Origin of the sequence: Streptomyces indicus, from assembly GCF_900100315.1 — a bacterium.
Classification (GTDB): domain Bacteria; phylum Actinomycetota; class Actinomycetes; order Streptomycetales; family Streptomycetaceae; genus Streptomyces; species Streptomyces indicus.
This window is the reverse complement of the sequence record NZ_FNFF01000003.1, coordinates 448,357-563,085: the sequence shown is the minus strand read 5'-3', so window position 1 is coordinate 563,085 and position 114,729 is coordinate 448,357. Positions and strand designations below refer to the sequence as shown.

The 114,729-nt window shown below is 71.6% G+C and carries 95 protein-coding genes, 2 rRNA genes and 3 pseudogenes (1 of these 100 only partly in view); 58 read left to right on the top strand and 42 right to left on the bottom strand.

Annotated features, from left to right (window positions below):
- Positions 1 to 313 (top strand): 23S ribosomal RNA (locus tag BLT97_RS12060); the annotation flags it as partial.
- Here BLT97_RS12060 and BLT97_RS37830 read toward each other — a convergent pair.
- Positions 312 to 458 (bottom strand): hypothetical protein, encoded by a 147-nt coding sequence (locus tag BLT97_RS37830; protein ID WP_176953734.1) that lies wholly within the window; start codon positions 456 to 458, stop codon positions 312 to 314. The genes BLT97_RS12060 and BLT97_RS37830 overlap by 2 nt on opposite strands.
- Here BLT97_RS37830 and rrf point away from each other — a divergent pair.
- Both rrf and BLT97_RS38285 read left to right on the top strand, forming a co-directional pair.
- Positions 447 to 563 (top strand): 5S ribosomal RNA (rrf, locus tag BLT97_RS12055). The two genes, BLT97_RS37830 and rrf, sit on opposite strands and share 12 nt — an antisense overlap.
- Positions 564 to 1,876: 1,313 nt before the next feature.
- Positions 1,877 to 2,641, top strand: a pseudogene (locus BLT97_RS38285) (tetratricopeptide repeat protein); the annotation flags it as partial.
- A gap of 306 nt (positions 2,642 to 2,947) precedes the next feature.
- Here the strand turns inward: BLT97_RS38285 and BLT97_RS12040 are convergent.
- Complete coding sequence (locus BLT97_RS12040) at positions 2,948 to 4,222, bottom strand: DUF1015 family protein (RefSeq protein WP_093609006.1); 1,275 nt, start codon at positions 4,220 to 4,222, stop codon at positions 2,948 to 2,950.
- 74 nt (positions 4,223 to 4,296) lie between these two features.
- Between BLT97_RS12040 and BLT97_RS12035 the strand changes: the two genes are divergently transcribed.
- Positions 4,297 to 5,325 carry an HAD hydrolase-like protein gene (locus BLT97_RS12035; protein ID WP_093609004.1) on the top strand — a complete coding sequence of 343 codons (1,029 nt, stop codon included), beginning with the start codon at positions 4,297 to 4,299 and terminating at the stop codon, positions 5,323 to 5,325.
- Between the two features lie 55 nt (positions 5,326 to 5,380).
- Here BLT97_RS12035 and BLT97_RS12030 read toward each other — a convergent pair whose 3' ends face one another.
- From BLT97_RS12030 to BLT97_RS12020, 3 genes are all read right to left on the bottom strand, one after another.
- A complete protein-coding gene (locus BLT97_RS12030) occupies positions 5,381 to 6,181 on the bottom strand; it encodes a siderophore-interacting protein (protein WP_093609002.1) in 801 nt (266 codons plus the stop codon).
- Positions 6,182 to 6,331: 150 nt separating this feature from the next.
- Positions 6,332 to 7,357: an ABC transporter substrate-binding protein gene (locus BLT97_RS12025; protein WP_093609000.1), complete on the bottom strand. Its 1,026-nt coding sequence runs from the start codon at positions 7,355 to 7,357 to the stop codon at positions 6,332 to 6,334.
- Complete coding sequence (locus tag BLT97_RS12020) at positions 7,357 to 8,415, bottom strand: ABC transporter substrate-binding protein (protein WP_093608998.1); 1,059 nt, start codon at positions 8,413 to 8,415, stop codon at positions 7,357 to 7,359. Before BLT97_RS12020 ends, BLT97_RS12025 begins: the two co-directional genes overlap by 1 nt.
- 55 nt (positions 8,416 to 8,470) lie before the next feature.
- Between BLT97_RS12020 and BLT97_RS12015 the strand changes: the two genes are divergently transcribed.
- The 3 genes from BLT97_RS12015 (at position 8,471) to BLT97_RS12005 (ending at position 11,492) form a co-directional block, all read left to right on the top strand.
- Complete coding sequence (locus BLT97_RS12015; protein WP_425442686.1) at positions 8,471 to 9,523, top strand: FecCD family ABC transporter permease; 1,053 nt, start codon at positions 8,471 to 8,473, stop codon at positions 9,521 to 9,523.
- Between the two features lie 59 nt (positions 9,524 to 9,582).
- Positions 9,583 to 10,611: a FecCD family ABC transporter permease gene (locus tag BLT97_RS12010; RefSeq protein ID WP_245769279.1), complete on the top strand. Its 1,029-nt coding sequence runs from the start codon at positions 9,583 to 9,585 to the stop codon at positions 10,609 to 10,611.
- 62 nt (positions 10,612 to 10,673) lie between these two features.
- A complete protein-coding gene (locus BLT97_RS12005) occupies positions 10,674 to 11,492 on the top strand; it encodes an ABC transporter ATP-binding protein (protein WP_425442681.1) in 819 nt (272 codons plus the stop codon).
- Between the two features lie 152 nt (positions 11,493 to 11,644).
- On the opposite strand, the gene BLT97_RS12000 is transcribed toward BLT97_RS12005, so the two are convergent.
- Positions 11,645 to 11,992: an SCP2 sterol-binding domain-containing protein gene (locus tag BLT97_RS12000; protein ID WP_093608990.1), complete on the bottom strand. Its 348-nt coding sequence runs from the start codon at positions 11,990 to 11,992 to the stop codon at positions 11,645 to 11,647.
- Between the two features lie 66 nt (positions 11,993 to 12,058).
- Here BLT97_RS12000 and BLT97_RS11995 point away from each other — a divergent pair, with 66 nt between their 5' ends.
- From BLT97_RS11995 to BLT97_RS11975, 5 genes are all read left to right on the top strand, one after another.
- Positions 12,059 to 12,403: a hypothetical protein gene (locus tag BLT97_RS11995; protein ID WP_176953732.1), complete on the top strand. Its 345-nt coding sequence runs from the start codon at positions 12,059 to 12,061 to the stop codon at positions 12,401 to 12,403.
- A 7-nt stretch (positions 12,404 to 12,410) separates the two neighbouring features.
- Complete coding sequence (locus tag BLT97_RS11990) at positions 12,411 to 13,226, top strand: TlyA family RNA methyltransferase (protein WP_093608986.1); 816 nt, start codon at positions 12,411 to 12,413, stop codon at positions 13,224 to 13,226.
- Complete coding sequence (locus tag BLT97_RS11985; RefSeq protein WP_093608984.1) at positions 13,223 to 14,167, top strand: NAD kinase; 945 nt, start codon at positions 13,223 to 13,225, stop codon at positions 14,165 to 14,167. The genes BLT97_RS11990 and BLT97_RS11985 overlap by 4 nt, the downstream gene beginning before the upstream one ends.
- Positions 14,168 to 14,440: 273 nt before the next feature.
- The gene (recN, locus tag BLT97_RS11980) at positions 14,441 to 16,174 is read left to right on the top strand and encodes a DNA repair protein RecN (RefSeq protein ID WP_093609086.1); all 1,734 of its coding nucleotides are present in this window, start codon (positions 14,441 to 14,443) and stop codon (positions 16,172 to 16,174) included.
- Between the two features lie 282 nt (positions 16,175 to 16,456).
- Positions 16,457 to 17,602 carry a glycosyltransferase family 4 protein gene (locus BLT97_RS11975; protein WP_176953731.1) on the top strand — a complete coding sequence of 382 codons (1,146 nt, stop codon included), beginning with the start codon at positions 16,457 to 16,459 and terminating at the stop codon, positions 17,600 to 17,602.
- A 90-nt stretch (positions 17,603 to 17,692) separates the two neighbouring features.
- On the opposite strand, the gene BLT97_RS11970 is transcribed toward BLT97_RS11975, so the two are convergent.
- Positions 17,693 to 19,354, bottom strand: coding sequence for a PucR family transcriptional regulator (locus BLT97_RS11970; RefSeq protein WP_093608980.1), 1,662 nt, complete (start codon positions 19,352 to 19,354; stop codon positions 17,693 to 17,695).
- A 160-nt stretch (positions 19,355 to 19,514) separates the two neighbouring features.
- Here BLT97_RS11970 and BLT97_RS11965 point away from each other — a divergent pair, with 160 nt between their 5' ends.
- The 4 genes from BLT97_RS11965 to BLT97_RS11950 all read left to right on the top strand — a co-directional run bounded on the left by BLT97_RS11965 (position 19,515) and on the right by BLT97_RS11950 (position 23,857).
- Positions 19,515 to 21,047: an APC family permease gene (locus tag BLT97_RS11965; RefSeq protein ID WP_093608978.1), complete on the top strand. Its 1,533-nt coding sequence runs from the start codon at positions 19,515 to 19,517 to the stop codon at positions 21,045 to 21,047.
- Positions 21,048 to 21,066: 19 nt separating this feature from the next.
- A complete protein-coding gene (locus tag BLT97_RS11960) occupies positions 21,067 to 22,686 on the top strand; it encodes a flavin monoamine oxidase family protein (protein WP_093608976.1) in 1,620 nt (539 codons plus the stop codon).
- A 75-nt stretch (positions 22,687 to 22,761) separates the two neighbouring features.
- Entirely contained in the window at positions 22,762 to 23,358 is a 597-nt protein-coding gene (locus BLT97_RS11955; RefSeq protein WP_342742721.1) for an RNA polymerase sigma factor, read from the top strand.
- Between the two features lie 34 nt (positions 23,359 to 23,392).
- On the top strand, positions 23,393 to 23,857 hold the full coding sequence (locus tag BLT97_RS11950) for a hypothetical protein (RefSeq protein ID WP_093608974.1): 465 nt from the start codon (positions 23,393 to 23,395) through the stop codon (positions 23,855 to 23,857).
- Here BLT97_RS11950 and BLT97_RS11945 read toward each other — a convergent pair.
- Positions 23,854 to 24,768, bottom strand: a complete 915-nt coding sequence (locus tag BLT97_RS11945) for an alpha/beta fold hydrolase (protein WP_143041329.1) — start codon at positions 24,766 to 24,768, stop codon at positions 23,854 to 23,856. The two genes, BLT97_RS11950 and BLT97_RS11945, sit on opposite strands and share 4 nt — an antisense overlap.
- A 103-nt stretch (positions 24,769 to 24,871) precedes the next feature.
- On the bottom strand, positions 24,872 to 26,674 hold the full coding sequence (locus tag BLT97_RS11940; RefSeq protein WP_093608970.1) for a glycoside hydrolase family 15 protein: 1,803 nt from the start codon (positions 26,672 to 26,674) through the stop codon (positions 24,872 to 24,874).
- A 460-nt stretch (positions 26,675 to 27,134) separates the two neighbouring features.
- Here BLT97_RS11940 and BLT97_RS11935 point away from each other — a divergent pair, with 460 nt between their 5' ends.
- The 13 genes from BLT97_RS11935 (at position 27,135) to BLT97_RS11875 (ending at position 42,278) form a co-directional block, all read left to right on the top strand.
- On the top strand, positions 27,135 to 28,796 hold the full coding sequence (locus tag BLT97_RS11935) for a CTP synthase (RefSeq protein ID WP_093608968.1): 1,662 nt from the start codon (positions 27,135 to 27,137) through the stop codon (positions 28,794 to 28,796).
- Between the two features lie 115 nt (positions 28,797 to 28,911).
- The gene (locus BLT97_RS11930) at positions 28,912 to 29,538 is read left to right on the top strand and encodes an NUDIX domain-containing protein (RefSeq protein ID WP_093608966.1); all 627 of its coding nucleotides are present in this window, start codon (positions 28,912 to 28,914) and stop codon (positions 29,536 to 29,538) included.
- 228 nt (positions 29,539 to 29,766) lie between these two features.
- Positions 29,767 to 31,797: a tetratricopeptide repeat protein gene (locus BLT97_RS11925; RefSeq protein ID WP_093608964.1), complete on the top strand. Its 2,031-nt coding sequence runs from the start codon at positions 29,767 to 29,769 to the stop codon at positions 31,795 to 31,797.
- A 212-nt stretch (positions 31,798 to 32,009) separates the two neighbouring features.
- Positions 32,010 to 33,125 (top strand): alanine dehydrogenase, encoded by a 1,116-nt coding sequence (gene ald / locus BLT97_RS11920; protein WP_093608962.1) that lies wholly within the window; start codon positions 32,010 to 32,012, stop codon positions 33,123 to 33,125.
- A 432-nt stretch (positions 33,126 to 33,557) separates the two neighbouring features.
- A complete protein-coding gene (locus tag BLT97_RS11915; protein ID WP_093608960.1) occupies positions 33,558 to 34,709 on the top strand; it encodes a ParA family protein in 1,152 nt (383 codons plus the stop codon).
- Positions 34,694 to 35,254, top strand: a complete 561-nt coding sequence (locus BLT97_RS11910; protein WP_093608958.1) for a hypothetical protein — start codon at positions 34,694 to 34,696, stop codon at positions 35,252 to 35,254. Before BLT97_RS11915 ends, BLT97_RS11910 begins: the two co-directional genes overlap by 16 nt.
- 99 nt (positions 35,255 to 35,353) lie before the next feature.
- Positions 35,354 to 36,538 (top strand): segregation and condensation protein A, encoded by a 1,185-nt coding sequence (locus tag BLT97_RS11905; protein ID WP_093608956.1) that lies wholly within the window; start codon positions 35,354 to 35,356, stop codon positions 36,536 to 36,538.
- A gap of 92 nt (positions 36,539 to 36,630) precedes the next feature.
- Positions 36,631 to 37,197: an SMC-Scp complex subunit ScpB gene (gene scpB / locus BLT97_RS11900; protein ID WP_245769277.1), complete on the top strand. Its 567-nt coding sequence runs from the start codon at positions 36,631 to 36,633 to the stop codon at positions 37,195 to 37,197.
- Positions 37,194 to 38,333 carry a pseudouridine synthase gene (locus BLT97_RS11895; RefSeq protein WP_093608952.1) on the top strand — a complete coding sequence of 380 codons (1,140 nt, stop codon included), beginning with the start codon at positions 37,194 to 37,196 and terminating at the stop codon, positions 38,331 to 38,333. The genes scpB and BLT97_RS11895 overlap by 4 nt, the downstream gene beginning before the upstream one ends.
- Before the next feature lie 321 nt (positions 38,334 to 38,654).
- Positions 38,655 to 39,302: a nicotinamide riboside transporter PnuC gene (gene pnuC / locus BLT97_RS11890; RefSeq protein ID WP_093608950.1), complete on the top strand. Its 648-nt coding sequence runs from the start codon at positions 38,655 to 38,657 to the stop codon at positions 39,300 to 39,302.
- 44 nt (positions 39,303 to 39,346) lie between these two features.
- Complete coding sequence (locus BLT97_RS11885; RefSeq protein ID WP_245769261.1) at positions 39,347 to 40,423, top strand: AAA family ATPase; 1,077 nt, start codon at positions 39,347 to 39,349, stop codon at positions 40,421 to 40,423.
- Positions 40,420 to 41,157: an NUDIX hydrolase gene (locus tag BLT97_RS11880; RefSeq protein WP_093608946.1), complete on the top strand. Its 738-nt coding sequence runs from the start codon at positions 40,420 to 40,422 to the stop codon at positions 41,155 to 41,157. Before BLT97_RS11885 ends, BLT97_RS11880 begins: the two co-directional genes overlap by 4 nt.
- Positions 41,154 to 42,278: an ADP-ribosylglycohydrolase family protein gene (locus BLT97_RS11875; protein ID WP_093608944.1), complete on the top strand. Its 1,125-nt coding sequence runs from the start codon at positions 41,154 to 41,156 to the stop codon at positions 42,276 to 42,278. Before BLT97_RS11880 ends, BLT97_RS11875 begins: the two co-directional genes overlap by 4 nt.
- Before the next feature lie 44 nt (positions 42,279 to 42,322).
- On the opposite strand, the gene BLT97_RS11870 is transcribed toward BLT97_RS11875, so the two are convergent.
- Both BLT97_RS11870 and BLT97_RS11865 read right to left on the bottom strand, forming a co-directional pair.
- Positions 42,323 to 42,904 carry a GNAT family N-acetyltransferase gene (locus BLT97_RS11870; RefSeq protein ID WP_093608942.1) on the bottom strand — a complete coding sequence of 194 codons (582 nt, stop codon included), beginning with the start codon at positions 42,902 to 42,904 and terminating at the stop codon, positions 42,323 to 42,325.
- Between the two features lie 61 nt (positions 42,905 to 42,965).
- Complete coding sequence (locus tag BLT97_RS11865; protein WP_093608940.1) at positions 42,966 to 43,652, bottom strand: nucleotidyltransferase domain-containing protein; 687 nt, start codon at positions 43,650 to 43,652, stop codon at positions 42,966 to 42,968.
- 203 nt (positions 43,653 to 43,855) lie between these two features.
- On the opposite strand from BLT97_RS11865, the gene BLT97_RS11860 reads away from it, so the two are divergent.
- The 6 genes from BLT97_RS11860 (at position 43,856) to der (ending at position 49,193) form a co-directional block, all read left to right on the top strand.
- Positions 43,856 to 44,278: a YidB family protein gene (locus tag BLT97_RS11860; RefSeq protein WP_093608938.1), complete on the top strand. Its 423-nt coding sequence runs from the start codon at positions 43,856 to 43,858 to the stop codon at positions 44,276 to 44,278.
- Between the two features lie 241 nt (positions 44,279 to 44,519).
- The gene (gene aroH / locus BLT97_RS11855) at positions 44,520 to 44,882 is read left to right on the top strand and encodes a chorismate mutase (protein WP_093608936.1); all 363 of its coding nucleotides are present in this window, start codon (positions 44,520 to 44,522) and stop codon (positions 44,880 to 44,882) included.
- The gene (locus tag BLT97_RS11850; protein WP_093608934.1) at positions 44,879 to 45,964 is read left to right on the top strand and encodes a prephenate dehydrogenase; all 1,086 of its coding nucleotides are present in this window, start codon (positions 44,879 to 44,881) and stop codon (positions 45,962 to 45,964) included. The genes aroH and BLT97_RS11850 overlap by 4 nt, the downstream gene beginning before the upstream one ends.
- A 308-nt stretch (positions 45,965 to 46,272) precedes the next feature.
- The gene (gene cmk, locus BLT97_RS11845; RefSeq protein ID WP_093608932.1) at positions 46,273 to 46,956 is read left to right on the top strand and encodes a (d)CMP kinase; all 684 of its coding nucleotides are present in this window, start codon (positions 46,273 to 46,275) and stop codon (positions 46,954 to 46,956) included.
- Complete coding sequence (locus BLT97_RS11840; RefSeq protein ID WP_176953730.1) at positions 46,953 to 47,603, top strand: lysophospholipid acyltransferase family protein; 651 nt, start codon at positions 46,953 to 46,955, stop codon at positions 47,601 to 47,603. Before cmk ends, BLT97_RS11840 begins: the two co-directional genes overlap by 4 nt.
- A 108-nt stretch (positions 47,604 to 47,711) precedes the next feature.
- Positions 47,712 to 49,193, top strand: a complete 1,482-nt coding sequence (gene der / locus BLT97_RS11835; protein ID WP_245769260.1) for a ribosome biogenesis GTPase Der — start codon at positions 47,712 to 47,714, stop codon at positions 49,191 to 49,193.
- 72 nt (positions 49,194 to 49,265) lie between these two features.
- On the opposite strand, the gene BLT97_RS38985 is transcribed toward der, so the two are convergent.
- Positions 49,266 to 49,532, bottom strand: coding sequence for a hypothetical protein (locus BLT97_RS38985; protein WP_093608928.1), 267 nt, complete (start codon positions 49,530 to 49,532; stop codon positions 49,266 to 49,268).
- Positions 49,533 to 50,008: 476 nt separating this feature from the next.
- Complete coding sequence (locus BLT97_RS11825) at positions 50,009 to 50,788, bottom strand: hypothetical protein (protein ID WP_093608926.1); 780 nt, start codon at positions 50,786 to 50,788, stop codon at positions 50,009 to 50,011.
- 562 nt (positions 50,789 to 51,350) lie between these two features.
- Here BLT97_RS11825 and BLT97_RS11820 point away from each other — a divergent pair.
- Together BLT97_RS11820 and BLT97_RS11815 are read left to right on the top strand one after the other, a co-directional pair.
- Complete coding sequence (locus BLT97_RS11820; RefSeq protein ID WP_342742720.1) at positions 51,351 to 51,980, top strand: transglycosylase family protein; 630 nt, start codon at positions 51,351 to 51,353, stop codon at positions 51,978 to 51,980.
- 100 nt (positions 51,981 to 52,080) lie between these two features.
- Positions 52,081 to 52,686, top strand: coding sequence for a LysM peptidoglycan-binding domain-containing protein (locus BLT97_RS11815; RefSeq protein ID WP_093608922.1), 606 nt, complete (start codon positions 52,081 to 52,083; stop codon positions 52,684 to 52,686).
- A 40-nt stretch (positions 52,687 to 52,726) separates the two neighbouring features.
- On the opposite strand, the gene BLT97_RS11810 is transcribed toward BLT97_RS11815, so the two are convergent.
- The 3 genes and pseudogenes from BLT97_RS11810 to BLT97_RS11800 all read right to left on the bottom strand — a co-directional run.
- Positions 52,727 to 53,407, bottom strand: coding sequence for an ATP-binding cassette domain-containing protein (locus BLT97_RS11810; RefSeq protein ID WP_245769259.1), 681 nt, complete (start codon positions 53,405 to 53,407; stop codon positions 52,727 to 52,729).
- A 365-nt stretch (positions 53,408 to 53,772) separates the two neighbouring features.
- On the bottom strand, positions 53,773 to 56,514 hold the full coding sequence (locus BLT97_RS11805) for a branched-chain amino acid ABC transporter permease/ATP-binding protein (RefSeq protein ID WP_093608920.1): 2,742 nt from the start codon (positions 56,512 to 56,514) through the stop codon (positions 53,773 to 53,775).
- A 200-nt stretch (positions 56,515 to 56,714) separates the two neighbouring features.
- Positions 56,715 to 57,158: pseudogene (locus BLT97_RS11800) on the bottom strand (hypothetical protein); the annotation flags it as partial.
- 290 nt (positions 57,159 to 57,448) lie between these two features.
- Here BLT97_RS11800 and BLT97_RS11795 point away from each other — a divergent pair.
- Positions 57,449 to 58,009 carry an MTB12 C-terminal domain-containing protein gene (locus tag BLT97_RS11795; protein ID WP_245769258.1) on the top strand — a complete coding sequence of 187 codons (561 nt, stop codon included), beginning with the start codon at positions 57,449 to 57,451 and terminating at the stop codon, positions 58,007 to 58,009.
- A 4-nt stretch (positions 58,010 to 58,013) separates the two neighbouring features.
- Entirely contained in the window at positions 58,014 to 59,318 is a 1,305-nt protein-coding gene (locus BLT97_RS11790) for an ABC transporter substrate-binding protein (RefSeq protein ID WP_093608918.1), read from the top strand.
- Positions 59,319 to 59,349: 31 nt separating this feature from the next.
- Here the strand turns inward: BLT97_RS11790 and BLT97_RS11785 are convergent, their stop codons facing one another.
- Positions 59,350 to 60,525 carry an epoxide hydrolase family protein gene (locus BLT97_RS11785; RefSeq protein ID WP_093608916.1) on the bottom strand — a complete coding sequence of 392 codons (1,176 nt, stop codon included), beginning with the start codon at positions 60,523 to 60,525 and terminating at the stop codon, positions 59,350 to 59,352.
- A 171-nt stretch (positions 60,526 to 60,696) separates the two neighbouring features.
- Between BLT97_RS11785 and BLT97_RS11780 the strand changes: the two genes are divergently transcribed.
- Positions 60,697 to 61,740: a helix-turn-helix transcriptional regulator gene (locus tag BLT97_RS11780; protein ID WP_107407010.1), complete on the top strand. Its 1,044-nt coding sequence runs from the start codon at positions 60,697 to 60,699 to the stop codon at positions 61,738 to 61,740.
- Here BLT97_RS11780 and ctaD read toward each other — a convergent pair.
- Positions 61,640 to 63,316 (bottom strand): annotated as a pseudogene (ctaD, locus tag BLT97_RS11775) (aa3-type cytochrome oxidase subunit I); the annotation flags it as partial. The gene BLT97_RS11780 and the pseudogene ctaD overlap by 101 nt on opposite strands.
- Before the next feature lie 437 nt (positions 63,317 to 63,753).
- On the opposite strand from ctaD, the gene BLT97_RS11770 reads away from it, so the two are divergent.
- Positions 63,754 to 63,969 carry an I78 family peptidase inhibitor gene (locus tag BLT97_RS11770; RefSeq protein WP_093608912.1) on the top strand — a complete coding sequence of 72 codons (216 nt, stop codon included), beginning with the start codon at positions 63,754 to 63,756 and terminating at the stop codon, positions 63,967 to 63,969.
- A gap of 142 nt (positions 63,970 to 64,111) precedes the next feature.
- On the opposite strand, the gene BLT97_RS11765 is transcribed toward BLT97_RS11770, so the two are convergent.
- Together BLT97_RS11765 and BLT97_RS11760 are read right to left on the bottom strand one after the other, a co-directional pair.
- Complete coding sequence (locus tag BLT97_RS11765) at positions 64,112 to 65,137, bottom strand: phosphatase PAP2 family protein (protein ID WP_093608910.1); 1,026 nt, start codon at positions 65,135 to 65,137, stop codon at positions 64,112 to 64,114.
- Positions 65,138 to 65,354: 217 nt separating this feature from the next.
- A complete protein-coding gene (locus tag BLT97_RS11760; protein ID WP_245769257.1) occupies positions 65,355 to 66,509 on the bottom strand; it encodes a glycosyltransferase family 39 protein in 1,155 nt (384 codons plus the stop codon).
- Between the two features lie 228 nt (positions 66,510 to 66,737).
- Between BLT97_RS11760 and BLT97_RS11755 the strand changes: the two genes are divergently transcribed.
- Both BLT97_RS11755 and BLT97_RS11750 read left to right on the top strand, forming a co-directional pair.
- Positions 66,738 to 68,453 carry an MFS transporter gene (locus BLT97_RS11755; protein WP_093608908.1) on the top strand — a complete coding sequence of 572 codons (1,716 nt, stop codon included), beginning with the start codon at positions 66,738 to 66,740 and terminating at the stop codon, positions 68,451 to 68,453.
- A 146-nt stretch (positions 68,454 to 68,599) separates the two neighbouring features.
- Positions 68,600 to 69,787 (top strand): acyl-CoA dehydrogenase family protein, encoded by a 1,188-nt coding sequence (locus BLT97_RS11750; protein WP_093608906.1) that lies wholly within the window; start codon positions 68,600 to 68,602, stop codon positions 69,785 to 69,787.
- Between the two features lie 66 nt (positions 69,788 to 69,853).
- On the opposite strand, the gene BLT97_RS11745 is transcribed toward BLT97_RS11750, so the two are convergent.
- Entirely contained in the window at positions 69,854 to 70,309 is a 456-nt protein-coding gene (locus BLT97_RS11745) for a cell division protein SepF (protein WP_093608904.1), read from the bottom strand.
- Between the two features lie 314 nt (positions 70,310 to 70,623).
- Here BLT97_RS11745 and BLT97_RS11740 point away from each other — a divergent pair, with 314 nt between their 5' ends.
- The 6 genes from BLT97_RS11740 (at position 70,624) to adhE (ending at position 79,291) form a co-directional block, all read left to right on the top strand.
- The gene (locus BLT97_RS11740) at positions 70,624 to 71,883 is read left to right on the top strand and encodes a DUF5685 family protein (RefSeq protein ID WP_093608902.1); all 1,260 of its coding nucleotides are present in this window, start codon (positions 70,624 to 70,626) and stop codon (positions 71,881 to 71,883) included.
- Between the two features lie 80 nt (positions 71,884 to 71,963).
- Positions 71,964 to 72,764, top strand: coding sequence for a DUF1684 domain-containing protein (locus tag BLT97_RS11735; RefSeq protein ID WP_093608900.1), 801 nt, complete (start codon positions 71,964 to 71,966; stop codon positions 72,762 to 72,764).
- A 236-nt stretch (positions 72,765 to 73,000) separates the two neighbouring features.
- Positions 73,001 to 73,900: a S1 family peptidase gene (locus BLT97_RS11730; RefSeq protein ID WP_093608898.1), complete on the top strand. Its 900-nt coding sequence runs from the start codon at positions 73,001 to 73,003 to the stop codon at positions 73,898 to 73,900.
- A gap of 175 nt (positions 73,901 to 74,075) precedes the next feature.
- Positions 74,076 to 74,930: a slipin family protein gene (locus BLT97_RS11725; protein ID WP_245769256.1), complete on the top strand. Its 855-nt coding sequence runs from the start codon at positions 74,076 to 74,078 to the stop codon at positions 74,928 to 74,930.
- A 356-nt stretch (positions 74,931 to 75,286) separates the two neighbouring features.
- The gene (locus BLT97_RS11720) at positions 75,287 to 76,369 is read left to right on the top strand and encodes a S1 family peptidase (protein ID WP_093609074.1); all 1,083 of its coding nucleotides are present in this window, start codon (positions 75,287 to 75,289) and stop codon (positions 76,367 to 76,369) included.
- Between the two features lie 306 nt (positions 76,370 to 76,675).
- A complete protein-coding gene (gene adhE / locus BLT97_RS11715) occupies positions 76,676 to 79,291 on the top strand; it encodes a bifunctional acetaldehyde-CoA/alcohol dehydrogenase (RefSeq protein ID WP_093608896.1) in 2,616 nt (871 codons plus the stop codon).
- 66 nt (positions 79,292 to 79,357) lie between these two features.
- Here the strand turns inward: adhE and BLT97_RS11710 are convergent, their stop codons facing one another.
- The 5 genes from BLT97_RS11710 to BLT97_RS11690 form a co-directional block, all read right to left on the bottom strand.
- A complete protein-coding gene (locus tag BLT97_RS11710; protein WP_093608894.1) occupies positions 79,358 to 80,020 on the bottom strand; it encodes an acetate uptake transporter in 663 nt (220 codons plus the stop codon).
- Positions 80,017 to 81,234 carry an ABC-2 transporter permease gene (locus BLT97_RS11705; RefSeq protein WP_107407009.1) on the bottom strand — a complete coding sequence of 406 codons (1,218 nt, stop codon included), beginning with the start codon at positions 81,232 to 81,234 and terminating at the stop codon, positions 80,017 to 80,019. Before BLT97_RS11705 ends, BLT97_RS11710 begins: the two co-directional genes overlap by 4 nt.
- Positions 81,235 to 81,343: 109 nt before the next feature.
- Positions 81,344 to 81,949, bottom strand: coding sequence for a dihydrofolate reductase family protein (locus BLT97_RS11700; RefSeq protein ID WP_093608892.1), 606 nt, complete (start codon positions 81,947 to 81,949; stop codon positions 81,344 to 81,346).
- Between the two features lie 122 nt (positions 81,950 to 82,071).
- Positions 82,072 to 83,085: a DNA polymerase Y family protein gene (locus tag BLT97_RS11695; RefSeq protein WP_176953729.1), complete on the bottom strand. Its 1,014-nt coding sequence runs from the start codon at positions 83,083 to 83,085 to the stop codon at positions 82,072 to 82,074.
- Positions 83,082 to 86,576 carry a DNA polymerase III subunit alpha gene (locus BLT97_RS11690; protein WP_093608890.1) on the bottom strand — a complete coding sequence of 1,165 codons (3,495 nt, stop codon included), beginning with the start codon at positions 86,574 to 86,576 and terminating at the stop codon, positions 83,082 to 83,084. The genes BLT97_RS11695 and BLT97_RS11690 overlap by 4 nt, the downstream gene beginning before the upstream one ends.
- 279 nt (positions 86,577 to 86,855) lie before the next feature.
- On the opposite strand from BLT97_RS11690, the gene BLT97_RS11685 reads away from it, so the two are divergent.
- Entirely contained in the window at positions 86,856 to 88,220 is a 1,365-nt protein-coding gene (locus BLT97_RS11685; RefSeq protein ID WP_093608888.1) for a tannase/feruloyl esterase family alpha/beta hydrolase, read from the top strand.
- Between the two features lie 12 nt (positions 88,221 to 88,232).
- On the opposite strand, the gene BLT97_RS11680 is transcribed toward BLT97_RS11685, so the two are convergent.
- The 5 genes from BLT97_RS11680 to BLT97_RS11660 all read right to left on the bottom strand — a co-directional run bounded on the left by BLT97_RS11680 (position 88,233) and on the right by BLT97_RS11660 (position 92,583).
- A complete protein-coding gene (locus BLT97_RS11680; protein WP_093609070.1) occupies positions 88,233 to 88,664 on the bottom strand; it encodes an SRPBCC family protein in 432 nt (143 codons plus the stop codon).
- 403 nt (positions 88,665 to 89,067) lie between these two features.
- A complete protein-coding gene (locus BLT97_RS11675) occupies positions 89,068 to 90,078 on the bottom strand; it encodes a lytic polysaccharide monooxygenase (protein WP_093608886.1) in 1,011 nt (336 codons plus the stop codon).
- A gap of 276 nt (positions 90,079 to 90,354) precedes the next feature.
- Positions 90,355 to 90,849: a hypothetical protein gene (locus tag BLT97_RS11670; protein WP_143041327.1), complete on the bottom strand. Its 495-nt coding sequence runs from the start codon at positions 90,847 to 90,849 to the stop codon at positions 90,355 to 90,357.
- A 64-nt stretch (positions 90,850 to 90,913) separates the two neighbouring features.
- Positions 90,914 to 91,735, bottom strand: a complete 822-nt coding sequence (locus tag BLT97_RS11665; protein WP_093608882.1) for an NAD(P)H-binding protein — start codon at positions 91,733 to 91,735, stop codon at positions 90,914 to 90,916.
- A 134-nt stretch (positions 91,736 to 91,869) separates the two neighbouring features.
- Positions 91,870 to 92,583, bottom strand: a complete 714-nt coding sequence (locus tag BLT97_RS11660; protein WP_093608880.1) for a response regulator — start codon at positions 92,581 to 92,583, stop codon at positions 91,870 to 91,872.
- Between the two features lie 157 nt (positions 92,584 to 92,740).
- On the opposite strand from BLT97_RS11660, the gene BLT97_RS11655 reads away from it, so the two are divergent.
- The 4 genes from BLT97_RS11655 to BLT97_RS11640 are packed head-to-tail and all read left to right on the top strand — an operon-like array spanning position 92,741 to position 96,270.
- Entirely contained in the window at positions 92,741 to 93,724 is a 984-nt protein-coding gene (locus tag BLT97_RS11655) for a Bug family tripartite tricarboxylate transporter substrate binding protein (protein WP_176953728.1), read from the top strand.
- Positions 93,721 to 94,260, top strand: a complete 540-nt coding sequence (locus tag BLT97_RS11650; protein ID WP_093608876.1) for a tripartite tricarboxylate transporter TctB family protein — start codon at positions 93,721 to 93,723, stop codon at positions 94,258 to 94,260. The genes BLT97_RS11655 and BLT97_RS11650 overlap by 4 nt, the downstream gene beginning before the upstream one ends.
- 1 nt (position 94,261) lies before the next feature.
- The gene (locus tag BLT97_RS11645; protein ID WP_093608874.1) at positions 94,262 to 95,803 is read left to right on the top strand and encodes a tripartite tricarboxylate transporter permease; all 1,542 of its coding nucleotides are present in this window, start codon (positions 94,262 to 94,264) and stop codon (positions 95,801 to 95,803) included.
- Complete coding sequence (locus BLT97_RS11640) at positions 95,800 to 96,270, top strand: GNAT family N-acetyltransferase (RefSeq protein ID WP_245769255.1); 471 nt, start codon at positions 95,800 to 95,802, stop codon at positions 96,268 to 96,270. Before BLT97_RS11645 ends, BLT97_RS11640 begins: the two co-directional genes overlap by 4 nt.
- A 74-nt stretch (positions 96,271 to 96,344) precedes the next feature.
- Here the strand turns inward: BLT97_RS11640 and BLT97_RS37820 are convergent, their stop codons facing one another.
- Positions 96,345 to 96,488 (bottom strand): hypothetical protein, encoded by a 144-nt coding sequence (locus BLT97_RS37820; protein WP_093608872.1) that lies wholly within the window; start codon positions 96,486 to 96,488, stop codon positions 96,345 to 96,347.
- Between the two features lie 263 nt (positions 96,489 to 96,751).
- On the opposite strand from BLT97_RS37820, the gene BLT97_RS11630 reads away from it, so the two are divergent.
- Positions 96,752 to 98,383: a trifunctional class I SAM-dependent methyltransferase/NUDIX hydrolase/VOC family protein gene (locus BLT97_RS11630; RefSeq protein ID WP_245769254.1), complete on the top strand. Its 1,632-nt coding sequence runs from the start codon at positions 96,752 to 96,754 to the stop codon at positions 98,381 to 98,383.
- On the opposite strand, the gene BLT97_RS11625 is transcribed toward BLT97_RS11630, so the two are convergent.
- Both BLT97_RS11625 and BLT97_RS11620 read right to left on the bottom strand, forming a co-directional pair.
- Positions 98,355 to 98,858: a ribonuclease FAU-1 family protein gene (locus BLT97_RS11625; protein WP_093608868.1), complete on the bottom strand. Its 504-nt coding sequence runs from the start codon at positions 98,856 to 98,858 to the stop codon at positions 98,355 to 98,357. The two genes, BLT97_RS11630 and BLT97_RS11625, sit on opposite strands and share 29 nt — an antisense overlap.
- Positions 98,839 to 99,759, bottom strand: coding sequence for a GNAT family N-acetyltransferase (locus tag BLT97_RS11620; RefSeq protein WP_093609066.1), 921 nt, complete (start codon positions 99,757 to 99,759; stop codon positions 98,839 to 98,841). Before BLT97_RS11620 ends, BLT97_RS11625 begins: the two co-directional genes overlap by 20 nt.
- A gap of 175 nt (positions 99,760 to 99,934) precedes the next feature.
- Between BLT97_RS11620 and BLT97_RS11615 the strand changes: the two genes are divergently transcribed.
- Positions 99,935 to 100,306, top strand: coding sequence for a GntR family transcriptional regulator (locus BLT97_RS11615; protein WP_093608866.1), 372 nt, complete (start codon positions 99,935 to 99,937; stop codon positions 100,304 to 100,306).
- Positions 100,307 to 100,406: 100 nt separating this feature from the next.
- Here BLT97_RS11615 and BLT97_RS11610 read toward each other — a convergent pair whose 3' ends face one another.
- Positions 100,407 to 101,519 carry a DUF5925 domain-containing protein gene (locus tag BLT97_RS11610; protein ID WP_093608864.1) on the bottom strand — a complete coding sequence of 371 codons (1,113 nt, stop codon included), beginning with the start codon at positions 101,517 to 101,519 and terminating at the stop codon, positions 100,407 to 100,409.
- Between the two features lie 206 nt (positions 101,520 to 101,725).
- Between BLT97_RS11610 and BLT97_RS11605 the strand changes: the two genes are divergently transcribed.
- Positions 101,726 to 103,132, top strand: a complete 1,407-nt coding sequence (locus BLT97_RS11605; RefSeq protein ID WP_093608862.1) for a glycoside hydrolase family protein — start codon at positions 101,726 to 101,728, stop codon at positions 103,130 to 103,132.
- Positions 103,133 to 103,177: 45 nt separating this feature from the next.
- Here BLT97_RS11605 and BLT97_RS38455 read toward each other — a convergent pair whose 3' ends face one another.
- From BLT97_RS38455 to BLT97_RS11570, 6 genes are all read right to left on the bottom strand, one after another.
- Complete coding sequence (locus BLT97_RS38455) at positions 103,178 to 108,115, bottom strand: lipopolysaccharide biosynthesis protein (protein ID WP_425442680.1); 4,938 nt, start codon at positions 108,113 to 108,115, stop codon at positions 103,178 to 103,180.
- Positions 108,108 to 108,908: a polysaccharide deacetylase family protein gene (locus tag BLT97_RS11590; protein ID WP_093608860.1), complete on the bottom strand. Its 801-nt coding sequence runs from the start codon at positions 108,906 to 108,908 to the stop codon at positions 108,108 to 108,110. Before BLT97_RS11590 ends, BLT97_RS38455 begins: the two co-directional genes overlap by 8 nt.
- On the bottom strand, positions 108,905 to 109,978 hold the full coding sequence (locus BLT97_RS11585; protein ID WP_093608858.1) for a glycosyltransferase family 2 protein: 1,074 nt from the start codon (positions 109,976 to 109,978) through the stop codon (positions 108,905 to 108,907). The genes BLT97_RS11590 and BLT97_RS11585 overlap by 4 nt, the downstream gene beginning before the upstream one ends.
- Positions 109,975 to 110,847: a glycosyltransferase family 2 protein gene (locus BLT97_RS11580; RefSeq protein ID WP_176953727.1), complete on the bottom strand. Its 873-nt coding sequence runs from the start codon at positions 110,845 to 110,847 to the stop codon at positions 109,975 to 109,977. Before BLT97_RS11580 ends, BLT97_RS11585 begins: the two co-directional genes overlap by 4 nt.
- Before the next feature lie 381 nt (positions 110,848 to 111,228).
- A complete protein-coding gene (locus BLT97_RS11575; protein WP_093608856.1) occupies positions 111,229 to 112,368 on the bottom strand; it encodes a GNAT family N-acetyltransferase in 1,140 nt (379 codons plus the stop codon).
- 13 nt (positions 112,369 to 112,381) lie between these two features.
- Positions 112,382 to 112,825, bottom strand: a complete 444-nt coding sequence (locus tag BLT97_RS11570) for a hypothetical protein (protein ID WP_093609062.1) — start codon at positions 112,823 to 112,825, stop codon at positions 112,382 to 112,384.
- A 234-nt stretch (positions 112,826 to 113,059) separates the two neighbouring features.
- On the opposite strand from BLT97_RS11570, the gene BLT97_RS11565 reads away from it, so the two are divergent.
- Positions 113,060 to 113,866 (top strand): SGNH/GDSL hydrolase family protein, encoded by an 807-nt coding sequence (locus BLT97_RS11565; protein ID WP_093608854.1) that lies wholly within the window; start codon positions 113,060 to 113,062, stop codon positions 113,864 to 113,866.
- On the opposite strand, the gene BLT97_RS11560 is transcribed toward BLT97_RS11565, so the two are convergent.
- Positions 113,850 to 114,729, bottom strand: partial view of a serine/threonine-protein kinase gene (locus BLT97_RS11560; RefSeq protein ID WP_245769253.1) — the 3' portion only. It continues 845 nt past the right edge of the window; 880 of the gene's 1,725 nt are visible here — the last part of the coding sequence; its start codon lies off the right edge, out of view — the gene reads right to left on this strand; the stop codon is at positions 113,850 to 113,852. The two genes, BLT97_RS11565 and BLT97_RS11560, sit on opposite strands and share 17 nt — an antisense overlap.

Here is a 114,729-nt window from a genome sequence, read left to right as displayed (position 1 = left end):
AACGTCGTGAGACAGTTCGGTCCCTATCCTCTGTGCGCGTAGGAATATTGAGAAGGGCTGTCCCTAGTACGAGAGGACCGGGACGGACGAACCTCTGGTGTGCCAGTTGTACCGCCAGGTGCATGGCTGGTTGGCTACGTTCGGGAGGGATAACCGCTGAAAGCATCTAAGCGGGAAGCCTGCTTCGAGATGAGTATTCCCACCCCCTTTGAGGGGTTAAGGCTCCCAGTAGACGACTGGGTTGATAGGCCGGATGTGGAAGCCCTGTAAGGGGTGGAGCTGACCGGTACTAATAGGCCGAGGGCTTGTCCTCAGTTGCTCGCGTCCACTGTGTTAGTTCTGAAGTAACGAACAGCTGTTGCCGGCTGAACAGTTAACTCAATTGAAAAGAGTGCTTGTTCGCTGCCCTGTTCATGCTCCGGATTTCCGGGGCTACTTGAAAGGGTTTCGGTGGTCATAGCGTGAGGGAAACGCCCGGTTACATTCCGAACCCGGAAGCTAAGCCTCACAGCGCCGATGGTACTGCAGGGGGGACCCTGTGGGAGAGTAGGACGCCGCCGAACAATTATTGGAGGACCCGTGGTCCCAGCGTTCACGCTGGGGACCACGGGTCCTTTTTGTTTTCTGCCGAAGCGCGGCCGATGCGCGGCCCTGCGAGAATGACTTGCGGTACCTAGGACAGGAGTCACCGATGTCGACGAACACCCCCGACGATCGCCCGGAGCGCGAGCAGCGCCGTCGGGACGGTGACCGCGGCGGATACCGCCGCGATGACCGTGGTCCGCGTCGGGACAACGACCGCGGTGGCTTCGGCCGGCGTGACGACCGCGGCCCCCGTCGCGATGACGACCGTGGTGGGTTCCGTGGCCGTGACGACCGTGGTGGTCGTCCCGGTGGCGGTGGTTACGGGCGTCGTGACGACGACCGTGGTGGATTCCGTGGTGGTCGGGACGAGCGGCGTGATGACCGTGGTCCGCGTCGTGACGATGACCGGGGTGGGTTCCGGCGTGATGACCGTGGACCGCGCCGCGATGACGACCGTGGCGGATACCGCCGCGATGACCGTCCGGCGTTCCGTCGTGATGACGACCGCGGTGGGTTCCGTCGAGATGACCGGCGTGATGACCGCGGCCCCCGTCGTGACGACGATCGCGGTGGGTTCCGTGGTCGTGACGACCGTGGTGGTCGTCCCGGTGGCGGTGGTTACGGGCGCCGCGATGACCGGGGTCCCCGTCGTGATGACGACCGTGGTGGGTTCCGTGGCCGTGACGACCGTGGACCGCGCCGCGACGACGACCGGGGTGGATTCCGCGGTCGCGATGACCGTCCGGCGTTCCGTCGTGATGACGACCGTGGTGGGTTCCGTCGTGATGACCGGCGTGACGATCGTGGTCCGCGCCGCGACGATGACCGTGGTGGGTTCCGTGGCGGCCGTGATGACCGTGGTGGTCGTCCCGGTGGCGGCGGTTACGGGCGCCGTGACGACGACCGTGGCGGGTTCCGCCGCGATGACCGGCGTGATGACCGTGGTGGGTTCCGTGGCCGCGACGAGCGTCCGGCGTTCCGCCGTGATGACGATCGCGGTCCCCGTCGTGATGACGACCGCGGTGGGTTCCGTCGTGATGACCGGCGTGACGATCGTGGTCCGCGTCGTGACGACGATCGCGGTGGGTTCCGTGGCGGTCGTGAGGACCGTGGTGGTCGTCCCGGTGGCGGGTTCCGTAACCGCGATGACCGGGGCGGGCGCTCCGGCGGCTACGGCCGGCGGGACGACCGTGGCGGGCGTCCCGGAGGCGGCGGGTACCGCGGCCGCGACGACCGCAGTGGCGGCTTCCGCGGCCGCGACGACCAGCGTGAGCGCGAGCCCGTCAAGCGGCTGCCGATTCCCGACGACGTCACCGGTGACGAGATCGACGGCGATGTGCGTCAGGAGCTCCAGAGCCTGCCGAAGGGGCTCGCGACCGATGTCGCGCGCAACCTCGTCATGGTCGCCAAGCTCATCGACGAGGACCCCGAGGGTGCCTACGGCTACTCCCGCGTCGCCCTGCGGCTCGCGTCCCGTGTCGCCGCCGTCCGCGAGGCCGCCGGCTTCGCCGCGTACGCGAACGAGAAGTACTCCGAGGCCCTCGCCGAGTTCCGTGCCGCTCGCCGGATGACCGGCTCGGCCGAGCTGTGGCCGGTCATGGCGGACTGCGAGCGCGGTCTCGGGCGGCCCGAGAAGGCGCTCGACATGGCCGGTGAGCCCGAGGTGCAGCGCCTCGACAAGGCCGGACAGGTCGAGATGCGCCTGGTCGCGGCCGGTGCCCGGCGCGACATGGGCCAGCTGGACGCCGCGATCGTGACGCTGCAGAGCCCCGAGCTCGCCTCCAACTCCGTGCAGCCGTGGACCGCGCGCCTGCGCTACGCCTATGCGGACGCGCTGCTCGAGGCCGGCCGTGAGGGCGAGGCGCGCGAGTGGTTCGCGAAGGCCGTCGAGGCCGACAAGGACCACAGCACCAACGCCTCCGACCGTCTCGCCGAGCTCGACGGCGTGGAGTTCGTCGACGCCTTCGACGAGGACGAAGACGGTGAAGAAGGCCAGGACGGCGAGGAGTTCGCCGCCGGCGGCCGCGTAGAAGCATCCGATGGCGAGGATGAGGACGACGCGGACGACGACCTCGACGAGGACGAGGACGAGGTCCGGGCTGCCGAGGCGGCCGGTGTGGACGGCGCCGAGTACTACGACCCCGACGACGAGGAGTACGAGGAGGAGACCGCGGCAGCCGCCAAGCCCGCGCTCGACCAGCCGCTCTTCGTGGCCCCCGACGCCGGCCCGGAGGCCGGGGACAAGGGTGACGAGTCCGGGGCTGACAAGGCCTGAGGCGCCAGGAGCTGACGAAGGGGCGGTGACCGCAGACGGTCACCGCCCCTTCGGCGTGTCCGGGAGGCGTGCGGCAGGAGGCGTGCGTCAGTGCGCGAGGCTGCGCAGCACCAGCCCTGTGGCTGGCTTCGGGCCGAACGAGGTCGACTTGCGCGGCATCGTCACGCCCTCGCGCGCGAGTTCCCGTACGACTTCCTCGCGGACGGGGTGCATCAGGACCGCGGTGCCGCCGTCGCGTTCCGCCTTCGCCACTGTGGCCACGGTGTCGTGGATGTACGCGATGTGCGCCGGGTCGTCCGGGATGCGCCAGACGTGGTCGAGGAGTGTGGCGTGCAGGACGGTGGCGTCCAGCCGCTGCCAGGCCTCGGGACGGTCGGCGGGGACCGTACGCGCCAGGAGCTCGGGGGAGGGGCGGTCGACCAGGTGGTACGTGCTGTCGCCGGTCAGGAGGAAGGCGTTGGACTCCGTCGCGGCCGAGGCCAGCGCCTCCATCGCCCGCGACAGCGGCCCTTCGACCTGCCGTACGCGGAAGGAGCCCCGCACGGCGGCCAGCGCGTCGGAGAGGGGGAGCTGGTGCAGCAGGCGGTGGATGGCCCGTACGCGCAGCGGATAGCGGGCCGTGTCGACCAGGAGGACCAGACCGTAGTCCCACGGCGTGCCCCGCGGGTGCTCGGCGCGCAGCCGCAGATAGGTGGCCCAGCGGTGGTGGCCGTCCGCGATCAGGGCCTGGCGGCTGCTCAAGTCCTCGCGGATCTCGGCCAGTTCGGCCGGGTCCGTGACCGACCACAGGCGGTGGCTGAAGCCGTCCTCCGTCGTCGTCGAGAGCAGCGGTGTGCGCTCGACGGCCCGCTCGATCACGGCGGTCGCGCCGGTGCGGGTGCCCTCGCTGCGGTAACTGAGCAGCAGCGGCTCGAAGTTGGCGCCGGCGGCGCGCATCAGGTCCGCCCGGTCCTCGACGATGTGCGGCATCACGTCCTCGTGCGGAAGGACGATGCCCTCGGCCGCCTCGGAGAGTTCGAGGGCGCCGATGAGACCGCGCTGGAGGAGGTCGCCGTTGCGCTGTTCGTAGACGTAGAGCGCCGGCTCGGCGTCGGGCACGAGGATGCCCTCGTCGAGCCAGGAGCGCAGGGTGTCGGCGGCCTGCTCGTGGCGGGCCTCGGGTGCCGCGGCCTGGGGCAGGATCAGGCGGACGATGTTGTGGGGGTCCGCCGACTCCAGGTGGTGCAGCCCGTCGGGCCGTACGACCACGTCGTACGGCGGCGAGGTGACCGCGGCCAGGCTGCCGACCCGATCGGAGTCGTAACGCAGGCCTCTGAACGGGGTGAGGTTCAGACCTTCGGCCCTCTGACCTGTGGTGTTCATTGAGGCATCGTAGTTGTGTCCGAGCCATACGAGATGATCGGGGCACAGGCACCGATCGAGGAGCGAACACGACCATGGCGCACCAGACCGTCAGGACAAGCCCGGCCGGCAGCGAGCGGGCGCTGAGCGCGGCGTACGACACGGCGCTGCTCGATCTCGACGGGGTGGTGTACGCGGGCGGTCAGGCGATCGCGCATGCCGTCGAGTCGCTGCTCACCGCGCGCGAGGGCGGCATGCAGCTCGCGTACGTGACCAACAATGCGCTGCGCCCGCCGCAGGTCGTCGCCGAGCACATCACCGAGCTCGGGGTGCCGACCGAGGCCTCCGAGGTGATCAACTCCGCGCAGGCCGTGGCCCGGCTGATCTCCGAGCAGCAGCCGGCGGGCGCCAAGGTGCTGGTCATCGGTGGCGAGGGGCTGCGGATCGCGCTGCGTGAGCGAGGGCTCGTACCGGTGGAGTCGGCCGATGACGATCCGGCGGCTGTCGTGCAGGGGTACGGCGGACCCGAGCTGCAATGGGGCCGGTTCGCGGAGGCTTGCTACGCGATCGCGCGCGGGGTGCCCTGGTACGCGTCGAACACCGACCTGACGATTCCGAGCGGGCGCGGCATCGCGCCCGGCAACGGAGCGGCGGTCGAGGTCGTACGGATCGCCACGGGGGCCGAGCCGCAGGTGGCGGGCAAGCCGCTGCCCCCGATGCACCGCGAGACGATCCTGCGCACGGGCGCGCGGCATCCGCTGGTGGTGGGGGACCGGCTCGACACGGACATCGAGGGTGCGTACAACGGGCAGGTCGACTCGCTGCTCGTCCTGACCGGCGTGACCGACGGCGCCCAACTGCTCGCGGCCAAGCCCGAGCACCGGCCCACCTATGTCGACGCGGATCTGCGCGGGATGCTCACCGGGCAGCCTGAGGTCGTGGCCGAGGGCGAGGGTTTCCGGTGCGGCGGGTGGACCGCGCGGGCGGGGGAGAGCCTCGAACTCGACGGTGAGGGCGAGGCGTTGGACGGTCTGCGTGCGCTGTGCGCGGCGGCCTGGACGCATGCGGGGGACGGGGCGTGCGGGCTCGACTCGGGGAAGGCGCTGGCGAAGCTCGGGCTGTGAGAGGTGAAGAAGGGGGTACGCCGGTCACCGGCGTACCCCCTTCTTCGTACGTGGCTCAGGCGTCCTCGCCCGCCGTCAGGAGGTCGTCCTCGGTGGCGCCCTGGCGCCAGTAGCCCGTGAACTTCACGCGCCGCTTGTCGAAGCCGCGCTCGCCGACGAGGTGGCGGCGCAGCGCCTTCACCGTGGCCGATTCGCCGGCGATCCAGGCGTACGGGGAGCCGTCCGGCAGGTCGGCCGCGCGGACCGCGTCCACCGTGCCGCCCGCCGTGACCCACTCGACCGTCGCGTCCGCGGCGGTCTTCAGCTCCTGGCGGTCGGCCGGGTCGCGGACCTCGAGCCACACCCGGACCGGCTGACCGGCCGGGAGCGTCTCGAGGATGCTCGCGACGGCGGGAAGCGCCGACTCGTCGCCGGTCAGGAGCAGCCAGTCGCTGTCCTGCGGCGGGCGGAAGTCGTACGCGCCGTTCTCCTCGTCCACCGGGGCGAGAACGGAGACCCGGTCGCCCGGTGCGCAGCGCTGCGCCCAGCCCGAGGCCGGGGCGGTGGTGCCGTGCAGGGCGAAGTCGACGAGGAGTTCGTCGGGGGTCAGGGCGCGGGTGGTGTACGTGCGCATGATGCCGCGCACCGAGGGGTCGAGCTCGCGCCAGGCCGCGTACCAGTTGTCGCCCTGCTCCGACGGCACGACCGGGGCGTCCTGGCCGGGGTGCGGCAGGAACAGCTTGATGCGCTGGTCACGGCCGGCCGAAGCCATCCGCGCGAGGTCCGGGCCGCCGAACGCGACGCGGATCATCGAGGGCGTGAGCTGTTCCTTGCGGAGGACGTGGGTGTCGAAGAACTGGTACGGGGCGTCGGACACGGGCGGGTGCCTCCTGTGGTTCGGGGCGTGGGGGCCGGGTGGGCCGGTGTGCCGGCGGTGCTGGGTGGCCGGGTGGGCCGACGTGCCGACCGTGCTGGGTGGCCGGTCTGCCGGTGGTGCCGGTGCGGGGCCGGGTGAGCCCGGCGGCGGTCAGGCCTTGAGCTTGTCGGCCTTCTCGATGGCCTCGGCGAGCGCTTCGAGGACCGGCGCGTAACCGGCGTAGCTGTAGCGCTCCTCCATCGACCACGGGATGACCTGGCCGGCCTCGACGGCGGGCAGCCGGGTCCACGTGGGCTTCTTCGCCAGCTCGGCGGCGGGCAGGGTCTGGCTGCGGTTGTCGAGCAGGATCAGATCGGCGTGGTACTTGTCCGCGTTCTCCCAGCTGAGGAACTCCCAGAAGCCCCACTCGTCGACCTTCTTGCCCTCGACGAATTCGACGCCGAGGTCCTTGAAGTAGTTCAGGTCGCAGTACGAGTCCGGGACGGCCACGTAGAACTGGTCCTTGTCGGCGGTGACCGCCATGACCTTCAGGCCCTTGTTCTTCTTCGCCGCCTCGCGCACCCGCGCCTCGGCCTTGTCGAAGCGGGCCCGGGCGTCCTTGACGGTCTTGGCCTCCAGGTCGGCGCCGAGCGACTTCGCCAGGTCCGTGTAGCGCTTCAGCGGGTCGAGCAGCGTGCGGCGGGCGCCGTCGATGCCGACCGTCGGGGCGAGCGCCTCGATCTTCTTGGTCGACTCCTCAGGCACGAACCACAGGAGCGGCGCCGGGAACATGTTGCTGATCAGCAGGTCGGGCTGGAGCGACGCGTACTTCTCGACGTTGAACTGGCCCCAGTCCTCGCCGAGGCTCGTCAGCTTCGTCAGGTCGAGCTCGCCGGCCTGCGGGTTGGGCTTGCCGTCGATCGGCTTGCTCGGGCCGAAGATGCCGACGCACTCGATGCCGTAGTCGTGCAGGGCGGCCGCGGAGGAGACGAAGGCGACGATCCGCATCGGCTTGTGGTCGACCTCGGCGGTCTTGCCGCGGTCGTCCTTGAAGGACCAGGGCTTGTCCTTGCCCTTGTCCGCGCTCGTGGCGGGCTTCTTGTCGTCGCCGCACGCGGTGAGCACGGCACCGAGGCCGAAGGCCGCACCGGCCGCGAGCAGGCCGCGGCGGGAGAGCCCGCCCGTGTTGACGGTCATCAGGCGACCTTCTTCGCGTCCTGGAGGGCGGTGGCGAGGGATTCGAGCAGCGGGGCGATGCCGGCGTGGCTGAACTGCGGCTCGTTGTACCAGGCCACGATCTGGCCCGCCTTGGCCGCGGGGAGCTTCGCCCAGGTCGGCTTGGACTTCATCAGGTCCTCGTGCTGGAGGTTCCCGGTGCGCTTGTCGACGAGGAGGACGTCGGCCTCGTACTGGTCGGCCTTCTCCCAGCTCAGCTCCTCGAAGAAGCCGCCGTCCAGGACCTTCTGCGGGGTCACGATGTCCACGCCGAGCTCGCGGTAGTAGCGCAGGTCCGTGAAGTCCTCGGGGGTGCCCACGTAGAACATGTCGGCGGTGGCGGAGACCGCCATCACCTTGAGCTTCTTCGCCTTCGCCGTCTTCGCGGCCTGGCGCACCGACTCGGCCGCGGCCTCGAAGCGCTGCTTGGCGTCGGTGACCTTCTTGGCCTTCAGGTCCGCGCCGAGCGAGGCGGCGAGCTCGCCGAAGCGGTCGATGACGCCGGTCAGCGAGGTCTTGCCGGTGAGGATGCCGACCGAGGGCGCGACCGCCTCGATCTTCTTCGCCGACTCCTCGGGGATGTACCAGAGGGTGGGCGAGACGTTCATCGTGGTGACGAGGACGTCGGGCTGGAGGCCCGCGTACTTCTCGAGGTTGAACTCGCCCCAGGCGTTGCCGATGATCTCGACCTTGTCGACGTCCATCCGGCCGGCCTGCACATCGGGCTTGCCGTTCTTGAGCTTCGTGGGGCCGAACACGCCCACGCACTCGACGCCGAAGTCGTACAGGGCGGAGGCGGCGCCGACGTAGGCGACCACGTTCTTCGGGGTGGAGTCCTTTTTGACGGTCTTGCCGCGGTCGTCCTTGAACGACCAGCCGGCCGCCTTGCCGGGGGACTCGGAGTCCTTCGAGCCGCCCGAGTCGCCGCACGCGGCGAGCGCCGCGCCCAGGCCGAGGGCGCCGCCGGCGGAGAGGAGTCCGCGGCGGGATATCCGGGCCCGCGGGCCGGCGGAGGAAACGGTGGGACGCGACGGCAACATTGGTCGTGCTCTCTCGTCGAGGGAAAGTGCGAGGGTAGGCTAACCTAACCGGGTGTTGGTCGACAGTCCCCCTCAGCCGCAGACGCAGCCGCCACCAGCCGAGACGGTGCCGGCCAGGCGTCACGCGCTACGCGCCGCCGGTCTGCTCGTCTCGCTCGGCGTGCTGCTGCTCGTCGTCGTGGCGAGCATCGCGATAGGCGCCAAGCAGATACCCGTCGGCGACGTCTGGCACGGCCTGTTCGGCAACACGGGCACCGACAACGACGTCGTCATCCGCGAGCTGCGCCTGCCGCGCACGCTCCTCGGACTCCTCGCGGGCGCCGCGCTCGGCCTCGCCGGCGCCGTGATGCAGGCGCTCACGCGCAACCCGCTCGCTGACCCCGGACTGCTCGGCATCAACGCCGGAGCCTCCGCCGCCGTCGTCTCGGCGATCAGCTTCTTCGGGGTCACCTCGCTGACCGGCTACGTCTGGTTCGCCTTCGCCGGCTCCGCCGCCGTGATGGTCCTCGTCTACGCGCTCGGCGGTGTCCGCGCCGCGACGCCCGTACGGCTCGCGCTCGCCGGTACGGCCGCGACCGCCGCGCTCTACGGCTACATCAACGCCGTACAGATCATGGACACCGCGGCCCTCGACAAGATGCGCTTCTGGACGGTCGGTTCGCTGGCCTCCGCCTCCATGTCCACCGTCGGACAGGTGCTGCCCTTCATCGGTGTCGGCATCGTCCTCGCGCTCATCGTCGCCCGCCCGCTGAACGCGATGGGCATGGGCGACGACACCGCCCGCGCCCTCGGCGCCCACGTCAACCGCACCCGTGCCGTCGCGATGCTCGCCGTCACGCTGCTGTGCGGCGCGGCCACCGCGGCCTGCGGCCCGATCGTGTTCGTCGGCCTGATGGTGCCGCACATGGTGCGCAGCTTCACCGGACCCGACCAGCGCTGGATCCTGCCGTACGCCACGGTCCTGTCGCCTGTGCTGCTGCTCGGCGCCGACGTCATCGGCCGCGTGGTCACGCGCCCCGCCGAGCTCCAGGTCGGCATCGTGACGGCCCTCATCGGCGGCCCGCTCTTCATCTTTCTCGTACGACGCCGGAGGATGGCGCAGCTGTGAAGGCACCGGAATCCGCACCGAAGCCGAAGGCCCCGTCCCAGAGGGCGCAGGGCACCCCGATCCGGGCGCTGCGCACCGCCGGCGGCCTGTCCGTGCGCTTCGAGCTGCGGCCGCTGGTCACGGTGGTGGCGCTGCTCGTCGTCGCGCTCGCGGCGAGTGTGGTGCTCATCGGCACCGGCGACTTCCAGATCCCCGCGTCCGACGTGATCAGCACGCTGCTCGGCAATGGCAGCGTGGCGCACGAGTTCATCGTCAACGACCTGCGGCTGCCGCGGGTGGTGGTCGGCCTCCTGGTCGGTGCCGCGCTCGGCCTGTCCGGCGCTCTGTTCCAGTCCGTGACGCGCAACCCGCTCGGCAGCCCCGACATCATCGGCTTCGGGCAGGGTTCCACGGTGGGCGCGCTCGTCGTGATCGTCCTGTTCAAGGGCAGCGCCGAGGCCGTCGCGTACGGCTCCCTCGCCGGCGGTCTGGTCACCGGCGTGCTGATCTACCTGCTCGCCTGGAAGCGCGGCGTGCACGGCTACCGCCTGGTGCTCGTCGGCATCGGCGCCGCGGCCGTGCTCACCGCGGTCAACGGCTATCTGCTCACCAAGGCGCAGATCGTGGACGCGGCCCGCGCGGTCGTCTGGATCACCGGCTCGCTCAACGGGCGCGGCTGGGAGCAGGTCGGCCCGCTGTTCTGGTTCTGCGTGATCCTCATCCCGCTCGTCTTCGCGTACGCCCGTCCGCTGCGCATGCTGGAGATGGGCGACGACGTGGCGTATGCCCTCGGTGTACGGGTGGAGCGCACCCGGCTCGTCCTGATGACCGCGGCCGTGCTCCTGACCGCCGCGGCCACCGCGGCCGCCGGCCCCGTCGCCTTCGTCTCGCTCACCGCGCCGCAGCTCGCGCGCCGCCTGACGCGTTCGCCCGGGCCCAACCTGCTCGCGTCGATGGTCATGGGCGCCACGCTGCTCATCGCCGCCGACCTGGGCGCCCAACGCGTGTTCGGCGCCGACCAGTTGCCGGTGGGCGTCGTGACCGGCGTGCTCGGCGGCGGATACCTGCTCTGGCTGCTCGCGGCCGAGCGGAAAGCGGGGCGGATTTGAGCAGGTCAGCACGTACGAAGAAGACGGCAGCAACCGATCAGCAGAACCAGGAGCGTGCTCCCTTGAACCGCCTGTCCGCGGACAACGTCACCCTCGGCTACGACCAGCGCGTCATCGCCGAGCAGCTGTCGGTCGAGATCCCTGACCACTCCTTCACGGTGATCGTCGGGCCCAACGCCTGCGGCAAGTCCACGCTCCTGCGCGCCCTGTCGCGGATGCTCAAGCCGTCCGAGGGCCGGGTCCTGCTCGACGGGCAGACCATCCACTCCATGCCCGCCAAGAAGGTCGCGAAGACGCTCGGCCTGCTCCCGCAGTCCTCGGTCGCGCCCGACGGCATCACGGTCGCCGACCTCGTCGGCCGCGGCCGCTACCCGCACCAGGGCCTGCTCCGCCAGTGGTCACCCGAGGACGAGCGGGTGGTCCAGGAGTCGATGGCCTCGACGGGGGTCGCCGAACTCGCGGACCGCTATGTCGACGAACTCTCCGGCGGACAGCGCCAGCGCGTCTGGATCGCGATGGCCCTGGCGCAGCAGACGCCGCTGCTGCTCCTCGACGAGCCGACGACCTTCCTCGACATCCAGCACCAGATCGACGTCCTCGACCTCTGCGCCGACCTGCACGAGGAGCAGGGCCGCACGCTGGTGGCCGTCCTGCACGACCTCAACCACGCGGCCCGCTACGCCACCCACCTGATCGCGATGCGCGACGGCAAGGTGATCGCCGAGGGCCCGCCCTCCGAGATCGTCACCGCCGACCTGGTCGAGCGCGTCTTCGGCATGCGGTGCCAGATCATCGACGACCCGGAAACCGGCACACCGCTGGTGGTCCCGGCGGCGCGCAAGGGGCGGGTGCGGGATGCGGTGGGGGGCTTGGGGCGTTAGGGGCCGGGGCGGGGGGCGCTCCGGTGCGCGCGTTTCGCCTGCCCCGCGGACGAGCGGGGGCACGGGGGCGTCAGCCCCCGGACACCTTCCCGCCGCGGAGCGGCGGAGCAGGCCCGCCGCGCGGGCGAAGGGCACCCAGCCCCCCGTAGAACTCAGAGCAGCTTGCGGAGCTGGAGCAGGTCGCGGAACGAAGCCTCCAGCTTCACCCGGCCCGCAGCCCACGCCTTCGCGAAGTTGAGCTCGCCGTTCACCATCGCGACCAGGTCGTCGCCCGTCATGGCCAGACGGATCTGCGCCTTCTCGCGCGGGGCACCCTCGTACGTGTCCCGCACCTCGATCCGGCCGTCCTGGAGGCGGCCGGTGAACGTGGTGTCGAGGTCCTTGATGTGGCAGCTGAGCGAGCGGTCGAGCGCGGCCGCACTGCGGACGTCGCCCTCGGCCGAGGCCAGATTGTCGCTGAGTCTGTCGAGCGCGCCGCGGCACTCTTCGATCGTCGCCATCGTGATCGACGGTACCTCAGAGCCGGTCGCCGAACCCCTGTCAGTCCTTCGCGGTAGCGTCATGGCATGAGCTACCCGATGCCGGGGCCCGAGAGCGAGGCCCCCTCGGACGACGACCGCGTCCAGGCCGAGGCGGCCGCGCCCCCGGCGCAGGCCCCCGACCCCGACGAGCCCCGCCCGCTGGGCGTCGCGCGCACCGCCACCGGACACGCCGAGGTGGACGCACAGCTGGAGCGCCTCGGCGACGTGGACCACCTCGCCACCGACGGGCACATCGAGGTGTACGAGGATGTGCACGCGGGCCTGCGCGACACCCTCACCGCGCTCGACGCACGACAGGGACCCCCGCCACCCGGCCCCCGGCCCATCCCCGGTGGCGCCCCCGCACGACCGTACGACCACAGGAGCTGAACCGAACGTGGCAGGAGTGGCACGCCGCCGCCTCGACGCCGAACTCGTCCGCCGCAAGCTGGCCCGCTCGCGCGAGCACGCCAGCCAGCTGATCGCCGCGGGCCGCGTCACCGTGGGCCGCAATGTCGCGACCAAGCCGGCCACCCAGGTGGAGACGGCGGCGGCCATCGTGGTCGCCGCCGACGACAGCGACCCCGACTACGTCTCGCGGGGCGGGCACAAACTCGCGGGCGCCTTCGAGGCGTTCGTGCCGCAGGGGCTCGTCGTGCAGGGTCGCCGCGCCCTGGACGCCGGCGCCTCCACCGGGGGCTTCACGGACGTGCTGCTGCGCGCCGGCGCGGCCCACGTCGTCGCCGTGGACGTCGGCTACGGGCAGCTCGCCTGGTCGCTCCAGAGCGACGAGCGCGTGACCGTCAAGGACCGGACGAACGTACGGGAGTTGACGGTCGAGGTCATCGACGGCGAGCCCGTCGACCTGGTCGTGGGCGACCTGTCCTTCATCCCGCTGGGCCTCGTCCTGCCCGCCCTCGTCCGCGTGGCGGCGCCCGGCGCCGACCTCGTCCTGATGGTCAAGCCGCAGTTCGAGGTGGGCAAGGAGCGGCTCGGCAGCGGTGGAGTCGTGCGCAGTCCCGAGCTGCGTGCGGAAGCGGTACGGACGGTGGCCGGGCAGGCCTGGCAACTCGGGTACGGCGTACAGGGCGTGACGGCCAGCCCGCTGCCCGGACCGTCAGGAAACGTCGAGTACTTTCTGTGGCTCAGGGCCGGTGCACCCGAACTGGACCCGGCCGACCTGGAGCGAGCGGTGGCGGAGGGACCCAGTTGACGAGTCAGACGGACGGTCAGACCGGCAGTGAGACCGGCGAGGAGACGGCGGAGCGCACCGTCTTCCTGCTCGCGCACACCGGCCGTCCGGCCGCCATCCGCAGCGCCGAACTCGTCGTCCAGGGACTGCTGCGCAGCGGTCTCGGGGTGCGGGTGCTCGCGCAGGAGGCCGCCGATCTGCCGCTGCCGCCCGAGGTCGAACTGATCCCGGAAGCGAGCCCCGAAGCCCTCGACGACTGCGAGCTGCTCATCGTCCTCGGCGGCGACGGCACCCTGCTGCGCGGCGCCGAGTTCGCCCGCGCCTCCGGGGTGCCGATGCTGGGCGTGAACCTCGGCCGGGTCGGCTTCCTCGCCGAGGCCGAGCGCGACGACCTCGACAAGGTCGTGGACCGCGTGGTCACGCGCGCGTACGAGGTCGAGGAGCGCATGACGCTCGACGTCCGCGTGCGCAGCAACGGCACGGTGGTGCACACGGACTGGGCGCTGAACGAGGCGGCCGTGCAGAAGGTGTCGCCGGAGCGGATGCTCGAGGTCGTCCTGGAGATCGACGGCCGGCCGGTCAGCGGCTTCGGCTGCGACGGCATCGTGTGCGCGACGCCCACCGGTTCGACGGCGTACGCCTTCTCGGCGGGCGGACCCGTGGTGTGGCCGGAGGTCGAGGCGCTCCTCATGGTCCCGATCAGTGCGCACGCGCTGTTCGCCAAGCCGCTGGTGACCTCGCCGGACTCGGTGCTCGCCGTGGAGGTGCAGCCGGATACGCCGCACGGGGTGCTGTGGTGCGACGGGCGGCGGACCGTGGAGCTGCCCGAGGCGGCACGCGTGGAGGTGCGCCGCGGTGCGGTGCCGGTGCGGCTGGCCCGGCTCCACCACGCGTCCTTCTCGGACCGCCTGGTGGCGAAGTTCGCGCTGCCCGTCTCGGGGTGGCGCGGGGCGCCGAAGTAGGAGGCCGGCGGGCGCGCGTGCCCTCGCGCACCGGAGTCGCGTGCCTTCGCGCCCACCGGAGTCGCGTGCCTTCGTGCGTACCGGAGTCGCGTGCCTTCGTGCGCACCGGGGACGCGACCCTCGTGCGCGCCCGAGGCACGCGCCAGCACCCACCCCCGCGGGTGATACCGCCGGACTTGGGCCCCTGTGTCACCTGCCCGTTCGGGGTACGGGGCCGGGGCCCGTCGCACGGGGGGCCCGAGACCTCGTAAGGTCGTGTCCGTGTTGGAGGAGATGCGGATACGGTCGCTCGGAGTCATCGACGACGCGGTGGTCGAGCTGTCGCCCGGATTCACCGCGGTCACCGGTGAGACCGGCGCGGGCAAGACCATGGTCGTCACCAGTCTCGGTCTGCTGCTGGGCGGTCGCGCCGACCCCGCCCTCGTACGGATCGGCGCCAAGAACGCCGTGGTCGAGGGCCGTATCAGGGTGCCCGCCGACGCCTCGGCCGTGGTGCGCGCCGAGGAGGCCGGTGCGGAACTGGACGACGGGGCGCTGCTGATCAGCCGTACCGTTTCCGCCGAGGGGCGCTCCCGGGCCCATCTGGGCGGGCGCAGCGTGCCCGTCGGGCTGCTCGGCGAGCTCTCCGAGGACCTCGTCGCCGTGCACGGGCAGACCGACCAGCAGGGCCTGCTCAAGCCGGCCCGGCAGCGGCAGGCCCTCGACCGGTACGCCGGGGACGCCGTCGCCGTCCCGCTCGCCAAGTACGCGGCCGCGTACAGGCGCCTGCGCGCCGTCAGCGCCGAGCTCGACGAGATCACCACGCGCGCCCGCGAACGGGCGCAGGAAGCCGATCTGCTGCGCTTCGGACTCGACGAGATCGCGGCCGTCGAGCCGCGGCCCGGCGAGGACGTGGAGCTGTCCGCCGAGGCCGAGCGGCTCGGGCACGCCGAGGCCCTCGCCTCCGCCGCGACCGCCGCGCACGGCGCGCTCGCCGGCAACCCCGAGGACCCCGAGGGCGTCGACGCCGGGATGCTCGTCGGCGGCGCCCAGCGCGCGCTCGACGCCGTACGCTCGCACGATCCCGCGCTCGCCGGTCTGGCCGAGCGGCTCGGCGAGATCGGCATCCTGCTCGCGGACGTGGCCGGGGAGCTTGCCGGATACGCCGACGACCTCGACGCCGATCCGCTGCGGCTCGCCGCCGTCGAGGAGCGCCGTGCCGCGCTCACCCAGCTGACCCGCAAGTACGGCAAGGACGGCGGCGCCGGGGACATCGCCGCCGTGCTCGCCTGGGCCGAGACCAGTGCCGCCCGGCTCACCGAACTCGACGGCGACGACGAGCGGATCGGCGAACTCACCGCCGAGCGCGACGCGCTCCGCGGCGAACTGGCCGGTCTGGCACAGGCGTTGACCGACGCGCGCGCCGAGGCGGCCGAGCGGTTCGCCGCCGCCGTCACCGAGGAGCTTGCCTCCCTCGCGATGCCGCACGCCCGCGTCACCATCGCGATCGGGCAGACCGAGGACCCGGCCGGCATCGAGGTCGGCGGCCGCACCGTCGCGTACACCTCGACCGGTGTCGACGAGGTGGAGCTGCTGCTCGCCCCGCACCCGGGCGCCCCGCCGCGGCCGATCGCCAAGGGCGCGTCCGGCGGTGAGCTGTCGCGCGTGATGCTCGCCGTCGAGGTGGTGTTCGCCGGTTCGGACCCCGTGCCCACGTATCTCTTCGACGAGGTGGACGCCGGCGTCGGCGGCAAGGCGGCCGTCGAGGTCGGAAGGCGGCTCGCGCGCCTGGCCCGGTCCGCACAGGTCGTGGTCGTCACGCACCTGCCGCAGGTGGCGGCCTTCGCCGACCGCCAGCTCCTCGTCGAGAAGACCAACGACGGCTCGGTGACCCGCTCGGGCGTCAAGGTGCTCGAAGGCGAGGACAGGATCCGGGAGTTGTCGCGGATGCTCGCCGGCCAGGAGGACTCCGAGACGGCCCGCGCCCACGCGGAGGAGCTGCTGGCCGCGGCGCGCGTGGAGGGCTGAGGCGCGCTGCCGCGGGTCGTACGACTGCGGCAGGCGGGGCGCTCGGTGAGCTGTTGGGCGACCGGTGCCAGCCGGTGGGCGCACTCACCCATGTGGGTGGTCCACGTGATCTCCTTGCCGCCGGGGACACAGGTCGCGGTGCCCGACGGTGCCGGAACGTGCGTACGGACTGGCATCCTTGGCGGAGCACCGCGCGGCCCGCGAGGACCGGCCCGCGCGCCCCCCGGCCCCAACTGCCGGGCCGTCCCCGCCGATTCATGCCGATTCAGGAGCACCAGCGCAGTGACCCACCCGAGCAGCCGGCCGCCGCAGGGCAGGACTCCGCTGCGTACCGTGCAAGTGCTCGGTGGCGGCAGCGCGGGCAGCTCCGTGCACGTGCGCTCGCTCACCGCGGGACTGGTCGCGCGGGGCGTGCGGGTCACGGTGTGCGCGCCGCCGGGGCTCGACGACACCTACGGGTTCACCGCGGCGGGCGCGCAGTTCGTGCCCGTGCCGCGGCGCACCGACCCGGTCTCGGTCTCCGCGCTGCGGGCCGCCTGCGCCGAGGCCGACCTCGTGCACGCCCACGGGCTGCACGCGGCCGTGCGGTCCGCGCTGGCACGCCCCGCGCAGACCGGGCGCCGCACCCCGCTCGTGGTCACCTGGCACACCCGGGCGCACGCGGAGGGCGCGCGGGCCCATCTCCTGCGGCTCCTGGAGCGCAGGGTGGCGAGGGCCTCCTCGGTGGTGCTCGGCACCTCGTCCGAGCTCGTGGACCGGGCCCGCAGCCGCGGCGCCCGCGACGCCCGCCTCGCCCCCGTCGCCTTCCCCGCGCCGCGGCGGCCGCCCGCGCCCGCGCACGACGACCCCGAGCGGCTCGGGCACAAGGCGCGGGCCGAACTGGGCGCCGTGGACCGCCCGTTGCTGCTCGCCGTCGGCTCCCTGGAACCGCACCGCGGCTATGGCACACTGCTCGACGCGGCCCACGCGTGGCTGCGGCTCGACCCCGTACCGCTGCTCGTGGTGGCGGGCGAGGGTCCCGAACGGGCCGCGCTCCAGCGCCGTATCGACCTCGAAGGCCTCCCGGTACGCCTCGTCGGCCGCCGCGACGACGTACCAGAGCTCCTCACCGCCGCCGACGTGGCGCTGCTCCCCAGCCGCTGGGAGTCCCGCTCGGTGCTCGCCCACGAGGCCCTGCACTCCGGGGTGCCGCTGGTCGCGACGGCCGTCGGGGGAGTGCCCGAACTCGTCGGCGACGCGGCCGAGTTGGTCCCGTACGGCGACTCCCGTGCCCTGGCCTCGGCCGTCGAGCGGCTGCTCGTGGACCCGGGCCGCCGCGCCTGGCTGCGGGCCCAGGGCCTCGCGCAGGCGGCGACGTGGCCGACGGAGGACGACACGGTGGCGCAGATCCTCAGCGTGTACGACGAGTTGACCGAGCCGCTGCGCTGACCTCGCCCCCCACGCTGAGCCGGCGGCACAGCTGATACGCGCACGGGCCACCCGCCCCCGTACGCGCACGGGCCACCCATTCCGTACGCGCTAAGAACCCCCCACCAACCGCCGCGCCCGCAACGCCAGACTGAGAGCGAGCACCGTCTGCGGATCGTCCAGGTCCGTGCCCAGCAACTCCGCTATCCGCGCGAGGCGGTTGTAGAGCGTCTGCCGGTTCAGGTGCAGCTCGCGGGCCGTCTCCGCCTTGCGTCCCGCGTGCGTCAGATACGTGGACAGGGTCGGCAGGAGCGGCGGCTTGGAGCGGGCGTCGTGCTCGATCAGGGGCCCGATCGCGCGGTCGACGAAGGCCGCCAGGTCCGGGTGGTCGCGCAGCCGCCAGAGCAGCAGTTCGGTGTCGAGGCGGCGCGCGTCGTACCAGGGACGGTCCGACAGGCCCTGGGCCGCCGTCGCCGTCTCGGCCGCGTGCCGCAGACCCGCCGAGGCCGCCACCCAGCCACCGGCGACCCCCACCACGACCACCGGCGCACGGCCCGCAGCGCGCAGCCCCGCACGCTCCACCCCGGCCCGCAGCGCGGCCGCCACACGGTCGGCCACCGCGGTCCGCTCGGACTCCGAGCGCAGCCCGAGGAGCAGCGGCACCCGCCCCTCCACCGGACGCACCCCGACGAGCACCGGCACCCCCACGGCCGCGAGCTCCTCCGAGACGGCGCGCGCGAGCACCGCCCAGCCGCCGCCCGGCGCGAACGCCACCGTGTCGTCCGGCAGCCGCATCACCACCGGCAGCAGCGGCCCGTCGCCGGGCTTGAAGCCGAGCACGCGGGCCTGGGCGGGGGCGTCCGGCGCGGCGATCCGCCCCTCGGCGAGGTCGGTCAGGAAGTCGCCGCGCCCGCGGGCCGCCAGCTCCTCCTCCTGCCGGGCCTGCATCAGCACGACGGCCAGGATCCCCGCCGCGCGCTCCGCCGCGATCCGGTGCACCGGAAGCAGCGGCGAGCTCACCGCGAGCAGCGCGATCCGGGCCCGTACGGACCCCGGGGCGGCGCTCCCCGGTGCGCCGCCGCCACTGCCCGGCACGTCCACGAGCACCGCGTTGGCCGGCGGCCCGGCCTCCCGCGACCGCCCCCGCAGCCCCTCCCAGACCTGGAGCGGATCCACCCCGGCAGCCGACGGGCCCGCCGCGTACAGGAGCTGGCCGTCGGCGGTCTCCAGGAACACCGGGTTGTCCGTGAACTCCGCGAGGATCGAGAGCACCTGCGGCACCCCGCCTCCGCCGAGCAGCGCCCGCGTACAGCGCCGGTGCACCTCCTCGGCCTGCTGGAGCAGCGTGTAGTGCCCGTTCACGATCTCGGTGTGCACCTCTTCGGTGACCGTCACGAACGGCACCTCGCGGTGCAGCTGCACGAGGGGGAGCCCGGCCGCGCGCGCGGTGTCCACGATCGCGGCCGGCAACCGGGCGAAGCGCGGGCCGAGTTCGACGACGAGGGCCGCGATCTGGCGCTCGGCCAGCTTGCGCACGAAGGCCCGTTGCTCGGCCGGGCGCGTGCCGAGCCCGAGCCCGGTGGTCAGGAGCAGCTCGCCGCCCTTGAGCAGCGAGGCGATATTGGGCACCTCGCCCGCGTGCACCCAGCGGACCGTGCGCTGAAGGCGCTCCGCGCCGACGAGGACCTCGGGCAGGCCGCTGCGCAGACTCGGCAGTTCGAGCGCGCCCTTGACCGTGATCCCGCCCCCGTCGGCGGGCCCGTGCATGTTCATCCTCCGGACGCTACCTGCGGCCGCGTTTCCGGAACATCACCGGCCGGTCACAGCGGTACGCGACCGGCCCCGCAGGGCGACAACTCGTCGTCCCCACAAGGCGATTGCACGACTTGATGTCTGTTGTGGCCTGCGTCACCCCGGGCCAAGCTGCGCGGTCATGACAGAAACCTCCCCGCGTTCCCCGGGCAGCGGCGCGCCGCAGCGCGAGGTCCACCGCCTCAAGGCGAACTCCGTCGGCCTGGTCGGCGTCGTCTTCATGGCCGTGGCCACCGCCGCGCCGATCACCGCGATGACCGGCAACCTGCCCATCGCCGTCGGCTTCGGCAACGGCACCGGCGCTCCCGCCGGCTACCTGTTCGCCACGCTCGTCCTGACGGTGTTCTCGGTCGGCTACGTGGCCATGGCCCGCCGTATCACCGCCGCCGGCGCCTTCTACGGCTACATCTCGCACGGCCTCGGCCGCATCGCGGGCATGGCCTCCGGCATGCTCGCGGTCCTCGCGTACGTGGTCTTCGAGGCCTCGATCGTCGGCGTCTTCGCGTACTTCACCAAGACCACCGTCGCCGACCAGCTCGGCTGGGACGGACCCTGGATCCTGTACGCGGCCCTGATGCTCGCCGTCACCGGCATCCTCGCGTACTTCGACATCAACCTCACCGCCAAGGCGCTCGGCGTGATGCTGCTCGCCGAGATCGCGGTCCTCTTCGCGGTGGCCACGGCCGTCCTCCTCAACGGCGGCGGCCCCGACGGCATCCCGGTCGAGCCCATCAACCCGGCGAACGCCTTCACCGGAGCATCGGCCGGACTCGGCCTCTTCTTCGCCTTCTGGTCCTGGGTCGGCTTCGAATCGACCGCCATGTACGGCGAGGAGTCCAGGAACCCGAAGAAGGTCATCCCGCGCGCCACCCTCATCTCGGTGATCGGCGTCGGCCTCTTCTACATCTACGTCTCGTGGATGACGATCGCCGGCAACGGCCTGTCCGGCTCGGTGAAGATCTCCTCCTCCGCGACCCCGCTCGACCTCTTCTTCGCCCCGGCGCAGTCCTTCATCGGCGCCTGGGCCGTGGACACCTTCCAGTGGCTCCTGATCACAGGCTCGTTCGCCTGCGGCATGGCCTTCCACCAGTGCGCCTCGCGCTATCTGTACGCCATCGGCCGCGAGGGCTTCCTGCACCCCGCCCTCGGCCGTACGCACGCCAAGCACGGCTCGCCGTACATCGCCTCGTACGTCCAGAGCGCCATCGCGGTCGTTCTCGTCGGCGCCTTCTGGCTCACCGACCAGGACCCGTACATCCACCTGTACACGCTGCTCGCCATCCTCGGCACGATGGCGATCCTCATCGTGCAGACGCTCTGCTCCTTCGCCGTCATCGGCTACTTCCGCAGGAACCACCCCGAGGACCGGCACTGGTTCAAGACGCTCGTGGCCCCGCTGCTCGGCGGGATCGGCATGATCGCCGTGGTCGTGCTGCTCGTGATCAACATGGAGACCGCGGCCGGCCTCGCCGCCGACTCGGTCTTCTTCAAGGCCATCCCGTGGCTGGTCGGCGCCGTCTTCTTCGGCGGCCTCGGCCTGGGCCTCTATCTCAAGGCCAAGCGCCCCGAACGGTACGAGATCATCGGCCGGATCGTCCTGGAGGACTCGGCCGAACGCGAGGACAGCACCCCCGCCACCCCTGCCGGCGTCTGACGATCCGAGGAGCATCCCCATGGCTCGTACGCACCTGATGCACGTCCTGCACGGCATGGCCGCCGAGCGCGCGGCCGCCGACCGGCTCGGCCTCGAACCGGCCGAGGTCCGCGGCTCCTCGCGCCGCACGCTGCTGAAGCGGGCGGCGGCGCTCGGGCTCGGCACGGCGGTCGCCACCCAGGCGACCTCCGCAGCGGCGGCCGCCCCTGTCTCCGCGAACGCCGGCGCACCCCGCATCGCCGTGGTCGGCGCGGGCATCGCCGGGCTCACCGCGGCGCTCACCCTGCACGACGCCGGCCTGCCCTGCACCCTCTACGAGGCGAACCAGGAGCGGGTCGGCGGCCGGATGTGGACCCAGCGCGACCACTGGGCGTACGGCCAGCACTCCGAGATCGGCGGCGAGCTGATCGACACCAGCCACAAGAAGATCCTCGAACTGTGCCGCAGGTTCGACCTGCCCACCGAGGACTTCCTCGGCGGCGGCCCCAACGGCGCCGAGGAAGTCCTGTGGTTCCAGGGCCGCTACTATCCGCGCGAGGAGGCCGAACGCGACTTCAACGCCGTCTACCAGGCCCTGCACCGCGACCTCATGGACGCGGGCGAGGTCTTCTGGAACCAGACCACCCCGACCGGCACCGCACTGGACAACATGTCGATCCACGACTGGATCGAATCCCGCGTCCCGGGCGGCCACAGCTCACCGCTCGGGCGCTTCTTCGACGTGGCCTACAACGTCGAGTACGGAGCGGACACGAGAGACCAGTCCTCGCTGGCCCTCGTCCTGCTGATGGGCTACCAGCCCAACCCCGGCAACTTCAACATCTGGGGTTTGTCCAACGAGCGCTACCACATCACCGGCGGCAACGACCAACTCCCGCGCGCCATCGCGGACTTCCTGCCCGACGGCACCCTGCGCCACGGCTGGTCCCTGAACGCCGTACGGGCCAACGCGGACGGCACCCAGACCCTCACCTTCACCGAGGCGGGCGCCACCCGCACGGTCACCGCCGACCACACGATCCTGTGCGTCCCGCTGCCGATCCTCAAGCAGCTCGACCTCACCAAGGCCGGCTTCGACCCCCGCATGACGAACCTGCTGCGGGACGCCCGCATGGGCCACTGCACCAAGCTCAACATGCAGTTCACCAGCCGCCCCTGGCGCGGCACCGGACCGTGGCCGGGCGTCTCGGCGGGCGACTGCTTCACCGACACCGACGTCCAGCAGACCTGGGACACCACCAAGATCCAGCCGGGCACGGGCGGCATCCTCATCCAGTACGGCAGCGGCAGCCTCGCCAAGGCGCTCACCCCGGCCACCCCGTTCGCCACCGAATCCGACCGCTACGTCAGGGACTTGGCGACAAAGCGCCTCGCCGGCATCGACGCCTTCTTCCCCGGCACATCGGCCAAGTGGACCGGCAAGGCACAGCTCTCGGCCTGGCACCGCAACCCGTTGGCCCAAGGCGCCTACTCCTACTGGCCGGTGGGCTATCTGCACCGCTACGCCGGCTACGAGGGCACCCCGCAGGGCAACATCCACATCGGCGGAGAGCACTGCAGCTACGACTTCCAGGGCTTCATGGAAGGCGGCGCCACGGAGGGGGAGCGCGCGGCCAGGGAGGTGATCGGGAAGGTGTGAGCTCCGGCTCCGTGTGCGATTGCCGCCCGGACCTCCGGCCAACTACCGTATGCCGGACGGGAAACGGGGGTCCGGGTGGCTGACGCACGCGACGCGGCGGATCCGCAGTCCACCCCGAGGGACAAGCGTTCCACCGCGCGGGACGCAGAGCCCACCCCGTGGGCTGCGGCCGTCCCTCTGGTCCGCGCGGCACGGCAGGGCGACGCCCTCGCCATGGATGATCTGCTGACCCGCGTGACACCGTACGTGACCCGGTTGTGCCGGCCGATCGCCCCGGCCGACACCGCGGACGCCGTACAGGAGGCACTGACCGCCGTCTTCAAGGGCCTGCGGGGACTGCGCGACCCGCAGGCCTTCTACGCCTGGGTCCGCATGGTCACGGTGCGCGAGGCGGTACGGGTCGCCCGCGGAACCGCGGTCGAACGGCCCGCCGACCCCGACGAACTGGCCCGGCTCGGCGGCCTGCCACCCGACGGCGCCACCGACCTCTCGGCCGAGGTCCGCGACGTCCTGTCCCGCCTCCCGGTGCAGTACCGCGCGGTCCTGGTGCTGCGGGAGCTGGAGGGCCTCGACGAGCGCAGTGCGGCCCGGCTCCTGGGCGTCGCACCCGGCACCGTCAAGTCCCGTCTGCACCGGGCCCGTTCCCTGTTCCGCAGGACGTGGTCGCAGTGAATGGCGCCGAACGCATCCAGGAAGGCAGGCCGGCATGAGCACGGATCCCGTGGCGCGGCTGCGCGTCATGGCCGCGGGCCTCGGTGCCGCCCTGTACGCCGAGGAGCGGATCGCCCTGCCGTACGAGCAGGTGTGGGCGGTCGCCTCGGACCTTTCGGGCGAACTCCCGTATCTCATCCCGCTGTTGCGGGAGTTCAGGGTGCCGCCGGGGGACAGCGACCGCAAGACGGCCCTCGCGGTGGGCCCCCTCGGCACCCGCGACACCTTCGAGGTGCGGCTCGCTCCCGGTTGGTGCCTGATGCAGTCCGGCCTGGTCGTCGGCGGCATGGCAGCCGTACGTGAGGGGGACGGCACCCGTTTCGCCATGCTCGGCACCACGCGTCCGTTCGCCCTGCGCCCGGTCCAGCGGGCGTACACAACGCTGCTCGGCCGGCGGCGTGCACGGGCTTTCGTACGCGCCGTGGAGCAGCGGGCACGCCTGAGGCCCCCTGCCGACTAACCGAGGGAGAACAGCTTCCTCGCAGCCTCCGCGACCTCCTCGGGCCGCTCCTGCGGCAGATGATGCCCGGCCCCGGACACAAGCCGCACCGTCAGATCGTCCGACCTGGTCTCCCCGCCCGCCAGCATGGACGGCGCGATCACCGGATCCTTCGCGCCCCCGAGCAACACCGTGGGCACGGTCAGCCGGTGCCGCCGCCAGGAACCCCGCACCATCCGGGGCACATCCCGCAGCACGTACTGCCAGAACATCGCCTGCCCGGCCCGGGCGCTCTCCTGCGCCGCAGCCGTGAACTCCCGCAGCTCCGCCTCCTGCCAGAGAGCCGGATCGCCTACCTGGTGCCGCAGCAGGAAGCGGGTGAAGCCGGGCCAGTGCCGCAGCACCAGGCGCCCGAGCACCGGGTACTCGACGAACGCGGTGAACCACATCCGCCACAGATTGGGCACGACGGCCCGGTGCCGCGGCCAGGGGTGGGTCATGTTCAGCGCCAGATAGCCGGTGAACCGCTCGGGAGCACGCAGGCACAGCCGGAACCCGACCTGCGCTCCCCAGCTGTGCCCCACGAGCCCCACCCGCTCCAGACCGAGGGCGTCGAGCAGCGCGAGCATGTCCTCGGCCAGCGTTTGCGTGTCATAGCCGCGCCGCGTCCGCTCCGACCAGCCGAAGCCCCGCAGATCCGGCACGATCAGCCGGTGCTCGGCGGCAAGCAGCGCGGCCACCTTGCGCCAGCCGTACCAGTGCTGCGGAAAGCCGTGCAGCAGCAGGAGCGGTGCACCGGAGCCGTACTCCGCGAGGTGCAGCCGAACACCGCGCACCCGCACCCACCGGTGCGCGGCTCCTTTGTCGTACGGCATGGTCCGCCCGGACACCGCCGTGCCGTGCTCCGGGGTCGATCCCGTCGTAGAAACCACGATGCGTCCCTCTCGCCCGCGCGGACCGCTGTCGATTCCGCGTCGGCAGGCCAGGAGTGACGCATCGCCCGAAAGGTTCCCGGCACTTGAGGAAGAGGGGGAACTAACCCCCGTAGGCCCCCGAAGCCGTCAGCCGCAGCGCCGTGTCGATCAGCGGCACGTGGCTGAACGCCTGCGGGAAGTTGCCGACTTGGCGCTGCAACCGCGGGTCCCACTCCTCCGCGAGCAGTCCGAGGTCGTTGCGGAGCGAGAGCAGCTTCTCGAAGAGTTCGCGTGCCTCGTCGACCCGGCCGATCATCGCGAGGTCGTCCGCGAGCCAGAACGAGCAGGCGAGGAAGGCCCCTTCGTCGCCCTCCAGCCCGTCCACGCCCGCGTCGTCACCGGAGGTCGGGTAGCGCAGCACGAAGCCGTCCTCCGTGGACAGCTCCCGCTGGATCGCCTCGATGGTGCCCACGACCCGCTTGTCGTCCGGCGGCAGGAAGCCCACCTGCGGGATGAGGAGCAGGGAGGCGTCCAGCTCCTTGGAGCCGTACGACTGCGTGAAGGTGTTCCGCTCCGGGTCGTAGCCCTTCTCGCACACGTCCCGGTGGATGTCGTCGCGCAGCTCGCGCCACCGCTCCAGCGGACCGTCCGCGTCACCGGACTCGATCAGCTTGATGGTGCGGTCCACGGCCACCCACGCCATGACCTTGGAGTGCACGAAATGCCGCCGCGGGCCGCGCACTTCCCAGATGCCCTCGTCGGGCTGGTCCCAGTGCGTCTCCAGGTAGCGGATCAGCTTCAGCTGGAGCAGCGAGGCGTAGTCGTTGCGCGCGAGGCCCGTCATGTGCGCGAGGTGCAGCGCCTCGGTGACCTCGCCGTAGACGTCGAGCTGCAACTGGTGCGCGGCGCCGTTGCCGACCCGCACCGGCTGCGAGTTCTCGTACCCCGGCAGCCAGTCCAACTCGCTCTCGCCGAGCTCGCGTTCACCGGCGATCCCGTACATGATCTGGAGGTTCTCCGGGTCGCCCGCGACCGCGCGGAGCAGCCACTCGCGCCAGGCGCGGGCCTCCTCGCGGTAGCCGGTGCGCAGCAGCGACGACAGCGTGATGGCGGCGTCGCGCAGCCAGGTGAAGCGGTAGTCCCAGTTGCGGCCGCCGCCGATGTCCTCGGGCAGCGAGGTGGTGGGCGCGGCCACGATCCCGCCGGTCGGCGCGTACGTCAGCGCCTTGAGCGTGATCAGCGAGCGGATCACGGCCTCGCGGTAGGGCCCGTGATACGTGCAGTGCTCCACCCACTCGCGCCAGAACTCGCTGGTCGCCTCCAGGGAGGCCTCCGGCTCCGGCAGCGACGGCGGCTCCTTGTGCGAGGGCTGCCAGCTGATCGTGAACGCGATCCGGTCACCGGGACCGACCGTGAAGTCCGAGTACGTCGTCAGGTTCTTGCCGTACGTCTCGGCCGGGGTGTCCAGCCACACGGAGTCGGGGCCCGCCACCGCCACGGTGCGCCCGTCCACCTTGTGCACCCACGGCGTGATCCGCCCGTACGAGAAGCGCATCCTGAGCGCCGAGCGCATCGGCACCCGGCCGCTCACGCCCTCCACGATCCGGATCACCTGGGGTGCGCCGTCGCGCGGCGGCATGAAGTCGGTGACCCTGACGGTGCCGCGCGGGGTGTCCCACTCGGACTCCAGGATCAGCGAATCACCGCGGTAGGTACGGCGGTCGGCCGCCGGTGGCTTGTCGTCCGTCCCGTACGCGGGCCCGAGCCGCCAGAAACCGTGGTCCTCGGTTCCCAGCAAACCCGCGAACACCGCGTGCGAGTCGAAACGGGGGAGACACAGCCAGTCCAGCGAGCCGTCCCTGCAGACCAGGGCAGCGGTCTGCATGTCTCCGATAAGTGCGTAGTCCTCGATGCGCCCGGCCACGTGCTTTCTCCAGTCGAACGGCCACTTCCGCCCTCTCGGGGCGCTTGCGTTGCAGTCAAGGGTCGTTGACGAGCTCTTGGGTCCGGGAGCGGCGGGATGGTGCCTTGTGCCGGCCGGCTCGCAGCGTATTCCGAGCAGGATACGCGCACCCTAGTGATCGGGCCCGGGGAGGTCGCAAAGCGCTACGGCCGAATGGGTGACGTCCGCAATGTCGTATACGTCGCGTCAACCCGCGGCCACGGAATGTGGCCCTCCGGGGGTGGTGCGGTGCCGCGTGCGGGGTGGCCGGAAGCAGGCTCCCCGTGTCGCTGATACCCTGGTAGCCCGTGGACCGGTGGTCGGCTGCGAGCAGTCAGGGCCCCCGAACCGCAGCGACGGCACCCCCTCCGGCATCTGACGGAGAGAACCTGGGAAGCCGGTACGCACCCCACCTCGCGACCACGGGAGCCCCCTCTTGGCCATGCCGCCCAAAGCCACGACGACCAAGCACATCTTCGTCACCGGGGGTGTCGCCTCCTCCCTCGGCAAGGGCCTCACGGCCTCCAGCCTGGGTGCGCTGCTGAAGGCCCGTGGCCTTCGCGTCACGATGCAGAAGCTCGACCCGTACCTGAACGTCGACCCGGGCACGATGAACCCGTTCCAGCACGGTGAGGTGTTCGTCACCAACGACGGCGCCGAGACCGACCTGGACATCGGCCACTACGAGCGCTTCCTCGACGTCGACCTCGACGGCTCGGCCAACGTCACCACCGGCCAGGTCTACTCGACGGTGATCGCCAAGGAGCGCCGCGGCGAGTACCTCGGCGACACCGTGCAGGTCATCCCGCACATCACCAACGAGATCAAGCACCGCATCCGCCGCATGGCCACCGACGACGTCGACGTGGTCATCACCGAGGTCGGCGGCACCGTCGGCGACATCGAGTCGCTGCCGTTCCTGGAGACCGTCCGCCAGGTCCGCCACGAGGTCGGCCGGGACAACGTCTTCGTCGTGCACATCTCGCTGCTGCCCTACATCGGCCCCTCCGGCGAGCTGAAGACCAAGCCGACCCAGCACAGCGTCGCCGCGCTGCGCAACATCGGTATCCAGCCGGACGCGATCGTGCTGCGCGCCGACCGCGACGTCCCGGCGTCCATCAAGCGCAAGATCTCGCTGATGTGCGATGTCGACGAGGCCGCCGTGGTCGCCGCCATCGACGCCAAGTCGATCTACGACATCCCGAAGGTGCTGCACACCGAGGGCCTCGACGCCTACGTCGTCCGCAAGCTGGACCTCCCGTTCCGCGACGTGAACTGGACCCAGTGGGACGACCTGCTCGACCGCGTCCACAACCCGAACCACGAGATCACCATCGCGCTGGTCGGCAAGTACATCGACCTGCCCGACGCCTACCTCTCGGTCACCGAGGCGCTGCGCGCGGGCGGCTTCGCCAACAAGGCCCGCGTGAAGATCAAGTGGGTCACCTCGGACGACTGCAAGACCCCGGCCGGCGCCGCCAAGCAGCTCGGCGACGTGGACGCGATCTGCATCCCCGGCGGCTTCGGCGACCGCGGGGTGAACGGCAAGGTCGGCGCCATCACGTACGCCCGTGAGCACAAGATCCCGCTGCTCGGCCTCTGCCTGGGCCTGCAGTGCATCGTGATCGAGGCCGCGCGCAACCTGGCCGACATCCCGGACGCCAACTCCACCGAGTTCGACTCCTCCACCGCGCACCCGGTCATCTCCACGATGGCCGAGCAGCTCGACATCGTCGCCGGCGAGGGCGACATGGGCGGCACCATGCGCCTGGGCATGTACCCGGCGAAGCTCGCCGAGGGCTCCATCGTGCGCGAGGTGTACGGCGGCAAGGAGTACGTCGAGGAGCGCCACCGCCACCGCTACGAGGTCAACAACGCCTACCGCGCCGACCTCGAGAAGAAGGCGGGCATCCTGTTCTCCGGCACCTCCCCGGACAACAAGCTCGTCGAGTACGTCGAGTACCCGCGCGAGGTGCACCCGTACCTGGTCGCGACCCAGGCGCACCCGGAGCTGCGCTCCCGCCCGACCCGCCCGCACCCGCTGTTCGCGGGCCTGGTGAAGGCCGCCGTCGAGCGCAAGACCGGGGCCAAGTCCGGTAAGTAGTCCGCGGACTCCAGGCGATACGGTTGCCGGGGTACGGATCTCGCACGCGAGAGCCGTACCCCGGTTTCTGTTTGCGTGCCGCCGTCGGCGGTCCGGGCTCGTGGGAGGCGTACGGATGACGATCAAGGACACCGCCGAGGAATGGCGGATCACGGCCTCCGCCACCCCCTTCGCCGGCAAGAAGACCAGCGTCCGCACCGACGACGTGGAGATGCCCGACGGGTCCGTCGCGCGCCGCGACTACCAGGTGCACCCCGGCTCGGTGGCGGTGGTCGCCCTCGACGACCTCGGCCGCGTGCTGGTGATCCGCCAGTACCGCCACCCCGTGCGCCGCAAGCTCTGGGAGATCCCCGCCGGGCTCCTCGACGTCCCCGGCGAGAACCCGCTGCACGCCGCGCAGCGCGAGCTCTACGAGGAGGCGCACGTCAAGGCCGAGGACTGGCGGGTGCTCGCCGACGTCTACACGACGCCGGGCGGCAGCGACGAAGCCGTACGCGTGTTCCTCGCACGCGATCTCTCCGAGGCCGAGGGCAAGCGCTTCGAAGTGGCCGAGGAGGAGGCCGACATGGAGCTCAGGCGGGTGCCGCTCGACGAGCTCGTGCGCGGCGTGCTCGCCGGCGAGCTCCAGAACAACTGCCTGGTCGTGGGCGTGCTTTCGCTGATCGCCGCGCAGCAGGGCGACGGCCTGGACGCGCTGCGCCCCGCCGAGGCGCCCTGGCCCGCCCGTCCCTTCGAGGCCTGAGGGAGCCGTCGGTCGAGGCCTGAGGGAGCCGTCGGCCCATCCGGCCCCTCCGGTGTGACCATCGGCTGATCCGATCGAGGGATCTGTCCGCCGCGCTCACCGGCTTCCGTCACGATGCGTGAACTACGCTCGACGACGACGGAACGCACCGGAGACTGACCTGGTGCGCCGTCTCTTCCCCGGCCGCAGCCGCGGCCGTGGCGGTGCGGCTGGACGGGAGCATGACCCGTGACGGATCAGGCGGTGGACACCCACACGGCGTCGGTACGGGCCGAGGGGACCGAGGGGGACCCGGTGCGCGGCCGTCATGAATTCGTCGGCCGGCAGCGGGAGTTGAAGGAGCTGCGCGCCGACATCGAGCGCACCGGGCTCGACACCCTCGCCGGCAAGAAGCCGCCCCGCGCCCGTGTCCTCCTGATCGCGGGCCGCCCGGGCTCCGGGCGCACCGCGCTCGCCGAGGAGCTCGCGGGTCAGATCAAGGACCGCTACCCGGACGGCGTGCTGCGCGCCGGCCTGACCGAGCCCGACGGCACCCGCGTCCCCACCGAGCGCACCGCGCGTGAGCTGCTCGGCGCCCTCGACTTCCCGACCCCGCCCGGCGCCGCCGAGGACGACCTCGCCGCGTCGCTGCGCACGGCCCTTTCCGTACGGAGAGTGCTTCTGATCCTGGACGGCGCGGCGGATGCCGAGCAGGTGGAGCCGCTGCTGCCGGACTCGCCGGAGTGCCTGGTCGTCGCCACCTCCGAAGGCCCGCTCACAGGGATCGCCGATGTGCGGCCCTGCACGCTCGGCGGGCTCGACACCAAGTCCGCCCTGGAGCTCCTGAGCTGCTCCACGGGCTCGGTGCGCATCACCGTGGACCCGCGCGCCGCAGAGTCACTCGCCGAACTCTGCGCCCACCAGCCCGCCGCCCTGGTCCTCGCCGGCGGCTGGCTCGCCGCCCGCCCCAAGGCCTCCGTCGCCGAGCTGGGCAAGGCGCTGCGCAACGTGCCCGAGGACGAGACCGGGACCAAGGACCCGCTCGCGCGCGTCTTCCGCTTCGTCTACGAGTCGCTGCCCTCCCCGGCCGCCCGGATACTGCGACTGCTGTCCCTCGCGCCCGCCGGCCTCGCCGACGCGCACACCGCCTCCGCGCTCGCCGGCTGCTCGGTCTCGGCCGCGCGCACCACCCTCGAGGACTTCGTCGGGCTCGGGCTGCTGCGCCCCGCCGACGCCGTCCGCGAGCAGTACGAGGTGCCCGGCGCCCTGCACCCGCTCCTGAAGGCGCTCACCGAGGTCCAGGACCGGCCCGCCGAGGTGCAGCTGGCCCGGGCCCGGATGCTGGAGCGGACCGTACGGCTGCTCCAGTCCTGCCGGGCCGTGACCGAGCCGGACGGTTCTCCCGCGCGCAAGAAGCTGGCCGGACTGCCGCGTGCGCTGCGGTTTCCGAACCCGGCGGCCGCTGCGCAGTGGCTGAGCCTCCGCCAGCCTGCGCTGCTGGCCTCGGCCCGGCTCGCGGTAGCCGACGGTGAACTCGACACGCTCGCACGGCGGTTGATGGCCGCGCTCACCCGCGCTCTGGTCGCCCACCGGGGCACCGAGGCGGCGGCTCCCGAGCTGTACGGAATCCACGGCCTGGTCCTCGACGTGGCCGAGCGGCGTGACCTGCCCCGCGAGAAGGCCGCCGCGCTCCTGAACCTCGCCGATCTCGACGCCCGGACCGGCCGTACCCAGGAGGCGCTGGCCCGCTACCGCGCCGCGCTCGACACGGCACGGGCCGCAGCGGACCCGTACGCCTCCGGGCGTGCGATGGAGTCCATCGGCGGGGCCTACCAGGAGCTGGGGGACTGGTACCGGGCCGCCGACTGGTTCGGCCGCGCCCTCACCCAGCGGCTCGCGCGCGGCGAGCGCGCCGAGGCGGCCCGCCTGTACGGGCGGCTGGGCACCGCGCACACGTACGCGGGGCAGTACGGGGAGGCGCTGCGCAACTGGCGCTCGGCGGCGGCCGGGCACCGCAAGCTCGCCGATGTCCCGGCGTATGCGCGGGCCCTGAGCGAGATGGCCCGGGTGCAGGAGTACGCGGGGCGCCCCGAGGAGTCGCTGCGCACCTGCCAGGAGGCCGTGGAGTGGGCGCGCAAGGCCGAGGACGTACGGCTGCAGGCCGCGCTCCAGGTGCGGCTCGCGGACACCCTCGACCGGCTCGGCGACAGTGCGGCGGCCGGACTGCACAGGGCCGCGGCGGAGCGCATGCTGGGAGAAGAGCTCCACGGAGCGCAGTAGTCCGGTGGTGTGTGGGTAGTCGGAGCCGATGGCCTACGAAATCCGTAGTGCATCCAGATCAGATTGAAGCTTTCAAAGGCTAGACAGCGCGTCATCCTTCATTAGACTGGCTTCGCCGCCTACTTCTGCGGCCTACGCCCGTTGCGCTCTCTGCATTCGGGTTCGTGTGTCTATGCCCGTGTATTTCCCTGAGCCAAGGACCGTGATCGACGATGAAGGTCGGCATCCCCCGCGAGGTCAAGAACAACGAGTTCCGGGTGGCGATCACCCCCGCCGGCGTGCATGAGCTCGTGCGCCACGGCCACCAGGTCTTCATCGAGCACGACGCCGGTGTCGGCTCCTCGATCTCCAACGAGGAGTACGTCTCCGCGGGCGCGACGATCCTGCCGACCGCCGACGAGGTCTGGGCCACCGCCGATCTGCTCCTGAAGGTCAAGGAGCCGATCGCCGAGGAGTACCACCGCCTCCGCAAGGACCAGACGCTCTTCACCTACCTGCACCTGGCCGCCTCCAAGGAGTGCACCGACGCGCTCCTGGAGTCCGGCACCACGGCGATCGCGTACGAGACCGTCGAGACCGCGAACCGCGCCCTGCCGCTGCTCGCCCCGATGTCCGAGGTCGCGGGCCGCCTGGCCCCGCAGGTCGGCGCCTACCACCTGATGGCCCCGGCCGGCGGCCGCGGTGTCCTGCCCGGCGGCGTGCCCGGCACCCACCCCGGCAAGGCCGTCGTCATCGGCGCCGGCGTCTCCGGCTGGAACGCCACGCAGATCGCCGTCGGTCTCGGCTTCCACGTCACGCTGCTCGACAAGGACGTCAACAAGCTGCGCGAGGCCGACAAGATCTTCGGCACCAAGGTGCGCGCGATCATGTCCAACGCCTTCGAGCTCGAGAAGGCCGTCCTCGACGCCGACCTCGTCATCGGTGCCGTGCTCATTCCCGGTGCCAAGGCGCCGAAGCTGGTCACCAACGAGCTGGTGTCCCGGATGAAGCCCGGAAGTGTTCTTGTCGACATTGCGATCGACCAGGGCGGCTGCTTCGAGGACTCGCACCCGACCACGCACGCCGAGCCGACCTTCAAGGTCCACGACTCGGTCTTCTACTGCGTGGCCAACATGCCGGGCGCCGTCCCGAACACCTCGACGTACGCGCTCACCAACGCGACGCTTCCGTACATCGTCGAACTCGCCAACCACGGCTGGGTGGAGGCGCTGCGCCGCGACCCCGCGCTCGCGCTGGGCCTCAACACCCACGAGGGCCAGGTCGTCTACGGTCCCGTGGCCGAGGCGCACGGCATGGAGCACGTCGAGCTGAGCACGCTCCTCGGCTGATCCGGACGCTTTTTCGCGTGAACTGACCACTCCTGTCGGTCGGTCGGTCAACGCCACGCGTCAACCCGACGCAGACGGCCGGACCTTGTTCGCAAGGTCCGGCCGTCCGCGTTCCTGCTGTGGATCCGGTCACTTTGCGAGAGACGCTCAACTCGCCTCGAACGTAACTGTTTAACCGTTTCGCACACCCGTGAAACCCGCGGACTGGTCCCTGTACGGGGCGGGTCCACCCTTGACAGGCTGCTGTTCCATTGCCGACACATCGGGCCGGGTCCGGCGGATTGTGTTGCTGCGGACCGGTGACACGCCATAGAGTCGCCAACCGTCGGCATGGTGTCACGCTGACCTATCGATAAATGTTCCTGGTCACCCAAGGAGGTAAGACGACTTGTGAATGAGTCGACATTTACTCCCGGGGGTGGCCAACCAGGAATGCCTGCGCAGGGATCGGGCCCCTCGGGGTTCGAAGCCGCCGGCGCTGTCGGCTCAGTCGCGGTACGCACTTTCGCGGAGCGGCAGAACACACAGCGCATCGCCCCCACGCAGACGCTGAACGCCCACCAGAGCATGGATGGCCATCAAGTGAACGCCATGGCCGGCGACCGGAGTGGTGAGACCCCGACGCATTTCGCCGACTACGACGAACTGCCCGAGGGTCACTTCTACGACCCCGACGCCGAGTACGAGCCCGACCCCGAATACGCGGCCACGCTGGCCCCGGACGCTGCCCGCCAGCGCCGGGAGCGCATCGGCCCGACGGGGCGTCCGCTGCCGTACTTCCCGATCCCGGGTCCGCTGACGGACCACGGGCCCGCGAAGATCATCGCGATGTGCAACCAGAAGGGCGGCGTCGGCAAGACCACGTCGACCATCAACCTGGGTGCCGCGCTCGCGGAGTACGGACGCCGCGTGCTGCTCGTCGACTTCGACCCGCAGGGTGCCCTGTCGGTCGGTCTCGGTGTCAACCCGATGGAGCTCGACCTCACCGTCTACAACCTGCTCATGGAGCGGGGCATGGCGGCCGACGAGGTGCTCCTGAAGACCGCAGTGCCCAACATGGACCTGCTGCCCAGCAACATCGACCTGTCCGCCGCCGAAGTGCAGTTGGTGAGCGAGGTCGCGCGCGAGTCCACGCTCCAGCGTGCGCTCAAGCCGCTGATGCAGGACTACGACTACATCGTGATCGACTGTCAGCCGTCCCTCGGCCTGCTGACCGTGAACGCGCTTACTGCCGCGCACAAGGTGATCGTGCCGCTCGAGTGCGAGTTCTTCGCCCTGCGCGGTGTCGCGCTGCTCACCGAGACGATCGAGAAGGTGCAGGAACGTCTCAACCCCGACCTGGAGTTGGACGGCATCCTCGCGACGATGTACGACTCCCGCACGGTGCACAGCCGTGAGGTGCTCGCGCGCGTCGTCGAGGCCTTCGACGATCACGTCTACCACACGGTCATCGGGCGCACGGTCCGCTTCCCGGAGACCACGGTCGCCGGTGAGCCGATCACCACGTACGCCTCCAACTCCGTTGGTGCGGCCGCCTACCGCCAGCTCGCCAGGGAGGTGCTCGCCCGGTGTCACGCCGAGTGAGTCTGCCCGGGGCCGACGAACTGTTCCGTACGACCGGGGGGATGGCGCTCCAGGCGTCCTCTCCGCGCAAGCAGGCGAACGGTGAGGCGCGGGTGCCCGCGCCCGCCGGTGAGAGCGACGCGGCGGCCGCTGCCTCCGGTGCCGCCGCGGACGAGGCCGAACACACGGCAGCCGACGCGGAGTCGGGCGAGGCCTCGCGGGCCAGGACCGAGGAGGAGCAGCCCGCCGCACAGGCGCCGCGGGCCAAGCGGCCCGCCGGTGCGGAGAGTTCGGGTGCGGCCAAGCCGGCTGCCTCCGCGGCCCGCAAGCGCGGGCGTGCGGCGCGGCGGCCCAGCGGCCGTGAGCGGCACGACGAGAAGATCACCGTGTACGTCTCCGCCGAGGAGCTGATGGACCTGGAGCACGCGCGCCTCGTGCTGCGCGGCGAGCACGGGCTCGCGGTGGACCGCGGGCGGATCGTGCGCGAGGCGGTCGCGGTGGTGCTCGCCGACCTGGAGTCGCGCGGCGACGCGAGCATTCTCGTGCGGCGGCTGCGGGGCCGGTGAGTTTCCGGTACGGCGTCCGCGGGCGCCGTACACCGGGGCGGTAGCCTGCGGGGTGCCCTCGCGGGCCCGCCCCCGTTTCCTGTCTGACCTTGGACGACGATGACCGACGACCCGACCGCCCCGCCGTCCCGCCGTGGCCGTCGCCTGCTGGGGCGGGGGCCGGGGGCCGGGCCGGCGGTCGAGAACCCGCCGGGTCCTGAGGCGGTTCCTGAGCCGGTTCCTGTCGTCGAGCCGGTGCCTGTCGTCGAGGCGGCGCCCGCGCTCCCCGCGGACGATGAGGTGGCTCCGTCCGTGGAGGCGGCCGATCCTGGCCCGGAGCCGGAGCCGGAGCCGGAGCCGGAGCCGGAGCCGGAGCCGGAGCCTACGGTCGTCGAGGACGCGCAGGACGCCGATCACGCCCAAGACGCGCCAGACACGCACGACGGCGGTGGATCCGCCTCCGACGGCAGCGAACCCGCCCCCGACGACGGCAAGTTCAAGGTGCGGCTCGCCAACTTCGAGGGTCCCTTCGACCTTCTGCTCCAGCTCATCTCCAAGCACAAGCTCGACGTCACCGAGGTCGCGCTGTCGAAGGTCACCGATGAGTTCATGACGTACATCCGGGGCCTGGGCAGTGACTGGGACCTGGATCAGACGACCGAGTTCCTGGTCGTCGCCGCGACGCTGCTCGACCTCAAGGCCGCGCGGCTGCTGCCGGCCGCCGAGGTGGAGGACGAGGCCGACCTGGCGCTGCTCGAAGCCCGCGACCTGCTGTTCGCGCGGCTGCTCCAGTACCGCGCGTACAAGCAGATCGCCGACATCTTCAGCGGCCGGCTCGACGACGAGGCGCGCCGTTATCCGCGGACCGTCGGCCTCGAACCGCACCACGCCGAGCTGCTGCCCGAGGTGGTCATCAGCATCGGCGCCGAGGGTTTCGCGAAGCTCGCCGTGAAGGCGATGCAGCCCAAGCCCAAGCCGCAGGTGTACGTGGAGCACATCCACGCGCCGCTCGTGTCCGTGCAGGAGCAGGCGGGCATCGTGGTGGCCCGGCTGCGCGAGGCGGGCCGGGCGAGCTTCCGCGAGCTCGTCGCGGACACCGACGACACCCTGACCGTCGTGGCCCGCTTCCTGTCGCTCCTCGAGCTCTACCGCGAGAAGGCGGTGGCCCTGGACCAGGACGAGGCGCTCGGCGAGCTGATGGTGCGCTGGACCGGTGAGGACGGGGCCGAGTCGCTGGTCACGGACGAGTTCGACCGGGCGCCCGAGCTGCCCGACGACAAGGCCGAGAGCAAGGAGAAGGTGTGAGCACCCCAGCCGCAGAAGAGAGCCAGGAGGCCCCCGCCGGGCTGCTCGACGTCGCCGGGCTCGAACTGAAGCCCGCGCTCGAAGCGGTGCTCATGGTCGTCGACGAGCCCGTCACCGAGGAGCACCTCGCCAAGATCCTCGACCGGTCGCGGCGCAAGATCGCCGACGCCCTGCGGGAGCTGGCCGACGAGTACACGGTGCAGGGCCGCGGCTTCGAGCTGCGCCTGATCGCCGGCGGCTGGCGGTTCTACACCCGCCCCGAGTACGCCGCGGCCGTGGAGCGCTTCGTCCTGGACGGCCAGCAGGCCCGGCTCACCCAGGCGGCCCTGGAGACGCTCGCCGTGGTCGCGTACCGGCAGCCGGTCAGCCGTTCCCGGGTATCGGCGGTACGCGGAGTGAACTGCGACGGCGTCATGCGGACCCTGCTCCAGCGGGGTCTGGTCGAGGAGGCGGGCGCGGAACCCGAAACAGGTGCGATCCTGTACAGGACGACGAACTACTTCCTGGAGCGGATGGGCCTGCGCGGCCTGGACGAGCTCCCGGAGCTCGCGCCCTTCCTGCCCGAGGCGGAGGCGATCGAGGCCGACACGTTGGAAGGAGTCCCGTCGTTCGATCCGGATGCACCGGATACCGACGATGACGACAAGACGGAACTTTGATGCGTAGCAACGGCAGGAACAGCGGAAACAACGGCGGGAGCCGTGGTGGCAACAGCGGTGGCCGTAGCAGTGGCAAGAGCGGCGGCCGCGGGAACTACCGCGGCGCCGGCAACAACCGCGACGACCGGCAGGGCGGCGGACAGGGCGGCGGCGCGGGCCGTCCGCGCAAGCCGCGCCCCGAGGAGCGTCGCTACGACGTGAGCCCCGGCGACGGCAGCGCGGGTGCGCGCAGCGGTCGTGGCGCGTCCGCGCGCGGCGGCGCCAAGGGCGGACCGCGTACCTCGCAGGGCCGCGGCGGGCGTAGCGAGCGCGGCTACTCCCGGGAGTACGAGACGCGCCAGGAGGAGCGCAACCGGGAGCGGTACGCGGGCAAGAAGGACCTCAAGCTGCCCAAGACCTTCCCGGGCGCCGAGCAGGAGGGCGAGCGCCTGCAGAAGGTGCTCGCGCGCGCCGGCTACGGCTCGCGGCGCGCCTGCGAGGAGCTGATCGAGCAGGCCCGGGTCGAGGTCAACGGCGAGATCGTCCTGGAGCAGGGTCTGCGTGTGGACCCCGAGAAGGACGAGATCAAGGTCGACGGTCTGACCGTGGCCACGCAGTCGTACCAGTTCTTCGCCCTGAACAAGCCGGCCGGCGTCGTCTCCACCATGGAGGACCCGGACGGGCGGCAGTGCCTGGGCGATTACGTGACCAACCGCGAGACGCGGCTGTTCCACGTGGGCCGGCTCGACACCGAGACCGAGGGCATCATCCTGCTCACCAACCACGGTGAGCTGGCCCACCGCCTCACGCACCCGCGCTACGGCGTGAAGAAGACCTACCTCGCGGCCATCACCGGGCCGCTGCCCCGCGAGATCGGCCGGATCCTCAAGGACGGCATCCAGCTGGAGGACGGGTACGCCCGCGCCGACCACTTCCGGGTCGTGCAGCAGACCGGCAAGAACTACCTGGTCGAGGTCACGCTGCACGAGGGCCGCAAGCACATCGTGCGCCGCATGCTCGCCGAGGCGGGCTTCCCGGTCGAGAAGCTGGTCCGCACCCACTTCGGCCCGATCGGCCTGGGCGACCAGAAGTCGGGCTGGCTGCGCCGCCTCAGCAACACCGAGGTGGGGATGCTGATGCGCGAGGTCGATCTGTAGGCCCTGTGGCATGACTGGCACGGCTGTCGGCCGGGTCCGGAGTTCTCCGGGCCCGGCCGCTTCCTTTTGGCGCCGCCGGCCGGTACGGCGACCGGCCGTTCGTCGCTGCTGCTCGTGCCGCCGAAGGCACCGCCGGAGCCGAAGCCTCCGTATGCGCCGGGGGAGCCGAGGGCGCCGTATGCGCCGGGGGAGCGTCCGGCCGAGCGGGCGGGCACCCGGGTCTGAGCCGGCCGCGCGTCGTTTCCGCGGTCCGTACGCCGAAGTGCCTTGTGATTCCGTGCCCGTCTCTTTATAGTCGTGATGACTATTAAGGAGGCGGGCGTGAGTCTCGCGGAGTGGCTCGACCCCTTGCGGCAGCCGTTGTTCACGCTGCTCGACACCCCGGTCACTTGGACCGAGGTGCTCGGCTTCGGCAGCGGGGCGCTGTGCGTGTGGCTGGTGGCGCGGCAGCACCTCGCGAACTGGCCGATCGGCATCGCGAACAACCTGTTCTTCATCCTCCTGTTCACGCAGGCCGGCCTGTACGCCGACGCCGGCCTCCAGATCGTCTTCATCACCCTTGCCGTGTACGGCTGGTGGACCTGGGCCCACGGGGGTGGCCCGGGCTCCGCCGAGTCCCTTCCGGTGCGGCGTACGACCCGCACCGAATGGATGTGGCTGGGCGCGGCAGGGGTGGTGGGGACCGTGGCGATCACGCTCCTCCTGGACCGGGCCACCGACTCCACGGTCCCGATCTGGGACGCGCTGACCACCGCCCTGTCCCTGATGGCCACGTACGGGCAGTGCCGCAAGCGGCTGGAGTCCTGGTGGCTGTGGATCGCGGCGGACGTGGTCTACATCCCGCTGTACGCGTACAAGGAGCTGTACCTGACCTCGCTCCTGTACGTCGGCTTCATGACGCTGTGTGTGCTCGGACTGCGCAACTGGCGCCGCGACCTCGTGGCACGCGAGGCGGTGATGGCGGCATGAGCGCGCGGGACGGTTTCGGGACGAGGGCACGGGACGGTGAGGGCGTGGGTGAGCGCTTCGAACACGGGCTCGTCCTCGGCAAGTTCTATCCGCCGCACGCCGGCCACCACCACCTCGTACGGGAGGCGGCGGCGCGGTGCGAGCGGCTGACCGTGCTCGTGTGCGCGGCCTCCGTGGAGTCCGTGCCCCTCGACGAGCGGCTGGCGTGGATGCGGGAGGTGCATCCGGACGTACGGGTGATCGGTGCCGTGGACGACATCCCGATGGACCTGAACGACCCCGACGTGTGGGCCGCGCACATGGCCGTCTTCCGCGGGGCCGTGCCCGAGCGCGTCGACGCGGTGTTCACCTCGGAGGCGTACGGGGACGAGCTGGCGCGGCGGTTCGGGGCGCGGCATGTGTGCGTGGACGCCGAGCGGTCCCGATTCCCCGTGTCGGGGACGGCCGTGCGCAAGGACCCCGTGGGGAACTGGGAGTTCCTCGCCGAGCCGGTACGGGCCGCGCTCGCGCGCCGGGTCGTGGTGCTCGGGGCGGAGTCCACCGGCACCACGACCATGGCCCGCGCGCTCACCGAGCACTACCGGGCCCGCGGCGGCGTCTGGGCCTCCACGCGGTGCGTGGACGAGTACGGACGCGAGTACAGCGAGCAGAAGCTGGCCGCGCTGCGGGCCGAGCGGCCGGACGCGGACTGGGGTGAAGTGACCTTCTCCTCCGAGGAGTTCCCGGTCATCGCCCGCGAGCAGCGGCGGCGCGAGGACGCGGCCGCGCGGACCGGCTCGCCGGTGCTCTTCTGCGACACCGACGCCTTCGCCACCACCATCTGGCACGAGCGGTACATGGGCGGCCGCCCGTACCCCGCCGAACCCGAGCCCGCCGGCCAGCACCTGTGGCTGCTCACCGACCACGAAGGTGTGGCCTTCGAGGACGACGGGCTGCGTGAGGGGGAGGAGCTGCGCCCCTGGATGACCGGACGCTTCCGCGCCGAACTGGCCCGTACCGGAAGGGACTTCCGCGTCCTGACCGGGGCACACGACAAGCGCCTCGCCGACGCCGTGGCCGCCGTCGACGCCCTGCTCGGTGCCGGCTGGCAGTTCACCGACCCGCTCCCGGAGAAGCGATGAACCCACGGGCGCCGCAGGGCTACGACCCTCATGCCTTCACCCCGTTCGCCGTCACCGTCGACCTCGCGGTGTTCACCGTGCGCGACGGCGACCTGCAGGTGCTGCTCGTCGAGCGCGGCCAGGAGCCGTACGCCGGGAGGTGGGCGCTGCCCGGCGGTTTCGTGCTGCCGCGCGAATCGGCGGAGACGGCCGCGCGGCGCGAACTCGCCGAGGAGACCGGCCTGTCCGACGTCTCCGGACTGCACCTCGAACAACTGCGGACCTACAGCGAACCCGAGCGCGACCCCCGGATGCGCGTCGTGTCCGTCGCCTTCGCCGCGCTCGGGCCCGATCTGCCCGAGCCGCGCGGCGGCGGGGACGCGGCGCAGGCGCAGTGGCGGCCGTTCCGTGCCGTCGGGGCGCTGGCCTTCGACCACGACCGGATCCTCGCCGACGCACACGACCGGATCGGCGCGAAGCTCGAGTACAGCTGCCTCGCGACCTCCTTCTGCCCGCCCGAGTTCACGCTCGGCGAGTTGCAGCAGGTCTACGAGACGGTGTGGGGGACGGGCCTCGACCGGCCCAACTTCCGGCGCAAGGTGCTCGCGACGCCCGGGTTCGTGGAGCCGGTGCCCGGGGGTGCGCGGCTGACCGGCGGCCGCGGCAAACCCGCCGCCCTCTACCGGGCGGGCACCGCGGCGACCCTCCACCCCCCGCTTCTGCGACCCACCTCACCGGAAGGACGCTCCCGATGACCACACCGACGAACCTGCCGCCGACGGACCCGACGCCCGCGAACACGGCGCCGACGGACACGCCCCGCACGAACACACCGCTCACGAACACGCCCCGGCAGTCCGCGAGCAACGGGCACACGAAGCAGGCGGCGACGGGCTCGCTCATCGGGCTCGCGCTCGGGGACGCCCTCGGCTTCCCCACCGAGTTCAAGAACGTGCCGACGATCCTTTCCTCGTACGGCCCTTGGCGCGCCCTGGAACTGCCGCGGCCGGCGATCGTCACCGACGACACCCAGATGACCCTCGCCCTCGGCCGCGGCCTGCGCACCGCCATGGACCGCGGGCTGCTCGGTCCCCAGCGGATGGAGCACGCCGTACGGCCGGAGTTCGTGGAGTGGTACCACTCGCCCGAGAACAACCGCGCCCCCGGACGCACCTGCATGGTCGCCTGCCGGCTCCTGGACGGCGAGCGGCCCTGGCAGGAGGCGAGCCAGGTGGGCTCGAAGGGCTGCGGGGCAAACATGCGGGTGGCACCGATCGGGCTCGTGCCCGGCCTCAGCGAGGAACAGCGGGCGGGCGCCGCCCAGTTGCAGTCCGCGCTCACGCACGGCCACCCGACGGCGCTCGCGGCCTCCGACCTCACGGCCCGTGCCGTCCACCTGCTGGCCCAGGGCGCGGACCCGATGGCGCTGACCGGGCTGCTGCGCTCGTACGCCCTCGAGAACCGCACCACGTACCACGAGCGCTGGCTCGGCGACCTGTGGACCCGCGCGCAGGACCCGTCCCCCGAGCACTTCATCGCGCGCGGCTGGGACGAGTGCCTGGAGATCCTGGCGCGGCTCGCGGAGGCGGTGCGCTCGGTGAACGAGGAGACCGATCCGTGTCTCGCGACGGGCGAGGGCTGGATCGCCGAAGAGGCCTTCGCCACGGGCCTGCTGTGCTTCCTGATGTTCCCCGACGAGCCGGTCACGGCACTCCGCCGGGCGGCGGTGACCTCCGGCGACTCGGACTCGATCGCCTGCCTGGCGGGCGCGTTCGCCGGCGCCCACCTGGGCGCGGGGTGCTGGCCCGCCGCGTGGGCGGACCGGATCGAGTATCGGAGTGAGTTGGTGGGGCTTGGGGCTTTGTGGGATGCGTGAGCTGTGAGCTCGCCGGAGCGGGGAGCGCAGGCGGCGGCTTGTGTTCAGGCGCTGCGGATGCGGGCGTGCAGGTGCATGTCGTGCCTGCCGTCGTCGTGGACGGCGGCGCTGCGCTTGGTGCCCTCCAGTTCGTAGCCGCACTTGGTGGCGACCCTGCAGGAGGCGTGGTTACGGGTCGAGTGGTCCAGGTGCAGCCGGTGGAAGCCGGCCTCGTCCACGGCCCATGAGGTCAGCGCCTGCACGGCGTGCGTGGCCACCCCGCGGCCGCGGGCTGCCGGCAGCACCCAGTAGGCGACCTCGGCGAGGCCGTCGTCGAAGTCCCAGTCGCGCAGCGCGATCCGGCCGCGCACCCCGTCGTCGCCGACCACGGCCCAGTGCCCGCCGCGCTCGGCAGCCCAGTCCTGGCGGTAGGCGTCGAACCACTGGAGGACCTGCTGTTCGTCGGCCGGGCGGCGCGTGTGCCAGCGGCGGATGGCGGCGTCCTGGTACGCCGCGAGGAAGGCCGGCGCGTCCGCTGTCCGCCACGGGCGCAGCAGCAGGCCCGCGGGGGCGGTCAGTCGGGGTTGCGGGCGGCTCGCGAGTGAACCCCGCTCGATGGCGGGAGGCGTCGACACGGAACGGATCACACGGCATGGTCGCCCGGCGGGGAGCGACTTCGTCAAGGGGGCGTGACGGTCAGGGCGGGCGTCACACAGACGCGGCCGAGCGGCGCCGTACCCGGAAGAGGAAGTCCTCCACCGCCGCCCTGTCGGGCTCGGCCGGGAGCGGGGAGTGGGCGGCGGCCGTCTCCGCCTGCTCGCCGAGGGCCGTCATGCGGCGTTCCACCTCGGGCCACGGGACCTCGCCGCGCTTCACGGCCAGCAGGTCCTCGCGGGCCTCGCCCACGTCGATCGTGAGCGTGCCCGTGCGCAGCAGGTCGCGGCAGGAGTGGAGCAGGCGGAGCAGGTGCATCGCGTGCTTCCAGCGCGGTGCCCCGTGCGTACGAACGTCCGCGTCCAGCTTCTTGCGCTGGCCGAGCGCGTAGCGCGTGAAGGTCGTGTACGCCTGCCGGGAGAGGAACGCACCGCGCAGGGCGAGCAGTTCACGTCCGGTGTCGTCGATCCGCTCGACCAGCGGGGAGTGCAGGCACTCCAGGATGTTGGGGTTGGCGCGCAGGGCCAGCTCGCAGAAGCGCTCCAGCTCCCAGGAGAACTGTTCGTCCAGCGGCCCCTCGACGTGCGTGGGCGGCTTCTCGAAGCTCCAGAACAGCGGGGTCGGCGCGAGGAACACCCCGCGCCGGTCGGTGTCACTGGAGTCCGTGGCCAGCCCGAAGGCATGTGAGCCCATCACACAGGAGTAGACGGTGTGGTCGCGGACGAGCTCTTCGGGGCGCATGGGGAGGGAGCGTACGGGATCACCGCCGCCGCCCGGCCGCGGTGATCCGGGGCCCGGACCGCCACCGTCCGAAGGCCCCACGGCCCGGTCGCGCCAAGTGGCAGGAGTGCGGGGATCGGGTGACATTTGGACTGTCCACGCTAGGTGGGATGCTCCGTGCGGTACGCCCGCCGGGCCCCGGCACACTCTCGAAAGGCGCGACCATGGCGGGTAACAGCGGACCGGATCTCGGCAGCCTCCTCGGCGGCCTCCTCGGTGGCGGACAGGGCGGTTCCGGCGGCGGAGGCGGCAACATCCTGGCCCAGCTGCTGCAGTCCTTCCTGGGCGGTCAGTCGGGCGGCAACAACCCGCTCTCGGGCCTCCTCGAAGGCCTCAACAAGGCCGGTCTGACGGAGCAGACGGGCTCCTGGGTCGGCACCGGCGACAACCAGCCCGTGACCGGCGCCCAGGTGCAGGAGGCGCTGCCCACGGACACGCTCCAGGAGGTCGCCGACAAGAACGGCATCACCCAGGAGCAGGCGGCCAACGAGATCGCCGCCCAGCTGCCGCAGGTCGTCGACAAGCTGACGCCGACCGGCCAGCTGCCGACCTCGCTCGACGAGCTCATGAAGCAGCAGAACCTCTAGTCCACACCGCGGCCCCCGACCGGCCACCCCCTCCCCTCCGCGCGGCGCCCGTCTCGGCAGACGGGCGCCGCGCGCTGTCCGCGGCCGCGCTGACTAGGCTGTTCGGAGCACGTGCAGATGACGGGCGTACGACGGTCGCAGGCCTAAGTGCGGGAGCGGGCGTACGCCTCAGCAGGTCAGCACGTCAGCAGGTCAGCACGTCAGCAGGCGTACGGCGGACACAGGGCGAGGAGCAGCAGCGGTGGCGGTACGAGCGGTCCGGGGCGCGGTCCAACTCGAACGGGACGAGGCCGGGCACATGGACGAGCAGGTCGGCGCGCTGCTGACCGAGGTGCTCGAACGCAACGGGCTGACCGCGGACGACCTGATCAGCGTCTGGTTCACCGCGACCCCCGACCTGCACAGCGACTTCCCGGCGGCCGCCGCCCGCAAGCTCGGCATCACCGACGTCCCGCTGATCTGCGCCCAGGAGCTCGACATCGCCGGCGCCATGCCGCGGGTGGTCCGCATCCTCGCCCACATCGAATCCGACAAGCCCCGCTCCGAGATCGCCCATGTGTACCTCGGTGCCGCCGCCGCTCTGCGCAAGGACATCGCCCAGTGAGAACCGCTCTCGTCATCGGCACCGGACTCATCGGCACCTCGGCCGCCCTGGCCCTGCAGAGCCGCGGGGTCACGGTGCACCTGGCCGACCACGACCCCGAGCAGGCCCGTACGGCGGCGGCGCTCGGCGCCGGCACCGACGAGCCGCCCGCAGGCCCGGTCGACCTCGCGATCGTCGCCGTACCGCCGGCGCACGTGGCCGCGACCCTCGCCGACGCCATGCGGCGCGGTGCGGCCCGCGCCTACCTGGACGTCGCCTCCGTGAAGGCCGGGCCGCGGCGCGAGCTGGAGGAGCTCGGGCTCGACCTGTCGGCGTACATCGGCACGCACCCGATGTCCGGCAAGGAGCGCTCCGGACCGCTCGCGGCCACCGCCGACCTCTTCGAGGGCCGGCCGTGGGTGCTCACGCCCACCCGTGCCACCGATACCGAGGTCCTGAACCTCGCCCTGGAACTGGTCGCCCTGTGCCGGGCCGTGCCCGTCGTCATGGACGCGGACGCCCACGACCGCGCGGTCGCGCTCGTCTCGCACATGCCGCACCTCGTCTCCAGCATGGTCGCGGCCCGCCTGGAGAACGCCGAGGAGACGGCCGTACGGCTGTGCGGCCAGGGCATCCGGGACGTCACGCGGATCGCGGCCTCGGACCCGCGGATGTGGATCGACATCCTCTCCGCCAACCCCGGCCCGGTCGCCGACCTCCTCGCGGAGGTCTCGGCCGACCTCGACGAGACCGTGACCGCGCTGCGCGCGCTGCAGTCCTCCGACGAGGCCAAGCGGCAGGACGGCGCGGCCGGCATCGAGACCGTGCTGCGCCGGGGCAACGCGGGCCAGGTACGGGTGCCCGGCAAGCACGGCTCGGCCCCCACGGCGTACGAGACGGTCGCCGTCCTCATCTCCGACCAGCCGGGCCAGCTGGCGCGGATCTTCGCGGACGCGGGCATGGCGGGCGTGAACATCGAGGACGTCCGCATCGAGCACGCCACCGGGCAGCAGGCCGGTGTGGTCCAGCTGTTCGTGGACCCGAAGGTGGCGCCCGCGCTGGCGGGGGCGCTGCGGGACCGCGGCTGGGCGCTGCGGCAGTAAGAGCGGGACGCCGTTGCGGCGCCCGTGAGCCGTGGCCCGCGCGCGGGTGCCGGTGAGCCGTGGCCCGCGCGCGGGTGCCGGTGAGCCGCGGCCTGCGGGGCGGGCTTGTGGACCGGGGGCTGTGAGCCGCGGCCTGCGGGGCGGGCTCGTGGACCGGGGACGGTGAGCTGCGGCCTGCGGGGCCGGGGCCGGTGAGCGAGGGCCCCGGGCCGCCGGGAAAGCGGGGTCCCAGGAGCCAGTAACCTGGTGGGCGGCGTTCTCACGCCGTACCGCAGACTCCACCGCCGACGAAAGGCGCTCCCAGCCCCGTGGACACCACCGCCACCGCAGTGATCGTTGCCATCGACGGACCCTCCGGCACGGGCAAGTCGAGCACCTCGAAGGCCGTCGCCGCCCAGCTGGGCCTCAGCTACCTGGACACCGGCGCCCAGTACCGGGCCATCACCTGGTGGATGGTGCACAACGGCATCGACATCACGGACCCGGCCGCCATCGCCGCCGCCGCGGACAAGCCGGAGATCGTCTCGGGCACCGACCCGTCCGCCCCGACCATCACGGTCGACGGCACCGACGTGGCCGGCCCGATCCGTACGCAGGACGTCACCTCCAAGGTCAGCGCCGTCAGCGCCGTGCCCGAGGTGCGCACCCGGATCACCGAGCTGCAGCGCTCCATCGCCGCGGCCGCCCCGCACGGCATCGTCGTCGAGGGCCGCGACATCGGCACCACCGTCCTGCCGCACGCCGACCTGAAGATCTTCCTCACCGCCTCGCCCGAGGCCCGTGCCGCCCGCCGCAGCGGCGAGCTCAAGGGCGCGGACGTGAACGCCACCCGTGAGGCCCTGCTCAAGCGGGACGCGGCCGACTCCGGCCGCAAGGTCGCCCCGCTCGCGAAGGCCGACGACGCCATCGAGGTCGACACCAGCGACCTCACGCTGCAGCAGGTCATCGAGTGCGTGGTCACGCTCGTCGAGGAGAAGCGGGCCACCAAGTGACCGAGACCGTGCCGTCCCGGCGGGGCGCGGAGGTCGGCCGGCGGATCGGTGTCGGGCTCATGTACGGCCTGTGGAAGCCGCGCGTGCTCGGGGCCTGGAAGGTGCCCGCGAGCGGCCCGGTCATCCTGGCCGTGAACCACTCGCACAACGTGGACGGGCCCATGGTGATGGGCACGGCGCCGCGCGGCACGCACTTCCTGATCAAGAAGGAAGCGTTCGTCGGACCGCTCGGCTCGTTCCTCACCGGGATCGGCCAGCTGGAGGTCGACCGGTCCACGGCCGACCGCACGGCGATCACGAAGGCCCTCGACGTCCTCGCCGCGGGCGGCGTCCTCGGGATCTTCCCCGAGGGCACCCGGGGCGAGGGCGACTTCGCCTCGCTGCGCGCCGGGCTCGCGTATTTCGCGGTCCGCAGCGGTGCGCCGATCGTCCCGGTGGCCGTCCTGGGAAGCACGGACCGTCCCGGACGGTTGATAAAGGGGCTGCCGGCGCTACGCAGCCGTATCGACGTGGTCTTCGGAGACCCGTTCGAGGCGGGCGACGGCAGCGGAAGGCGGACCCGCAAGGCGCTCGACGAGGCGACCCTGCGCATCCAGGAGCGGCTCACCGGCCACCTGGAAAACGCCAGGCGCCTCACGGGGCGCTGAGTAAGACTTGAAGCACCGCGTTCCGCCCGCTGCGGGTGGGCACGCGGTGAGTAGTGGCCCGCGCGCCTGCGTGGTCCATCGATGACGGATGACAGAGGTACGGACTTCATGAACGACCAGATCCCCGCAGAGGGCGCGCACGAGCACGAGCACGACCACGGCGCGCTCGGCGACGCGGAGTACGCGGAGTTCATGGAGCTCGCCGCGGAAGAGGGCTTCGACCTCGAAGAGGTCGAGGGCGCGATCGAGGAGGCCGGGCACGGCCCGCTGCCCGTGGTCGCCGTCGTCGGCCGCCCCAATGTCGGCAAGTCGACCCTGGTGAACCGCATCATCGGCCGCCGCGAGGCGGTCGTCGAGGACAAGCCGGGCGTCACGCGCGACCGCGTCACCTACGAGGCCGAGTGGGCGGGCCGCCGCTTCAAGGTCGTCGACACCGGCGGCTGGGAGCAGGACGTCCTCGGCATCGACGCCTCCGTCGCCGCCCAGGCCGAGTACGCCATCGACACCGCGGACGCCGTGATCTTCGTGGTGGACTCCACGGTCGGCGTCACCGACACCGACGAGGCCGTCGTCAAGCTGCTGCGCAAGGCCAAGAAGCCCGTGGTGCTCTGCGCCAACAAGGTGGACGGCCAGAGCGGCGAGGCCGACGCGTACTCCCTGTGGTCCCTCGGCATCGGCGAGCCGCACCCGGTCTCCTCGCTGCACGGCCGCGGCACGGGCGACATGCTGGACGCCGTGCTCGAGGTGCTGCCCGACGCGCCGGCGCAGACCTTCGGCGGTCCCGCGGTCGGCGGCCCGCGCCGTATCGCGCTGATCGGCCGTCCGAACGTCGGCAAGTCCTCGCTCCTCAACAAGGTGGCGAAGGAGGACCGCGTCGTCGTCAACGAGCTGGCCGGCACCACGCGCGACCCGGTCGACGAGCTGATCGAACTCGGCGGTGTCACCTGGAAGTTCATCGACACGGCCGGTATTCGCAAGAAGGTCCATCTGCAGTCCGGCGCCGACTACTACGCCTCGCTGCGTACCGCCGCGGCCGTGGAGAAGGCCGAGGTCGCGGTCATCCTCATCGACGCCGCGGACTCGATCAGCGTCCAGGACCAGCGCATCGTCACGATGGCGGTGGAGGCCGGGCGTGCGATCGTCATGGCGTTCAACAAGTGGGACACCCTCGACGAGGAGCGCCGCTACTACCTCGAGCGCGAGATCGAGACCGAGCTGGGCCAGGTCGCCTGGGCGCCGCGGGTGAACGTCTCGGCGCGCACCGGCCGCCACATGGAGAAGCTGGTCCCGGCGATCGAGACGGCGCTCGAGGGCTGGGAGACCCGCGTCCCCACCGGCCGCCTCAACTCCTTCCTCGGCGAGCTGGTCGCCTCCCACCCGCACCCGGTCCGCGGCGGCAAGCAGCCCCGCATCCTGTTCGGTACGCAGGCGGGCACGAAGCCCCCGCGGTTCGTGCTCTTCGCCTCCGGCTTCATCGAGGCCGGCTACCGGCGGTTCATCGAGCGCCGGCTGCGCGAGGAGTTCGGCTTCGAGGGGACGCCGATCCACATCTCGGTGCGGGTGCGCGAGAAGCGCAGCAAGAAGAAGTAGCCGGTCGGTTCCGGTCGTACGAAGGCCCACCAGGCGACTGCCGGGTGGGCCTTCCGCGTGCCGTACGGGGGCTCAGCGCTCCCTGCGCGGCCCCGGGGGCAGCGCGGCCGGGAAGCCGCCCGGGCGGTGCGCCATGTGCTGCCAGGTCGGTGGTGGCGGCTCGTGGCGCGGGTGGCGCGGTGGGGCCTGCGGCATGTTGCCGAAGGCGGTGAAGCCCAGGTCCTCCTCGCCGGTCCGGTCGCCCGGGAGAGCCTTGAACGACCTGCGCCACTCCGCATAGAGGTCGTCGTAGATCGGTGTGGCGGAGTGGCTCGGGGGCGTCTCCCCGGAGGGACGCATGCCGGGGATCGGGTGGCGGGAGGGGTCGTAAGGCTGCACGTAGGTGCCAACGACCCCACGCCGGTTGGGATGCGGGACGGGCCGTACCGACCTCGGCTCCGATGTCCCCGGGCCGGCTCCGTACGCCGTCCCCGCACTGGCTCCGTACGCCTTCCCCGTACCGGTCGCGGACGGTGTCCCCGTACCGATTGCGGACGGTGTCCCCGTACCGGCTCCGGACGGTGTCCCCGCCGGTGTTCCCGTACCCGCTCCGGCCGGGACCATCTGGCGTCCAGGGGTGGCCGGCCGCCGATCGGACGTGGCCGGCAGGGGCCGCAGATCCGCGGCCACCGGCCGTGCGTCCTGGGGCGCCGCCACCGACAGGACGTGCCGGCTGACGACCCTTCGCAGGCCGTCGGGGATCGCGGTCGCCGGCAATGCGTCCGGACCCCCGGGCCTGAGCGCCCCGTCCCGGCCCGCACCGGGGCCGGGGGACGTCACGTCCCGGCCAGCGGCATGGCCGCGGTCACCAACTGGCCGTTCGCCGCGGCCTTGTCGAGCGCGTCGCGCAGCAGGTCCTCGCGCGGCTGACGGCCGATGGAGCCCACCGGGGCGGCGAACACCAGGACCTGGTTCGTCTTGTTGGCCGCCGCGCGCCATCCCTCGGTGACATGGAGCGGCTGGTGGGCCTGCCACCAGGCCACCTGGCCGCCGCTCTCGCCGGGCATGAGGACCGCGTGCAGCTGGCCCATCGCGAGCAGCACGGACCAGCCGCCCAGCGCGGACGGCACTTCCTTGACCTGGCTCACCGGCATGAAGCCCTGCTCGATCAGGAGCGGCAGGAAGTCGTCCCCGCCCCCCGTGGCGCCGGGGCGGGCGATCGGGCCGGTGGGCTCGACGACGAGGGCGGGGTGCAGGTCCCCCTCCAGGAGCACCAGGCCGCTGGTCACGCCGAGCACGGCCTGCTCGGGCTGCTCGGCCTGCTCCTGCGCGGGGGCCTCACCGCCGGTGATGGACTGGACCGCGCCCTGCAGCTGCTCCTCGGGGACCTGCACGACCTGCGAGGGCAGGCACGTGGCGTGGGCGAAGGCGAGGACGGCGGTCTCCTCGCCGACGAACAGGACGGTGCTGGTGCGCTCCTGCTGGCTGTCGCCCGGGGTGCGGCAGGACGTGCAGTCGTAGCTGCCCGGGGAGTTGTCGCCGGTGAGCAGGCGGTCGGCCTCCTCGTCGCCGATCTCGGCGCGTACGTCGTCGCTGACGTCGAGCATGCGCTGCACGGGTGCTCCTCGGAAGTCGGTGCGTCGCGTCGCCGGGAGGATCCCGGCACGGGGGAGCGGTCGATCCGGACCCCCCGGAGAGCCCGCAGGCTCATGAAGAGCACAACGGGTGAACCGTGGCGCAAGTCACGCAGTCGAGCGAACGGAATCGCACCATCCTCAGCGCACGGTGAAGCTCGCGGCGGAACCGCTCACTCCGCGTCAATTGCTGCTGTGTGCACAGAAGTTGAGCCGGTGAGGTGAGTCACAGATCGCGAGGGCTCGTGGTCGACAAATCCGGAAATCAAGGGTTCTAGTGGGTGGCCGAAAATCGCCGCTACTTCGGGTAAGGGTCAACTGGCCTGGAATGACAAGGATCCGGTTGATACCGGGGCGAGCAGGTCCCTAGATTCCACCGCCGTGTGCAACGAGCACCGCTCGGGTACGTCCGCCGGCCGCACCAAGCCAGCTCCTGCAGCACCCGCCGGCGGACGGGACGCGACGGCTCACCGGTGTCGGATACGCCGGAGCCGTGGCGTCCAGGGGGAGCCCGGGTCCTGCGAGAGGGATCTTTATGTTCGCCATGTCCGCACGTCCCAAGCGCAGTCGGACGACGGCCGTGCTCGCCGGGGCCGCTCTGGCCGCCCCACTGGGCCTGTTCGCGGCGAGCGGCGAGGCAGCCGCGGCCGACAGCGGAGTCTGGGACCGCATCGCCCAGTGCGAGAGCGGCGGAAACTGGCACATCAACACCGGCAACGGCTACTACGGAGGCCTGCAGTTCTCCGCCTCCACCTGGCGGGCCTACGGCGGCGGCAGGTACGCCTCCACCGCCGACAAGGCGACCAGGTCACAGCAGATAGCCGTCGCCACCAAGGTGCAGAAGGGGCAGGGCTGGGGCGCATGGCCCACCTGCTCCAAGCGGGCCGGAGCCTACGGAAGCGCACCGGCCGTGAACGCACCGGCCAAGCCGAAGTCCGCACCGTCCAAGCCCAAGGCGGCACCCAGGAAGACCGAGCCCAAGTCGTCCGACCGCGCGAAGAGCCATACGGCACGCGGCGGTTCGCGCGACTACACCGTCAGGAGCGGCGACACCCTGGGCTCGATCGCCGCCGCGCACGGCACGACCTGGAAGAAGGTCTACGCGGCCAACAAGGCCGTGATCGGAGGGGATCCGGACCTGATCCTGCCGGGCCAGCGCCTGGACCTTCCGTAAGCACGCGGGGCGCCCCGCCCGGTCCTCCGACCGGGTGGGGCTGTCCCGTACCGGGGCGCGGCACTCCGCCGGCCCGCCGCGCCGCTGCTTAGCGTGACGCATGCCGAAGACCCGTCTGTGGACCCTGGGCCTGCTGGCCCTCCTCCTTCCGCTGCTGCCGACCGGCGCGCACGCCCTGACCGCACCGCACACCGACCCCGCGCCGCCGGCGGCCGGCCCGGGCGCGGCGAGCACCCGCACGTACTTCTTCGAGGTGCCGTACGACTGCGCGGTGAAGGCGTGGCCGTGGAACTGCCTCGCCGAGTGCGAGAGCAGCGGCCGCTGGAGCGCCAACACCGGCAACCAGTACTACGGCGGACTCCAGTTCTGGCAGCCGACCTGGGTGGAGCACGGCGGCCTCAAATACGCCCCGCGTGCCGACCTCGCCACCCGCGAGGAGCAGATCAAGGTAGCCGAGGAGGTCCTGCGCACGCAGGGCTGGGACGCCTGGCCGGTCTGCTCCGAGCGGTACCGCCTCGACGGCCGCATGCACACCGTGAAGCCCGGCGAGACCCTGTCCTCGATCGCCCGCCGGTACGGGGTCAAGGGCGGCTGGCAGGCGCTGTACCAGGCCAACCGCCAGATGATCGGCCGCTACCCGGACCGCCTGAACGCGGGCACGCTGCTGCAGATCCCGGAGCGGGTGGGGGCGCGGCGGGGGCTTTGAGTGGTGGCACGCGAGGTCGGGCGCTGTGAGGCGAGGCCCGCTAGTGGCGCCCGGTCCTCGCCCGCTCGGCCCACTCCGCCGCCTCGCCGCTGAACACCACCGCGCCGCGGCGCAGTTCGTGCACGAGGACGGGGTGGGCCGACGGGGTGCGCAGGGGCGGGGGAAGGCGCTGTTCGGCAGTGACGACGGTGGCGTCCAGAGTCGACAGGAGTTCGTACGTGCGGGCCGAGACCGCCGGGGACATGCCCTGGGCCGGCTCGTCGAGGAGCAGGACCCGGGGGCGGGCGAGCAGCGCGGCGGCCACGGCCAGCATGCGCTGCTCCCCGCCCGAGAGGGTGGCGGAGCGGCGGGGGAGCAGGGCGCGCAGCTCCGGATAGGCGTCGAAGGCGGGCGCGAACTCCCCCTCCGGTGCGGCCAGTTCGAGGTTCTCCCGGACGGTCAGCGAACCGAAGACGGCCTGCCGGTCGGGCACGAAGCGCAGACCGCGCGCGGCCCGCTCGTGTGCGGGCAGCCGTGTCACGTCCCTGCCCCGCCACCGCACGCCGCCCTCCGCCGGCCGCACGGTCCCGGCCAGGGCGCGCAGCGCCGTCGTACGGCCCGAGCCGTTGCGTCCCAGGAGCACGGTGACACCCGGGTACGGGGCGGCCAGGTCGACGCCGTGCAGGGCTTCGAGCGGTCCGTAGCGCACGCGCGCCCCGTACAGCCCGATCTCGGCGCTCACCGCGGCGGCTCCTGGTCGGTTCGGGTGCTCACAGCGGCTCCTTGACGGTTCCGGTCTTCACGGGTGCTCCTCGCTCATGCCGGTCTGCACGGTGCTCCTCGCCCACGCCGGGCCTCGCCGATTCCGTCGGGCATGAGCGCGCCTCGCCGATACAGGCGGGGGTCGTCGCTTCTCGCAGACGCCGGTGGTGGTCGCCGCTGCTTCTCGACGGTGCCCGCGGTCGCCGCTGCTTCTCGACGATGCCCATCGCCCTCGCCGCTCCTCGCCGTCCTCGCCGATGAAGGCGGCCGCCGCCGACGCACGTGCGCACCGCTGCCCTCGGCCGGTGCCGGCCCTCGCGGGCCCTTGCCCCACAGATGCCGGTGTCACGACCGGTCCCCGACCGTACGGGCCGCCGCGTCCAGCACCCGGTCCGCGGGGCCCGTGGCGACGATCCGGCCCGCGCTGAGCACATGGACGGTGTCCGCGAGGCGGTCCACCAGGTCGAGGTCGTGCTCCACGATGAGCAGGGCCGTGCCCTCGGCGGCGAGGGCGCGCAGGATCCGTGAGAGGCCCTCGACCTCCACCGTGTCGAGGCCCGCCGCCGGTTCGTCGAGGAGCAGGACGTGCGGAGAGCCCGCGAGGGCGCGGCCGAGTTCCACGCGGCGCAGGATGCCGGTGGGGAGGTCCGTGGCGGGCTGGCGGCTGAGCGGTCCGTCGAGGCCGAGCAGGCGCAGGGTGCGGTCGACGGCGGCCGGGTCGCGTACGCGGCCCTGTTCGGCGCCTACGCGCAGGTTCTCCTCGACCGTGAGGGAGGGGAAGACGGCCAACTGCTGGAAGGTGCGGGCGATCCCGAGCCGCGTGCGGGCGTGCGCCGCGCGGCGGGTGATGTCACGGCCCGCGAACTCGACGCGCCCCGCGTCGGGCCGCACCGTGCCGGCGAGGCAGTGGAACAGGGTGCTCTTGCCCGCCCCGTTGGGGCCGACCACGGCGGTGATACGGCCGGGCGTGACCTCCAGGGAGACATCGTCGAGCGCGGTGAAGTCTTCGTAGACGACGGTGAGTCCGCGGGCGGTCAGCGGGCCGGGAGGAAGGTCCGCGGGGCGGGGGCCGGTGCGGCGGGGCGCGACGGACGGGTCGGCTCCCTTGGCCCGTACGACAGCAAGGCCTTCCCGGCTCGGCACGGGCCGACCGACTCCCTTCGCGGGCGGGCCGGGAGCGCCTCCGCGCCCCCGCACATCCGGCGCCTGCGACGTCTCCGCACGCGCCGCCTGTGCCACCACCCGCGCCCGCACCGCCTCCCCGCTAGCGCTGAGCCGCAGTTCCCGCCGGGGCGCGCGCAGCCGCTCCGTCACGGTCCGCAGCGCCTCGTACGGGCCGCCGGGAAAGCGCCCGACGAGGACCGCGAGCACGCCGATCACCGCGGCCGCCACCCCGCCGCGCGTGCCCGCGTCCAGCCCGACCAGGAGGGCCGCCGCGCCCAGCGCGCCGATCACCGAGTCCGCGCCGAGCACCACCACCGCCGCGAACCACAGCAGCCCGCGCACGGGGTCGAAGGCCGCCGGGTCGAAGGCCCGCAGCCCCATCCCGAGCATGCCGCCGCCGAGGGCCGCGAGGGCCGCGCCCGCGACGAACGCGCCGAGTTTCAGGAGCGGTACGGGGACCCCGGAGGCCGCCGCGCCCGCCTGGTGGTCGCGCAGGGCGGCGAGCGCGCGTCCGGTGCGGCCGCGGCGCAGCAGCAGGACACTGAGCAACGCGCCGGTGAGCAGGGCGAGTTCGAGGACGTAGTACGCGCGGTCGCCGCCGAAGCCCGCAGGGCGGGCGATGCCCAGGCCCGAGGCGGCGTACGGCTGGTCGAAGACGAAGCGGCTCACGCCGACGCCGACGGCGAGCGTGGCCAGCGCGAGGGCGAGCCCGTGCCGGCTGATCGCGGGCCGGCCGGTGAGCAGGCCGAGCGGGGCGACCAGGAGCACGGCCACCGCGAGCGCGGCGAGCGGCGGCAGTTGGGGCAGCCCGGGGAAGCGGCCCGCCGCGAGCAGCGCCGTGAACAGCGCGCCCAGGCCCGCGTACGCCGCCTGCCCGAGCGAGATCTGACCGCCGCGCCCCGTGACCACCACGAGCGACAGGAGGACGACGGCGAGGGCCGGCACCTGGACCGAAGTGTGCAGATCCGATCCGGCGAACCCGAGCGGCAACAGGAAGAGCACCCCGGCCACCACCCACACCCCGGCAGGCGTGCGGACCCGGGCCGTCGCGGTGCGCGGCAGCGCGTCGCGTCCGCCGATCCCGGGCAGCACCAGCGCGGACACCAGAAGCGCGACCACGAACAGGTTCGCGCCCACCGCCTGGAGCAGCGGCTCGCCCCAGCCCGAGGGGTGCAGCCGGGTCAACTGGGCCTGCACCACGCCGAGTCCGAGCGCCACCGCCACCGCGATCGGCAGGCTGTGCATGCCCGCGCCCACCGCGACCGCGATCACCTGGAGGACAAGGAGCGTCAGACCGTACGGATCCAGGCGGACCTGCGAGGCGAGCAGCACCCCGGTCAGACCCGCCGTGAACGAGCCGAACGCCCAGCCCGCCGACGCCACCCGGTCCGCGTCGATCCCGCGGAGCACCGCGAGCGGACGGTTGTCGACCACGGCGCGCAGCTCGCCGCCGAACCGGGTCCAGCGCGTCACCGCCCACACCCCGGCCGCGAGCGCGAGCACGATCGCCAGCTGCACCCACGGCTCGTCGCCGAGCACCTGCGGCGCGTCCGGGCGCGCCCCCTGCCCCCACACCAGCGCGGCCCCGCCGACGAGCAGCACGAACACGCCGATCGAGGCGACGAGCGTCTGCACCGGATCGCTGCCGAGCAGCGCGAGCGGCCGGAACACGGCCCGCTCCAGGAGCAGTCCGAGCCCGGGAGCCAGCACGCACAGCGTGACCGTGACGCCCAGCCACAGCGGCCAGCCCCACTCGACGGTGAACTGCCGCAGGAGATACGCGCACACCATCGCGACCGCACCGTGCGCGAGGTTGAGCACTCCGGTCGCGCGGTACGTGACGATCAGGCCGATGCCCGTCAGGGCGGCCGCGCTGCCGACGGCGAGCCCGGCCAGGGTGAGGTCCCACGTCAGGGAGTCCACGCTCAGGACTCCGGGCCGCCGGGCTCGGCGGTGCGACCGGGCTCGGCGTTGCGTCGGGGCTCGGGTGTCTGTCCGGGCTGGACGGTGCGACCGGGCTCGGCGTTGCGTCGGGACTCGGCTGTCTGTCCGGGCTCGACGGCGCGTCCGGGCTCGGCGGTGTGCCCGGCTTCCGCGCCGCGTCCCGGCTCACCGCTCGCGTCCGGCTCGCAGATCGGGCAGGGCCCCAACTCCCCGTCCGCCACGGCATGCGCGTCGGCCGGCACCGCCTCGGGCTTGCCCGCCACGAGCGGGCAGTCGGCCCGGTGGTAGAGCGTGCCGCCCGGTACGAGCAGCAGCTCGCGGCTGATGGCGGCCGGCTGCACGGGCGCGGGCGGCGGTTCCTCCTCGTGTACGAGCAGCGCGTACAGTGCGTCCATCCGGGCCGCGGCCGCCGCGCTGCGCGCCTGCGCCACGAGCACCGCGCCCGCCACGATCAGCGCGGCGCCGGGCAGCGTGCAGGAGGCCAGGTACGGCACCTGGCGCTCGGCGAACCGCTCGCCCGACACCCCGTACCAGCCGATGACGCAGAGCACCGCGCCGAGGGCCGCGGCGCCGAGGCCCGCCCACAGCAACGGGTGCACTGTCCGCAGTCGATCCGTCCGCATCCGGGCCCCCAGGGGATCCGGCCGCCGGACAACGGGCCGTCGCCGGACCAACCGTCCGTCACCGCAGCACGGTCCGCACCGGAAACCGTCCGTTGTCTAGTCAGCCGTCTGTCTGTTCTTGTCAGCCGATCGCTTGCACTATGCCTTCGTGAACGCTCGCACCGTGCTCGCACTGTGCCTTCCTTGAACGCTTGCACTATGCCCTCTTGAAGCTGACCCTGAAAGCACCGGGCACCGCCCGGTCCGACACCCCGGTGGTGAGCCTGATGGTCCTCGGGAGCAGCCCCCACATGCGTTCCAGGACACGCCTCGCCGCGCTGGCCGCGGCGGCCGTCCTGGTCATCGGCCCGGCCGTGACGGCCTGCGGCGACGACGGGGGAGGAGGCGGCGAGGATCCGCCGCCCACCCCGCCGAAGGACAAGACGAGCAGCGCGCCCGCCGACCCCACCAGCGCCTCGCCCTCCGAGGAGGAGGGCGGCGGGGGACAGCCGGAGGATCCGGCGGCGGCCGAGAAGGAGATCAAGACCAACTTCGAGAAGTTCTTCGACCCCAAGGTCAAGATGGCCGAGAAGGAGAAGTACATCGAGAACGGCAGCAAGATGCGCCCCGTCCTGCAGGCCTTCAGCGGCGACGAGCGCGGGGGACAGGTTTCGGCCAAGGTCGGCAAGGTGGAGTTCACCTCGCCGAAGGACGCCAAGGTCACCTACGACCTCGCCCTGAACGGAGCCACCGTCCTGCCCGGCAGCTCGGGGACCGTGGTGGAGCAGGAGGGCACCTGGAAGGTGTCGGTCAAGACGCTTTGCGGACTGCTCGCCATGAGCGGCAACACCTCGCCGCTGCCCGGCTGTTGAGCGGATGAGGCGGGGTGCGGCGAGGGTGCGCCGCGGAGCTGTCCTGTCCGCGGCGCTGCTCGCCCTGCTCGCCGCCGGCTGCGGCAGCCGGCTGCCGGAGAGCGAGTTCACCGGCCGGCCCACGGGACCCGAGCAGCCCGCCGACACCTCGCCCCTGCACGTCGGCATCATCACGAGCGAGACGAGTCCGGTGGGCGGCGATGCGTTCACCGGGCCGCGTGACGGGGCGAAGGCCTACTTCGAGCGGCTGAACGCCCGCGGCGGGATCGACGGCCGCAAGGTCGAGGTGCACACCTGCGACGACGGCGGCACCGGCGTCGGCAACAACGAGTGCGTGCACAAGCTGGTCGACGAGCGGAAGGTCGTGGCGCTCGTCGCCACCACGACGCTCGACTACGAGGGCGCCCCGCTGGTGGCCGAGGCGGGGGTCCCCGACATCGGCGGGCAGCCGATCGGGCCCGCGTACGACACGTATCCGCACCTCTACTCCGTCTACGGCTCGCTCGCCCCGCGCAAGGGCGGCAAGGCGGGCTGGGACGGCAAGCAGTACGGCGGCACCGAGATCTACCGCTACTTCAAGCGCGAGCACGGTGCCCGCACCGCGGCCGTGGTCTCGTACAACCAGGCCGCGTCCGCCGGATACGCGCAGCTGATCACGCGCGGCCTGAAGGCCGAGGGCTACAAGGTCGTCACCGAACAGGTCGACCTGGCGCTGCCCAACTTCCGTGCGGTGGCGGCCGACTTGAAGGAGCAGGGCGCCGACCTGGTCTTCGATGCGATCGACACCCACGGCAACGCCCAGCTCTGCAAGGCGATGGACCAGGTGGGCACCAGGGTCACCGCCAAGGTCACCAACGCGCAGAACTGGAACTCCGACGTCGCCGAGGTCTACAAGGACTCCCCGCGCTGCCGCAACGCGCTGTGGGTGACGGGATCGAGCCGCAACTTCCAGGACCCGGACAGCGCTGCGGCGAAGGAGTTCCGCGCGGCGATGAAGGGCGCGGACCGGCTCTCGCAGTGGCAGCTCGAAGGATGGGCGGCCGCGATGTGGTTCGCGGACGCGGCGAAGTCCTGTGCCGGGTCCGGCGTGACGCGGGAGTGCGTGGACGCGTACATGCGGCGCGGCGAGCCCTACGACGCGGACGGTCTGCTGATCCCGGTGGTCTTCGAGCAGCGCGAGCGGCCGCCCGCGACCCGCCGCACCTGCCTGTCGGTGGCGCGCTGGCAGGACGGGCGCGGCTGGGTGACGCAGGGCGGCGACATGAACGCCAACTGCTTCGAGGTGCCGCAACTGCCGTACGAGCAGTGAGCCGGCTCAGCGGGAGCCGGCCCAGCCCTCGTCAACGCAGCGTGCGGAAGAACTCCCGGATGTCGCCGAGCAGCAGCTGCGGTGCTTCGAGCGCGGCGAAGTGGCCGCCCTGCTCGTACTCGTTCCAGTGCGTGATGTGGTTGAGCTCCTCGGCGAACCGGCGGATCGCCGCGTCCTCGAAGAAGTTGGCGACCCCGGTGGGGACCGGCGAGGAGGCGCTGGGGAACCAGTCGAGGACATGCATGTTCTCGTAGTAGATCCGGGCCGCCGAGCCGCCCGTGCCGGTCAGCCAGTAGAACATCACGTTGGTCAGGAGCGTGTCCCGGTCGACCGCGTCCTCGGGCAGCTCGGCCGAGGGGTGGGTCCACTCCTTGAACTTCTCGGTGATCCAGGCGAGTTGCCCGACCGGCGAGTCGCTGAGGCTGTACGCGAGGGTCTGCGGGCGCGTGGACTGCACCTTGTTGTAGCCGAAGCCCTCGTTCATGAACCAGTTGATCTTGTCGAGCCGCTTCAGCTCCTTCGCGGTGAGCTGCGCCTTGAACTCGTCGGAGACCGGGCCGAGCGGGATGAACCCCACGGACGCGGCGTTCACATGGATCCCGATCACCGCTTCGGGCTCGATCCGCCCGAGCGTCGGCGAGATGATCGCGCCGAGGTCGCCGCCCTGGGCTGCGTACCGCTCGTATCCGAGCCGCCGCATCAGCTCGTGCCAGGCGCGCGCGACCCGGGTGGCGTTCCAGCCCTTCTCGCGCGTGGGCCCCGAGAACCCGAAGCCGGGGATCGAGGGGACCACGACGTGGAAGGCGTCCGCGGGGTCGCCGCCGTGCGCGCGCGGATCGCTGAGCGGTCCGACCAGCTCCAGGAACTCCACGATGGAGCCGGGCCAGCCGTGCGTGAGGATCAGCGGCATCGCGTCCGGCTCGGGCGAGCGCAGATGCAGGAAGTGCACGGTGGCGCCGTCGATCTCGGTGACGAACTGGGGGAGTTCGTTGAGCGCGGCCTCGTGCTTGCGCCAGTCGTAGCCGGTGCGCCAGTACTCGGCCAGGGACTTCACATACGACAGCGAGGCTCCGTACTCCCAGTCCGTGCCCGGCAGTTCGTCGGGCCAGCGGGTCATCCCGAGCCGGGTGCGCAGATCGTCGAGCTGCGCCTGCGGGATGTCGATCCGGAAGGGGACTATGTCCGTGGGTGCAGTGGTCTCTGCCATGCGCAACAACGTAGCGAGGGTCGCGGACAACCACAGTCCTCATGCGGGCAGGAATACGGGAAGGAATACGGGCAGCTCTGCGGGCAGCAATGCGAGCGGCAACGCTGGCAGCACCGCTGGCAGCACCGCCGCCCGGACCCGGCAGCCGCGCACCATGGCAGACTCCACCGCATGCTCGAGACCTCCGCCCGCCTGCTCAAACTCCTTTCCCTGTTGCAGGCCCACCGCGAGTGGTCGGGCGCCGCGCTGGCCGACCGGCTCGGCGTCACCCCGCGCACCGTCCGCCGTGACATCGACCGGCTGCGCGAACTCGGCTATCCCGTCAACGCCTCACCGGGTACCGGCGGCGGCTACCAGCTCGGCGTCGGCGCCGAGATGCCGCCGCTGCTGCTCGACGACGAGGAGGCGGTGGCCGTCGCGGTGGGTCTGCGCACCGCCGCAGGACAGGGCATCGAGGGCATCGGCGAGACCTCGGTCCGCGCCCTCGCCAAGCTGGAGCAGGTGCTCCCCACCCGCCTGCGCCGCCGCGTCAGCACCCTCAACGCCTTCACGGTGCCGATGCTGCGCACGGCCCAGGCCTCGGCCGTCGACCCGGCCGTGCTCACCGAGTTGGCCGGCGTGTGCCGCGACGCCGAGCGGCTGCGCTTCGAGTACCGCGACCACAGCGGCGCCACCACCCGCCGCACCGTCGAGCCGCACCGCCTCGTGTGCACCGAACGCCGCTGGTACCTGGTGGCCTGGGACGTGGACCGCGGCGACTGGCGCACCTTCCGCGCCGACCGCATCACGCCGAAGCCCCCGCACGGCCCGCGCTTCGCCCAGCGCAGACCGCCCGCCGACGACCTGGCCGCGTACGTCTCGCAGGGCGTCTCGAACCGCGCCTACGACGCCCACGCCACGATCCGCCTGCACACCTCCATAGAGGAGGCGGCGCAGACCGTCTCGCCCTCCGCCGGCGTCCTCGATGCCGAGACCGAGAGCACCTGCATCCTGCACACCGGGGCCGCGAGCCTCGACGTCATGGTCATCCACGTGATGCTCATGGGATACGAGTTCGAAGTGCTCGCGCCCGCCGAGCTGAACGACCACATCAGGCGGAGTCGTGACCGCCTCTCCCGGGCTCTGGAACGGGGTTCGTCTCCCGCTGGAACGCCGCGAACTTCGGATGGTGCAGATCGAACGCCGGGGACTCCGAACGGATCCGCGGAAGCGTGACGAAGTTGTGCCGCGGCGGCGGACACGAGGTCGCCCACTCCAGCGAACGCCCGTACCCCCAGGGGTCGTCGACCTCGACCTTCTTGCCGTACTTGGCGGTCTTCCACACGTTGTAGGCGAAGGGCAGCGTGGAGAGCCCCAGCAGGAAGGCGCCGATCGTCGAGATCATGTTGAGCGCCGTGAACCCGTCGGCCGCCAGATAGTCCGCGTACCGCCGCGGCATCCCCTCCGCGCCCAGCCAGTGCTGCACCAGGAACGTGGTGTGGAAGCCCACGAACAGCGTCCAGAACTGGATCTTCCCGAGCCGCTCGTCGAGCAGCTTCCCGGTGAACTTCGGCCACCAGAAGTAGAAGCCGCCGAAGGTCGCGAAGACCACGGTGCCGAACACCACGTAGTGGAAGTGCGCGACGACGAAGTACGAGTCGGTGACGTGGAAGTCCATCGGCGGCGACGCCAGGATCACCCCCGTCAGACCGCCGAACAGGAACGACACCAGGAACCCCATCGCCCACAGCATCGGTGTCTCGAAGCTCAAGGACCCCTTCAGCATGGTCCCGGTCCAGTTGAAGAACTTCACGCCCGTGGGCACCGCGATCAGGAAGGACATGAACGAGAAGAAGGGCAGCAGGACCGCACCCGTCGCGAACATGTGGTGCGCCCACACCACGACCGAGAGTCCGGTGATGGCCATCGTGGCGCCGACCAGCATCACGTAACCGAAGATCGGCTTCCGGCTGAACACCGGGATGATCTCCGTGATGATGCCGAAGAACGGCAGCGCGATGATGTAGACCTCCGGATGCCCGAAGAACCAGAACAGGTGCTGCCACAGGAGCGCCCCGCCGAACTCCGCCTCGAACACCATCGACCCGAACCGCCGGTCCGCCTCCAGGACGAGCAGCGCGGCCGCGAGCACCGGGAACGCGATCAGGACGAGGATCGACGTGAACAGCACGTTCCACGTGAAGACCGGCATACGGAACATCGTCATCCCCGGCGCGCGCATCCCGATGATCGTCGTCAGGAAGTTCACGGCGCCCAGGATCGTGCCGAACCCGGACAGGGCGAGCCCCATGATCCACATGTCGGCGCCGATGCCGGGGGAGTGCTCCAGGCTGTTGAGCGGCGCGTAGGCGAACCAGCCGAAGTTGGCCGGCCCGGTGGGCACGAGCAGCGAGCCGAGCACGATGAGCCCGCCGAAGAGGAACAGCCAGTACGAGAGCATGTTGAGCCGCGGGAAGGCCACGTCGGGCGCCCCGATCTGGAGCGGCATGATCTCGTTGGCGAAGCCCGCGAAGGTCGGCGTCGCGAAGAGCAGCAGCATGATCGTGCCGTGCATCGTGAACGCCTGGTTGAACTCGTTGTTGGTCATCAGCTGGAGCCCGGGGCGGGCGAGCTCGGCCCGCATCATCAGGGCCATCAGACCGGCGATCAGGAAGAACGCGAACGACGTGATCAGGTAGAGATGCCCGATCTTCTTGTGGTCGGTGGTCGTCAGCCAGTCGACCACCACGCGCCCGGGCCGGCGCACCGGCACCGCGTCGGCGACCTCCTGCACGGTGTCCGTCGTCCCCATCGCTGCCCCCTCGCGTCGTCACGTCTGGGCCCTGGAGCACTCGCCATGATGCTCGCGCACGCCCCGGCTCCAACAGGGGGCGTACGCAAGGGAGTACGAACCAGGTGGCGAAGGAATGGAGAGGAGCGGCGGATTCTGTACGGGAACCATGAATTCCTCATGCGTCGTCAACTGCGGGCCGCCGCACGCCGATCGCAATAACGGAACAATCACGGGCCCCGGGTGGCCGCCGAATTGCCCGGGCTGCGGGCGGTCTTTACGACTACCCGTTCCTGGAATTCGAAACCCCTCGTTCGTGTGAAGAACTGCCGGATAAACCCCTGTCGTGAACCTGTGACACAAGCGTGACCGGCGAGGGACAGGTGACGCTCGGTGGCACCTGTGGGCTGGGGTGCCGCACTTTCCGTTCCCGTCCGAGGACGCCTACGGTGGGCCGTATGGCACCGATACCCACGCCCGGAGCGGAACCTCAGGACAACCTCGAGACCTACGTCGGCCTGGAGGCGCACAGCGCGGAGCAGCGGGCCCGCGAGCACGGGTGGAGCACCGTCAGGACGCTCCCGCCGGGCGCCATCATCACGATGGAGTACCTCGCGGGACGGCTGAACTTCGAGGTCACCGACGGCGCGGTGACGCGCTGCTGGAAGGGCTGACCCCTTCACCCCTTCTTCCGGATCCCTTACCCCGATACGGCACGGCGAAGGCCCCGGCTCGACGGATCGAGCCGGGGCCTTCGCTTCGCGGGGAGGTTGTGCGTACCGGCCCCCGCTGTCTGCGGCATCCCTCGCGGGACGGTCAGCCGCCCGTGACCGGGCTGGCCGGGGTGGAGCGGGCCACCCGCTCCGGATGCGGCCGGCGGCTGCCGACCGGGGTGACGGGCGCCCGCTCCGTACGGACCGGGTGCGCGCGCTCCGGATGGGCGCGGTCCGGGTGCGTGCGGTGGACGCGGGACTGGTGCACCGTCGCGGCGATCGGCTCGCGCGCCGGCACCTCGTCGTCGGCCGGGGCGCGCTGCGGGAACATCGCCGGGACACCGACCGGCAGCGCCGCCGCGGCCCTGCGCTCGCGGATCCGCTCGCGCAGCGCGAAGATCCAGGCCTCGGCGCGGGCGACCAGCGGCTCGAACCAGGGCAGCGCGAGCAGGATCAGCAGGCCCGCGGCCCAGCCGAGCATCACGTCGCTGAGCCAGTGCGTACCGAGGTAGACGGTGCTGAGACCGACGCCGAGCGCCACGATCGCGGAGACGGCCGACAGATAGCGCCGGGTGCGCTGGCTGGAGGCCAGGTACGCGAGGATGCCCCAGGTCACGACCGCGTTGGCGGTGTGGCCCGAGGGAAATATGTCGCCCTCGCCGAAGTGCCACATCTCGTTGGACCCGATCACCGTGGCGTAGTGCGGGCCGAGCCGGCCCATGCCGATCTTGGCGGCGCCCACCGTGACGTTGAGCAGCAGCAACGAGGTGCCGAGCATCAGCAGCGGCCGCAGCGTGTGCTGCCGCCAGGAGCGCCAGCCCAGCCAGGCCAGCACCATCACGGCGGTGGGGCCGCGCTGGCCGAGCACCACGTAGTAGTCGATGAAGGCGTGCAGCTCCGGCCACTGCTGGTACGGCCGGAAGAACATCAGCTGCCAGTCGAGGCGGACGAGCCAGGTGGTGTTGATGACGGCCACGATGATGAGCCCGTAGAACACCAGGGTCGAGCCGAGAAGCACGATCCGGTGCGGGCTCATCCGCGGAACATCTAGGTTCTGCGGCCGCTCAGGCTCACGGTCCAGACGGGCGAACAGCCGGTCCAGACGGGTGAGGTTTTGTTCGGTACGCACTCAATCGACGTTACAGCGGGTGAGCTGGGCTCCAGGCCGAAACGGTGTCTTTGTGATGACGATGTGATGTGGGATTGATCTCAGGCGGAGGTTTATTCCCGCCATCCGTCGAATAGCCCGGGACCTTCGTCCGCAATTTCATTGATCGATCCCGCAGCGGTTTTATCTCGCGTCCGGAATTCGTTCACCGGCAATCGGTGTGGAATTCTCCCGCCGCTCATGGCGGCCCCGAGCCGTTCAGCCACAGCGCCCCGTACACGGCGGAGGCCGCGCCCACGACCGCCAGGACAGCCGCCGACCTGGAGGTTCGCAGCCGCCCGAGCGCGACGGCGAGCGGCAGCAGCAGCGGGAAGGCCGGCATCAGGAGCCGCGGCTTGGACCCGAAGTAGCCCGAGGCGCAGAGCGCGAGCGCGACCACGATCCCGGTGTACACGAGCAGCGGCACCGGCTGCTTCTGCCGTACGCCCGTCACGTACAACCAGATCACGAGCACGACGCCGACGATCAGGCCGGCCCCGGCGAGCGCCGAGGGGAACGAGGTGAACTTGTCGGCGATGAAGCGGACGAAGGCGTAGCCGAAGTCGAAGCCGTTGCCCCACTGCTTCTGCACGTCGAGGTAGCCGAACAGCCCGCCGCCGGTCCGCTGCCCGACCCACAGCACGTACCCGGCCGCGCCGAGCGGCGCGAGCAGCGCGCCGAGCACCGGACGCCACGGCGCGCGCTTCTCCCGTACGACCCAGAGCACCGCGGCCACCCACAGCGCCGCCACCACCGCCATGCCGACCGGCCGCGTCAGCCCCGCGAGCGCCGCGAGCAGCCCCGCCGTCACCCACCGCTCCCGCAGCACCGCGTACAGCGACCAGGCCGCGAGTGCCGTGAACAGGCTCTCGCTGTACGCCATCGACTGAACGATCCCGACCGGAAGCACCGCCCACAGCGCCACCGCGCAGACCCCGGCCCGCCTGCCGTACATCCGGTCGGCGATCAGGAAGATGCCCCAGGCCGCGGCCAGGGAGGCCAGCCAGGCGACCACCATCCCGGCGTCCGCGTACGAGAGCGGGGTGAGGGCCGAGACCAGCCGCTCCAGCCAGGGCAGGAGCGGGAAGAACGCGAGATTGGAGTGGACCGTGCCGTCGGGCAGCGTGGTCTGCCAGCCGTAGCCGTGCTCGGCGACGCGGACGTACCAGAGCGAGTCCCAGCGCGCGGTCAGCAAGGTGTGTGGACTCTTGCCCGTGCCCAGGCACCACAGGGCGAGCACCGCCAGACCGAGCGCCCGCACCCCGGCGTACACGAGGAGCGCCGGTGCCGCGTGGCGCAGCGCGGCCGGCAGGCGCCCGGTGCGCCGGTCAGGTCGTTGATCGAGGTCGGTCACGGGCTCGATTATGGGCGCCGGTCCCGTGCCCGCCCGAACCGAGGTGCCACGTGTGTGCGTGTATAGGGCGAAGAAGGGTGGTGTATCCCACAAGCACCTCGCGTGCGCGTGAGAGATGGACCACGCGCACCAGCCGTGAACTCGCGTAATCTGACGGCTCACTCGTAAGTGCGCCGTTCCGGCCCCACCCGACGGCAGCGTTCGAGGACCCCACCTGGAGGTACACGGATGACCGGGACGACCACGGCTGCCCCGCGGCGGCCCTCGGCCGTGGCCCGGCGTCTGTGCCCCGAGGGCGGTGCCAACCGCTGGGTGGTCCTGATCGTCCTGTGCGTGTCGCTCGCGATCGTCGCGATCGACTCCACCGTGCTCCACGTCGCGGTCCCCGCCGTCACCGAGGACCTCAAGCCCGGCGGCATCCAGCTCCTGTGGATCGTGGACGCCTACCCGCTGGTGTGCGCCTCCCTGCTGATCCTCTTCGGCACGCTCGGCGACCGCGTCGGCCGCCGCAAGGTGCTGCTGATCGGATACGGGCTCTTCGGCGTCGCCTCAGCGATGGCCGCGCTCGCCGACTCGCCCCACCTGCTCATCGCGGCCCGTGCGCTGCTCGGCGTCGGCGGCGCGATGATCATGCCCGCCACGCTCTCGATCGTCCGCCAGGTCTTCCCCGACCGGCGCGAGCGGGCCGTCGCGATAGGCGTGTGGACCGCGGTGGCCGCGGTCGGCGCCGCCGCGGGCCCGCTGCTCGGCGGCTTCCTGCTCGAGCACTTCTGGTGGGGCTCGGTCTTCCTGATCAACATCCCGCTGATGTTCGCGAGTCTCTTCGCGGGTCGCTGGCTGCTCCCCGAGTCCACCGGTGACCGCGAAGGACCGTGGGACGTCGTCGGCGCGCTGATGGCCGCCGGCGGACTCTTCGGCGTCGTGATGGGCGTCAAGCGCGCGGGCGGCGGCGAGGGCATGCTCAGCGCGATGACCCTCGTGCCGCTGGTCGTGGGTGCGGTGCTCCTGGTGGGCTTCGTCCGCCGGCAGCGGCGCCGCAAGCACCCGCTGGTCGACCTCGCCATGTTCGCCCGGCCCGCGTTCGGCACCTCGGTCAGCTGCATCGTGCTCGCGATGCTGGCGCTGGTCGGCCTGATGCTGATCGCTGCCCAGTACCTGCAACTGGTGCTCGGCCTCTCGCCCCTGGAGACCGGCCTGCGCATGGTGCCGCTCACGCTGGCGGCGATGGCGGGCGGTCTCGTGGGCTCGCAGCTGCTGCCCAAGGCCGGGCCGCGCGCGATGGTCTCCTGCGGCTTCTGCCTGACGGCCGCGGCGGTCCTGGTCCTCACCTTCCTCGGCCACGAGGACAACCCGCTCCTGATGCTCGTCGGCTTCGTCCTGCTCGGCTTCGGCCTCCAGACCACGCTGTTCGGCTCGTACGAGTCGATGCTCTCCGAGGCGCCGCAGGGCCAGGCGGGCGGTGCGGCCGCAATCGGCGAGACCTCGTACCAACTCGGCGGCGGCATGGGCATAGCGCTGCTCGGCAGCGTGATGAACGCGGCGTACGCACCCGGCCTCGCGGCGGCCCCCGGTGTGCCGGAGCCGGCCCGGGAGGCGGCGGAGAACTCGCTGGGCGAGGCCTACCAGGTCGCCGACGGGCTCGGCGGCGGCGCGGGGCTCGCGCTGCGCGAGGCGGCACGCGACTCCTTCGTGCACGGCCTGCATGTGACGCTCCTGGTCAGCGCGGGCCTGCTCCTGATCGGCGCGCTCGCGGCGCTCAAGCTGCCCAGGGCGATGTCCTGCGTGCAGGAGTACGAGCAGGATCACGAGGAGGACGCGATGGCTGCGATCCCCTCGCCGGCGCCCCCGCAGGAGACCGCACCCGCCTCTCCGTCGTCCGCTCCCACGCGTGAGCGCGCCGCCCGCCCCTCGCGCGAGCACGCCTCCGCCGAGTCGCGCGGCTGAGGCACGACGGACCCGGCGGACCCAGCAGGCTCCGGACGCGAGCCGCCCGGCACTACGTTGACGCGTGACGAGCCACGCGCCTAACGTCGTCGGCGCACCTCGACTACCACCGCTAGTTTTCTTGGCGCCCGCACCGGAGGCCGGTCATGTCCGCATCCTCAGCACCCCCCTTCGATCCCCGCGACCCCCTCGGCATCGACGACCTGCTCGACCCCGAGGACCTCGCGATCCGGGACACCGTACGGACCTGGGCCGCCGACCGCGTCCTGCCGCACATCGCCGACTGGTACGAGCGCGGGGAGCTGCCCGGCGTGCACGAACTCGCCCGTGAGCTGGGGGAGATCGGCGCCCTTGGGATGTCGCTCACGGGATACGGCTGCGCGGGCGCGAGCGCGGTCCAGTACGGACTCGCCTGCCTCGAACTCGAAGCCGCCGACTCCGGCATCCGCTCGCTCGTCTCCGTCCAGGGCTCGCTCGCCATGTACGCGATCTGGCGGTTCGGCTCCGAGGAGCAGAAGCAGCAGTGGCTGCCGCGGATGGCGGCGGGCGAGGCGATCGGCTGCTTCGGCCTCACCGAACCCGACCACGGCTCCGACCCGGCCGGCATGCGCACGTACGCGAAGAAGGACGGCACCGACTGGGTGCTCACCGGGCGCAAGATGTGGATCACCAACGGCTCGGTGGCGAAGGTCGCCGTCGTCTGGGCGCAGACCGACGACGGCATCCGCGGCTTCGTCGTCCCCACGGACAGCCCCGGCTTCTCGGCGCCCGAGATCAAGCACAAGTGGTCACTGCGGGCGTCCGTCACCAGCGAACTGGTGCTGGACGAGGTGCGGCTGCCCGCCGACGCCGTGCTGCCCGGGGTCACCGGCCTGCGCGGACCGCTCAGCTGTCTGAGCCACGCGCGCTACGGCATCGTGTGGGGTGCGATGGGGGCGGCCCGTGCCGGCTTCGAGGCGGCGCTCGACTACGCGACGTCCCGCGAACAGTTCGGCAAGCCCATCGGCGGCTTCCAGCTCACCCAGGCCAAGCTCGCCGACATGGCCGTCGAGCTGCACAAGGGGATCCTGCTCGCGCACCACCTGGGCCGCCGCATGGACGCCGGGCGCATCAGGCCCGAGCAGATCAGCTTCGGCAAGCTCAACAATGTGCGCGAGGCCATCGAGATCTGCCGGACCTCGCGCACCATCCTCGGTGCGAACGGGATTTCGCTGGAGTACCCGGTGATGCGTCATGCGACGAATCTCGAGTCGGTGCTCACGTACGAAGGCACCGTGGAGATGCACCAGTTGGTGCTCGGCAAGGCGCTCACCGGGCTCGACGCCTTCCGGTGAGCGCGCGTCCGCGGCCCGTTCCGCGGAGCGCGGGCACGCGGCCCGCTCCGGCGAACGGGCCGCGGCTCAGCTCTGGTTGAAGAAGCCGTCCGCGGGCCGCGCGGCCGACTCACCGTTGACGATCTGGGTGTTGGCCGGGGTCAGCAGGAACACCCGGCCCGCCACACGCTCGATGGAGCCGCGCAGACCGAAGGTCAGTCCGGCCGCGAAGTCCACCACGCGCTTGGCGTCGGAGGGCTCCATCGACGTGAGGTTCATGATGACCGGGACCCCGTCGCGGAACAGCTCGCCGATGCCGCGGGCATCGCGGAAGCTGTCCGGCGTGACGGTGCCGATCCGCCGGCCCTGCTCCTCCGCGGCCTGTGAAGCGACGCGCACCCGCGGGTCCGTGACCCAGGAGTTGTCCGTACGGGACTCCTCGACCGAGTCGACCGCGTCGTCGTCGTATCCGTCGTAGTAACGCTCGTCGTCGTTGTCGTCGACGAGGCCGAGCCAGGCGCTCGCCTTGCGTACCGATCCCATGGACGCCTCCTCTCACAGCGGTTCTTCAGCTCCGCACGTTCCCCTATGGTCGTCCATGATGCTCAGCGGGTTCGGCGTTGACCCAGCTGTTTTTCGCTGCGCCAGGGTTTCGTGACGGTACTGGTGCAGAACGTACCCCCCATTCTTCAAGGGTCCTGACGGGCACGGCTGCTGACAGTGAGTGAAATAGTATTTGTTGTGGCGTACGGGTGATACCGGCGTGTCGTGGAGACCTTGTGGCCGATACGATGCGGCGGGCCCACCCGCTGTCCCGGGAGGGCCGTTCGCATACGACCTCACGGGGGAGCGTCGACATGTTCGGAATCGTGCGGCCCTGCAGCCATCACCTGGGCGAAGGCCTCAAGACGCAGTGGATGGCGCATCTTTGCGGGCTCTGTCTCGCGCTGCGCAAGGACCACGGGCAGTTCTCGCGGATCGTCACCAACTACGACGGCTTGCTGATCTCGGTTCTGACGGAGGCTCAGGCCGAGCGCAGCACCGACTGGCGCCGCACCGCGGGACCTTGTCCGCTGCGCGGCATGCGCACCGCGTCCGTGGCGCAGGGCGAGGGCGCGCGGCTCGCCGCGGCCGTCTCCCTGGTCCTCGCCTCCGCCAAGGTGCGCGACCACATGGCCGACGGTGACGGGCTGCTCGCCCGCAAGCCGGTCGCGGCCGCCGCGCGCCGGGTGGCGCTCGGCTGGGACCGGGCCGGGGCGCGGGCCGGAGCGGCGGTCGGCTTCGACACGGCCGTGCTCGTCGACGCCGTGGACCGGCAGACGGGCATCGAAGCCCTGGCCGGCCCGGGCACTTCGCTGCTCACCGTCACCGAGCCCACCGAGACCGCGACCGCGGCCGCCTTCGCGCACACCGCCCACATCGCCGGGCGGCCGGGCAATGCGGCGCCGCTCGCCGAGGCCGGGCGGCTCTTCGGCCGGCTCGCCCACCTCCTCGACGCGGTCGAGGACCAGGCGGCCGACGCCGAGGCCGGCGCCTGGAACCCGCTGACCGCGACGGGCACGTCCCTGTTCGAGGCGCGGCGGCTCGCCGACGACGCGCTGCACGGCATCCGGCTCGCCCTGCACGACGTGGAGTTCACCGACAAGAAGCTCGCGCACCTGCTGCTCGCGCACGAGCTGCGGCGGTCCGTGGACCGGGCGTTCGGCTCGACGACCTGCTCGCACGCGCAGTCGGGGCCCGGCGGGCCGCAGGGGTTCGGGCCGCCGCCTTCGGGGTTCGGCGGACCGAACCCGTACGGCGGGAACCCGCAGGGTGGCGGCGCGGGGAATCCGTACGGCGGCGGCTCCGGGAATCCGTACGGCGGGGGAGCGGGCGGTCCGGTCGGTCCCGGAGGGCCCGGCGGGTTCGGCGGCGGGCCCGCGCCCGAGCAGCCCAAGGGGCGGCGCGGGTTCTGGGCGGGCTGCGGCATGTTCTTCGTGGTGTGCTGCACCTGCCAGATGTGCTGCGCCGAGTCGTACGAGGGTCCGTGGTCGCGCAAGAAGCGTGAGGGCTGCTGCCACAACTGCGACTGCAACTGCAACGGCTGTGACTGCTGCTGCCCCTGCGACGGCTGCTGAGGCCGCAGGCCTGCGGGAATAGCAGGGTGCGGGCGCGCGCTCTGGTGTCGTGCCGCACGCACCCGTACGAAAGGCCGCCCATGAGCACCGACCTCGACGCCGCCGACGCCTGGAAGCGCTGGCACGAAGAGCGCGTCCGGACCGTCTCCGCCCCGCACGGGCCGCTCGCCCTGACCGGCACACACTGGCTCGGGGACTATCCGGACGGACAACTTCCGGCCATTGCGGGCCGGTGGACCGACGGCGGCGACGAGGTGGTGCTGCGGGCCGCGGCCGAGGACGGGCTCACGCTCGACGGGCGCCCGTTCCGCGGTGAGGTGCGGCTCGGTGCCGACTCCGGTGCGGCCTCCTCGCGGGTCGCGCTCGGCGAGCGGCGGCTGGTGGTGATGCGGCGTGAAGGACTGTGGGCAGTACGGGACTTCGATCCGGGATCTCCCGCGCACCGGGCCTTCCAGGGCATCGAGGCCACGCCGTACGACGCCGCCTGGTCGGTGCCCGGGCGCTTCACCCCGTACGAGAAGGAGAGCACCGTACGCGTCGAGAACGCCGACGGGCGTGCGCGCGGGCTCGGCCTCGGCGGTGAACTGCGCTTCGAGATCAGGGGAGTCGAGCACACCCTTCAGGTCACCGTCGAGGAAGACGGCTCGCTGTGGGCCGTGTTCGCCGACGCCACGAGCGGGCGCGGCAGCCATCGCTTCCGGTTCCTGCGGACGCCGGCGCCCGCCGCCGACGGGCGCGTGACCGTGGATTTCAACCGCGTCACGCTGCCGCCCTGCACGTTCGCCGACCACTTCATCTGCCCGTTCCCGCCGCCCGGGAACACGCTGTCCGTGGCGGTCGCCGCGGGCGAACGGAACCTCGTGGACCGCTCTTCCGTCTGACCCACGGACGCGACCCCGGCGGCCTCCCGGTGAACCCGGGAAGCCGCCGGGGCAGAAGTGCGTGCCGGGGCAGACGGCCGAAAGGCGCCCTTGTGCCGTCAACCCGCTAGCCGAATACTCCCGAACAGCGCTTGTCAGGGGCACACCGTGTTCGGAATGCGGACGTCCCCCTGGCTGCGCCTCACGGGCCCGACACCCCACGACGGGCCCCCGATTCCCCTCGGGAGGAACGACAAGTGAGGATCAAGCGCACCACCCCCCGCAGCGGCATAGCGAGACGTACCCGCCTCGTGGCCGTCACCACCGGACTCGTGGCCGCGGCCGCGCTCGCCGTCCCCAGCGCGAACGCCGACGAGGCCGCCACCTACAGCAGCGCCCAGCTCACCCAGGCGAGCAACGCGATGCTGAAGGCCGACGTCGCCGGTACCGCATGGAACATCGACCCCAAGACCAACCGCCTGGTCGTGACGGTCGACTCCACCGTGTCGAAGGCGGAGATCAACGAGATCAAGAGCGCCGCGGGCGCCCAGGCCGGTGCCCTGAAGATCGAGCGCACCCCTGGCAAGTTCAGCAAGCTGCTGTCCGGCGGTGACGCCATCTACGCGTCCAGCTGGCGCTGCTCGGCCGGGTTCAACGTCCGCAGCGGCTCCACCTACTACTTCCTGACCGCCGGGCACTGCACCGACGGCGCGGGCAACTGGTACACCAACTCCAGCCGCACCACGCTGATCGGCCCGACCGCGGGCTCCAGCTTCCCGGGCAACGACTACGGGCTCGTGCGGTACTCCAACACCGCGATCTCGCATCCCGGCACCGTCGGCGGCCAGGACATCACCAGCGCCGCCAACGCCACGGTCGGGATGTCGGTGACCCGCCGCGGCTCGACCACCGGCACCCACAGCGGTTCGGTCACCGGTCTCAACGCCACGGTCAACTACGGCGGCGGCGACATCGTCTACGGCATGATCCGCACCAACGTGTGCGCCGAGCCCGGCGACTCCGGCGGTCCGCTGTACTCGGGCACCCGCGCGATCGGTCTGACCTCCGGCGGCAGCGGCAACTGCTCCACCGGCGGCACGACCTTCTTCCAGCCGGTCACCGAGGCCCTGAGCGCATACGGGGTCAGCGTCTACTAGCCGGGCCCGGCGCCGGGCGACCGGCGCCGCGCACGGCACGACTGCAGCCAGCAGCGGCGAGCCCCCGTCCGGATCCCGGGCGGGGGCTTTCGCCTGCCTCTCCCCTTGGGTCCGGTACCGGAGTTACCGTCGAATCAGTGCCAAGACACGTCCCTTTCGGACCCTGGGGGCCGACATGGTCGAGGAACTGGTGGCGGCGGGTGCGGCGGCGGCTTCCGCCGGAGCGGTCTACGTCATGGCAGCGGCACGGGTCGTCAAACAGTACGAACGGGGCGTGGTGTTCCGCCTCGGCCGGCTCAGGTCGCAGGTGCGCGGGCCCGGGTTCACGATGGTCGTGCCGTTCGTGGACCGGATGCGGAAGGTCAATCTCCAGATCGTCACGATGCCGGTGCCGGCCCAGGAGGGCATCACGCGCGACAACGTGACGGTACGCGTGGACGCCGTCGTCTACTTCAAGGTGGTCGATGCGGCCGACGCCGTGGTCCAGGTCGAGGACTACCGCTTCGCGGTCTCGCAGATGGCGCAGACCTCGCTGCGGTCCATCATCGGCAAGAGCGACCTCGACGATCTGCTCTCCGACCGCGAAAAGCTCAACCAGGGGCTCGAGTTGATGATCGACAGCCCGGCCGTGGGCTGGGGTGTGCAGATCGACCGGGTCGAGATCAAGGACGTGTCGCTGCCGGAGACGATGAAGCGCTCCATGGCGCGCCAGGCCGAGGCCGACCGTGAGCGCCGCGCGCGGGTGATCAACGCGGACGCGGAGCTACAGGCATCGAAGAAGCTGGCCGAGGCCGCCCACCAGATGGCCGAGGAGCCGGCCGCGCTCCAACTGCGGCTGTTGCAGACCGTGGTGGCGGTGGCGGCGGAGAAGAACTCCACGCTCGTCCTGCCGTTCCCGGTGGAGCTCCTGCGCTTCCTGGAACGTGCGCAGCAGAACCTGCCGGGGCAGGCGGCGGCCGCGGTGGCCGAGACGCGTCCGGCGGACGACCTGGGGATGCCGGCCGGGCAGCGGCCGTCCGAAGCCCCGTAGAACGGACGGGAGTTCCCGCAGAGCGGATGAGGTGCGGGCCATAGTGCGCTCCCGAGGGGCGATTTCAAGACAGGACTAGTCCTCACAGGCTGCTGACAGGTTGCTCGCTGGCGGTGTTTGCAGCGGAAAGCGACATGGGGTGACCCGCGGGAACCGACGCGCCGGGGGCGTACGCCTGTTGCCGAGCGCGCGTCCTGAAGTCGACCTTGTGTGCTACCAGTCGGTATCGGAATAGTGGGCGCCACAACATGGGCATGGACACGGCTTTTTCTTCTCGGCCGGGTCCTGACCCGTACGCCTTCCGGTCCCGGTGACCCCCACGCACCGGGACCGACCCCCCACAGGAGGTCGTGAAGTTGAAGCACCGACGCATACCCAAGCGGCGGGCCGCGATAGCAGGCGCGGGCGTTGCCGCGCTGGTTGCCGCGGGAATGACGTTCCAGACTGCGAACGCGAGCCAGGAAACCCCCACACCTGAGCTCAAGACCCTGTCGGCCACGGCGGCCGGAAAGCTCGCCTCCACCCTCGGCGAGGACCTCGGCACCGACGCGGCCGGCACGTACTACGACGCCGACAGCAGGACCCTCGTCGTCAACGTGCTCGACAAGGCCGCCGCCGGTCTGGTCGAGCAGGCGGGCGGCAAGGCCAGAATCGTCGAGAACTCCCTCGCCGAGCTGAAGAGCGCCCGCGCCACCCTCAGCGACAAGGCCACCATCCCGGGCACGTCCTGGGCCACCGACCCCACCACGAACAAGGTGGTCGTCACGGCCGACCGCACGGTCTCGGGGGCCGAGTGGGACAAGCTGAGCAAGGTCGTCGAGAGCCTGGGCGGCAAGGCCGAACTGCAGCGCACCAAGGGCGAGTTCAAGAAGTTCGCCGCCGGCGGCGACGCGATCCTCAGCGGCGGCGGCCGCTGCTCGCTCGGCTTCAACGTCGTCAAGGACGGCGCCCCGCATTTCATCACCGCGGGCCACTGCGGCGAGGCGGGCTCCACCTGGCAGGACGCGAACGGCGGCGCCCTCGGCGAGATGGTCGAGTCCTCCTTCCCGGACAACGACTTCGCCCTGGTGAAGTACGCCGACGGGGTGGACCACCCGAGCGAGGTCAACCTCTACAACGGCAGCAGCCAGGCCATCACGGCCGCCGCCGAGGCGACCGTCGGCATGCAGGTCCAGCGCAGCGGCTCCACCACGCAGGTGCACGACGGCGAGGTCACGGCTCTGGACGCCACCGTGAACTACGGCAACGGCGACATCGTGAACGGCCTGATCCAGACCACCGTCTGCGCCGAGCCCGGCGACAGCGGCGGCTCGCTCTTCGCGGGCGACCAGGCCGTCGGCCTCACCTCGGGCGGCAGCGGTGACTGCAGCTCCGGCGGCGAGACCTTCTTCCAGCCGGTGACCGAGGCGCTCCAGGTGTTCGGCGCCGAGATCGGCTGAGCGGCACGCCTTTCAGAAGAGCCCCGCTTCCCGTTCAGGGAAGCGGGGCTCGCGCGTTTTTCTCGTCCTTACGGACAAGGCCGCGAAATTCTTGTGAAAGTTTTCACAAGCCCGCAAGGGACTTTGGTCCCTCAAGGAAAGTGCAGGTCAAGTGCCATGCCGACGAGGCAGGTTTGATCTTGAAGGGACTTTCGGTCCGGCTGCTCAGGCCTTTATCGGCCCGCCGGAGAAGCCGTGCGGGTGTCGAATTGAGATGTCGACGAAAGGTCGGCAATCGGTCGCAGCCGCAATGAAGGAGTACCTGCCATGCAGGCGAATGAGATGGTGGACGGGCTGGTCCAGGGGGCGCTCAAGTCGCTCGATCTGTTCGAGACGTACGACCAGGAGCAGGTCGACCACATCGTCAAGAAGGCCTCCCTCGCGGCGCTCGCCCAGCACGGCGAACTGGCCAAGCTGGCGGTCGAGGAGACCGGCCGCGGCCTCTTCGAGGACAAGGCCGTCAAGAACCTCTTCGCCTGCGAGCACGTGGTCAACTCGATGCGCGGCCTGAAGACCGCGGGTGTCATCTCGCGCGACGAGCTCAACGGCATCACCGAGATCGCGGAGCCGGTCGGCGTCATCTGCGCCATGACCCCCGTGACCAACCCGACCTCGACGACCATCTTCAAGGCCCTGATCGCCCTGAAGACCCGTAACCCGATCATCTTCGCCTTCCACCCGAGCGCGCAGCACTGCTCCGCCGAGGCCGCCCGTATCGTGCGCGACGCCGCGATCGAGGCCGGTGCCCCGGAGAACTGCGTGCAGTGGATCGAGGAGCCCTCGATGGAGGCCACCGGCTTCCTGATGAACCACGCGGGCGTCTCCACCATCCTCGCCACCGGCGGCAACGCGATGGTCGAGGCCGCCTACTCCTGCGGCAAGCCGGCCCTCGGCGTCGGCGCGGGCAACGTACCGGCGTATGTGCACAAGAGCGCCAAGCTCCAGCGCGCCATCCACGACATCGTGCTCTCGAAGGCCTTCGACAACGGCATGATCTGCGCCTCCGAGCAGGCCGCCATCCTCGACAAGGAGATCTACGAGGAGGGCCTCGCCGAGTTCGAGCGCCTCGGTGCGTACGTGGTGTCGGCTGCCGAGAAGACCCAGCTGGAGAACTTCATCTTCGGCGCCACCGCGTACGGCGAGAACTGCTCGGGCGCCAAGCTGAACCCCGGTGTCGTCGGCAAGTCCCCGCAGTGGATCGCCGAACAGGCCGGCTTCACCGTGCCCGAAGGCACCTCGATCCTCGTCGCCGAGTGCGACGAGGTCGGCGACAACGAGCCGCTGACCCGCGAGAAGCTCTCCCCGGTCCTCGCCGTCCTCAAGGCCGGCTCCACCGAGCTGGGCCTCGAACTGGCCGCGCAGATGGTCGAGTTCCACGGCCTCGGCCACTCGGCCGCCATCCACGCCGAGGACGAGCAGCTCGTCGAGGAGTTCGGCAAGCGCGTCAAGGCGATCCGCGTCATCGCCAACTCGCCCTCCACCTTCGGCGGCATCGGCGACGTCTACAACGCCTTCCTGCCCTCCCTGACCCTCGGCTGCGGCTCGTACGGGCACAACTCGGTCTCCAACAACGTGACCGCGGTCAACCTCGTCAACATCAAGCGGATCGGACGGCGCAACACCAACATGCAGTGGTTCAAGGTCCCGCCGCGGATCTACTTCGAGCGCAACTCCATCCGCTACCTCGGTGAGATGGAGGGCATCAAGAAGGTCTCGATCGTCACCGACAAGACCATGGTCGCGCTCGGCTTCGTGCAGAAGGCGGTCGACATCCTCCAGGCCCGCGCCGGGGGAGTGTCCGTCCAGGTCATCGACAATGTCGAGCCGAACCCGGAGCTGGAGACGGTGCAGGCCGGTGCCGCGATGATGCGGGACTTCCAGCCGGACACGATCATCGGCCTCGGCGGCGGCTCCCCGATGGACGCGGCGAAGATCATGTGGCTGATGTACGAGCACCCGGAGATCGCCTTCGCCGACACGAAGGAGAAGTTCTTCGACGTCCGCAAGCGGGCCTTCAAGTTCCCGCAGCTGGGCGCCAAGGCGAAGATGGTCGCCATCCCGACCACGTCGGGTACGGGCTCCGAGGTCACCCCGTTCGCGGTCATCTCCGACCCGAGGGCCGCGCAGAAGTACCCCCTGGCGGACTACGCGCTGACCCCGAACGTCGCGATCGTGGACCCGAACCTGCCGATGGGCCTGCCGGCCTCCGTCACCGCCGACTCCGGCTTCGACGCCCTCACGCACGCCACCGAGGCGTACATCTCGGCCTACTCGAACGACTACACCGACGGCCTCTGCCTCCAGGCCATCAAGCTGATCTTCGAGAACCTCGAGGACTGCGTGAAGCTCGGCGCCAAGGCCCCCGAGGCCCGCGAGAAGATGCACAACGCCTCCACGGTGGCGGGCATGGCCTTCGCCAACGCCTTCCTCGGCCTGGTGCACGCCATGGCCCACACGCTCGGCAACACCTTCCACGTCCCGCACGGCCGCACCAACGCGCTGCTCCTGCCGCACGTCATCCGGCACAACGGCACGGTCACGCACAAGGCCACCCCGTGGCCGAAGGCCGAGGTCTACCGGGCCCCGGAGCGGCTCCAGGAGATCGCGAAGATGCTGGGCCTGAAGGCCTCGACCCCGGCCGAGGGCGTGGAGTCCTACGCCCGCGCCGTCGAGGAGCTGCGCTCGCGCTGCGGGATCCCGAGCTCCTTCCAGGAGGAGGGCGTCGACGAGAAGGCCTTCATCGCGGCCCTGCCGCAGCAGGCCATGAACGCCTACGCCGACCAGTGCGCGCCCGCCAACCCGCGGATGCCGATGATCGACGACATGCAGCGGCTGATGCGGCAGGCGTACTACGGCACTGTCGACGGTGAGCCGCAGGTCTGACCCGCGCAGTGAGGGGCCCTCTCCGGTTCGTACCGGGGAGGGCCCCTTCGCGTGCGGTCCGGACGCTTATTCCTCCGGGTGCTCCTCGTGCAGCGGCGGCGCGATGAACCGGCCCATCGGCAGGACGTTGCGGCCCCACGTGGACGCCAGGATCTGGCCCGCGAGCAGATACAGCGCGCCCGCCGCGGCCAGCAGACCCGCCCAGCCCGTGACGCGGTTCCAGCCGACGCTGCCCGTGAAGCCGACCACCGTCATGCCGACGAAGGCCACCAGGACGCAGGTGAAGGTGAACAGCAAGGCGACGTGGATGCGCAGCGCGCCCAGCCAGAGCACGAAGACCACGAACACCCACGGCAGCGTGAACAGGCCCATCGTGTCGCCGCGCAACGACGGGTCGAGCCCCGGCGTCACCCACTGCAGCATCAGGCCCTTGGCCATCCAGAACAGCCCGAACGAGCCGAAGACCGTGGCATGCCAGGTGTCACCGCGGTGCGCCTGGAACAGTCCGGCGAGCAGCTGCGCGAGACCGCCGATGAAGAAGCCCACCATCGGCACCACGGAGTGCGAGAGCTTCTCGGGGAAGACGCCCGCGTCGATGCCGGTCGCGATGACCGTGACCACGATGAACCCGACCAGTCCGAGCGGACCCAGCTGGGCCTGCGCGGAGGGCTCCATCCGCTTGACGGACAGCGCCTGGGCGAGGGGGCCGGAACGGTTCAGGAGATTCATGCGCGCTGCTCCCCGGCCCCGCCCGCGGGCCGCTCCCCGTTCCCGGCCGCCGGCTTCCCGGCCCCGGTCCCGGTCGCGGGGCCGGCCCGTCGCTCGTGCTGCTCCTCGGCCGCCGCTTCCAGATCCTTCTTGTCCTGCCGTACGAAGGACATGACGAGCGCGACCGCCGCCGCGCCCACCGCCCAGGCGGCCAGCGTGAGGAACGCGCCACCCATGCCGTTGCCCTTGAAGTACGCGATGGAGCGCGCCGCGAAGGTGCCCGCACCCGGCGGCAGGATCGGACCGAGGTGCCGCCAGAAGCCCGGCAGCAGCGGATACGGGTAGGCGCCGCCGGCGCTGGGGTTGCCGAGCACCACGACGAGGAGGATCGCGAGTCCGATACCGACGATCCCGGCCAGGCCCTGGAACGCGAGCGTGATGGCGCCGACCGCGAAGACGAGCAGGGAGCCGAGCCCCCACAGCGCCATGACACTGCCGGGCAGCGCGTCCAGGATCGGCCCGGCGATCACCGCGCCGAGCAGGCCGGCGACCACGGCGTACGCGGCCATCGCGGCCAGCCGGATCACGGCACGCGCCGGGTTGGCGGGCTTCGCGCCGGCGCTGATGGCAAGGGCGGAGGCGCACAGATAACCGCCCACACACCAGCCGACCACCAGGTAGAACGCCGACAGACCGCGGGCGTCACCGGGCGCGTCGGGCACCACGTCCACGGTCTTGACCGTGCGTTTCTGCACCGCTTCGACCTTGGTCATGACCTCTTCGAGCGCCTGCGACAGCGAGGCGCCGCCGCCGCTGGCGACGAGCAGCTTGTCCTGGGTGCCCTGCGGATCGATGATCAGGGCGCCGTCCACGCCGCGGTCCATGATCCGCGACAGGGCGTTGGCCTCGGAGCTGCTGGCGCTCGGTTTGAGCGGCTTGCCCGGCAGATTGCTCAGCCGCTCCACCGCCTGGTCCCTGGCCGCCTCCAGCTGCTTCTTCGCAGCCGCGGCCTGCGCCGGATCGGGCGGCAGCTGCGCGGGCGCGGCCACGGCGACGGCGATCGGGATCTCATGCGGTTTCGGCTTGTGGAACGCGCCGATGTACGAGGCGATGAATGCGAGCTGCACGGCGAGCACGCCCAGCACGAGCAGCGCCGTCCGCAGACTCACCGCGTCCTTCACCTCATGCAGGAATCCGGTCTTCGGATCGCCGTCCAGTCCTCCACGTGGGCTCATGCCCCTACGCTCGGGCCCGCGCGCGCGGGGCGCAGCGGTGGCGGGGCTGATCGGGTGAGAGGGGCGGGGCTGGGGACGAGACGTGGACCTCGCCCCGACCGTGGCGAGGTCAGGCAGGGGCGCCGAGCGGCGGGTGCTCCAGCACCCGGGGCTTGTACTCCACCAGCTGGAGGCGGCCGTCGAAGGTGCGGTGCTCGGTCATGTCGAGGGCGACGTCCGGATAGCCGTCGTAGATGCGCTCCTCGCCGGTGGCACCGGTGATCACCGGGAACATCACGACCCGGAAGCGGTCGACGAGCCCGGCGCGCAGCAGGGACCGGGCCAGGCTGAGGCTGCCGATCGTGCTGAGGATCCCCGAGCCGTTCTCCTTCATGGCGCGGACCGTCTCGACGGCGTCGTCCCGGACGAGCGTGCAGTTGGCCCAGGTCAGCGGCTCCTCGAGCGAGGAGGAGAACACGATCTTCTTCGCCTGGGTGAGCTCGTCGACGGACTCTTCCTCCTCGGGCCGGAACTCGTCCTGCCCACTGGGCACCTCACCCGAGGCGAACCCCGACATCAGCCGATAGGTGTTGGCCCCCATCAGATAGGTGACCTCGGGCTGCTTCCCGAGCCATTCGAGATACTCCGGCCCCTCGAGCCCCCAGAACCCGGGCCACCCCTCTCCCGAGGCGTAGCCGTCGAGGGACGTGATGAAGTCGACGAGTAGTTCGGACATGGTGGGGTCCTTTCCGGGGGCATGCGTCGTGAGGTGTCACGAGCTTGGACTGCCCGGGATCCGGAAACTCATCGGCCGCGCCGAGGGCTGTCGGGAAAGGGGAGGTCTCGGGCGGCAGGAGATCAGGCGGCAGGATGTGCCGTCGCGGCCGGTCTGATCGCCTCGGGGCCGTACTTCCTGCGTGCCGCGTCGGCGACTGCCTCGATGCGGCGGGCCTTGTCGTCGTCCGGGTCGAAGAGGAGCTGGTGGGTGGCCTGGTCGGCGTCGAGGAGGTCGTCGGCGCGCAGGGTGATGCTGCGGACGCGGGCGCGTTGGAGGGCGAGGCGGTCGTGGAGTTCGTAGGCGGCTGAGGTCAACGTGCGGGTGTGGGCGGTGGGTTCGGGGAGTTTGCGGGTGCGGGTCGTGGTGGAGCGGTCGGCGTAGCGGACCGTGAGGGTCAGGGACCGGGCGGTCTGGGTGTCGGCGCGCAGGCGCAGGCCGAGCCGGTCGGCGAGGCGGAGCAGGGCCGCGCGTCGGCAGTCGTGGTCCAACTCGTCCTGCGGGAAGCGGTGTTCGACCGACAGGGAGCGGGGCGGTCCGGCGGGGACCACCGGGGTCGGGTCGAGTCCGCGGGCCGCGTCGTGCAGCCGGCGGCCCGCCGCGACGCCGAGGATCCGCTGGAGGGTGCCGAGGGGCGCGGCGGCGATCTTTCCGATGCTGTCGAGTCCGTACGAGGACAGGGTGCGGCTGGTCGCGGGGCCCACCCCGTGCAATGCGGCGGCCGGCTTCTTCGCGAGGAACTCGGCGACCGCGGACAGGTCGTCGGGCAGGGCGCGTACGGCCGAGGGCGGGCCGTCGGCGGCGACCATCCGGGCCAGCATCGGGTTCGCGGCGACGCCGACCGTGGAGCGCAGCCCGTACAGGCCGCCCGTGCGTGCCCGGATGCGTTCGGCCAGGCCCACGGCGTCGGTGCCGAAGTAGCGCAGGCTGCCGGAGACGTCGGCGAGCGCGGCGTCCGGCGGCAGGGCCTGCACGGTCGGGGTGAACTCGGCGAGCAGGCCGAGCAGGCGGCGGTAGACCTGCTCGTCCGCCAGGTCGTGGAAGTGGATGTACATGATCTGGACGCCCGTGGTGCTCAGCCTCTCTCCCTCGTTCATCCCGCGCTCCCGGGGCTCTGGTGCCACAACTTGCGGCTGTGTTTGACCGGTTCACCGGGCGGCTGCAGATCCGCCCAGGGGTGCAGGGCGAAGCCGGTCTCCAGCTGGATGCTGCGGCCCGGCTCGCTCGCCGGAGGGGGCGCGGCGTCGGCCTCGGTGACTCCGGACGGCGGTCTGCCCTCGGTCAGCCGGTCCGTGACCGCCGACAGGCCGCCGCTGCGCCGCAGTTCGGCCAGCTCGGCCAGGTCCCAGGCCGCCGCTCCGGTGACCGACAGTGCCTTGCCGCTGCCGCCCCCGCGGCGCTGGATCACGCCCCGGACGAGCAGCAGCCAGGAGTGGAAGACGGTGTGGGCGCTGGCGTCGTGGCTGTCCTCGAAGAACGCGCAGTCCACAAGCCCGCTCGTGTCGTCGAGCGTGGTGAAGATGACACGCTTGCCGGAGCGGATCGGCGGGGTCTGCACGGACCCCTTCGCGCCCGCGACCAGGACCACCTGCCCGTGCGGCAGATCCTTCAGGCGGTGAGCGGGCACCACACCCAGCTCGTCCAGCAACTCCCGGTGGTCGCCCAGGAGATGGCGCGAGGTGTCCATGCCGAGGATGCCCAGCTCGGCGCCGAGCCGTTCGACGTCGTCCAGGTCGGGCAGGTGCGCCGGCGCGACCTCGGGCGGGGCCTCGTCCGTCTCGCCGAGCGTCAACTGCCCCTGCGAGGCACCCTTCTGGCTCTTCTGCAGTTCGGCGATGTGCAGCATCAGGTCCCGCCGGTTGCGGCCGAACGCGTCCAACGCGCCGACCTGCGCGAGCCGTTCGGCCACCGGCCGCGAGGGTCGGGCCCGGGAGAGGAAGTCCTGCAACGAGGTGTACGGGCGGCCCACGACGATCCGCTCCGCCTCGGCCTCGCTCATCCCGCGGACATCGCTCAGCGCGAGCCGCACACCGTGGGTGCCCCTCGGAACACTCGGATCAGACACCAGTTCGATTAGATGGGCGGAGTCCGAGGCATTCACGTCAAGGGGCAGGATCGGTACGCCTCTTCTGCGGGCGTCCGCGAGCAGCAGCCGCTTCGGATACATCCCCGGGTCGTGCGTGAGCAGCCCCGCGTAGAAGGCCGCCGGGTGGTGGGCCTTCAGCCAGGCCGACTGGTACGAGGGGACGGCGAAGGCCACGGCGTGCGCCTTGCAGAAGCCGTACGCGCCGAAGGCCTCGATGATCTCCCAGGTCCGCTCGATGACCTCGTGGGAGTAGCCGCGCCGGCCCGCCTCCTCGGCGAACCACGCCCGCACCCGTCCGATCAGGTCGGGGTTGGACAGGGCGCGCCGGGTGTAGTCGCCGAAGGCGAGGGAGCAGCCCGTCATCACGTTCAGGATCCTGATGATCTGCTCGTGGAAGACGACCACGCCGTACGTGTCCGCCAAGGCCTCCTTGAGATCTTCGTGCGGGTAGTCGGGCGCCTGCTTGCCGTGCCGGGCCTTGATGAACGGGTCCACCATGTTGGCCGCGACCGGACCCGGCCTGAAGAGGGAGATGTCCACGACGAGATCGTGGAAGGTCTCGGGCTGCAGCCGTGCGATGAGGTCGCGCTGGCCGGGCGACTCGGTCTGGAAGCAGCCCAGTGTCTGCGAGGACTTGATGAGCTGGTACGTCTTCGGGTCGCCCGGCGGCACCTGCTCCGGGTCCTCCATGTCGATGTGGCGGCCCGTCGCGCGCTCGATCTCGGTGACGGCGTGCGCGATCGCGGACTGCATCCGCACCCCGAGCACGTCGAGCTTGAGCAGGCCGAGCTCCTCGACGTCCTCCTTGTCGAACTGGGACATGGGGAAACCCTCGGTGCTGGTCGGCATGACCGGGGTGCGCCGGAGCAGGGAGGTGTCCGAGAGCAGCACGCCGCACGGGTGCATGGCGATCCCGCGCGGCAGCGCGTCGAGGGCCTCGACGAGGTCCCACATCTGCGGTCCGTACGCCTGCGGGTCGATGCCGCGGAGCTCCGGCAGCTCGGCCAGGGCGGCGCGGGCGTCGCGGGCCCGGATGTGCGGGAAGGACTTCGCGAGCCGGTCGACCTCGGCGGGGTCGAGGCCGAGGGCGAGGCCCGTGTCGCGTACGGCGTGCCGGACCCGGTACGTCTCCGGCATCGAGACGGTCGCCACCCGCTCGGAGCCGAAGCGGTCCAGGATCGCGCGGTAGACCTCCAGGCGGCGGGCGGACTCCACGTCGATGTCGATGTCGGGCAGCTCGGCGCGCCGGTCGGACAGGAAGCGCTCCATGAGCAGCCCGTGTTCGACCGGGTCGGCGGTCGCGATGCCGAGCAGATGGTTGACGAGCGAGCCCGCGCCGGAGCCGCGTGCGGCGACCCGTATGCCCAAGTCCCTTGTGTCCTCGACGACTTGGGCGACCGTGAGGAAGTACGAGGCGTAGCCGAGCCGGTCGATCAGCTCCAACTCCGCCTGGAGCCGGTCCCAGTACGCGCGGTGGTCGGGCCTGCGGTCGTAGTGGCGCAGCACCATCCCTGCCGCGCACTTCGAGCGCAGGACCCGCTCGGGGGTGCGCCGGGAGGCCCCGACGAGGTCCGGCTCGGGGAAGTGGACGCGGCCGATGCCCAGGTCGTCCTCGGGGTCGACCCGGCAGGTGGCGGCCGTGTCCTCGGTGACTTCCAGCAGGCGCGTGGCGGTGCTCGTCCGGTAGCCGGCGGCCTCGGCGACCTGGAGAGCCAGCTCGGCCATGGCGGCGGGCGGCTTGAGCCAGCGCTCGCCGGGGTCGAGCGTGCCGCGCCGGTCGATCGGGACGAGCCGGCGCGCGGAGTCCAGGACGTCGGCGACCGGGCCCTGGCCCTGGTCGGCATAGCGCACGGAGTTGGTCAGGACCGGCAGGATCCGCTGGTCGACGGCGAAGCCGAGGGCGCGGGCGGCCAGGCGCAGCGAGCCGTTCCCGGTGCCTTCGCGCCCGTGGTGGACGGCCTCGATCCGCAGGTTCGCGTCCCCGAACTGCTCCCGCCAGGGTGCGAGCAGCCGGGCCGCGCGGTCGGGGCGGCCCGCGGACAGGGCGCGGCCCACGTCGGAGTCCGGCCCGAGCAGCACGGTGAGGTGCTCGGCAGCCGCCGCGTCCCAGGGCAGCAGCGGGCGCTGGGTGTCCGCGTGCGCGGCGGTCACGAGCCGGCACAGCTCGGCCCAGCCGCGGGCGCCGTCCCGCGCGAGGAAGACCACGCGCTGGGCCGACTCGTCCACGAAGGCGCCGCCGCGCACGGGGGTGCGGCGACGCTCGGTGCGGCCCGCGGCCTCGGCCGGCGCGGCCACGGCGAGATCCACCCCGAACAGGGGGCGTACGCCCGCCTTGCCCGCGGCCTTGGCGAAGCGGACCGTGCCGCCGAGGGTGTCCCGGTCGGTCAGTGCGATCGCGTCCATTCCGCGCTCGGCCGCCCGCTCGGCGAGCTGCTCGGGGTGCGAGGCGCCGTAGCGCAGCGAGAACCCGGAGACGGTGTGCAGATGCGTAAAGCCGCGCATCCGGACCACCTCGCCACTGCCACTCGTGCCCCCTGTCCCACTACCTCACATCGACCACGTCCACCTCTGTGACCTGGTCACATCACTATATCGAACATCCATACGATTCGTTCGACCGTGGCGTCCGAACGTGTCGCGGGCCCGTGCTCCGGGGGTCTGTGGTGGGCGCCGCCCCCATGGCCGGGTGCCACATCGTGGTCCCCCACACCATGGCCCCACCCCGGCACCCCGGCCGAGCATGGCCCGGCACCCCTCAGTCCCGGCACCCGGAGGTCGTCCATGCATCGCCGTACCCGTGGCGTTCTGTTCGCCGTGCTGCTTGCGCTGGTCGCGCCCGGTGGTCAGGCCGCCGCGCACCCCGGTGGGACCGCCCTCTGTGACCGTGCGGAGCGGGTCACGGTGAAGGGGGCCGAGCATCAACAGGCCGTCTGTCTCCCGGACTTGACCACTGCCGCGCTCGTCGGGACCCCGTACACCAATCCGGCCGACTGGGCGGGGCTGTCCGCCCAGGGGACGGTCAATCCGAGTGGGGTGCGCGGGGTGCAGATCGACGGGTACTTCCCGGACACCTCGCGGCTCAACACCGACCACGGGTGGAACCATGACGCGCAGTTCGTGATCCGGCTGCCGGAGCGGTGGAACGGGAAGCTCGTCGTGACCGGCGCTCCTGGCGTGCGCAAGCAGTACGCCCTGGATGTGCTGATCTCCGACTGGGTGCTCGCGCAGGGGTACGCCTTCGCGGCCACAGACAAGGGCAACTCGGGGCCGGACTTCTACACCGACGGCAGGCGGCCCGGTGACGCCGTGGCCGAGTGGCATCGGCGGACGACCGAGCTCACGCGGGCCGCGAAGGGTGTGCTGCGGCAGGCGTACGGCAAGGCTCCGGCCCGTACGTATATGACGGGGATCTCCAACGGGGGCTACCTCACGCGCTGGCAGCTGGAGAACCATCCCGAGCTGTACGACGGCGGCGTGGACTGGGAGGGGACGCTGTTCACGGCCGACGGACCCAACATGTTCAGCTCCCTGCCCACGGCCACCGCGTACGGGATGGGCCGGGCGAGCGCCGAGGACCTGGTGGTGGCGGGCTTCCCGGCGGAGACGGACTTCCTGTGGCCCTACCACGTGCGGGCCTACTGGGGGCTGACGCAGAAGATCTACCGTGCCGAGTTCGACCCCGGCTACGACCCGGCCTGTCCGGGGAGTTCGGCCGGTGCCACGGTGCCGGAGATCCTCGCGCCCTGCGCCTCGGACGCCGCGTACGACTACGCCGCGCGGCCGGACTCGGTGCGGCGCGCCGTGGACCGGGTCTCGCTGACGGGGAGGATCGGCCGGCCGCTGCTGACGCTTCAGGGCGACCTCGACGCCCTGCTGCCGATCGGGCAGAACGCCGGTGCGTATACGGAGATGGTGGCCGAGCGCGGGCGCGGCGGGCTGCACCGTTCGTACACCGTCGAGGGCGGCACCCACGTCGACAGCCTCTACGACACCTATCCCGACCGGCTGCGGCCCGTGCTGCCCTGCTACCGCGAGGCGTTCACGGCCATGACCCGCTGGGTCGAGCGGCGCGAGCAGCCGCCGGCGAGCGCCACCGTGCCCCGGCCGGCGAGCGGTGATGTGGTGAACTCCTGCCGGCTCGGCTGAGCTTCGCCGACGCTACTTCAGGATGCGCCGCAGCGCGTATCCGAAGACCAGGTGTCCCGCGCGGGCCGTCAACTGGTCCATGAAGCGCGGGAGTCGGACGATCCGCAGGTCTTCGTGCCACACCACGTACGACCCCGTCCCGCGCACCGCCGGCTGCACCTCGATCTCGGCCCACCCCGTCAGCGCCTTGCCCGTCTTGGTGAGCCGGCAGCGCGCGGCCGGGGCGGGCGGCTCCCAGAGCGTGACCTCCATCGGGTCGTCGAAGCCGATCGGCCCGATCCCGGTGCGGGCCACGAAGCGGGTGCCCTCGCGGTTGGGGCCGTCGGTGAGGACGGTGGTACGGGTGAACGGGACCTGGGCGGCGTGCCGTTGCCAGTCCGTCACGCGCCGCCAGGCCTCGTCGACGGGGAGCGGGGTGCGGTGGGTGATACGGAATTCGGGCACGTCGGGATCGTAGGGCCTGCGGGTGCGCGGCTCACGGCAACCGGCCGGGTGCGGCACCCCCGGGCGCGGTAACCGGCCCGACGCGGAATCCGGCCGTACGCACACCGACGCCACCGCTCCCTTGAGGTGGGGGAGGAGCGGTGGCGTCGGTGCCGGCATCCGAGGGCTGTGTCCCAGGGCCCTCGGAGTCTGGGTGCCGGGGTGGGGGGTGGTCGGTGGGCGGGGGCCGGAGGCCGGTGGGCGATGGCCAGCCAGGTGGCCAGTGGACGGTGACCGGTGGGCGATGGCCCGTGGTCGGTGCCCGTGACCGCAGGCTCCGTCAGCCGTCAGCCGTCAGCCGTCAGCCGTCAGCCGTGGCCGACCCGCGGCGGTCACCGGCGCCCGGGGGCCGGTGACCCGAGGGTCAGCGGCTGTGGCGGCCCGTGGAGACGCGGCGGCGGACCGTCGCGAAGAGCATGGCCGCACCCAGGGCGAGGACCGCGGCGCCGCCCATGGCGATGTACGGGGTGGTCGAGTCGCCGCCGGTCTCGGCGAGGTTCTCGCCGGCGGCCACGGGCTCGTCGGCCGCGCCGGCCGCCTCAGGGGCGTTCTCCTGCGGGGCGCTCTCCTCGGGGGCCGCGGCGGTGGCCTCGGCGCCCGTGTCCGCGTTCTGGTCGCCGTGGCCGTTGTGCTCGACGGTCGACTGCTCCTGGCCGTCGGCGATCTGCTCCTCGCTGGGCGCGGACGGCTCGGCCGCCGGCTCCTCGGGGGCCGAACCGCCGCCCGCGGAACCGCCGTTGTCGGCGCCGAAGACCACGTCGGAGCAGGTGTAGAAGGCCTCGGGGGAGTCCGAGCGCTGCCAGATCGAGTAGATCAGGTGACGGCCGGAGCGCTCCGGGATGTCACCGGAGAAGACGTAGTCCCCGTTCTCCATCTTCGGGTCGGTGGCCGTCGCGAACGGCTTGGCCTCCAGGTCCGACCACTTCAGCGGCTTCGAGGGGTCGTAGCCCTCCTTGGTGATGTACAGCTCGAACGAGCCCTTGTGCGGGGCCGTGCCCTTGTAGCGGAAGGTGTGGCTGCCCGCCGAGAGCTTCGAGGAGGGCCAGTCGCCGCGCGGCAGGTCGAGGCCCTTGTACTTGTCGTTGCCGGCGCTGCACAGCTTGCCGTCGGGGATGATCTCCTTCGACTTGCCCGCGGCGTTGGCGATGTTGACGCCGTTCCAGTCGTAGAAGGCCTGCACGCCGGACGCGGCGACGGCGGCCTTGCACGCGGCCGAGTCGGGGGACTCCGGGCCCTCGGCGTAGCAGGCGGCGACACGGCTCACCGGGTCCGTCATCGAACCGTGCGCGGCGGCCGGGGATATCGCCAGCGCGGTCAGCGCGAGCGGGGCGACACCGGCGGCTGCGGCGTAGGCGACCTTGCGGCGAGCAGTCATGTGGGGAACTCCTTGAGCGACTTCACGTGTGGGGGGTACGAGGCGGGTACGTACCGTCGGTGCGGCCCCCCGATACGCGCGGCACCGGCAGGTCGAACCCGCCCCCTACCTGGGGCGCCGACCGGGGCGAACCCCCGTCGGCGGACATGAAGTTAGCCCTCCGGAGCCGCGAATTCGCCTGCTGAGGGCGGTTCCCGGTGATCCTTATGGTCGCTTTAAGGAATCGATCAGAGGCGGTTAAGCGCGTGCCGGGGATGTCCGGTTCCGACGGCCGGATCAGCGCACGCGTCCTGTGGCGGAGCGGCCCGTGAGGGCGTCGAGGACCGCCCAGTCGCACTCGGCCGGGAAGCCGTCCAGCTCCCCGAGCAGGTCGTACGGATCGAAGGCGTCCGGTGCCGGGTCGTGTGCCGGGGCGCGTGACGGGTCCGGGGTGACCGCGGGGGTCCCAGGCCGGTTGGCGGCCGGCGGCTGCTCGGCCGCCGCCACCTCATCCGCCTCCCGCAGACAGCGGTCGGTGTCGGCCTCGACGGCCTCCGTGCAGGACGCGTCCACGGCGAAGTCGGTGACGTGGAGGGCGCCGTGACGCTGCGCCTCGATCGCTCGTACGGAGGCCTCGAACCGGGCCTCGTTCAGCAGCGCGATCTCCTCGGCGCACTGCGCGGCCGTCCGCTGCTCGACGTGCCGGGGATTGCCGTCGTCCTGGTTCGGGCCGCTGTACGCGGCGACGGCCACTGCCGCCGCGAGGATGCAGCGCGGTGCGCGCGGCGTCATCTTCATCCCCCGTCGTACGACCGCACCGGGGAAGGTCTCCGGTGCGGTCGTACACGATAGCGATTCAGGCCGTGAACTCCGCCGCGTGCTCGCGTGCCCACGCGGCGAAGGTGCGGGCGGGGCGGCCCGTGACCCGTTCGACCACGTCCGTGACCGTGCGGCCCTCCACCGGGGTGTCCCGGTAGACCATGACCAGGAACTCGATGGTCTCCTCGGGGAAGCCCTTGGCCTGCCACTGCTCGCGTGCCTGCTCCTCGGTCAGTTCGAGCAGTCGCACTGCGCTGCCTCGGGCCGCGGCGATGGCGTCCACCTTGTCCTGGAGTGTGAGCACCTCGGGGCCCGTGACCACGTACGCCTGGCCGGCGTGGCCCGGCGAGCGCAGCGCCTCGGCCGCCACCGCGCCGATGTCGGCCTCGTGCACCATCGCGCTGAGCCGCCCGGTGAACGGCTCGCTGACCGTGCCCGTGGTCCGGATGGACTCGGCCCACTCCAGGGCGTTGGACATGAACTCCACCGGCATGATCACGGTCCAGTCGACCGGGCCCGAGCGCACGGCCTCCTCCAGCGGGGTCGGGCCGCCGCCGTGCAGCACCGTGATCCGGCGCACCCCGGCCTGCCGCGCGAGCTCCAGGATCTCGGGACCGGTCTCCAGCGGGGCGAACGACTCCCCGCCGAACGTGATCAGATGGACCGCCTCCACGCCGTCGAAGGCGGACGTGAGGCTCTTCGGATCCGTCAGGTCGCCGCGTACCGCTTCGACGCCCTCGGGGAAGCCCGCACGCTCCGGGTCCCGGCTCAGGGCCCGCACCTTCTCGCCCTTGGCGAGGAGTTCCCGGACGATCTGCCGGCCGACGCTGCCGCTGGCTCCGGTGACGAGGAAGGTCATCGCTGGGCTCCTCCGTGAGGGGGTGAGAGAGGTCCGCACCTTCCTGGCGGGACCTGCTGACAAGACCACCGTAGGAGTCATTTAGGTCAGGTTCTGTCCGCGTTGAGGGGGAGTTCGGTCTGGGGCGTGAGTGCCTATCCGACCCACCGGTACCGGCGTTCCGGCCGTCCCGTTCCCCCGTACTTGAGGGTCACCTCCGCCCGGCCCGTATCGGCGAAGTACTCGAGATAGCGGCGGGCGCTGACGCGGGACAGGGAGCCGGACTCCGCGCACTCCGTGGCGGAGAGGCCCTCGGGGTGGGTGCGCAGGACGCGCTCGACCAGTTCCGCGGTGTGGGCCGCGAGGCCCTTCGGGAGTTCGCGCGAGCCCGGGGGTCGGGTGCCGAAGATCTGGTCCACGTCCTCCTGCCGGGCCTCGTCCAGCTGGTCGAGACGGGTGCGCAGGGCTGCCACGTGCCTCAACTGCTCCTGCAAAGCTGCCTGGTTGAAGGGTTTGATCAGGTAGTGCAGGGCGCCGGCGCGCAGCGCCGAGCGGATCACCTCCGCGTCCCGCGCGGCCGTGATGAAGAGGGCGTCGACCGGGGTGCGTGCGGGGTCCCGCTCCTCCGCCGCGCGCAGCTCCCGCAGGACCGAAATGCCGTCCATGTCCGGCAGGTAGACGTCCAGGAGTACGAGGTCGGGGCGCAGCCGGTCGGCCGCGCGCAAGGCCTCCGCGCCGTTGTGCGCGACGCCCGCCACGGCGAAGCCGTCCATCGCGGCGACGTAGCGGCTGTGCAGCTTGGCCACCATGAAGTCGTCGTCCACCACGAGGACCTTCGTGGCGGGATCTGCGGGGTTCTGCGCACTCATCGGCGCAGGTTAAGCGCGGGACCACAACGACCACAACGTTCGTTGCTTGCGGAAGAGAGACAGCTTGTTAACGCGCAGGCAACATGTGGGCCACCTCACAGGGCCTTAACGCCCGCTTACAACCCGCTTCTTCACGAACCGACAGGTGGTGGCACACGTGCGTCTGCGCACTCCCCTCGCCCTGCTCGGGGCCGCGCTCCTCGTCCTCGGGGCCCCGCCGCTGCTCTCGGCGGGCAGCGACGCCGACGACGGCACCAAGATCCCCCGGCTGCGCTTCATGGTCCCCAACACCCCGGGCGGCGGCTACGACGTCACCGCGCGCACCGCCGCCAAGGACGCCGAGGACGCCGGCCTCAACAACGGCATCGAGGTGTTCAACATGCCCGGCGCCGGCGGCACCGTGGGCCTGGCCCGGATCGCCGAGGACAAGGGCAACGGCAAGCTCGCCATGTCCATGGGCCTCGGCGTGGTGGGCGCGGCCCGCTCCAACCACTCGCCGAAGACCCTCGCCGACACCACCCCGATCGCCCGGCTCACCGAGGAGCAGGACGTCGTGGTCGTGGCCAAGGACTCGCCGTACAAGACGATCGACGACCTGATCGGCGCCTGGAAGAAGAACCCCGGCAAGCTGCCGGTCGGCGGCGGCTCCTCGCCCGGCGGGCCCGACCACCTCGCGCCCATGCTGATGGCCCGCGCGGCCGGGATCGCGCCGAAGGAGGTCAACTACATCCCCTTCGACGGCGGCGGCGAACTGCTCGCCTCGATCCTCGGCAACAAGGTCGCCTTCGGCGTCTCGGGCGTCGGCGAGTACCTCGACCAGATCAAGTCCGGCGAGCTCAGGCTGCTCGCCGTGACCGGCTCGAAGCGGGTCCCGGGCCTGGACGGCCCGACCCTCATGGAGTCGGGATACGACGTCGACTTCACCAACTGGCGCGGCATCGTCGCCCCGCCCGGCCTCGACGAGGACGAGCGCGAGAAGCTCATCAACCTCTTCGAGGAGCTCCACAAGTCGCCCGAGTGGAAGAAGTCCCTGGAGACGAACGGCTGGAGCGACGCCTTCCTGACCGGCGAGGAGTTCGGCGAGTTCCTCGACAAGGAGGACAAGCGCGTGGTGTCCGTACTGAAGGAGCTGGGGCTGTGACCACCACCATCGAACCCCCCGAGGCCCCCGAGGCGGCCCCGCGCAAATCGTGGCTGCGGGAGCACTCCGAACTGGGCGTCTCCGTCCTGCTGTTGGCGCTCGGCGTCCTCGTGCTCACCGACGCGCTGACGATGGAAGTCGACATCGAGCAGCGCGGCCCGATCGGGCCGAAGACCGTGCCGGTCGTCGTCGGTATCGGGCTGCTCGTCATCGCCGTCCTGCTCGCGGTCGACGTGCTGCGCGGCGGCCGCGGCGAGGCCGAAGGCGGCGAGGACATCGATCTTTCCGAACCCGCCGACGGGCGCACGGTGTTGCTGCTCGCGGGCGTCTTCCTCGGCTTCGCGGTGCTCATCGGCCCGCTCGGCTTCCCGATCGCCGGAGCCCTGCTCTTCTGGGGCGCCGCCTTCGCGCTCGGCTCACGGCGCCTCGACCGCGACCCGCTGATCGCGGCCGTGCTCTCCGTGGTCACGTACGCCGTCTTCAACAACCTGCTCGGAGTCCCGCTCCCCGGCGGCCCGCTGATCGGAGCGCTGTGACATGAACGCTCTCAACTCCCTGATGGACGGCTTCGGTACGGCCCTCACGCCCATCAACCTGCTCTGGGCCGCCATCGGCGTGCTGCTCGGCACGGCGATCGGTGTGCTGCCCGGCATCGGTCCGGCGATGGCCGTGGCGCTGCTGCTCCCGGTCACGTACGGGCTCGACCCGACGGGCGCGTTCATCATGTTCGCGGGCATCTACTACGGGGCGATGTTCGGCGGTTCCACCACCTCGATCCTGCTCAACACCCCCGGCGAATCGGCCGCCGTGGTCGCGGCCATCGAAGGCAACCCGATGGCCAAGTCCGGCCGCGGCGCCCAGGCCCTTGCGGCCGCCGCGATCGGGCACTTCGCGGGCGGCATGGTCGGCACGATCCTGCTCGTCGCGCTCGCCCCGAAGATCGCGGACCTCGCGGTCGACATCGGTGCGCCCGACTACTTCGCCATCATGGTCCTCGCGTTCATCGCCGTGACCAGCGTCCTCGGCTCCTCCCGTATCCGCGGACTCGCCTCGCTGCTCATCGGTCTCACCATCGGCCTGATCGGCCTCGACCAGATGACCGGCCAGCAGCGTCTGACCTTCGGCTCGCTCCAACTCGCCGACGGCGTGGACGTGGTGATCGTCGCGGTGGGTCTGTTCGCGATCGGCGAGGCCCTGTGGGTCGCCGCCCATCTGCGCCGCCGCAGCGCCGACGCCATCCCGGTCGGCCGGCCCTGGCTCGGCAAGGCGGACGTCAGGCGGTCCTGGAAGTCCTGGCTGCGCGGCCCGGTGATCGGCTTCCCGTTCGGCGCGATCCCGGCGGGCGGCGCGGAGATCCCGACCTTCCTCTCGTACGTCACCGAGAAGCGGCTTTCCAAGCACAAGAACGAGTTCGGCAAGGGCGCCATCGAAGGCGTCGCGGGTCCGGAATCCGCGGCTTCCGCCTCGGCGGCCGGCACGCTCGTCTCGATGCTCACGCTCGGCCTGCCCACGACGGCCGTCGCCGCTGTGATGCTCGCCGCCTTCCAGCAGTACGGCATCCAGCCCGGCCCGCTCCTGTTCGACCGCGAACCCGAGCTGGTCTGGGGCCTCATCGCCTCGCTGTTCGTCGGCATGGTCCTGCTGCTCTGCCTCAACCTGCCGCTCGCACCCCTGTGGGCCAAGCTCCTTCGCATCCCGCGCCCGTACCTGTACGCGGGCATCCTCTTCTTCGCGGGAGTCGGCGCGTACGCGGTGGCCGGCGAGGCGATCGACCTGGTGATCCTGCTGCTCATCGGCCTGCTCGGCTTCGGGATGCGCCGCTACGGCCTGCCGATCCTGCCCGCCGTCATCGGTGTGATCCTCGGCCCGGCCGCCGAACAGCAGCTGCGCCGCGCGCTCCAGATCAGCGACGGCAGCGTCAGCGGCCTGGTCAACACGCCCTTCTCCGTGACGGTTTACGTGATCATCGCGATCCTGCTCGCCTGGCCGCTGCTCAAGAAGCTGGTCCTGCGCGGGCGCCGGAAGGGCGGCGACCACGGGGGCGGCGAGGACGCGGAGGCTCGTAACGTGTCCGTATGACGCATGACATGCGGCCCCCGAGGCATGACATCCGCCTCGCCACCGCCGCCGACGTGCCCGCCGTGCAAGCGGTGACCGACGCCGCGTACGCGCACTACATCGAGCGCATCGGGCTGCGCCCCGTGCCGATGGACGCGGATCACGCGGCGAACGTGGCGGCGGGGCGGGTGCATGTCACCGGGGACCCGGTGATCGGGCTCCTGGTGCTCGTGCCCGAGCCCGGCCACCTCTTCCTCGACTCCCTCGCGGTCCACCCCTCGGCCCATGGCCAGGGGGTGGGCCGCGCGCTGCTCGAATACACCGAACGGCACGCACGCGAGCTGGGGCTCGGCGAGATCCGGCTCTACACGAACGCCAAGATGTGGGAGAACCAGAAGCTCTACCCGTACTTCGGCTACGAACTGGTGGAGCGGCGGGTGGAGGACGGCGTGTACGACCGCTTCCACTACCGCAAGCGGCTGGCCTGAAGCTTCTCGGAGCCCGAAGTTTCCTGGAGCCGGTGGCCGGCCCGAGGCGGCGAGGGTCTGTGGCGGGCCACCGCTCAGCCCTCCGGCCACCAGGTCTTCTGGATGTCCTTGCGCACTTCGGGACGCGGGCCCACCCTGCGCTGGGCCTCTTCGGAGCGCTCGCGCTCGCGACGGACGGTGGGCTTGCTGATCGGCTTGCGGATCGTCTGGCGGCGCATAGCGGCCTCCTAGCGTCGAGTCGCCCGGGTGCGAGTACCGTTCATCCACTCGGTTAGACCCGGGCGAAGAGCCTTTCTCATCGCCGCCCGGTTTGTCAGTGGTGCTTGTCACGCTCCTTGCCAGGTTTCTTCCCAGCCGGGCCATAGGCCGACCCCTGCGTATCAGCATGTGGGACGCCGGGGATTTCCTTGCAGCGTACGGGGGTTGGGGCCGGCGATGTCCGCACGGCCGGACTGTCAGTGGCGGCTGCGAGGATCGCCGTATGAGCGAAACGCGAGGGGACAGCACCATGCGGGCGGACGAGGCAGCCGCCCGGGACCAAGGGGTCACGCGCGAGCACGAGACGGCCCGGGACCACGGGGTCGACTGGGACGCGGAGGCCGCCACCTTCGACGAGGAGCCGGACCACGGCCTGCGCGACCCGCAGGTCCGCGCGGCCTGGGCGGAGCGCCTCGCGCAGTGGCTGCCGCGCGAGCCGTCCGAGGTGCTCGACCTCGGTTGCGGCACGGGGAGCCTGGCGCAGCTCGCCGTGGAGCAGGGGCACCGCGTCCTCGGCGTGGATCTGGCGCCGAGCATGGTGGAGCGCGCCCGGGCCAAGCTCGGCGTGCAGGTGTCGGGAATGACCAGTGACGGGGGAGGGGCAGCGGCGCAGTTCGTGGTCGGTGACGCGGCCCGGCCGCCGGTGGGCGGGCGCAGGTTCGACGTGGTCCTCGTCCGCCACGTGCTGTGGACTTTCCCCGATCCCGCGGCGGTGCTGCGGCACTGGAGCTCGCTGCTGCGGCCCGGCGGCCGGCTCGTGCTGGTCGAAGGGGTGTGGGGCGAAGGAGGTCTGCCCGTCGAGCAGGTCACCGAGGCACTCGCGCCGCTCGCGGCCCGCGTGCACACCGAGGACCTCTCGCCCGACGCCCGCCTGTGGGGCAGGCCGGTGCACGACCTGCGCTACGCGGTGGTGGCCAGGCTGGAGCCGCCCCGTCACCGCGAGGTCGTCGACGTGCACCTGATCGTCCGCCGCGGCGACCGCGTGCTGCTCGCCCGGCGCGCGGGCACCGGGTACGCGGACGGCCTGTGGCACCTGCCCTCCGGGCACCTCGAGGACGGCGAGGACGTCCGGGCCGCGGTCCTGCGCGAGGCACAGGAGGAGGTGGGCCTGCGCCTCGACCCGGCCGAGGTGCGCACGGCGCTGGTGATGCAGCACCGCGGACCCGCCGGCGCGCCCCGCATCGGCTGGTTCTTCGAGTCGGCCACGGACCAGGCCCCGGACAACCGCGAGCCCGACAAGTGCGACGCCCTGGAGTGGTTCCCGCTGTCCGCGCTGCCGGACGGCATCGTGGCCTACGCGCGTGCGGGCATCGAGGCCTACCGGACGGGCGAGCGCTTCGTGCTGCACTGGCACGAGGACGGGGACGCCGTGGCGCACGAGCCGGGCCGGGAGCGGGCGCGGGTGCTGCCGCCCACGAACTCCGGGCGTCCGCACCACATCGAGCTGTGGGTGCCCGACCTCGCCGCGGCCGAGGCCTCCTGGGGCCCGCTGCTCGGCGACCTCGGCTATACGCCGTACCAGAGCTGGGAGTCGGGGCGCAGCTGGCGTCTCGCGGATACGTACGTGGTCCTCGAGCAGTCCAAGGCCCTGACCGGGGACACGCATCGGCGCACGTCACCCGGGCTCAACCATCTGGCGTTCCACGTCCGCGACCGGGCCGCCCTGGACGACCTGGTGGCGCGCGCCTCCGTATACGGATGGTCGCTCATGTACGCCGATGCGCATCCGTATGCGGGCGGCGCGCAGCACTGCGCCGCCTATCTGGAGGACGGGCTCGGCTTCGAGGTGGAGCTGGTGGCCGGCGGGCCGCCCGCCGGCCACCGGATCAGTCCAGAAGGGTCGCCAACCCCCTGACCTGCGCGACGACTTCGAGCTCGTCGAGGGCCCGGACCGCCTCCTCGGCGGCCTTCGGGTCCCGGTCCGCGAGGCCGCTCGCGGCGAACTCGTCCTCGTCCAGACGCAGCACCGTGCCCCCGTCCGCGGACACCCACAGGTCCAAGTCCAGGTCCTCGACGACCAGTTCACCGGCGTCGAGGACGGCGGGCCGTGTCACATCGCAGTACCAGCCCTTCAACGGGCCCTCCGCGGTGCGCACTTCCTTGATCGAGTACCACCGGTTGCGCCAGTAGTGCTCGGTGAAGACGTCGCCGGGCTCGAAGCGTACGAAGCCGAAGTCCCGCACGCCCTCGCCCGCCCACGGCGCGCGCACCGTCACCTGCGTGCCGTCGTCGGCGACCAGGAGCGCCGGATAGCGGATCTTCGTGCGGCCCGCCTTCGTCAGGTGGACCTTCACCATGTCGTCGAGGGAGTCATCCGAGGTCGCGGACATATCGCACCTCCGTCGCGCAGATCTCATAGCCGAACCACTTGTTGATCGCGAGCATCGGCGCATTGTCCGCGTCGTTGCCCGTGAAGGCCTCGGTGTACCCCGCTGCCCGCGCCCGGTGCAGTGAGTGCGCCTTGGCCAGCTTCGCCAGGCCGCGGCCGCGGAACGCCCTGGCCGTGCCCGTCATGCCCGACCCGTAGCGGGTCAGGCCGTCCGTACGCGCCGCTGTGAACGCGGCGGGCACGCCGTCGACCAGGGCGACCGTGCTGAGCTCGCGGTCGAGCAGCGGGTCGCGCCAGGTCGTGTCCAGCCACTCCTCGTAGTCGTCGAGGGCGGCGTCGAGATCGCCCGGCTCGTCCGCCGTGCACTCCGCGTCGAGGGCGAACATCGGGCGCGGGTCGTCCGCCCAGTCCGAGACCGGGGCGAGCGTGACATCCGGCGGGATCGCGGGCAGCTGCGGCAGCGCCGCGGCCGCCAGGTCGAGGCGGAGGAAGTGGGCCGAGCGGCTCGAACGGTAGCCGCGGCGCTCGGCGAAGGCGCGGTTCGGCCCCTCGTCGAGCACCCACGAGTAGACCGTGTCCGCACCGGCGTCCGCGACATGCTCCTCGGCCGTGCGCAGCACCAGGGCGCCCACCCCGTGCCCCCGGTGCTCCGGATGGACATAGACGTTGGCGAAAGCCTGGCCCGGCGTGCTGCTCTCGTGCGCGATACCGGCCTCGCCGCGCGCCACGATCTGTCCGTCGCGCTCGGCGACGAACAACTGGTAGCGGCTCGCGGGGGCGGCATGGGCGCTCTGCCACAGCATGGCCTCGGGCGTGGTCACCATGAACGGGAGGGCGGCGCGCAGCACCTCGGTGGCGGCCGGGGCGTCCTCGGGTCGGAAAGCACGGACGATGACGGTCATGGTCACGGACGTTACGTGGCGCGCCGGAGCCGTGCCTCCCAATTTCCGGCCGGTAGGTATACGGGACTTCGCCCTAGGTATGGACGGGGCCCCGGTCTCTGGGTGCCAGCGGTAAACAGCAGGTGGGGGATACCGGTACCGTCCGCCGCGGAGGCCGGGCTGCGACAATCGGCGCGTGACTCTGAAGCTCCGAATCGACCAGGACGCGGCCGAGGCCCCGTACGAACAGGTGCGCGCGCAGATCTCCGAGCAGGCCCGCTCGGGAGCGCTGCCGGTGGGCTACAAACTGCCGACCGTGCGCGGTCTCGCCGAGACCCTCTCCCTCGCGGCGAACACGGTCGCCAAGGCCTACAAGGCCCTCGAGGCCGACGGCGTGATCGAGACCCGCGGCCGCAACGGCACCTTCGTCGCGGCGGCCGGGGGAGCGGCCGAGCAGAAGGCCGCCGCGGCGGCCGCCGCCTATGCGGCCCAGGCCAAGCGCCTCGGCCTGGACCGCGCGGCGGCGCTGGCGGCGGTCGAGGACGCGGTGCGGGCGGCGTACTCCTGACCGTCTGCGGGCGGTTCGCACCCCGGCCGAGTGGCGCGCCCGAGCCGGGGGTGGGGCCCGCCAAGCCGCGTGCCGCGCCCGCCGGTTCGCACCCGGTGTCCTACAGGTAGAGCCCCGCGTCCGCCCCGTCCCGCGGATCCGGCACCGAGGTGGGCGACACCCCGCGCCGCAGCGCGTACAGCTCGGCGAGGGTCGCGCCCTCGCGGCCGACGGACGAGGCGGCGTCCGGGAAGTCCGCGCCCAGCCAGTCCAGGGACTCCTTGCGGGTCAGGGCGCCCACCTCGATCCGGGCGAGGCAGCGGCCGGGGCGTACGACCGCCGGGTGCAGGCGCTCCAGGTCCTCGTTGGTGGTGACGCCCACGAGGACGTTGCGCCCCTGGCCGAGCAGTCCGTCCGTCAGGTTCAGCAGCCGCGACAGGGCCTGGCCCGCGGTGTGCTTGGCCTCGCCGCGGATCAGCTCGTCGCAGTCCTCCAGGAGCAGCAGGCGCCAGCGGCCCTTGCCGGTGCCGTCCTCCTCACCGATCGCGATGTCCATGAGGTAGCCGACATCGGTGAACAGCCGCTCCGGATCGAGCACACAGTCCACCTGGCACCAGTCCCGCCACGAGCGGGCCAGGGTGCGCAGGGCCGAGGTCTTGCCGGTGCCGGGCGGGCCGTGCAGGAGCAGCAGCCGGCCCGCGATGTCCTCGGGCGTGGTCTTCATCAGGCGGTCCATCGCATCGGCCACGGCCGCCGTGTAGTTGGGCCGCACCTCGTCCCAGGCACCGGCCGCGATCTGCCGGGTCGTGCGGTACGGGCCGCGGCGCGGCGAGACGTACCAGAACCCCATCGTCACGTTGTCCGGCTGCGGTTCGGGCTCGTCGGCCGCGTCCTCGGTGACCTGCTTGACGACGCGCTCGGCCAGTTCGGCCGAGGTGGCGATGACGGTCACGTCGGCACCGCGGCTCCAGCGCGAGACGAGGAGCGTCCAGCCGTCGCCCTCGGCGAGGGTGGCGGAACGGTCGTCGTCGCGGACCGCGCGCAGCACCGCGGCCCCGGACGGCACGAGGTCCAGGCCGGGCTTGACGCGCTCGATCGACACAGCGTGCGAGTACGGCTGCTCACCGGTGGCGAACCGGGCGAGGAACAGCGCATCGACGACATCCGACGGTGAGTCGTTGTCATCCATGGTCAGCCTGATCGGCAGGGAGTGCCGCGGGTCCTTTTCGGGCATGCGGTACATGATCCGTCACCGGGCAACCCCGCGCACGGAATTTCGCGGGCCGGGCGGTGAGGGGCTGGACGATGAGAGTCCGGACGGTGAAAGGTCCGGACGGGAGCCGGGCGGGCCGTGGCGCGTTGCGCCGGAAGGGTGTGTTACAAGGCCGTGGCAACGGAGTATGTCATTCCGCCAACTGCCCCGATTACCCTTGCCCGTTGATGGGACGTCATGGGTGGAATTCGGGGGCACGGCGGTGGCGGTTCACCGCGCTGCTCGGCGTGGGTCTTGCCGCACTGGCACTGGTGCTCACCCTGAGCAACCTGCCCGACGGCAACGGTTCTACGGCCGGTACGACGACGGACGGCGACAAGGTCTGGGGCTCGCCCACGATCCCCACGGACCGGCCGAAGGCCGAGCTCGGCTGGGGGTTCACGCACACCGAGCACAGCGCGGACGAGGGCGAGGACGCCGCGGTCGGGCGCGCCGAGAAGCTGCTCGCCGGGCCGCGCCTGCCGCAGGTGCAGCACCTCATGGGCTGGGGCTCCGACAACCCCGAACCCTCCCCGGGCCGCTACCGGTTCGGTGAGATGGACGAGCGGATGGACTTCATCCGCGCCACGAAGTCCACGCCCGTGGTGACCCTGTGCTGCGCGCCCGACTGGATGAAGGGCGGCAAGGCCGGAGTCGACAACGTCGACTGGGACCGGCTCGAAGCCGCCCCCGAACGGCGGCACTTCAAGGACTTCGCAACACTCGCCGCGACCGTTGCCAAGCGCTACCCGGACGTACGGCACTTCGTCGTCTGGAACGAGTTCAAGGGCTTCTGGAACGATGCCGAGGCGCGCTGGGACTACGAGGGCTACACCGAGCTCTACAACCTGGTCTACCGCGAGCTGAAGAAGGTCAACGAGGACATCCTCGTCGGCGGCCCCTACCTCGTGATGGACAGCCTCGACCCGCGCCAGACCGACAACGCCTCGGACGAGCTCAAGGGCGACTGGGGCAGCGCCGACCAGCGCGTCCTCGACGCCTTCGACTACTGGAACGAGAACAAGGCGGGCGCCGACTTCGTCGTCGTCGACGGCTCCAGCTACACCGCCGACGACGAACTGCTGCCCGACGAGTTCCGGGCCACCGAGAAGTTCACCGACGTCAGTGAGTGGGTGCGGGAGCGCACCGGCGGGCTGCCGCTGTGGTGGGCCGAGTACTACGTCGAGCCGGGCGACCACAACGACAACCGCGACGACTGGGCCGAGCCGCACCGCGTCGCCGTGCAGGCCACCGGGATGATCGCGCTGGCCGAGGGCGGCACGAGCACCGCCTTCTACTGGAACCCGCAGAAGCGTGGCGAGGACTGCGCCGGCTGCCTGTGGAGCTCCACCGAACTGGCCGACGGCGGGCGGAAGTTGCCGATGCTCGGCCTGATCGAGCGGTTCGCGAAGGAGTTCCCGCCCGGCACCCGGTACGAGGACGTCACCGTGGCGCTCGACGACGCACCGGTGCGCGTTCTCGCCGACGACGAGGCGCTGCTCGTGGTGAACACCGTCGACCGCACCACGAAGGTGACGGTCGACGGCAAGCGCCTGGAACTCGGCCCGTACGAGGTGCACTGGGCGCGCCGCTGACGGTGCGCCCGCGCCACCGCTGGACCAGGGGCAGCGACCTCCGCGTCATGCCAGGGTCAGGAACCGCTGCACCAGCGAGGCGAGCAGCACCGCGAGCAGCGGCAGCGAGAACCAGAAGGTCGACTGGAGCCACTGCAACTGCCGCACACTCGGCGGCGAGGCCACCCGCACCACCTCGCGCACGGCGAGCAGCGCGATCAGGGCGATGGCCGCGAGCGCGCCGATCACCGACCACGGCGTCCAGGTGACCTGCGGCCCGATCGGCCCGGGGTCCGCCTTCCTGACCTCGCCCTCCGGCTGCTTGCGCAGGGTGTAGAGCGTGGCGTCCTCGTTGCTGTAGGCCCGCTTGAGCTCCGGCCGGTCGTCGAGGTTGTTCATCAGGCGCTTGTCCCAGCTGCGGGGATAGCCGCCGTCCAGGTTGAGCGTGGTGGTCTGGCCGCGGTTGACCATCAGATACGAGTTGGGCCCGGCGTCCCTGAGCGCCTTGACCAGGGAGCCGACGAGGACCGGGTCGGGCGGCGCGAGCGTCGGCCGGTACTCGACCTTCTCCATGTCCTGCTTGCCCCAAGGGGCCGCGGGCGTCACGTTGTTGACCTCGTCGTCGGTCAGCCAGAGCAGCCGCACGGTCGGGTCGGAATGCTCGTACACGTACTCCATCGCCGCGACCTCGCCGGGCCGCACCCGCTCGAATGGCTCGTTGCCCCAGCGGGCGATCAGGAAGCCGCCGACGAGGACGAGGCCGGCCATCAGGGCCGCGAGCGGCGCCAGGGTGACCCGGTCGCGGTCGCGCTCCTGCGCGGTGATGCCGGTCCTCGGGAACAGGGCGAGACCGGCGAGCAGCGCCGCGCCCGGCAGCGCGAACATGAACACGCGCAGCGCCATCTCGCCGCCGTACGACTGCATGCCGAAGCCGAGGAACGGCACGAAGGTCAGCACGAGCAGCGAACGCTCCGCGTACTGGTAGCCGCGCCGCCGCCACCAGCCCCACACGGCGAGGCCCATGACCAGGCCGGCCAGACCCACCCGCGAGTACAGCACCAGCTGATGGATGGAACTGCCGCCCTCGATGCGCCCGGAGACGGACGAGGAGACGTTGCCGCCGAGGCCGCCGACGCCGCCGAACAGCTCCTCGAAGTGACCCGACCAGTACGGCTCGGCGAGGAAGCCGACCCAGACCACGACGAGGATGCCGAAGAGGATCGGCAGCCCGCGCAGCTCCGAGCGGCCGATGACGACCAGGACGGCGATCACGCCGAGCATCACGAACGGCGTGAGCTGGTGCGCGGGGACGGTGGCCGCGAACAGCGCTATCAGGACCAGGACCAGCGTGGCCCGCTGACCGCGTGTGTTCGGCAGGACCTCCGCCTCGCCCGGCCGCCGCTTGGCCCACAGCATCCTGGGGGCGCGGAACCACACGAGGAGGATCGCCACGAAGGCGATGTAGAACAGATACGTGAAGCCCTGCGGCGAGAAGTAGTCCTGGCCCACCCAGCCGCTGAGCACGAAGATCCACACACCCGCCCACTTGGCCCGCCAGCTCGCCCGCAGGGAGCGGATGAGCAGGAACATCGGGGCGAGATAGGCGAGTTGGATGAACGTCGGCCACCAGCGGATGACCTCGCGCATGTCGTCCACGCCGCAGGCCTCGGCGAGGAACGTGGCCGCCGCGAAGAATCCCGGCCAGCTCCAGCGCGCGTCCAGGTCGGGCACGGCGGAGCCGGTGCGGTCGATGTACTCCATGAAGCCGAGGTGCTGCCAGGCCGTGGCGAACCGCGGCTCGGCCTCGATGACGGCCGGCAGGGCGTGCAGGGACACGAGGGTCCCGAGCAGGGCGAGCGTGAGCAGCAGCTTGTGCGGCCGCTCGTGCCACAGCAGTGAGGCGAAGGTGACCACGAGCAGGGCGGCGCCGAGCAGGGTCGCGGGCGGCAGCACGGAGATCAGGCCGAGCCCGTTCATGGCGTCGAGGTCGGCGTCGTCCATGCGGAGCACCGGGACCCAGTACAGGCCGAGCGCGACCAGCAGGAGCAGGCCGAGCGCGTACGAACGCGAGGGCTTCGTCGGCGCGGCCACCGCACCGCGCGGCGGCTCGGGGGCCGCTCCGGACAGCGACTGCGCACGGGCCCTGGGCGGCGAACTCTCCACCACCGAGGGGAACTTGGACCGCTGCTCCCGCGCCACGGGCACGGCCTCGCTCTGCGGCTCCGCACTGGCCTCCTGCGAGGGCCCGGAGGCGGCGGAGGCCGTGGAGGCGGCTGCGGGCGGAGTGACCGGAGCCGACGGCTTCGCCGCACGGGGTGCGGGCAGCACGGACGGGAGGCGCAGGGCCCAGGTGGGGCGATGCTCGCCCAGGTCGGCCGGGCTGTCGGAGTCGGCCGCACTGTCGGAGTCCGCTGGACCGCCGGAGTCGGCCGGGCTGCCTGAGCCGGTCGGGGCTTCGGGGTCGGGTGAGTCGTCCGAGTCATCCGAGTCGTCCGAGGCCGTCGGGCCGCCCGGGTGCTTCGAGTCGGCGGTGTCGGCCGTGTCATCGGGCTCGTCGGACTCGTCGCCGGCAGCAGGGTGGTGGTCCGGGTGGGAGTCGACGGGGGCGCTGTCGGCCGGCTCGTCGTCGACGGACCTGCCGGCATCCACCGGGGTGGCGCGGGCGCCGCCCGGGGAGTCCTCCGGTCGGTCCTGCGGCGAGGCGTCGTCCGGCGCAGGCGCCTCCGCCGGAGCGCGGTCCGCGGGCTCCATGACGGCGGGGGCCAGGCCGGCAGACGGCGAGTCGTCAGGCTCACCGTCCACCCGATCGCGTACGGACTCAACGGCGCCTTCTCGAACCTGGGCGGGGACGCCCTCCTCCACCGCATCGGCGACTTCATCCCGTACGGAGGTGTCCTCGTCCTTCCGTATGGACGCGTCCTCGTCCTCCCGTACGGACGCGTCCTCGTGCCCCCGTACGGCCTCCACCTGCGTCTCTCTCACGGCAGGCACCCCCGCATCCCGTCCCTCGGACGGCAGGCCCCCCTCGGCCACTGCCGTCGCCCCGTCGTCCGCACCTGAACTGCCGCCGTTCTCAGCGTCCTTGGACCGCGGTCCGTCCTCGGACGCCGACGAAGCCCCGCTCCGGGAAGCGTCGTCCTCGGGCAGCACGGCCCGTACGCCCGCACCTCCGCCGGACCCGGCAGCCGTGACCCGCTTCGACAGGTCGAGCGTGCTCGTGGAGCCGGACCCGGAACCCGACCCTGAGCCGGCTCCTGAGTCCGAGCCCGCTCCCGGGGCCGCTCCCGAGTCCGAGCTTGAATCCGCACCCGAGCCCGCTCCCGACCCGGACCGCCGCGCCCACGCCGGAGTGTCGCCCGCAGCGGGACGCGGGCGGGTGCGCTGGTGCGGGGCGCGGATCGCCTCGGGGACCACGATCGGGAGGCCGCCCGCGGGTGTTCCGGGGCCGGGGCGGACGTCCGGGCGACGCTCCAAGTGGTCGAAGTCCACTGGGAGTCCGAGTTGCAGCGTGTCCGAGTCGAGGGCCGCGCGCAGCGCCCAGGTCGGGCGTCGCACGAGCGGTCCGAGGACCATCGTCGTCTCGCCGCTGGGCTGCCCGACGTCCGACAGGTCCCCGTCCGCGGCCACCGGTTCCCGCGGGTGGGAGCGCGCCGGCGCGGCCGCGGGCGGTGCCGAACGGACCACCCCGTACAGCTTGTACGCGGAGATCGAACCGATCACCGCGAGCGAGCAGACCTCCGCGACCCCCGCGCCGGTCAGCCCCATCCGCGGCAGCAGCACCAGGGTCAGGCCGAGCACCAGGACGCACAACGCGCCCTGAAGATAGGCGAGTCCGGAGGTGCGGCTCTGCGCCCGCAGCACCGCGAAGTACGTCTCGATGATCACGCGGAGCAGCGCACCGACCGCGAACCAGCGCAGCAGGGGAGTGGCCGCGTCCGCGTATCCGCTGCCGAATACCGCGAGGATCCAGGGCGCGCCGAAGAACATGATCCCGCAGACCGGCAGCATGATCCGTGCCATCCGCTTGAGCGCCGCACGGCAGTTGGCGGCCAGGCGGCCCGGATCGTGGGCGCCCTCGACGGTCAGCGAGGCGCCCATGTTGATGGCGAGCAGGTTGACGGTGCCGCCTATGGTCGTGGCGATGTAGAAGTACGCGTTGTCCGCCGAGCTGACCTGCGAGGCCACGATCACCGGGATCAGGTACACGACAGCCAGGGAGAAGAGCGAGCCCGTGTAGTCGCCGGCGAGGAAGCGGCCCATCTCGCGCAGGGAAGGCGGCTGCGCGCCCTTCTTCGTGGCCTTCACATGCTTCGGCACGAGCCGCCGGAACACCAGCCAGCCCAGCGGCAGCACGGACACCGCGATCGCCGCGACCCAGGAGACGAATACTCCTGCCACAGGCACGGCGGTGGCGATCGCGACCAGGAACACCAGCTTCACCAGCGAGAACACGGTGTTGCCCACCGGCACCCACAGCGCGCTGCGCAGCCCGGTCAGGACCCCGTCCTGCAAGGTGAGCAGCGACCAGGCGACGACGGAGAGCACGAACGCGAGCCCGGGCAGCGGCCCGTCCAGGAAGGCGTACGAAGGCCCCCACAGGTCGAGGGTCAGCAGGAAGACCCCCGCCGCGAGCGCCACCGCGAACGAACTGCCCACGTACGTACGGAGGATGAGCTTGCCCGTGGTGCGCCCCGCCACCGGGATGAACCGGGCCATCGCCCCGGTGAGCGTCAGTGCGGCGAGCCCGGCGATCAGCTTCATCGCCGCGATCGCCGCCGATCCCTGGCCGACCGCCGCGTCCGAGTAGTAGCGGGCGGCGGCCAGCCAGAAGCCCAGGCCGAGCACGGCGGAGATACCGGTGTTCAGCATCAGCGCGTACGCGTTGCGGAACAGCGGACTGCCGCCGCCCCCGGGCAGCCTGAGCCTGCTCCCGGAGGGCGGCCGGCTGCTTCCGGGCGTCTCGTTCACCTCGGCGGCTGCCTGGGCGGTGGTCGTGTCAGACACGGGTGAGGCCGGCCTTTCGGCGGAGCTTGCGGGTTCTTCGGACGAGGGCGTACCCCTTGGTCAACGCACGGTCCTTGGCGAAGGTTCGCGCCACGCCGTGTCCGGCCACGGACCGCGCGAACTCCTCGATGCCGGTCGTGCGGTCCACGGTCAACCGCCGGATCGCGTACGGGCCTTGGGAGCGGCGCGCGAGGTGGTTGCCCACCGCGAGCGCCTGGCCGTACCCCGCGTCCCGCACGAGCCGCCGTACGCCGGCGTCCGAGTATCCGTAGGGATACGCGAACGAGGCGGGGGCGGTCCCCGTCTCGTCGGTGATGATCTCGCGTGAGCGGCGGAGCTCGAACCAGAGGGCGTCCTCGCCGAGTTGGTCGAGCTGCGGATGCGTGTGGCTGTGCCCGCCGATCTCGATCCCCGCGTGCGCGAGCGCCTTGACCTGCTGCCAGTCCAGCATCGTGTCGAGCGCGCCGCCCGTGTCGTACGGGCCGCGCAGCCAGCCGGTGGTGACGAACACCGTCGCCGTGAAGCCGTGCCGGGCGAGCTCGGGCAGCGCATGCCCGTGCACCCCCTCGTACCCGTCGTCGAAGGTGATGAGGACGGGTCTCGCGGGCAGCGGTCCGCCCTCGCGCCAGGCGGCCGCGAGCCGTGCCGTGGTGACGGGCGTGAAGCCGCCCGCCGCCAGGACCTCCATCTGCTCGGCGAACGTGTCCGGTGCGACGGACAGGTCCCTGGTCGCGGGCGCCGGAGCGTGCGCGACCGCGTGGTACATCAGTATCGGAACAGCCTGACTGCTCATGCCGCGGCCCCCTCGCCCGCCGCGTCCGTCCCCTCACCGTCCCGCGGTCCCGTCACCGGCGCCTGGGCGCCCGTCACCGGAACCTCGGCGATGGTGAAGGCCCCGCCTCCCCTGCGGGCCCGAACGCTCCCGATTACGTACCCACCGGCGGCCGCGACCACTCCGGCCACGATCGCCCCCGCCCGGCCCGCGCCGCCGCGCCGGCCGAGCACCGCGTCCCGCAGTCCGCGCGCCACTCCCGCGGGCAGCACGCGCGTGGTGTAGCGGCGCTCGGACTCGAGTCCCTTGTCGCTGCCGACACTTCGCGCCACCAGCGCCTTCGAGAGTCCTTCCGCGTACGTACGCGTACGGAAGTAGCCGAAGCGCTCGCGGACCGCCGGTACCCGGTGGTGGATCACCGCGCGGTCGTCGATCAGGAGCACCGCCTCGGGCATCGCGCGGGCGAGCCGGATGCACAGTTCCGTCTCCTCGCAGCCCAGCGGCCGCTTGTCGCCGTCGCGGCCGATCCCGGTGGCGAACCCGCCCGCCACCGCGAAGGCCTCACGGCGGAACGAGGCGTTGCCCCCGAGCACGTTGCGCACCCGCACCAGGCCCTCGGGCAGCCCCTTGTACGTACAGCCCACGACCCAGTCGAACTCGGCCGGGAACCAGGCGGGGCGGCGGCCCGAGGCCCAGATGGGCAGGGTGCGCCCGCCGACCGCCATGACATGCGGATCCTCGTACGCCGCGGCGAAGTGCCGCAGCCAGTCACGCTCGGCCACCGCGTCGTCGTCGAGGAAGGCGATCACCTCGCCGTGCGATGCGGCGATGCCGGTGTTGCGGCCCGCGGACAGGCCGCGGGGGCCCGCGTTCGCGAGCACCCGCACCGTGGAGCCCGCCGGCCGCGTACCGCCGTCGTCCTTGTACTCCTTGGTGAGCCGGTCCAGAAGCGTCTCGTTGTGATCCACCACGAGCAGCGTCTCCAGAGCAGGCCGTGACTGCGCGCGCACCGAGGCCACCGCCGCGAGGATGTCCTCCCAGCGCTCCTCGGTGTACACGCAGATCACCACGGAGATGCGCGGGTCGCTCAAGACCGTTCGCCCCTCTCGCCGCCCGGTCCGCGGTTCAGCGCGACGAACTGGGCGCGCCGGCGCCGCTGCTGGCGGTCGGCGCGCTCCCTGAGGATCACCTTGAGCACCCGGATCCCGTCGCGCACGGCACGCAGGTTGCTCGCCCCGTGGATGCGCACGTACTCGTGGCTCGGGATCTCCTGGACCTTCAGGCCCGCCTTGACCACCCGGATGTTCATCAGGGTCTCGACCTCGAAGCCGGTGCAGTCGAGGTCGATCTTGTCCAGGCAGTAGCGCCAGAACGCGTTGTACCCGTAGCAGAGGTCCGTGTAGCGGGCGCCGAACTTGCGGTTGACCACCGCGCACAGGGCCCAGTTGCCCAGCTTGCGGATCGGCGTCATGTCGTCGGTGCCGCCGCCGTTGGCGAAGCGGGAGCCCTTGGCGAAGTCGGCTCCCGAGACGAGCGCGGAGACGTACGAGACGATCTCGTTGCCGTCGGCCGAGCCGTCCGCGTCGACCATCACGATGATGTCGCCGGTGCAGGCCGCGAAACCGGTGATGAGGGCGTCCCCCTTGCCCTTGCCGGTCTGCGTGACGACCTTGACCTCCGGCCAGAGCTTCCTGGCGACGGCGACCGTGTCGTCCGTGGAATTGCCGTCGACCAGCACCACTTCATGGATCCAGTCGGGCAGCGTCTCGAAAACGTAGGGGAGATTCTCCGCCTCGTTCATCGCGGGGATCACCACACTGACCGGTGGCGCTATGGCCAGGTGGGTGGAGACCGGACGGTACTGGTCGGGAATGCGTCCGGCCCGTGTCGCGTGGCCGTTCTCGGACGGCGTGATTAACGGATCGTTACCCGGGACTGCCGGGCGCAGGAAAGAGCTCATGAGTCAGGTCCCTCTCGTCCGGTGGACCGCCCGCCCCCGGGCGGTCCGGATGTATTTCCGGTTCGAAAGGGGGGTTCTCATCCGGAGGCATGCCGGCATGAACTCCCGGCATTCCGGATGAGCTGGCTTGTGCTGCCGCGCGGCGCGCACTCCGGCAGTGTTGCGTTCACCGAGCACGGCACCCCCCTACCGCGCCCCGTACCGGAAATCCATCGCGGCCCCTGGCCCTCCCCTGGGTCCGCAGTGCGTGATGGTCCGGTGCGGGTGGATCTAAGACGGTATTGATGTTTGGGACTGTATGGCAAGACCTGGAACGAGGTCTCACATTTGTTGCGCCATTGCGTCGATTTCTCAGAACTTCCGCCGGCACATGCGGAATTGTCAGTTCCTTGTGCCGGTGCCTGAGCCGGGTTTTGTCCCGGGCCTCACAAGGCGGGATCTGAGGTGTCCCGCGGTCTTGAGGAATTTGTCGGCCGGCGCGAACAGTTCGGGCCTGTTCTGCACCGTGTTGCGCAGCGCCCGGACCGGGGCGCGGCGCGCCCGGTGTCCGACCGCGACCGGGTGACGGCGTGTCACCCACCCCTCGGACACGGTGATCTCCCGCGTCTTGAGGAAGTCCTTGTACTCCTTCGGGCCCCGCCCGAGGTCGAGATACGCGATGCCCTCCGCCGCGGCCGCCTCGATCATCCGCAGATGCAGCAGCAGGCCGGGCGAGAACTTTCCGAACTCCGGGTCGTACGCCGGGAACCAGCAGGTCAGCACACGCTCGGACTGCAGCCCGAAGTGGGCGGCCACCGGGCGGTCCGCGGCGTAGAGCACGGAGAGGCGGGTGGTGAAGGTGTCGGAACGGGTGTGGAAGAGACGGTCGACGAGGTGATTGATCCATGGCTTGGCGAAGCGGTCGCTGCGTCCGGTCCGTCGGTACTGGGCGGACTTCCACGCCTTGAGCGTCTCAAGGACGGAGGGATCGCGCTCGTCGTGCACATAGCGCACCACGGGATGATCGCGCTCCAGCTTGCGGCCCTTGGCGAGGGTCCGGCTCGTGAACTTCGGTGAGCGAAGCCTGAGTTCCCTCAGATACGTCTCGTAACCCTGATCGACATCGATCACAGGCGAGGCGAAGCACCCGGTCCGCGTCGCCTCGAACGCGGGCTGCCCCTCGACCAGGTGGTCGTACTCCCAGACGGCCAGCGCGCAGGCCTTCAGCAACTCCTGCGCGTCCCAGGCGAATCCGGGCCGGTGCACCACGCCCTGGCAGTCGGACAGGCCGAGGCCCACGGCGCGGCCGACTCCCGCCAGCGTCCGCTCGTACGGGAAGAACGCGACGGGCTCGCCGGCCTCGCGCACCACCGCGATCCGCACCCCGCGCCGGCTGCGGCCGACCGCGAGCGCGAACTCGGGCGCCAGGAAGGGATTGGAGAGCCCGGGCAGACCCTGCACATGAGCCTTGGACTGCAGGGCGGACCACGCCGTCACGTCGGCGGCGCTCAGCTCGCCGGGGCGGTACACGCTGATGTCCATGTCGATGGTCCGCCTACGTCTCGGAGCTCTTCGTCGTGCGCCGCATCCGGTCGGGATGCCTCCGGGTCAGCAGGGCCAGGGCCCAGATCGCCAGGGACAGCCCGCACACCGCGACCATGCCGCCGCGCACCGACCACATGTGCATGGCCAGCATCGCCTGTGCCACAAGGAGGTTGAGTGCTGCTCCACCAGCTAGAGACGCGACGAAGCGGCCCCACGGTTGCAGTCCGCCGAGGGCAATCGCGAGAGCGCCCGAAGGGGCACCGAGAAGAAGGAGAAGGGTGAGCGGCCCCCGCAGCGGGGAGTCGAAGTCACCGAAGGCGAGAAAGGCACCGGCCGCCACCACGGCGGTGGCCGCCCCCGCGAACAGCAGTCCGAAGTCGCCTCCGCGCGGGCGCTCTTCGCCCGCTCTGCCGTCCGCTGATGAGTTGTCGCTGTCGTTCCCGATGGTCTGCATTGGCGACTTTGCCCCCCGACGCGCCGGATGCCGGGCTTCACTCTGGCCCGCGTCCCGACGACCCGTCAAGAAGGCACGGCAGGCTGTGACCTGGCTGTGAACGAACCTCAACGCGCCCTCGTCGCGCCCCACTTGTGAACCTCCCTGCGCCGAACATTCATGGCATGCACACTCCCCGTGACATTTGGGGGCTGGTACCACGGATGTGGCAGAGATCCTGCTAAGGGAGGTTCCATGAGACCAGCCCGTATCACGGCGTATGTCACGTCACTCCTCCTCGCTCTCGGACTCGCGCTCACCGGCGCAGGTCCCGCGGCCGGCGCGCAGGCGGCGGCGGAGCACTATGTGGCCCTCGGCGACTCGTACTCCTCGGGTGTCGGGGCCGGCAGCTACGACAGCGCGAGCGGCGACTGCAAGCGCAGCACGCGCGCCTACCCGCGGCTGTGGGCGAACGCCAACGCCCCGGCCTCCTTCCACTTCGACGCGTGCTCGGGCGCCACCACGTCAAACGTGCTCAACTCGCAGCTGGGCCACCTGAGTTCGACCACGACCCTCGTGTCGATCTCCATCGGCGGGAACGACGCCGGGTTCGCCGACGTCATGACCACCTGCGTCCTGCAGTCGGAGAGCAGCTGCATCGCGCGGATCAACCAGGCCAGGTCCTTCGTCGACACCACGCTGCCCGGCCGCCTCGACTCCACCTACTCCGCCATCCGCTCCCGGGCCCCCGGCGCCCACGTCGTCGTGCTCGGCTACCCCCGCTTCTACAAGCTGAACGGCTCCTGCCTCGCCGGCCTCACCGAGAACGAACGGGCCGCGATCAACTCCGCCGCCGACCACCTCAACACCGCCACCGAAAAGCGCGCCCGCGACCACGGCTTCACCTGGGCCTCCGTCGTGCCCCGCTTCACCGGCCACGAGATCTGCTCCGGCGACTCCTGGCTGCACAGCGTGAAGTGGACCAACATCGGCGAGTCCTACCACCCGACGGCCTCGGGGCAGTCGGGCGGCTATCTCCCCGCGTTCAACGACGTCGCATAAGCGCCGACTGCTCCACGCCCGGTGAGTACGTGCCCCCGCCCCCTTCGGTCCCGCCGTCGGCCGGGGGCACGTCCTCGCAGGTGATCGTGTACGTCACGGTGTCGGACTGAGCGGCCACCGGCTTGCGGACCTCGACCTTGAGGGTCCCCTCGTACGTGCCCTCGCTGGGGTAGCCCGCCTCGACATGGTTGATCTGCTGGGTCTTGTCGCCGCCGAACTCGAGGGTCTTCCAGCCGGCGTCGGTCGTGCCGGCCGGCTCGGCCACCCACCGGTACTCGACCGTCACCGGCACGCGGCCCACGGTGAACGTGGCCGTGAAGTGCGGATAGTCGGCGTCGGCCGGCGGGCAGGGGCCCGTGTAGTCGCCGTTGTCGCGCTCCAGTGTCACCGTCACGGAGTGCTCGGGCGGCGGCGTGGTCGTCGTACCGCCGTTCCCGCCGCCCGATCCGCCGGTGTCCTCACCGCCGCCGCCGGTGTCGTCCCCCGGGCTGCTTTCCGTGCTGCCGCCGCTGCCTCCGCTGCTGTCACCACTGCCGGTCGACCCGCCGCCCCCGGAACCCTGGCTGTCGCCGTTGCCCTGCGAACTCCCCGTCGGCTCCTTGTCGTTGTCCCGGTTCAGGAGCGCGTACGCGAGACCGCCGAGCGCGAGGGCCAGGGCGGCGATCCCGGCGATCAGCACCAGCGCGGCCCGGCGCGGGCGGTCACCGGACGGCGCGGTCGCCGTGGTGGCAGGCGAGGGGAAGCCGGAGGCCACGGGGACGGAGGAGACGGGCGTCGTCGGCTCGCGCGGCGGCGGCGGAGGAGAGGCGGCCGCGATCGTCGGCATGAACGGGATCTGCGACGAACCGGTCGTGGGCGCGCCG

Coding starts and splice junctions, on each gene's coding strand:
- BLT97_RS37830 (WP_176953734.1), bottom strand. CDS start 458: ATGACCACCGAAACCCTTTCAAGTAGCCCCGGAAATCCGGAGCATGAA.
- BLT97_RS12040 (WP_093609006.1), bottom strand. CDS start 4,222: ATGAACACCACAGGTCAGAGGGCCGAAGGTCTGAACCTCACCCCGTTC.
- BLT97_RS12035 (WP_093609004.1), top strand. CDS start 4,297: ATGGCGCACCAGACCGTCAGGACAAGCCCGGCCGGCAGCGAGCGGGCG.
- BLT97_RS12025 (WP_093609000.1), bottom strand. CDS start 7,357: ATGACCGTCAACACGGGCGGGCTCTCCCGCCGCGGCCTGCTCGCGGCC.
- BLT97_RS12020 (WP_093608998.1), bottom strand. CDS start 8,415: ATGTTGCCGTCGCGTCCCACCGTTTCCTCCGCCGGCCCGCGGGCCCGG.
- BLT97_RS12000 (WP_093608990.1), bottom strand. CDS start 11,992: ATGGCGACGATCGAAGAGTGCCGCGGCGCGCTCGACAGACTCAGCGAC.
- BLT97_RS11995 (WP_176953732.1), top strand. CDS start 12,059: ATGAGCTACCCGATGCCGGGGCCCGAGAGCGAGGCCCCCTCGGACGAC.
- recN (WP_093609086.1), top strand. CDS start 14,441: ATGCGGATACGGTCGCTCGGAGTCATCGACGACGCGGTGGTCGAGCTG.
- BLT97_RS11970 (WP_093608980.1), bottom strand. CDS start 19,354: ATGAACATGCACGGGCCCGCCGACGGGGGCGGGATCACGGTCAAGGGC.
- BLT97_RS11965 (WP_093608978.1), top strand. CDS start 19,515: ATGACAGAAACCTCCCCGCGTTCCCCGGGCAGCGGCGCGCCGCAGCGC.
- BLT97_RS11960 (WP_093608976.1), top strand. CDS start 21,067: ATGGCTCGTACGCACCTGATGCACGTCCTGCACGGCATGGCCGCCGAG.
- BLT97_RS11950 (WP_093608974.1), top strand. CDS start 23,393: ATGAGCACGGATCCCGTGGCGCGGCTGCGCGTCATGGCCGCGGGCCTC.
- BLT97_RS11935 (WP_093608968.1), top strand. CDS start 27,135: ATGCCGCCCAAAGCCACGACGACCAAGCACATCTTCGTCACCGGGGGT.
- BLT97_RS11930 (WP_093608966.1), top strand. CDS start 28,912: ATGACGATCAAGGACACCGCCGAGGAATGGCGGATCACGGCCTCCGCC.
- ald (WP_093608962.1), top strand. CDS start 32,010: ATGAAGGTCGGCATCCCCCGCGAGGTCAAGAACAACGAGTTCCGGGTG.
- BLT97_RS11915 (WP_093608960.1), top strand. CDS start 33,558: ATGCCTGCGCAGGGATCGGGCCCCTCGGGGTTCGAAGCCGCCGGCGCT.
- BLT97_RS11905 (WP_093608956.1), top strand. CDS start 35,354: ATGACCGACGACCCGACCGCCCCGCCGTCCCGCCGTGGCCGTCGCCTG.
- scpB (WP_245769277.1), top strand. CDS start 36,631: ATGGTCGTCGACGAGCCCGTCACCGAGGAGCACCTCGCCAAGATCCTC.
- BLT97_RS11880 (WP_093608946.1), top strand. CDS start 40,420: ATGAACCCACGGGCGCCGCAGGGCTACGACCCTCATGCCTTCACCCCG.
- BLT97_RS11875 (WP_093608944.1), top strand. CDS start 41,154: ATGACCACACCGACGAACCTGCCGCCGACGGACCCGACGCCCGCGAAC.
- BLT97_RS11865 (WP_093608940.1), bottom strand. CDS start 43,652: ATGCGCCCCGAAGAGCTCGTCCGCGACCACACCGTCTACTCCTGTGTG.
- BLT97_RS11860 (WP_093608938.1), top strand. CDS start 43,856: ATGGCGGGTAACAGCGGACCGGATCTCGGCAGCCTCCTCGGCGGCCTC.
- der (WP_245769260.1), top strand. CDS start 47,712: ATGAACGACCAGATCCCCGCAGAGGGCGCGCACGAGCACGAGCACGAC.
- BLT97_RS38985 (WP_093608928.1), bottom strand. CDS start 49,532: ATGCGTCCCTCCGGGGAGACGCCCCCGAGCCACTCCGCCACACCGATC.
- BLT97_RS11820 (WP_342742720.1), top strand. CDS start 51,351: ATGTCCGCACGTCCCAAGCGCAGTCGGACGACGGCCGTGCTCGCCGGG.
- BLT97_RS11815 (WP_093608922.1), top strand. CDS start 52,081: ATGCCGAAGACCCGTCTGTGGACCCTGGGCCTGCTGGCCCTCCTCCTT.
- BLT97_RS11795 (WP_245769258.1), top strand. CDS start 57,449: ATGCGTTCCAGGACACGCCTCGCCGCGCTGGCCGCGGCGGCCGTCCTG.
- BLT97_RS11790 (WP_093608918.1), top strand. CDS start 58,014: ATGAGGCGGGGTGCGGCGAGGGTGCGCCGCGGAGCTGTCCTGTCCGCG.
- BLT97_RS11785 (WP_093608916.1), bottom strand. CDS start 60,525: ATGGCAGAGACCACTGCACCCACGGACATAGTCCCCTTCCGGATCGAC.
- BLT97_RS11780 (WP_107407010.1), top strand. CDS start 60,697: ATGCTCGAGACCTCCGCCCGCCTGCTCAAACTCCTTTCCCTGTTGCAG.
- BLT97_RS11770 (WP_093608912.1), top strand. CDS start 63,754: ATGGCACCGATACCCACGCCCGGAGCGGAACCTCAGGACAACCTCGAG.
- BLT97_RS11755 (WP_093608908.1), top strand. CDS start 66,738: ATGACCGGGACGACCACGGCTGCCCCGCGGCGGCCCTCGGCCGTGGCC.
- BLT97_RS11750 (WP_093608906.1), top strand. CDS start 68,600: ATGTCCGCATCCTCAGCACCCCCCTTCGATCCCCGCGACCCCCTCGGC.
- BLT97_RS11745 (WP_093608904.1), bottom strand. CDS start 70,309: ATGGGATCGGTACGCAAGGCGAGCGCCTGGCTCGGCCTCGTCGACGAC.
- BLT97_RS11740 (WP_093608902.1), top strand. CDS start 70,624: ATGTTCGGAATCGTGCGGCCCTGCAGCCATCACCTGGGCGAAGGCCTC.
- BLT97_RS11735 (WP_093608900.1), top strand. CDS start 71,964: ATGAGCACCGACCTCGACGCCGCCGACGCCTGGAAGCGCTGGCACGAA.
- BLT97_RS11725 (WP_245769256.1), top strand. CDS start 74,076: ATGGTCGAGGAACTGGTGGCGGCGGGTGCGGCGGCGGCTTCCGCCGGA.
- adhE (WP_093608896.1), top strand. CDS start 76,676: ATGCAGGCGAATGAGATGGTGGACGGGCTGGTCCAGGGGGCGCTCAAG.
- BLT97_RS11710 (WP_093608894.1), bottom strand. CDS start 80,020: ATGAATCTCCTGAACCGTTCCGGCCCCCTCGCCCAGGCGCTGTCCGTC.
- BLT97_RS11705 (WP_107407009.1), bottom strand. CDS start 81,234: ATGAGCCCACGTGGAGGACTGGACGGCGATCCGAAGACCGGATTCCTG.
- BLT97_RS11700 (WP_093608892.1), bottom strand. CDS start 81,949: ATGTCCGAACTACTCGTCGACTTCATCACGTCCCTCGACGGCTACGCC.
- BLT97_RS11695 (WP_176953729.1), bottom strand. CDS start 83,085: ATGAACGAGGGAGAGAGGCTGAGCACCACGGGCGTCCAGATCATGTAC.
- BLT97_RS11690 (WP_093608890.1), bottom strand. CDS start 86,576: ATGCGCGGCTTTACGCATCTGCACACCGTCTCCGGGTTCTCGCTGCGC.
- BLT97_RS11685 (WP_093608888.1), top strand. CDS start 86,856: ATGCATCGCCGTACCCGTGGCGTTCTGTTCGCCGTGCTGCTTGCGCTG.
- BLT97_RS11675 (WP_093608886.1), bottom strand. CDS start 90,078: ATGACTGCTCGCCGCAAGGTCGCCTACGCCGCAGCCGCCGGTGTCGCC.
- BLT97_RS11670 (WP_143041327.1), bottom strand. CDS start 90,849: ATGACGCCGCGCGCACCGCGCTGCATCCTCGCGGCGGCAGTGGCCGTC.
- BLT97_RS11665 (WP_093608882.1), bottom strand. CDS start 91,735: ATGACCTTCCTCGTCACCGGAGCCAGCGGCAGCGTCGGCCGGCAGATC.
- BLT97_RS11660 (WP_093608880.1), bottom strand. CDS start 92,583: ATGAGTGCGCAGAACCCCGCAGATCCCGCCACGAAGGTCCTCGTGGTG.
- BLT97_RS11645 (WP_093608874.1), top strand. CDS start 94,262: ATGAACGCTCTCAACTCCCTGATGGACGGCTTCGGTACGGCCCTCACG.
- BLT97_RS11640 (WP_245769255.1), top strand. CDS start 95,800: ATGACGCATGACATGCGGCCCCCGAGGCATGACATCCGCCTCGCCACC.
- BLT97_RS37820 (WP_093608872.1), bottom strand. CDS start 96,488: ATGCGCCGCCAGACGATCCGCAAGCCGATCAGCAAGCCCACCGTCCGT.
- BLT97_RS11630 (WP_245769254.1), top strand. CDS start 96,752: ATGAGCGAAACGCGAGGGGACAGCACCATGCGGGCGGACGAGGCAGCC.
- BLT97_RS11625 (WP_093608868.1), bottom strand. CDS start 98,858: ATGTCCGCGACCTCGGATGACTCCCTCGACGACATGGTGAAGGTCCAC.
- BLT97_RS11620 (WP_093609066.1), bottom strand. CDS start 99,759: ATGACCGTCATCGTCCGTGCTTTCCGACCCGAGGACGCCCCGGCCGCC.
- BLT97_RS11610 (WP_093608864.1), bottom strand. CDS start 101,519: ATGCCCGAAAAGGACCCGCGGCACTCCCTGCCGATCAGGCTGACCATG.
- BLT97_RS11605 (WP_093608862.1), top strand. CDS start 101,726: ATGGGACGTCATGGGTGGAATTCGGGGGCACGGCGGTGGCGGTTCACC.
- BLT97_RS11590 (WP_093608860.1), bottom strand. CDS start 108,908: ATGAGCAGTCAGGCTGTTCCGATACTGATGTACCACGCGGTCGCGCAC.
- BLT97_RS11580 (WP_176953727.1), bottom strand. CDS start 110,847: ATGAGCTCTTTCCTGCGCCCGGCAGTCCCGGGTAACGATCCGTTAATC.
- BLT97_RS11575 (WP_093608856.1), bottom strand. CDS start 112,368: ATGGACATCAGCGTGTACCGCCCCGGCGAGCTGAGCGCCGCCGACGTG.
- BLT97_RS11570 (WP_093609062.1), bottom strand. CDS start 112,825: ATGCAGACCATCGGGAACGACAGCGACAACTCATCAGCGGACGGCAGA.
- BLT97_RS11565 (WP_093608854.1), top strand. CDS start 113,060: ATGAGACCAGCCCGTATCACGGCGTATGTCACGTCACTCCTCCTCGCT.